This window comes from Caproiciproducens sp. NJN-50 (assembly GCF_004103755.1).
Taxonomy (GTDB): Bacteria; Bacillota; Clostridia; order Oscillospirales; family Acutalibacteraceae; genus Caproicibacter.
Window position 1 is genome coordinate 2,460,336 of record NZ_CP035283.1, and the last position, 113,016, is coordinate 2,573,351.

At 53.9% G+C, this 113,016-nt stretch carries 114 protein-coding genes, 1 tRNA gene, 2 pseudogenes and 1 riboswitch (2 of these 118 running past the window's edge); of the genes and pseudogenes, 50 read left to right on the top strand and 67 right to left on the bottom strand.

What is annotated here, in order from left to right; genetic code table 11:
* Positions 1-929: the 5' portion of a trans-sulfuration enzyme family protein gene (locus EQM14_RS11875; protein ID WP_128743263.1), read on the bottom strand. 265 nt of this gene lie to the left of the window's left edge; 929 of the gene's 1,194 nt are visible here — the first part of the coding sequence; the start codon lies at positions 927-929; its stop codon lies off the left edge, out of view.
* Positions 930-1,079: 150 nt separating this feature from the next.
* Between EQM14_RS11875 and EQM14_RS11880 the strand changes: the two genes are divergently transcribed.
* Positions 1,080-1,520, top strand: coding sequence for an RrF2 family transcriptional regulator (locus tag EQM14_RS11880; protein ID WP_128743265.1), 441 nt, complete (start codon positions 1,080-1,082; stop codon positions 1,518-1,520).
* Positions 1,521-1,649: 129 nt separating this feature from the next.
* Here EQM14_RS11880 and EQM14_RS11885 read toward each other — a convergent pair whose 3' ends face one another.
* Complete coding sequence (locus EQM14_RS11885) at positions 1,650-2,936, bottom strand: O-acetylhomoserine aminocarboxypropyltransferase/cysteine synthase family protein (protein WP_128743267.1); 1,287 nt, start codon at positions 2,934-2,936, stop codon at positions 1,650-1,652.
* 548 nt (positions 2,937-3,484) lie between these two features.
* Here EQM14_RS11885 and metE point away from each other — a divergent pair.
* The 15 genes from metE (at position 3,485) to EQM14_RS11960 (ending at position 19,104) form a co-directional block, all read left to right on the top strand.
* Positions 3,485-5,755 carry a 5-methyltetrahydropteroyltriglutamate--homocysteine S-methyltransferase gene (metE, locus tag EQM14_RS11890; protein ID WP_128743269.1) on the top strand — a complete coding sequence of 757 codons (2,271 nt, stop codon included), beginning with the start codon at positions 3,485-3,487 and terminating at the stop codon, positions 5,753-5,755.
* Positions 5,755-6,630 (top strand): methylenetetrahydrofolate reductase [NAD(P)H], encoded by an 876-nt coding sequence (gene metF / locus EQM14_RS11895; RefSeq protein WP_128743271.1) that lies wholly within the window; start codon positions 5,755-5,757, stop codon positions 6,628-6,630. Before metE ends, metF begins: the two co-directional genes overlap by 1 nt.
* Positions 6,631-7,069: 439 nt before the next feature.
* Entirely contained in the window at positions 7,070-7,222 is a 153-nt protein-coding gene (locus EQM14_RS11900) for a YezD family protein (RefSeq protein ID WP_128744325.1), read from the top strand.
* A 105-nt stretch (positions 7,223-7,327) separates the two neighbouring features.
* Positions 7,328-8,215, top strand: coding sequence for a radical SAM protein (locus EQM14_RS11905; protein ID WP_128743272.1), 888 nt, complete (start codon positions 7,328-7,330; stop codon positions 8,213-8,215).
* Between the two features lie 31 nt (positions 8,216-8,246).
* Positions 8,247-8,603 (top strand): NifB/NifX family molybdenum-iron cluster-binding protein, encoded by a 357-nt coding sequence (locus tag EQM14_RS11910; protein WP_128743274.1) that lies wholly within the window; start codon positions 8,247-8,249, stop codon positions 8,601-8,603.
* 45 nt (positions 8,604-8,648) lie between these two features.
* Positions 8,649-10,121: a nitrogenase component 1 gene (locus EQM14_RS11915; protein ID WP_128743275.1), complete on the top strand. Its 1,473-nt coding sequence runs from the start codon at positions 8,649-8,651 to the stop codon at positions 10,119-10,121.
* The gene (locus tag EQM14_RS11920; RefSeq protein WP_128743277.1) at positions 10,118-11,485 is read left to right on the top strand and encodes a nitrogenase component 1; all 1,368 of its coding nucleotides are present in this window, start codon (positions 10,118-10,120) and stop codon (positions 11,483-11,485) included. The genes EQM14_RS11915 and EQM14_RS11920 overlap by 4 nt, the downstream gene beginning before the upstream one ends.
* Before the next feature lie 14 nt (positions 11,486-11,499).
* The gene (locus tag EQM14_RS11925; protein WP_128743279.1) at positions 11,500-11,883 is read left to right on the top strand and encodes a NifB/NifX family molybdenum-iron cluster-binding protein; all 384 of its coding nucleotides are present in this window, start codon (positions 11,500-11,502) and stop codon (positions 11,881-11,883) included.
* Positions 11,880-13,490: an L-serine ammonia-lyase, iron-sulfur-dependent, subunit alpha gene (locus tag EQM14_RS11930; RefSeq protein WP_128743280.1), complete on the top strand. Its 1,611-nt coding sequence runs from the start codon at positions 11,880-11,882 to the stop codon at positions 13,488-13,490. Before EQM14_RS11925 ends, EQM14_RS11930 begins: the two co-directional genes overlap by 4 nt.
* 212 nt (positions 13,491-13,702) lie before the next feature.
* Entirely contained in the window at positions 13,703-14,602 is a 900-nt protein-coding gene (locus tag EQM14_RS11935) for a transporter substrate-binding domain-containing protein (RefSeq protein WP_164919071.1), read from the top strand.
* Positions 14,603-14,690: 88 nt separating this feature from the next.
* A complete protein-coding gene (locus tag EQM14_RS11940) occupies positions 14,691-15,401 on the top strand; it encodes an amino acid ABC transporter permease (RefSeq protein WP_128743284.1) in 711 nt (236 codons plus the stop codon).
* Position 15,402: 1 nt separating this feature from the next.
* Positions 15,403-16,143 carry an amino acid ABC transporter permease gene (locus EQM14_RS11945; RefSeq protein ID WP_128743286.1) on the top strand — a complete coding sequence of 247 codons (741 nt, stop codon included), beginning with the start codon at positions 15,403-15,405 and terminating at the stop codon, positions 16,141-16,143.
* Positions 16,127-16,867 carry an amino acid ABC transporter ATP-binding protein gene (locus EQM14_RS11950; protein ID WP_128743288.1) on the top strand — a complete coding sequence of 247 codons (741 nt, stop codon included), beginning with the start codon at positions 16,127-16,129 and terminating at the stop codon, positions 16,865-16,867. The genes EQM14_RS11945 and EQM14_RS11950 overlap by 17 nt, the downstream gene beginning before the upstream one ends.
* 86 nt (positions 16,868-16,953) lie before the next feature.
* Positions 16,954-17,802 (top strand): nitrogenase iron protein, encoded by an 849-nt coding sequence (gene nifH / locus EQM14_RS11955; protein ID WP_128743290.1) that lies wholly within the window; start codon positions 16,954-16,956, stop codon positions 17,800-17,802.
* An 84-nt stretch (positions 17,803-17,886) separates the two neighbouring features.
* The gene (locus tag EQM14_RS11960) at positions 17,887-19,104 is read left to right on the top strand and encodes a trans-sulfuration enzyme family protein (protein ID WP_243112519.1); all 1,218 of its coding nucleotides are present in this window, start codon (positions 17,887-17,889) and stop codon (positions 19,102-19,104) included.
* A gap of 56 nt (positions 19,105-19,160) precedes the next feature.
* On the opposite strand, the gene EQM14_RS11965 is transcribed toward EQM14_RS11960, so the two are convergent.
* The 3 genes from EQM14_RS11965 to EQM14_RS11975 are packed head-to-tail and all read right to left on the bottom strand — an operon-like array spanning position 19,161 to position 22,105.
* Entirely contained in the window at positions 19,161-20,012 is an 852-nt protein-coding gene (locus tag EQM14_RS11965; RefSeq protein WP_326975689.1) for a class I SAM-dependent methyltransferase, read from the bottom strand.
* Positions 20,013-20,030: 18 nt separating this feature from the next.
* Entirely contained in the window at positions 20,031-20,945 is a 915-nt protein-coding gene (locus tag EQM14_RS11970) for a PLP-dependent cysteine synthase family protein (protein ID WP_128743294.1), read from the bottom strand.
* Positions 20,942-22,105: a trans-sulfuration enzyme family protein gene (locus EQM14_RS11975; RefSeq protein WP_128743296.1), complete on the bottom strand. Its 1,164-nt coding sequence runs from the start codon at positions 22,103-22,105 to the stop codon at positions 20,942-20,944. The genes EQM14_RS11970 and EQM14_RS11975 overlap by 4 nt, the downstream gene beginning before the upstream one ends.
* Positions 22,106-22,478: 373 nt before the next feature.
* On the opposite strand from EQM14_RS11975, the gene EQM14_RS11980 reads away from it, so the two are divergent.
* Both EQM14_RS11980 and EQM14_RS11985 read left to right on the top strand, forming a co-directional pair.
* A complete protein-coding gene (locus EQM14_RS11980; RefSeq protein ID WP_128743297.1) occupies positions 22,479-23,300 on the top strand; it encodes an alpha/beta hydrolase family protein in 822 nt (273 codons plus the stop codon).
* Between the two features lie 557 nt (positions 23,301-23,857).
* Positions 23,858-24,079: a hypothetical protein gene (locus EQM14_RS11985; protein WP_243112520.1), complete on the top strand. Its 222-nt coding sequence runs from the start codon at positions 23,858-23,860 to the stop codon at positions 24,077-24,079.
* A 69-nt stretch (positions 24,080-24,148) separates the two neighbouring features.
* Here the strand turns inward: EQM14_RS11985 and EQM14_RS11990 are convergent, their stop codons facing one another.
* The 3 genes from EQM14_RS11990 to EQM14_RS12000 form a co-directional block, all read right to left on the bottom strand.
* Complete coding sequence (locus EQM14_RS11990; protein WP_128743299.1) at positions 24,149-25,231, bottom strand: helix-turn-helix domain-containing protein; 1,083 nt, start codon at positions 25,229-25,231, stop codon at positions 24,149-24,151.
* 101 nt (positions 25,232-25,332) lie between these two features.
* A complete protein-coding gene (locus EQM14_RS11995; protein ID WP_128743301.1) occupies positions 25,333-25,635 on the bottom strand; it encodes a GIY-YIG nuclease family protein in 303 nt (100 codons plus the stop codon).
* Between the two features lie 8 nt (positions 25,636-25,643).
* Positions 25,644-26,585: a hypothetical protein gene (locus EQM14_RS12000; RefSeq protein WP_128743303.1), complete on the bottom strand. Its 942-nt coding sequence runs from the start codon at positions 26,583-26,585 to the stop codon at positions 25,644-25,646.
* Positions 26,586-26,962: 377 nt separating this feature from the next.
* Between EQM14_RS12000 and EQM14_RS12005 the strand changes: the two genes are divergently transcribed.
* Entirely contained in the window at positions 26,963-27,259 is a 297-nt protein-coding gene (locus EQM14_RS12005; RefSeq protein ID WP_128743305.1) for a ParA family protein, read from the top strand.
* Between the two features lie 85 nt (positions 27,260-27,344).
* On the opposite strand, the gene EQM14_RS12010 is transcribed toward EQM14_RS12005, so the two are convergent.
* The 10 genes and pseudogenes from EQM14_RS12010 to EQM14_RS12055 all read right to left on the bottom strand — a co-directional run bounded on the left by EQM14_RS12010 (position 27,345) and on the right by EQM14_RS12055 (position 36,766).
* Positions 27,345-27,707: an ABC transporter permease gene (locus EQM14_RS12010; protein ID WP_128743307.1), complete on the bottom strand. Its 363-nt coding sequence runs from the start codon at positions 27,705-27,707 to the stop codon at positions 27,345-27,347.
* Between the two features lie 10 nt (positions 27,708-27,717).
* A pseudogene (locus tag EQM14_RS12015) lies at positions 27,718-28,251 on the bottom strand (ABC transporter permease); the annotation flags it as partial.
* Positions 28,251-28,937, bottom strand: coding sequence for an ABC transporter ATP-binding protein (locus EQM14_RS12020; RefSeq protein WP_128743310.1), 687 nt, complete (start codon positions 28,935-28,937; stop codon positions 28,251-28,253). The pseudogene EQM14_RS12015 and the gene EQM14_RS12020, both read right to left, overlap by 1 nt.
* Before the next feature lie 82 nt (positions 28,938-29,019).
* On the bottom strand, positions 29,020-30,009 hold the full coding sequence (locus tag EQM14_RS12025) for a sensor histidine kinase (RefSeq protein WP_128743312.1): 990 nt from the start codon (positions 30,007-30,009) through the stop codon (positions 29,020-29,022).
* On the bottom strand, positions 29,996-30,682 hold the full coding sequence (locus EQM14_RS12030) for a response regulator transcription factor (RefSeq protein ID WP_128743314.1): 687 nt from the start codon (positions 30,680-30,682) through the stop codon (positions 29,996-29,998). The genes EQM14_RS12025 and EQM14_RS12030 overlap by 14 nt, the downstream gene beginning before the upstream one ends.
* A gap of 472 nt (positions 30,683-31,154) precedes the next feature.
* Positions 31,155-31,706, bottom strand: a complete 552-nt coding sequence (locus EQM14_RS12035; RefSeq protein ID WP_128743316.1) for a flavodoxin family protein — start codon at positions 31,704-31,706, stop codon at positions 31,155-31,157.
* Positions 31,707-31,885: 179 nt separating this feature from the next.
* On the bottom strand, positions 31,886-32,098 hold the full coding sequence (locus EQM14_RS12040) for an AraC family transcriptional regulator (RefSeq protein WP_128743318.1): 213 nt from the start codon (positions 32,096-32,098) through the stop codon (positions 31,886-31,888).
* Positions 32,099-32,669: 571 nt separating this feature from the next.
* Positions 32,670-33,368 carry a phosphatase PAP2 family protein gene (locus EQM14_RS12045; RefSeq protein WP_128743320.1) on the bottom strand — a complete coding sequence of 233 codons (699 nt, stop codon included), beginning with the start codon at positions 33,366-33,368 and terminating at the stop codon, positions 32,670-32,672.
* A 111-nt stretch (positions 33,369-33,479) separates the two neighbouring features.
* Positions 33,480-34,085 carry a helix-turn-helix domain-containing protein gene (locus EQM14_RS12050; protein WP_128743322.1) on the bottom strand — a complete coding sequence of 202 codons (606 nt, stop codon included), beginning with the start codon at positions 34,083-34,085 and terminating at the stop codon, positions 33,480-33,482.
* Positions 34,086-34,234: 149 nt separating this feature from the next.
* Complete coding sequence (locus EQM14_RS12055) at positions 34,235-36,766, bottom strand: cation-translocating P-type ATPase (protein ID WP_128743323.1); 2,532 nt, start codon at positions 36,764-36,766, stop codon at positions 34,235-34,237.
* A gap of 108 nt (positions 36,767-36,874) precedes the next feature.
* Positions 36,875-36,968, bottom strand: a riboswitch (NiCo riboswitch).
* Positions 36,969-37,173: 205 nt separating this feature from the next.
* Here EQM14_RS12055 and EQM14_RS16755 point away from each other — a divergent pair.
* Positions 37,174-37,343: pseudogene (locus EQM14_RS16755) on the top strand (cupin domain-containing protein); the annotation flags it as partial.
* Positions 37,344-37,480: 137 nt separating this feature from the next.
* On the opposite strand, the gene EQM14_RS12065 reads toward EQM14_RS16755, so the two are convergent.
* From EQM14_RS12065 to EQM14_RS12105, 9 genes are all read right to left on the bottom strand, one after another.
* On the bottom strand, positions 37,481-38,965 hold the full coding sequence (locus EQM14_RS12065; RefSeq protein WP_128743325.1) for a metallophosphoesterase family protein: 1,485 nt from the start codon (positions 38,963-38,965) through the stop codon (positions 37,481-37,483).
* 356 nt (positions 38,966-39,321) lie between these two features.
* Entirely contained in the window at positions 39,322-39,942 is a 621-nt protein-coding gene (locus EQM14_RS12070; protein WP_128743327.1) for a DedA family protein, read from the bottom strand.
* Between the two features lie 13 nt (positions 39,943-39,955).
* Positions 39,956-40,582: a phosphatase PAP2 family protein gene (locus EQM14_RS12075; RefSeq protein ID WP_128743329.1), complete on the bottom strand. Its 627-nt coding sequence runs from the start codon at positions 40,580-40,582 to the stop codon at positions 39,956-39,958.
* Positions 40,575-41,525, bottom strand: coding sequence for a zinc ribbon domain-containing protein (locus tag EQM14_RS12080; RefSeq protein ID WP_128743331.1), 951 nt, complete (start codon positions 41,523-41,525; stop codon positions 40,575-40,577). The genes EQM14_RS12075 and EQM14_RS12080 overlap by 8 nt, the downstream gene beginning before the upstream one ends.
* Complete coding sequence (locus EQM14_RS12085; protein ID WP_128743332.1) at positions 41,525-41,791, bottom strand: hypothetical protein; 267 nt, start codon at positions 41,789-41,791, stop codon at positions 41,525-41,527. The genes EQM14_RS12080 and EQM14_RS12085 overlap by 1 nt, the downstream gene beginning before the upstream one ends.
* Positions 41,784-42,326, bottom strand: coding sequence for an RNA polymerase sigma factor (locus EQM14_RS12090; protein ID WP_128743334.1), 543 nt, complete (start codon positions 42,324-42,326; stop codon positions 41,784-41,786). The genes EQM14_RS12085 and EQM14_RS12090 overlap by 8 nt, the downstream gene beginning before the upstream one ends.
* A gap of 174 nt (positions 42,327-42,500) precedes the next feature.
* The gene (locus tag EQM14_RS12095; protein WP_128743336.1) at positions 42,501-43,361 is read right to left on the bottom strand and encodes an EamA family transporter; all 861 of its coding nucleotides are present in this window, start codon (positions 43,359-43,361) and stop codon (positions 42,501-42,503) included.
* A gap of 27 nt (positions 43,362-43,388) precedes the next feature.
* Positions 43,389-43,832, bottom strand: a complete 444-nt coding sequence (locus EQM14_RS12100; protein ID WP_128743338.1) for a helix-turn-helix domain-containing protein — start codon at positions 43,830-43,832, stop codon at positions 43,389-43,391.
* A 442-nt stretch (positions 43,833-44,274) separates the two neighbouring features.
* Positions 44,275-45,114, bottom strand: coding sequence for a prenyltransferase (locus EQM14_RS12105; protein ID WP_128743340.1), 840 nt, complete (start codon positions 45,112-45,114; stop codon positions 44,275-44,277).
* Between the two features lie 356 nt (positions 45,115-45,470).
* Between EQM14_RS12105 and EQM14_RS12110 the strand changes: the two genes are divergently transcribed.
* Positions 45,471-45,698 carry a helix-turn-helix transcriptional regulator gene (locus EQM14_RS12110; protein ID WP_128743342.1) on the top strand — a complete coding sequence of 76 codons (228 nt, stop codon included), beginning with the start codon at positions 45,471-45,473 and terminating at the stop codon, positions 45,696-45,698.
* The gene (locus EQM14_RS12115) at positions 45,691-46,038 is read left to right on the top strand and encodes a hypothetical protein (protein ID WP_128743344.1); all 348 of its coding nucleotides are present in this window, start codon (positions 45,691-45,693) and stop codon (positions 46,036-46,038) included. Before EQM14_RS12110 ends, EQM14_RS12115 begins: the two co-directional genes overlap by 8 nt.
* Before the next feature lie 23 nt (positions 46,039-46,061).
* On the opposite strand, the gene EQM14_RS17040 is transcribed toward EQM14_RS12115, so the two are convergent.
* The 9 genes from EQM14_RS17040 to EQM14_RS12160 form a co-directional block, all read right to left on the bottom strand.
* Positions 46,062-46,412 carry a hypothetical protein gene (locus EQM14_RS17040; protein ID WP_243112521.1) on the bottom strand — a complete coding sequence of 117 codons (351 nt, stop codon included), beginning with the start codon at positions 46,410-46,412 and terminating at the stop codon, positions 46,062-46,064.
* Positions 46,413-46,673: 261 nt separating this feature from the next.
* Positions 46,674-46,760, bottom strand: a tRNA-Leu gene (locus EQM14_RS12125).
* A gap of 126 nt (positions 46,761-46,886) precedes the next feature.
* Positions 46,887-47,684: an RnfABCDGE type electron transport complex subunit B gene (locus EQM14_RS12130; protein WP_128743346.1), complete on the bottom strand. Its 798-nt coding sequence runs from the start codon at positions 47,682-47,684 to the stop codon at positions 46,887-46,889.
* Between the two features lie 13 nt (positions 47,685-47,697).
* Positions 47,698-48,309 carry an electron transport complex protein RnfA gene (locus EQM14_RS12135; RefSeq protein WP_128743348.1) on the bottom strand — a complete coding sequence of 204 codons (612 nt, stop codon included), beginning with the start codon at positions 48,307-48,309 and terminating at the stop codon, positions 47,698-47,700.
* Positions 48,306-49,013, bottom strand: a complete 708-nt coding sequence (gene rsxE, locus EQM14_RS12140) for an electron transport complex subunit RsxE (RefSeq protein ID WP_128743350.1) — start codon at positions 49,011-49,013, stop codon at positions 48,306-48,308. The genes EQM14_RS12135 and rsxE overlap by 4 nt, the downstream gene beginning before the upstream one ends.
* Before the next feature lies 1 nt (position 49,014).
* Positions 49,015-49,572, bottom strand: a complete 558-nt coding sequence (locus EQM14_RS12145) for an RnfABCDGE type electron transport complex subunit G (protein ID WP_128743352.1) — start codon at positions 49,570-49,572, stop codon at positions 49,015-49,017.
* Positions 49,556-50,518: an RnfABCDGE type electron transport complex subunit D gene (locus tag EQM14_RS12150; RefSeq protein WP_128743353.1), complete on the bottom strand. Its 963-nt coding sequence runs from the start codon at positions 50,516-50,518 to the stop codon at positions 49,556-49,558. The genes EQM14_RS12145 and EQM14_RS12150 overlap by 17 nt, the downstream gene beginning before the upstream one ends.
* Complete coding sequence (gene rsxC / locus EQM14_RS12155) at positions 50,518-51,858, bottom strand: electron transport complex subunit RsxC (RefSeq protein WP_128743354.1); 1,341 nt, start codon at positions 51,856-51,858, stop codon at positions 50,518-50,520. The genes EQM14_RS12150 and rsxC overlap by 1 nt, the downstream gene beginning before the upstream one ends.
* Before the next feature lie 117 nt (positions 51,859-51,975).
* Positions 51,976-53,028: an FAD:protein FMN transferase gene (locus tag EQM14_RS12160; RefSeq protein WP_164919073.1), complete on the bottom strand. Its 1,053-nt coding sequence runs from the start codon at positions 53,026-53,028 to the stop codon at positions 51,976-51,978.
* 238 nt (positions 53,029-53,266) lie between these two features.
* Between EQM14_RS12160 and EQM14_RS12165 the strand changes: the two genes are divergently transcribed.
* Together EQM14_RS12165 and trmB are read left to right on the top strand one after the other, a co-directional pair.
* Positions 53,267-53,743 (top strand): YbaK/EbsC family protein, encoded by a 477-nt coding sequence (locus EQM14_RS12165; RefSeq protein ID WP_128743357.1) that lies wholly within the window; start codon positions 53,267-53,269, stop codon positions 53,741-53,743.
* A 5-nt stretch (positions 53,744-53,748) separates the two neighbouring features.
* Complete coding sequence (gene trmB, locus EQM14_RS12170) at positions 53,749-54,414, top strand: tRNA (guanosine(46)-N7)-methyltransferase TrmB (RefSeq protein WP_128743359.1); 666 nt, start codon at positions 53,749-53,751, stop codon at positions 54,412-54,414.
* 76 nt (positions 54,415-54,490) lie between these two features.
* Here trmB and EQM14_RS12175 read toward each other — a convergent pair whose 3' ends face one another.
* The 7 genes from EQM14_RS12175 to ispD form a co-directional block, all read right to left on the bottom strand.
* Complete coding sequence (locus tag EQM14_RS12175; RefSeq protein WP_128743361.1) at positions 54,491-55,414, bottom strand: hypothetical protein; 924 nt, start codon at positions 55,412-55,414, stop codon at positions 54,491-54,493.
* Between the two features lie 236 nt (positions 55,415-55,650).
* A complete protein-coding gene (locus EQM14_RS12180; RefSeq protein WP_128743362.1) occupies positions 55,651-56,925 on the bottom strand; it encodes a CdaR family protein in 1,275 nt (424 codons plus the stop codon).
* Positions 56,925-57,815 carry a diadenylate cyclase CdaA gene (gene cdaA / locus EQM14_RS12185; protein ID WP_128743364.1) on the bottom strand — a complete coding sequence of 297 codons (891 nt, stop codon included), beginning with the start codon at positions 57,813-57,815 and terminating at the stop codon, positions 56,925-56,927. Before cdaA ends, EQM14_RS12180 begins: the two co-directional genes overlap by 1 nt.
* A 163-nt stretch (positions 57,816-57,978) precedes the next feature.
* Positions 57,979-59,115 (bottom strand): aminotransferase class V-fold PLP-dependent enzyme, encoded by a 1,137-nt coding sequence (locus EQM14_RS12190; RefSeq protein WP_128743366.1) that lies wholly within the window; start codon positions 59,113-59,115, stop codon positions 57,979-57,981.
* A complete protein-coding gene (locus EQM14_RS12195) occupies positions 59,112-59,345 on the bottom strand; it encodes a putative Se/S carrier-like protein (RefSeq protein WP_243112522.1) in 234 nt (77 codons plus the stop codon). The genes EQM14_RS12190 and EQM14_RS12195 overlap by 4 nt, the downstream gene beginning before the upstream one ends.
* Positions 59,346-59,403: 58 nt before the next feature.
* On the bottom strand, positions 59,404-59,901 hold the full coding sequence (ispF, locus tag EQM14_RS12200) for a 2-C-methyl-D-erythritol 2,4-cyclodiphosphate synthase (RefSeq protein WP_128743368.1): 498 nt from the start codon (positions 59,899-59,901) through the stop codon (positions 59,404-59,406).
* On the bottom strand, positions 59,898-60,614 hold the full coding sequence (gene ispD, locus EQM14_RS12205; RefSeq protein WP_128743370.1) for a 2-C-methyl-D-erythritol 4-phosphate cytidylyltransferase: 717 nt from the start codon (positions 60,612-60,614) through the stop codon (positions 59,898-59,900). The genes ispF and ispD overlap by 4 nt, the downstream gene beginning before the upstream one ends.
* A 140-nt stretch (positions 60,615-60,754) precedes the next feature.
* Here ispD and EQM14_RS12210 point away from each other — a divergent pair, with 140 nt between their 5' ends.
* Positions 60,755-61,234: an acyl-CoA thioesterase gene (locus EQM14_RS12210; protein ID WP_128743372.1), complete on the top strand. Its 480-nt coding sequence runs from the start codon at positions 60,755-60,757 to the stop codon at positions 61,232-61,234.
* A gap of 64 nt (positions 61,235-61,298) precedes the next feature.
* On the opposite strand, the gene EQM14_RS12215 is transcribed toward EQM14_RS12210, so the two are convergent.
* Positions 61,299-61,892, bottom strand: coding sequence for a sigma-70 family RNA polymerase sigma factor (locus EQM14_RS12215; RefSeq protein WP_128743374.1), 594 nt, complete (start codon positions 61,890-61,892; stop codon positions 61,299-61,301).
* 160 nt (positions 61,893-62,052) lie between these two features.
* Between EQM14_RS12215 and EQM14_RS12220 the strand changes: the two genes are divergently transcribed.
* Positions 62,053-63,585, top strand: a complete 1,533-nt coding sequence (locus EQM14_RS12220) for a YifB family Mg chelatase-like AAA ATPase (RefSeq protein WP_128743376.1) — start codon at positions 62,053-62,055, stop codon at positions 63,583-63,585.
* Between the two features lie 72 nt (positions 63,586-63,657).
* On the opposite strand, the gene EQM14_RS12225 is transcribed toward EQM14_RS12220, so the two are convergent.
* The 13 genes from EQM14_RS12225 to EQM14_RS12285 all read right to left on the bottom strand — a co-directional run bounded on the left by EQM14_RS12225 (position 63,658) and on the right by EQM14_RS12285 (position 79,559).
* Positions 63,658-66,147, bottom strand: a complete 2,490-nt coding sequence (locus EQM14_RS12225; protein ID WP_128743378.1) for an SH3 domain-containing protein — start codon at positions 66,145-66,147, stop codon at positions 63,658-63,660.
* A gap of 258 nt (positions 66,148-66,405) precedes the next feature.
* Entirely contained in the window at positions 66,406-67,548 is a 1,143-nt protein-coding gene (hgdB, locus tag EQM14_RS12230) for a (R)-2-hydroxyglutaryl-CoA dehydratase subunit beta (protein WP_128743380.1), read from the bottom strand.
* Positions 67,548-68,831, bottom strand: a complete 1,284-nt coding sequence (locus tag EQM14_RS12235) for a 2-hydroxyacyl-CoA dehydratase subunit D (protein WP_128743382.1) — start codon at positions 68,829-68,831, stop codon at positions 67,548-67,550. Before EQM14_RS12235 ends, hgdB begins: the two co-directional genes overlap by 1 nt.
* 77 nt (positions 68,832-68,908) lie before the next feature.
* Positions 68,909-69,691: a (R)-2-hydroxyglutaryl-CoA dehydratase activase HgdC gene (hgdC, locus tag EQM14_RS12240; protein WP_128743384.1), complete on the bottom strand. Its 783-nt coding sequence runs from the start codon at positions 69,689-69,691 to the stop codon at positions 68,909-68,911.
* A 91-nt stretch (positions 69,692-69,782) separates the two neighbouring features.
* A complete protein-coding gene (locus EQM14_RS12245) occupies positions 69,783-70,859 on the bottom strand; it encodes an NAD(P)-dependent oxidoreductase (protein ID WP_128743386.1) in 1,077 nt (358 codons plus the stop codon).
* Between the two features lie 115 nt (positions 70,860-70,974).
* The gene (locus tag EQM14_RS12250; RefSeq protein WP_128743388.1) at positions 70,975-72,336 is read right to left on the bottom strand and encodes a sodium/glutamate symporter; all 1,362 of its coding nucleotides are present in this window, start codon (positions 72,334-72,336) and stop codon (positions 70,975-70,977) included.
* A gap of 223 nt (positions 72,337-72,559) precedes the next feature.
* Positions 72,560-74,323 (bottom strand): acyl-CoA carboxylase subunit beta, encoded by a 1,764-nt coding sequence (locus EQM14_RS12255; protein WP_128743390.1) that lies wholly within the window; start codon positions 74,321-74,323, stop codon positions 72,560-72,562.
* Positions 74,324-74,339: 16 nt separating this feature from the next.
* Positions 74,340-75,131 carry a glutaconate CoA-transferase subunit B gene (gctB, locus tag EQM14_RS12260; protein ID WP_128744329.1) on the bottom strand — a complete coding sequence of 264 codons (792 nt, stop codon included), beginning with the start codon at positions 75,129-75,131 and terminating at the stop codon, positions 74,340-74,342.
* Positions 75,131-76,093, bottom strand: coding sequence for a glutaconate CoA-transferase subunit A (gctA, locus tag EQM14_RS12265; RefSeq protein WP_128743391.1), 963 nt, complete (start codon positions 76,091-76,093; stop codon positions 75,131-75,133). The genes gctB and gctA overlap by 1 nt, the downstream gene beginning before the upstream one ends.
* Before the next feature lie 46 nt (positions 76,094-76,139).
* Positions 76,140-77,282: a sodium ion-translocating decarboxylase subunit beta gene (locus tag EQM14_RS12270; RefSeq protein WP_128743393.1), complete on the bottom strand. Its 1,143-nt coding sequence runs from the start codon at positions 77,280-77,282 to the stop codon at positions 76,140-76,142.
* 12 nt (positions 77,283-77,294) lie between these two features.
* Complete coding sequence (locus EQM14_RS12275; protein WP_128743394.1) at positions 77,295-77,681, bottom strand: biotin/lipoyl-containing protein; 387 nt, start codon at positions 77,679-77,681, stop codon at positions 77,295-77,297.
* A gap of 49 nt (positions 77,682-77,730) precedes the next feature.
* A complete protein-coding gene (locus EQM14_RS12280; protein WP_164919074.1) occupies positions 77,731-77,994 on the bottom strand; it encodes a hypothetical protein in 264 nt (87 codons plus the stop codon).
* Between the two features lie 383 nt (positions 77,995-78,377).
* A complete protein-coding gene (locus EQM14_RS12285) occupies positions 78,378-79,559 on the bottom strand; it encodes an acetyl-CoA C-acetyltransferase (RefSeq protein ID WP_128743398.1) in 1,182 nt (393 codons plus the stop codon).
* Positions 79,560-79,802: 243 nt separating this feature from the next.
* On the opposite strand from EQM14_RS12285, the gene EQM14_RS12290 reads away from it, so the two are divergent.
* From EQM14_RS12290 to EQM14_RS12305, 4 genes are all read left to right on the top strand, one after another.
* Positions 79,803-80,579 (top strand): IclR family transcriptional regulator, encoded by a 777-nt coding sequence (locus tag EQM14_RS12290; protein ID WP_128743400.1) that lies wholly within the window; start codon positions 79,803-79,805, stop codon positions 80,577-80,579.
* Positions 80,580-80,711: 132 nt separating this feature from the next.
* Positions 80,712-81,479 carry a sulfite exporter TauE/SafE family protein gene (locus EQM14_RS12295; RefSeq protein WP_128743402.1) on the top strand — a complete coding sequence of 256 codons (768 nt, stop codon included), beginning with the start codon at positions 80,712-80,714 and terminating at the stop codon, positions 81,477-81,479.
* A 232-nt stretch (positions 81,480-81,711) separates the two neighbouring features.
* Positions 81,712-81,891: a hypothetical protein gene (locus EQM14_RS12300; RefSeq protein WP_128743404.1), complete on the top strand. Its 180-nt coding sequence runs from the start codon at positions 81,712-81,714 to the stop codon at positions 81,889-81,891.
* Positions 81,892-82,188: 297 nt separating this feature from the next.
* Positions 82,189-82,425, top strand: a complete 237-nt coding sequence (locus EQM14_RS12305; RefSeq protein WP_128743406.1) for a FeoA family protein — start codon at positions 82,189-82,191, stop codon at positions 82,423-82,425.
* Here the strand turns inward: EQM14_RS12305 and EQM14_RS12310 are convergent.
* Positions 82,409-82,711, bottom strand: coding sequence for a hypothetical protein (locus tag EQM14_RS12310; RefSeq protein ID WP_128743407.1), 303 nt, complete (start codon positions 82,709-82,711; stop codon positions 82,409-82,411). The two genes, EQM14_RS12305 and EQM14_RS12310, sit on opposite strands and share 17 nt — an antisense overlap.
* Before the next feature lie 75 nt (positions 82,712-82,786).
* On the opposite strand from EQM14_RS12310, the gene EQM14_RS12315 reads away from it, so the two are divergent.
* Entirely contained in the window at positions 82,787-84,223 is a 1,437-nt protein-coding gene (locus tag EQM14_RS12315; protein ID WP_128743409.1) for an alanine/glycine:cation symporter family protein, read from the top strand.
* A 151-nt stretch (positions 84,224-84,374) separates the two neighbouring features.
* Here EQM14_RS12315 and EQM14_RS12320 read toward each other — a convergent pair whose 3' ends face one another.
* Positions 84,375-85,193 carry an undecaprenyl-diphosphate phosphatase gene (locus tag EQM14_RS12320; protein ID WP_128743411.1) on the bottom strand — a complete coding sequence of 273 codons (819 nt, stop codon included), beginning with the start codon at positions 85,191-85,193 and terminating at the stop codon, positions 84,375-84,377.
* A 282-nt stretch (positions 85,194-85,475) separates the two neighbouring features.
* Between EQM14_RS12320 and EQM14_RS12325 the strand changes: the two genes are divergently transcribed.
* The 3 genes from EQM14_RS12325 to EQM14_RS12335 all read left to right on the top strand — a co-directional run bounded on the left by EQM14_RS12325 (position 85,476) and on the right by EQM14_RS12335 (position 87,593).
* Positions 85,476-85,853 carry a NifB/NifX family molybdenum-iron cluster-binding protein gene (locus EQM14_RS12325; RefSeq protein ID WP_442861462.1) on the top strand — a complete coding sequence of 126 codons (378 nt, stop codon included), beginning with the start codon at positions 85,476-85,478 and terminating at the stop codon, positions 85,851-85,853.
* Between the two features lie 257 nt (positions 85,854-86,110).
* Positions 86,111-86,539, top strand: a complete 429-nt coding sequence (locus EQM14_RS12330) for a DUF3842 family protein (RefSeq protein WP_128743413.1) — start codon at positions 86,111-86,113, stop codon at positions 86,537-86,539.
* A 58-nt stretch (positions 86,540-86,597) separates the two neighbouring features.
* Positions 86,598-87,593 carry an asparaginase gene (locus EQM14_RS12335; RefSeq protein WP_128743414.1) on the top strand — a complete coding sequence of 332 codons (996 nt, stop codon included), beginning with the start codon at positions 86,598-86,600 and terminating at the stop codon, positions 87,591-87,593.
* Here EQM14_RS12335 and EQM14_RS12340 read toward each other — a convergent pair.
* Positions 87,580-89,397, bottom strand: coding sequence for a tetratricopeptide repeat-containing glycosyltransferase family 2 protein (locus tag EQM14_RS12340; protein WP_128743416.1), 1,818 nt, complete (start codon positions 89,395-89,397; stop codon positions 87,580-87,582). The genes EQM14_RS12335 and EQM14_RS12340 overlap by 14 nt on opposite strands.
* Before the next feature lie 72 nt (positions 89,398-89,469).
* Between EQM14_RS12340 and EQM14_RS12345 the strand changes: the two genes are divergently transcribed.
* From EQM14_RS12345 to EQM14_RS12355, 3 genes are all read left to right on the top strand, one after another.
* Complete coding sequence (locus tag EQM14_RS12345; protein WP_128743418.1) at positions 89,470-89,676, top strand: hypothetical protein; 207 nt, start codon at positions 89,470-89,472, stop codon at positions 89,674-89,676.
* A gap of 17 nt (positions 89,677-89,693) precedes the next feature.
* A complete protein-coding gene (locus EQM14_RS12350; RefSeq protein WP_128743420.1) occupies positions 89,694-90,044 on the top strand; it encodes a VOC family protein in 351 nt (116 codons plus the stop codon).
* 165 nt (positions 90,045-90,209) lie between these two features.
* A complete protein-coding gene (locus EQM14_RS12355; RefSeq protein ID WP_128743422.1) occupies positions 90,210-90,437 on the top strand; it encodes a hypothetical protein in 228 nt (75 codons plus the stop codon).
* Between the two features lie 203 nt (positions 90,438-90,640).
* Here EQM14_RS12355 and EQM14_RS12360 read toward each other — a convergent pair whose 3' ends face one another.
* On the bottom strand, positions 90,641-91,423 hold the full coding sequence (locus EQM14_RS12360) for a zinc dependent phospholipase C family protein (protein ID WP_164919075.1): 783 nt from the start codon (positions 91,421-91,423) through the stop codon (positions 90,641-90,643).
* A 106-nt stretch (positions 91,424-91,529) separates the two neighbouring features.
* Positions 91,530-93,284: an EAL domain-containing protein gene (locus EQM14_RS12365; protein ID WP_243112523.1), complete on the bottom strand. Its 1,755-nt coding sequence runs from the start codon at positions 93,282-93,284 to the stop codon at positions 91,530-91,532.
* Positions 93,285-93,480: 196 nt separating this feature from the next.
* Between EQM14_RS12365 and EQM14_RS12370 the strand changes: the two genes are divergently transcribed.
* Positions 93,481-95,214, top strand: a complete 1,734-nt coding sequence (locus EQM14_RS12370; RefSeq protein WP_128743427.1) for a methyl-accepting chemotaxis protein — start codon at positions 93,481-93,483, stop codon at positions 95,212-95,214.
* 74 nt (positions 95,215-95,288) lie between these two features.
* The gene (locus tag EQM14_RS12375; RefSeq protein ID WP_128743429.1) at positions 95,289-95,765 is read left to right on the top strand and encodes a metal-dependent transcriptional regulator; all 477 of its coding nucleotides are present in this window, start codon (positions 95,289-95,291) and stop codon (positions 95,763-95,765) included.
* Positions 95,766-95,855: 90 nt separating this feature from the next.
* Here EQM14_RS12375 and EQM14_RS12380 read toward each other — a convergent pair whose 3' ends face one another.
* From EQM14_RS12380 to EQM14_RS12400, 5 genes are all read right to left on the bottom strand, one after another.
* Entirely contained in the window at positions 95,856-96,227 is a 372-nt protein-coding gene (locus tag EQM14_RS12380; RefSeq protein WP_128743431.1) for a DUF134 domain-containing protein, read from the bottom strand.
* 77 nt (positions 96,228-96,304) lie between these two features.
* Positions 96,305-97,642 carry an MATE family efflux transporter gene (locus EQM14_RS12385; RefSeq protein WP_128743433.1) on the bottom strand — a complete coding sequence of 446 codons (1,338 nt, stop codon included), beginning with the start codon at positions 97,640-97,642 and terminating at the stop codon, positions 96,305-96,307.
* Positions 97,643-97,881: 239 nt separating this feature from the next.
* A complete protein-coding gene (locus tag EQM14_RS12390; RefSeq protein WP_128743435.1) occupies positions 97,882-99,063 on the bottom strand; it encodes an iron-containing alcohol dehydrogenase in 1,182 nt (393 codons plus the stop codon).
* Positions 99,064-99,199: 136 nt separating this feature from the next.
* The gene (locus EQM14_RS12395; protein ID WP_128743437.1) at positions 99,200-100,129 is read right to left on the bottom strand and encodes a pseudouridine-5'-phosphate glycosidase; all 930 of its coding nucleotides are present in this window, start codon (positions 100,127-100,129) and stop codon (positions 99,200-99,202) included.
* An 18-nt stretch (positions 100,130-100,147) separates the two neighbouring features.
* Positions 100,148-101,263, bottom strand: coding sequence for a PfkB family carbohydrate kinase (locus tag EQM14_RS12400; RefSeq protein ID WP_128743439.1), 1,116 nt, complete (start codon positions 101,261-101,263; stop codon positions 100,148-100,150).
* Positions 101,264-101,467: 204 nt separating this feature from the next.
* Between EQM14_RS12400 and EQM14_RS12405 the strand changes: the two genes are divergently transcribed.
* The 11 genes from EQM14_RS12405 to EQM14_RS12455 form a co-directional block, all read left to right on the top strand.
* On the top strand, positions 101,468-102,166 hold the full coding sequence (locus tag EQM14_RS12405) for a Crp/Fnr family transcriptional regulator (RefSeq protein WP_128743440.1): 699 nt from the start codon (positions 101,468-101,470) through the stop codon (positions 102,164-102,166).
* A gap of 59 nt (positions 102,167-102,225) precedes the next feature.
* Entirely contained in the window at positions 102,226-103,731 is a 1,506-nt protein-coding gene (locus EQM14_RS12410; protein WP_128743442.1) for a YjjI family glycine radical enzyme, read from the top strand.
* Positions 103,728-104,564: a YjjW family glycine radical enzyme activase gene (locus tag EQM14_RS12415; protein ID WP_128743444.1), complete on the top strand. Its 837-nt coding sequence runs from the start codon at positions 103,728-103,730 to the stop codon at positions 104,562-104,564. The genes EQM14_RS12410 and EQM14_RS12415 overlap by 4 nt, the downstream gene beginning before the upstream one ends.
* Positions 104,565-104,692: 128 nt before the next feature.
* Entirely contained in the window at positions 104,693-105,685 is a 993-nt protein-coding gene (locus tag EQM14_RS12420; protein ID WP_128744331.1) for a LacI family DNA-binding transcriptional regulator, read from the top strand.
* 15 nt (positions 105,686-105,700) lie between these two features.
* Positions 105,701-106,870: a phosphopentomutase gene (locus EQM14_RS12425; protein WP_128743446.1), complete on the top strand. Its 1,170-nt coding sequence runs from the start codon at positions 105,701-105,703 to the stop codon at positions 106,868-106,870.
* A gap of 53 nt (positions 106,871-106,923) precedes the next feature.
* The gene (deoD, locus tag EQM14_RS12430; RefSeq protein ID WP_128743448.1) at positions 106,924-107,640 is read left to right on the top strand and encodes a purine-nucleoside phosphorylase; all 717 of its coding nucleotides are present in this window, start codon (positions 106,924-106,926) and stop codon (positions 107,638-107,640) included.
* A 139-nt stretch (positions 107,641-107,779) separates the two neighbouring features.
* Complete coding sequence (locus EQM14_RS12435; RefSeq protein WP_128743450.1) at positions 107,780-108,865, top strand: BMP family ABC transporter substrate-binding protein; 1,086 nt, start codon at positions 107,780-107,782, stop codon at positions 108,863-108,865.
* 100 nt (positions 108,866-108,965) lie between these two features.
* On the top strand, positions 108,966-110,516 hold the full coding sequence (locus EQM14_RS12440; RefSeq protein WP_128743452.1) for an ABC transporter ATP-binding protein: 1,551 nt from the start codon (positions 108,966-108,968) through the stop codon (positions 110,514-110,516).
* The gene (locus EQM14_RS12445; protein WP_128743454.1) at positions 110,491-111,618 is read left to right on the top strand and encodes an ABC transporter permease; all 1,128 of its coding nucleotides are present in this window, start codon (positions 110,491-110,493) and stop codon (positions 111,616-111,618) included. The genes EQM14_RS12440 and EQM14_RS12445 overlap by 26 nt, the downstream gene beginning before the upstream one ends.
* Entirely contained in the window at positions 111,608-112,534 is a 927-nt protein-coding gene (locus tag EQM14_RS12450) for an ABC transporter permease (protein ID WP_128743456.1), read from the top strand. The genes EQM14_RS12445 and EQM14_RS12450 overlap by 11 nt, the downstream gene beginning before the upstream one ends.
* Before the next feature lie 103 nt (positions 112,535-112,637).
* Positions 112,638-113,016 carry the 5' portion of a cytidine deaminase gene (locus EQM14_RS12455; protein ID WP_128743457.1) on the top strand. The gene runs 62 nt beyond the window's last position, so only the first 379 of its 441 coding nucleotides appear in the window; its start codon is at positions 112,638-112,640; its stop codon lies beyond the right edge, outside the window.

The following is a 113,016-nucleotide window of genomic DNA, read 5'->3' on the forward strand; positions in this document are numbered from 1 at the left end:
CCTTTTTTCATCTGTTTTACGGCGATCGCATGACCGCGGTCGCTTTCCAGCCCCGGATAAGCGACGAAGCGGACGGACGGATCGTCTTTCAGAAACCGTGCGATTTTCAGGGCGCTTTCGCTGTGCTGGCGCATCCGCAGAGGCAGCGTGACCGCGCCGCGCATGATGAGCCACGCGTTGAACGGGCTGATTGCGCCGCCGAGATTCACCATTGCTTCCGCGCGGATTTTGTCGATGAGCTCCTTTTTTCCGGAAACGGAGCCGCCCAGCGCGTCGCCGTGGCCGTTGATATATTTAGTCAGGCTTTCCGCCGTCAGATCGGCCCCCAATTCGGCCGGCCGCTGAAGGTATGGAGAGGCAAACGTGTTATCAACCGAAAGCAGGATCCCGTTTTCGTGGGCGATTTTTGCAATCGCCGCAATATCGCTGACGCCGATCGTCGGATTTCCGGGAGTTTCGATGTGGATTAATTTTGTATTGGGCCGGATCGCCGCTTTTACCGCTTCCAGGTCGGACATATCCACCAGCGTGGCCTGGATTCCGTACTTGTTTTTCAGGTGTTCCGTCAGCAGCCGGTAGACGGCGATATAGGTCACTTTTGAGCATACCACATGGTCGCCGGAGTTCAGGAAGGCAAAAAATATTCCCGAAAGGGCCGATACGCCGGAAGCAAGAACCACGCAGTCGTCCGTCCCTTCCAGCGAAGCGATCTTTTCCTGAAGATACTTCTGATTCACGCCGCCGTTGCGGGTATAGAGCGCTTTGTCGGCGCTGCTCCAGTTCAGGCTGCTCGGATCGTAGGGCAGCTCGTAGCAGTTCCCAAGCGTGATGGGGCGCTTGATTGCGCCGGTGTCCCGGTCGACATCGTTCCCCGTATGCACCGCTCTCGTCAGGAATCCATATCCGGGACCATATTCACGTTGACTCATGGAAAATCTCCTTGTCTTAATTTGAGTATCGAACAGGCACGCCGTTCTACTCCAAGCCCGTATATTCGTAAAGCGAATTCAGCTTGACAGAATAAAATAAGATTGATACTATATAATAAATAGTATTAATATATGTTATGGTGATTATAAATGAGGATTTCTACAAAAGGACGATATGGGCTCGCATCCCTGATCCTTATGGCACAGAAATATTTAAGCCGGGAAAACGTTACCGTCATTTTTATTTCCGAACAGCTCGGCATCTCAAAGATTTACCTGGAACAGGTCTTTTCCCTGTTGAAACGGGATAACATTGTCATTTCCGTAAAAGGCTCGCGCGGTGGTTATCGGCTTCTGAAAACACCGGACGCGATCTCCGTTTATGAGGTCTTATCCGCTTTGGAGCCATCCCTCTTTGAAATTACGGAGAGTTCGGTAGAGGATAAAGCGCCCGAGGTGGAACGGACCATGCAGAAAAAGGTCTTTGACGTTATCAATTCCGCCTTAATCACCGCTCTGAAAAAGATCACATTATATGATCTCGCGCGCGATGCGGAAAAGCGGCCTGCCGGATATATGTACTACATTTAACGGGCAGCCTTTCCGGGGTGCCGCCGAAACGCACCTCCGTGCTGGTAAAACAGGGAATCCGATAGTGATGAGGAGCGCTTTGGCGCCCCTCATTTGCACTGTCCTTTCGCTTTTAAGTATCTGCTCCTTTTAATCCGGAATCGCCTGATCAAGCGCCTGGCCGATATCCCAGATCAGATCGTCCGGATCTTCCACCCCGATGGAAAGGCGGATGGTTTCCGGCCCGAAGCCCGCCGCGCGCTGCTCTTCCAGCGTCAATTGCTGGTGGGTTGTGGTAGACGGATGGATAACCAGCGATTTCGCGTCCGCAACATTGGCAAGCTGAGAGAAAATCTGCAGGCTGTCGATGAACTTCTTTGCTTCATCGACGTTCCCTTTCAGCGAGAATGTAAAGATGGAGCCCGCGCCCCTCGGGAAATATTTCTTTGCGAGGCCATAGTATCTGTTCGATTTCAGGCCCGGATAGTTGACTTCCCTGACCTTCGGATTGCTGTCGAGATACTCCGCAACTTTTTCCGTGTTGGAAACATGCTTTGCCACGCGGAGCGACAGAGACTCCAGGCTCTGGATGAACAGCCACGAATTGAATGCGGAAAGCGTCGCGCCGGTGTCGCGCAGAAGCTGCGCGCGGATTTTTGTCACGAAGGCCGCCGCGCCGAGATCCGCGTATCTGATCCCGTGGTAGCTTTTGTCCGGCTCGGTGAATCCCGGAAATTTTCCGCCGGTCCAGTCGAAGTTGCCGCCGTCCACGATCACGCCGCCGATGGAAGAACCATGGCCGCCGATGAACTTCGTCGCGGAATGGACGACCACGTTCGCGCCGTGCTCAAACGGGCGGAACAGGTATGGGGTCGCGAACGTGTTGTCCACAATGACCGGGATCCCGTGCTTCTTCGCGATTTCACCGACCGCATCGAAATCGATCACGTTGATGCCCGGATTGCCGAGCGTTTCGTAATAGAGCGCTTTCGTCCTGGGGGTAATTGCCTTTTCAAAGTTGCTCACGTCCTCCGGATCGACAAAAACTGTTTTGACGCCGTATTTCGGCAGCGTATGCGCGAACAGATTGTAGGTGCCGCCGTACAGCGTGCTGGCGGATACGATCTCGTCTCCCGCGCCGGCAATATTCAGGATGGCGTAAGTGACCGCCGCCGCGCCGGACGCGACGCCCAGCCCCGCGGAACCGCCTTCCAGCGCCGCGATGCGCTGTTCAAAAACGTCCGTCGTCGGATTCGTGAGGCGGGAGTAGATGTTGCCGGGAATCGTCAGCCCGAAGCGTCCTTCCGCCTCGGCGGTGTCCTTGAATACATAAGATGTGGTCTGATAAATCGGGACGGCGCGCGCGCCCGTCGCCGGGTCCGGCTTCTGCCCCGCCTGTACCTGAAGAGTGTCAAATCCAAATTTTCTCTCGCTCATCGTCAATCAACCTTTCAAAATAATATTCATGGATTTCTTGGGAAATGATATAAAAAAGGCCGGCAGGTCTTTGACCTGACAGCCCTTTTGTCGGTTTGAATGCGGCGTTTTAAGCGCCTGGATCTATTCCAACAGCAGAAGGGAGCGGTCATGTTCCATTTTGGGCATGCCACAGCACATGATGCACATCGCGCACATCATGCAATCCATTTTGCCGTTGTTGCAAGCCAGAGCTTTCATAGCCGTCTCCTCCTTTAATACTAGTTATCATATATGCTTTGTATTCATATAATATTCTGAACATCCGCTTTTGTCAAGGTCTTTTCCTATAAATATGAGATAAATATTTTCATGGCCGACAGGATGCATAGACGACATGCGGCCGGCAGCTCCAAATGATATCCGGGTTCTATGTCCGTGATAGTCCCATAGGATGAATCTATGAAATATCATAAAATTTTTGAGTTGGCTACAGCGGCGCTTTTATGGTATCTTAATATGCAATATAAATTATTCATATCATAATTATAGGAATAGGGGATTTCGCAATGAGAACATCCGTGATAGGATTTCCGAGGATCGGCTCTCTTCGGGAACTGAAATTTGCATCGGAAAGCTATTTTAAGGGAGAAAAAGATCCGGAGGAATTATTGTCGGCAGGGAAAGCGCTTCGCGAGAAGCATTGGCGCTTACAGAAAGCCAGCGGCCTTGATTCCATTCCGTCCAACGACTTCTCTTTTTACGACGGGATGCTCGATACGGCCGTTTTGCTGAACGCGGTCCCGAAAAGATACCGGGAGCTGGGGCTTGGCGGCCTCGACGAATATTTCGCAATGGCGAGAGGCTACCAGGGCTCAAACGGAGACGTCAGAGCGCTGGCTATGAAAAAGTGGTTCAACACCAACTATCACTATCTGGTGCCGGAAATAGAGGATGACACGGCAATCAGCCTCGCGGGCACAAAGGTGTTTGAAGAGTTTTCAGAAGCGATGGCCCTTGGCATTTTAACAAAGCCTGTCGTTATCGGTCCGTTCACCTTTTTGAAGCTTGCCAAATTTACGGGCAGGAAAAGGGCCGCTGATTTTACCGGCGGCATTGTAAGGGCTTATTCCTCGCTGATCGAAAAGCTCGCGGCGTCAGGCGCGGAGTGGATCCAATTCGACGAACCGTCGCTGGCGATGGATCAAACTTCGGAAGACGTCTCCCTTTTCAGCGGACTGTACGCGGGAATTCTGGAGGCGAAGGGGAAGGCAAAAATTTTGCTGCAGACCTACTTTGGGGACATCCGGGACTGCTACGGGGAAGCGGCCGCGCTTGATTTCGACGGAATCGGCCTGGACTTTATCGAGGGAAAGGAAAGCCTCCGGCTGATCCGGGAGAACGGTTTTCCGGATCATAAGACCTTATTTGCGGGCCTTGTGAACGGGAAGAACATCTGGCGGAACAACTACGCAAAGACGTTGTCGGCAATCGGTGAATTGAAAGGGCACGCGGACCATATCGTCCTCGGGACGTCCTGCTCTCTGCTCCATGTCCCGTTTACCGTCGAAAATGAAACACAGCTTGACAATACATACAAAAGGCACCTGGCTTTTGCCGTGGAAAAGCTGCGGGAACTCGCCGACCTGAAAAAGCTGGCTTCCTGCGACCTGCCGTTGGAGACGGATGAATATGCCGTCAATGAGGCTCTGTTTAAAAAAGTGCGGCAGGGCGCGGACAAAACCGTGAGGGCAAGAATCAACTCCCTTTCTGAGCGGGATTTCACGAGGCTTCCCGTTTTTGCGGAACGTGAAAAGATTCAGAACGAGTTTTTTCATCTGCCGCTTCTTCCGACAACCACGATCGGTTCCTTCCCGCAGACCGCCGACGTCCGCGCAAACCGCTCCGCTTTCAAGAAAGGGCGGATTTCCGAAAAGCAGTATATGGATTTCAACAAACAGAAGATCAAAGACTGCATCGAGCTCCAGGAAAAAATCGGGCTGGACGTTCTTGTTCACGGCGAATTCGAGCGAAACGACATGGTTGAATATTTCGGCGATCACTTGAACGGATTTCTCTTCACCGAAAAAGCGTGGGTCCAGTCCTATGGCACGCGCTGCGTAAAGCCGCCAATCGTATGGGGAGACGTCTCACGCCGGCATCCGATCACGGTGGAATATTCAAAATATGCGCAGAGCCTGACGGATCAGTACGTCAAGGGCATGCTGACAGGGCCGGTGACCATACTGAACTGGTCTTTTCCAAGAGAAGATATTTCATTAAAGGAATGTGCGTTTCAAATCGCGCTCGCCATCCGGGATGAGGTTCTCGATCTGGAGGCGAACGGGATCAAGATGATTCAAATCGACGAAGCCGCCCTGCGGGAAAAGCTGCCGCTGAGAAAGGCCGATTGGCACAGCGGGTATCTCGACTGGGCGATTCCCGCGTTCCGGCTCGTCCACAGCGGCGTGAAACCGGAAACACAAATCCACACGCACATGTGCTACAGCGAATTCGGCGATATCATAAAAGACATTGACAATATGGACGCGGACGTGATCACGTTTGAAGCCTCGCGCTCCGATCTGGCTATCATCGACGCCCTGAACGAATGCGGCTTTAAAACCGAAGTGGGGCCGGGCGTCTACGACATCCATTCCCCGAGAGTGCCGGCGGTTTCGGAAATTAGAAACACGCTTCATAAAATGCTGGGGAAAATTCCGAAGGAAAAGCTTTGGGTCAATCCGGACTGCGGCCTGAAAACGCGGGGATATCGTGAGACCGTATCAAGCCTTGAGCACCTTGTTCAGGCCGCCAAAGAGGCAAGAGGTGAACTGTAATGCGTACCAGCGAATTGTTTCAAAGGAAAACCGTGTTTTCCTTTGAAGTCTTCCCTCCGAAAAAGACCGCTTCGATCGATACTATCTATAACGCTCTGCAGAAAATGCGCGGGCTTTCCCCCGATTTTATCAGCGTCACCTACGGAGCGGCGGGAAGCGCCGGCGATCTGACCGTGAAAATCGCTTCCGACATCCGGACCCGGTACGGTTTGGAGAGTGTCGCCCATCTCCCATGCATCAATTTCACCAGGGAAAATGTGCTGGAAGTACTGAAAACCTTAAAGCAAAGCGGCATTGAAAACATTCTGGCCCTGCGAGGAGACATCAGCCCGGACAGCGCTCCCCAAACGGATTTTAAACATGCAAGCGACCTGATTGCGTTCATAAAGGAAAACGGAAACTTCAATGTCATCGGGGCATGCTACCCGGAAGGGCATCCTGAGTCGGGAGGGCTTGTCAGGGACATTCAAAACCTGAAAATAAAGGTCGACGCGGGTACGGATCAGCTGATTTCCCAGCTTTTTTTCGATAACAGCTGTTTTTATTCTTTTTTGGAACGCACCGAGATTGCAGGGATTCACGTCCCGATCCAGGCGGGGATCATGCCGGTGACGAACAAAAAGCAGATCGAACGAATGGTTTCTCTCTGCGGAGCGGCACTTCCGAAAAAGTTCGAGACGATCATGGAAAAGTACGGAAGCGACCCGGCTGCGATGCGCGACGCGGGAATCGCGTACGCCATTGACCAGATCGTGGACCTTATCGCGCAGGGGGTGGACGGCATCCACCTGTATACGATGAACAACTCCTACGTTGCGTCGAAAATCAGTGAAGCGGTGTCCAGCCTTCTGAAAGCGAATCAAATTTCAGCGTAAAAGATGAAGCTTTTACCGTCCGCAAATTTTTTCTTGACATTTATCGGCGAATCCGTTATAATTGCCGTAACGCGATTTCAAATGTAAGCATATATAAATAATATGTTTTAACGACTGACCGGAAAACCGGAGGCCGGGCACTGGTACCTCGTACTTTGCCCGGCGTTTTTTATAACGGCTTTGGAAGGATAAGGAGAGATACAGGATGAAGTGCATGGCTGCTGTTTCAGGACGGAAAAACAATATGATGTGCATGATGTGCTGTATGCGAATGTCTAAAACGGGCAATTCGTTTCACTTGTTATGTCCAAGGTTAAATTGATGATGGATTCCGTATGCCGCACAGGGATGTAAAGCATATGAAAGCTCATGGGTCAATTGGCCTGTGAGCTTTTTTTCATCCATGAAACCGAGCTATTCGAAAAGGGCGGTGAATGCCATGCTGGAAAAGGATACTGGTTGTCATAACGCGGAGATTTATCAAAAATTGTTGGAGTACATAAAAGATATCCGATACGGTTCTATCGTAGTGGTGATCCAGGACGGCAAAATAGTCCAGATCGAAAAAAACGAGAAAGTGAGATTTATTTAAAAAAATCGAAACGGACTGACCGGAAAACCGGAGGTCGGGTTGGGCTGAAAAACGCCTGGCCCGGCCATTTTTATTTTCAACTTGGACAGAAGAGGGTGGTATGAAATGAAAGAGAAATTCTTAGAGAACGAAGAGCTGCTGCGCATTGCGAAAACGCATCCCTGTTTAAGCCGGGAGGCGAACACAGCGTTTGGAAGGCTGCATCTGCCGGTCAGCCCGGCGTGCAATATCCAGTGCCGGTTTTGCAGCCGTTCGCTCAATAAAACGGAACAGCGTCCGGGCGTGACCGCGCAGGTGCTTCAGCCCGAACAGGCGGTGGAAAAAGTCCGGCAGGCGCTTGAGCTTTGCCCGCAGATCACCGTCGCGGGCATTGCGGGCCCGGGCGACACGCTCGCGACAGATTCTGCCCTGCGCACTTTCCGGCTGGTACATGAAGCTTACCCGGAGCTGACTCTCTGCCTTTCTACCAACGGGCTGATGCTTCCGGATTACGCACAGGAGTTGTACGACGCGGGTGTCAGGACGATTACCGTTACGGTAAACGCCGTAGACCCAGAGATCCAGGCGAAGATCATTTCTTACATCGTCTATCAGGGAATCCGCTATGTGGGCAGGGAGGCGGCGTCCATCCTGATCCGGCGCCAGCTGGAGGGGATCCGGAAAGTCAGCGGCCTGGGAGTCATTACAAAAGTCAATACCGTTCTGATTCCGGGCGTCAACGGCCATCACATCGGAACCGTTGCAAAGGCGGTGCGGGAAGCGGGCGCCAATATCTACAACATGATCCCGCTGATCCCGCAGCATGATTTCTCAGATTATCCCGCTCCGTCCTGTTTGCAGATTGAGGCGGCCAGAGCCTCGGCGGAAAAATATATTCCTGTTTTCCGGCATTGCCAGCATTGCCGGGCCGACGCCTGCGGGATTCCCGGAAAAGGGGATCTGTCTTCGAGACTATACGGGGAAGTCTGCGCGGAAACCTTTTCCCACGGATGATCTGACACGAAGCCCGGGAAGGAAGAAAAATATGACGATAAAAGTGGCCGTTACGAGCAGCGACGGCAAAAGGATCGACCAGCACTTTGGGCATTGCATGAACTTTTCAATTGCCGAGATCAATCAGGAGGATTCTTCCTGGAAAATGGTTGACAGCCGCAAAACGGCCCGGACCTGCCATGAATTTTCACATGACGCGGAACAGGTCGAGCAGGTTGTTGATTCCCTGTCGGACTGCGATTATCTGCTTACATACCGCATTGGATATTATCCCAATCTTCTGTTTTCATCAAAAGGAATTCAATGCGTGGAAACTCCAACGGAAGAGCCCGTCACGATCGAGCAAGGCATAGCGCGGCTGCTTTCTATAACTCAATCGATGAAATAAATTTTCAAATTAATACAATTCCTGAAAGGGTGAGCTTATAATACTATGAGTTTAAATCTGGCAAACGCGGAAGTTGAAGTCCGGGAAAGAAGGCTGCATTCCATCGTATCCTATCATGGAACGGCGGTGGACCTGAACGAACGGTCGAAAACAAAGTCCTTACCCTGCGGCGGGCTGTCCTATGAGCAATGCAAGGACTGCTCGCAGGGATGCGCCGAATCCATCACGTACCTCATCAGGGACGCGGCTGTCGTCGTGCACTCCCCCGTCGGCTGCTGCAGCCGCGGAGCGTCTTATTTCATTCAGGGCGACGTCGTCAACAGGGCAAGGGGATTGCCCGCGCAGAACGTAAACATCATCTGTTCCAACATCCAGGAAAAAGACACCATATACGGCGGCCTTGAAAAACTTCGAAACGCAGTTCATGAGGCATACGGAAGATTCCATCCTTCCGCAATATTCGTGCATTCTTCCTGTGCGGCCGGAATCGTCGGTGACGACATCGACAGCGAGGCGGACGCCCTTCAGGACGAACTCGGCATTCCGGTTGTACCGATTTTCTGCGAAGGCTTTAAATCAAGGATATGGTCCACCGGATTCGACGCGGGATTTCACGGCATACTCCGCAAGATCGTAAAGCCGCCCAGAAAAAAGGATGAAAATCTAATCAATATTTTTAACTTTGAAGGAAGCGATACCTTCGGCCCGCTCCTGGAGAAAATCGGGCTGCGGGCAAATTATCTGGTCCCCCTGGCGACGGTGGAAACGCTTTCGAGAATGTCGGAAGCGGCCTGCTCCGCGCATATCTGCGAGACGCTGGCTACCTACGTCGCACATGCTCTGGAAGAAAAATACGGCGTGCCCGAAGTGAAAGCCCCCGCTCCTTTCGGAATCGAATGGACGGATCAATGGCTCAGGGAGATCGCAAAATATACCCATAAAGAAGAGCTCGCGGAAAAGGCCATTGCGTCGGAGCATCAGAGGATCTTGCCTGAGCTTCAGAAAATCAGGCAAAAGCTCGCAGGAAAAAACGTTTATGTGTTTGCGGGAGATTCGTTTGCCCACAGCATTGCGAATATGGCGAACGACCTGAATCTCAAACTGCTTGGGGTCACCACCCTGCACCATGACCAGGCGACCGACGGAAATCTGGAAAGCCTGAACACGCTGGATCAATATATTAAAAGCAGAGGCGATATCGGCTTCTTTACCGTCTGCAACAAGCAGCCTTATCAAATGGTAAAAATACTGAAAAAGCTTCATCCCGATTTATTGATCGTCCGTCACGCGAACATGACGATCCTTGGCACAAAGCTGGGCATACCCACCGTTCTGGAAGGCGACGTCAATATCAACGCCGGTTACGACGGGGTGATCAAATTGGGAAAAAGGCTGTATGAAGCGCTGCTGACGCGAAAAGCGATTCAAACCATTTCAGAGCATGTGGAGTGGCCGTATACGGATTGGTGGCTGAACGAGGAAAATCCTTTCTACTTTGAAGGGGGAAAAGAAGCATGAGTGCGATCATCGAACAGCCGAGGTATACCTGTGCGCTGGGGTCGCAGCAGACCGTGCTGGCGATCCCGAAGGGAATCCCGATCGTCCACGCCGGTCCGGGCTGCTCCTCTAAGATATTCCAATATGAGAACCTGGACGCCGGGTTCCAGGGGGAGGGCTACGCGGGAGGCGGCGCGGTTTCCTGCACGAACACAAGCGAGCAGGAAGTGGTCTTCGGAGGAGAAGAAAAATTGAAGGCGTTAGTGAGAAACACCTTCAAAATCATAAAGGGGGACTTGTTCGTTATTCTTTCGGGCTGTACCGCGGGAATCGTGGGCGACGACGTAAAACAGGTGGCGTCTCAGTTTGCGTCGCAGGGGAAACCGATTGTCGGCGTCGACACCTCGGGATTCCGGGGGAACAATTATTACGGGCATGAGCTGGTGGTAAATGAAATCATCAATCAGTTTATCGGCGACGCGGTCCCCCGCAGAAGAGAAAGGCTTGTAAATGTATTTTCGGTCGTCCCCAACCAGGACCCCTTCTGGCGTGCCGATCTGGAAGAAATCAAAAGGCTGCTGGCCAAATTGGGACTGGAAGTGAACATCCTGTTCGGCGACGGCTCAAACGGTGTAAGCGAATGGGAGGACATTCCAAACGCGCAGTTTAATCTTATCCTGTCTCCATGGGTCTGCCTGAGCACCGCAAAACTCCTGAAGGAAAAATACGGGACGCCCTATCTGCACTATCCGATTCTTCCGGTGGGAGCGAAAGCGACCGGCGCCTTTTTACGGACCGTGGCTGAATTCGCGGGAGTCCCAAAGGAACACGCCGAAGCGGTGATAAAGGAGGAGGAAAAGAGGTTTTATCATTACCTGGTTTCTCTCGGGGACTTTATCGCCGATCTGCGGAACAATATTCCGTATGAGCTGTATGCGGTCGCCGACAGCGCCTATGCGATTGGAACAAGCGATTTTCTTGTCAACGAACTCGGTTTTATCCCCAGGGGGATTTACGCGACGGAGAATCCCTCCCCGTCCGGCGAACAGAGGATCAGAAAGGCGTGGTCGCTGGCCGTAAGCGATTACCCGGACGCGCTGTCGGTCGAGGCGGACGGCGGGATGATTCAGGCGGATATCAGGGCGAAGATCGGGGAGTCAAACCGGGCGGTCATTCTGGGCAGCACATGGGAATCGAGGCTGGCGGCGGAACACAACAACCTGCTGATCCACCTCAGCCTTCCGATTGCCGACGACGTTATCGTCAACAGGAGCTTCACCGGTTATAACGGCGGGCTCCGGCTGATGGAGGAAATCTACTCCGGCATATTCAGAAAAGGCAATATATCCCAGACCACACAGACGGCTAAAGCATCTCAAATCTAAAGAGGATTATTTCAATGTATAAAGTTGCGATCGCATCTTCCAACGGCAGAAATATCGACCTTCATTTCGGCCAGGCAAAGGAATTCCATATCATTCAGGTCGATGAGAAAACCGGCCGGTGGGAAGAGAGCGAGCTGAGAAAAATACCGGATTTCAAGCTTTGTGAGCCGGATTTTCACTGCCGGGGTCATGGCGGGGACACCGCATCCCTGAAAACGATCGCCGGCCTTCTGCAGGATTGCCCTTACCTGCTGGTTAAGAAAATCGGCCTGTACCCCTACAGGATCTTACAGCAATCCGGGACCGACAGCCTGGAAGCCCCCTGTGAGCTGGACGAGGCGATCAGGAAATTAAACGCCTACCACACGCGCAGGCGGGAAAAGGGAAGAGACAAATGACGAAGATATTTTACCCCGACTTTTTCAACGATGTTTTCGGGCCGATCATGCAGCCCGGCTCCAGCGGTTCGTTCGCGGGGCCGTGCAGAATCGGCAATATCGCAAGGAGCCTGATCGGCGGCGACCCGGTGAAGGTCGGATTTTTACTCAACCGCTCGGACGGGAGGCTCCCGCATCTCGTGAACTTCATGTCCGACAGGGCGTACCTTGGCGGCATTCAGGGCTTTCAGACCGACGACGTCCGGCTGTTCGACGCGCCGTCTCTGGCAAGGGAAAAAGGAATTTCCTACGATTTTGGATATCTGGAAAAGGATAATCCCTATCCCGGAAGCATTGAAATCCTGATCGAAGGAAAAAACGGAGAAAAGGGCAGCCTTACCGCCGAATCGATCGGCGGCGGAATGATCCGCACCGATCGGATCAATGGCTTTGAAATCGAATGGCAGTCCGATACATACGGGATTCTCATAGAAAAAGCAAGCGGCGACAGGGCGGATCTTTCGGATGCCTTTGAAGAAGCCAACCGGCCCCGGCTTGTAAACAGGCTGAAGCTGAAAAAAGCGGATCATGCAAACGGGTATTTTTACGAATTTTCCGAAAAACCGGATTTGCAGGAGATAAAACGCTATTTCCCCGACGATAGGATCGCCGTTCTTCCGGCTTTGCTTCCGGTCGTTACAACTCCCGAAAGGCGCCCGCAGCTCTTTAAGACAGTGGAAGAGTGGCGCCGGTTTGCCGACGGGAAAGGGATCAGCTTTGCGCAGGCCGCCATCGAATACGAAAAGGCCTTTTCCGGCTGGAGCGGCGAACGGATCTGGGATTATTTCGAAAAAATAGCGGATATCCTGTACGAACAAATCCACTCTTTGGAAAAGGTTGGATATGAAAACGCGAAAGACACCTCCCTCCTGCCGATTTACGGAAAATACTGGGACAGATACGAGAGAGAGAAAAAGCCGCTCGGCGATCCGCTGACAAAGCACATCCTGCGCCATGCGATGTCCACGAACGCAAAGCTGCCCGGCGTCCGGATTGTGCCCGGGCCGATGGGGACCGGGGGCGGCTATTTATTCTCCGCGCTGGACGCCGTGAGGGAAGAATACGGCTTCAGCCATAAAAAGCTGCTGGAGGCGCTGGCGGTGGCGGCGGCGCTGGGCGCGCTGGCTTACACGCACACAAACGCAAGCGGCAGCGTCGGCTGCGTGGGCGAATCCGGCGTCTGCTGCGCAATGGCTTCCGGTGCGGTCACCTGGATCGCGGGGGGAGACGGGCTGCAGGTGGAACACGCCGCGTCCATGGCACTGCAGGCGAATCTGGGAATTCCGTGCGACCCCATCTCCGGCGGCCTGGAGTTTCCGTGCCTGACCAGGACCCTGCGCGCGGCCGTGACCGCGCCGCTTTACGCCGATCTCGCGCTGAGCGGGATAGACCCCCTGATCCCCTATCACGAGGTTTTGCAGGCGATTGAGTCCAACTTCCGGCATGCCGACAACCGATACCTCTGCGGGCCCGAATGCGGCTGCAACTGCACGCCGACCGCCCGGAAATGCCTGGAAAATCTGGAGCAGCATTCGGAGGGCATTCTGCATTTTCACGCGGATGCATGATGAAAGACTCCGTACTAATGGAAGACCGTCTAAACATTCCGGGAAAGCCGTGTGAGGAAGAGATCATGGAAAAGTTTTTGAGCAGGCCGACATTCATCAGACCGGCGCCGGGATCCGTCAGATGCAGCGGGAACAGGGACCGAATGTGACAGGGACGGAAAGGATTCTGCCAATATTCTGCCAATATGCTGATGAATTATGGAGTGAAAACAATGAAAAAAGTACAGATTATCCCCCTGATTTTGCTGTTAAGCCTTTCTTTCTTTACGGGCTGTTCCTCCTCTTCCAAGACAACCGATGCTTCCGGGGCGAGCTCCGAGGGAAGCGCGGGTACGGTTTCCGGCGCCTCCGCTTCCGAAAGCTCCGGCAAGGTAAGGAAAATAAAGATTTCGTTTGGCCAAACCGGCAAACCCTACGGCTATGTGGACGATAACGGGAATGCGACCGGATACGATATTGAGGCTTTAAGGCTCGTGGACGGCCTGCTTCCCGACTACGAATTTGAATATGTCCCGACGGATTCGCAGGACGCGTGGACGGGAACCCGCGAAGGAAAATACCAGGTCGCGGTGACCAACAGCTTTTGGACGCAGGAGCGCGCCCGGAATTATATTATCCCTGAAGAGAACCTGGGCGGCTCGATCGGCGGACTGATCGTCCGGAAGGAGAACAAGGACGTCAAAAGCTTTTCCGACGCCGCCAAAAAGGGCCTGAAGCTCGTGCCCATCAAGGCGGGCGACGGCTGGCAGTATGTAGTGGAAAGCTATAACAAGGAAAATCCCCAGAACCAGATCAAGCTGGAGCTTTCGGACAGCCAGGATTGGACGGCGGGCTTTACCTATGTGGCTGAAGGCAGATATGACGTCTTCGGAACCATCAAAAGCAGCTTTGCAACCAACGTCGCCGATTCAAAGGGCGACCTCCACAATCTGGCCGACAAGCTGGTGTGCAATGAGTTTACAACCATTAAAACCTATACGCTCATCAATAAAAATGAGACCGATTTGGCTAAGCAGGTGAATGATGCCCTGAAAACCCTGAAGAAAGGCGATAAGCTGGTACAGTTTTCCGAACAATTCTATGGGGAAAATGTTTTCCGCTATTTAAAATGATATGCCTGACCGCGGAAGCCGGAAGAAGGTCATTTGGGAATATCCTCTTTTGGCTTCCAGTAAAGTCCACGCTAAAGGAAGTGATACCATGTTCCAGTTCCGGACAGACCGATTCTTTGAATCATTTCCAAAAATATTTGCCAGTCTGGGCCTTACATTCTCCATCGTGCTGCTTTCCATCCTTTTCGGAAGCGCTTTAGGCCTGATGCTGGCCTGGATGAAATTGGGCAAAAACGCGGTGCTGAAAAAGGCCGCATTCGGATACACGACCATCTTGCGCTGCACGCCGACGCTGGTTCTTATTTTTATTATTTACTACGGGCTGCCCAAACTGGTCCGGTCTCTGTTTGGAATCGATATCAATGACTGGTCGAGATTCTTCTTTATTGTCGTTTCCTTTTCGCTGTACTGCGGAAATATCCTGTCCGAAGTGATGCGTTCCGCCTACGAAGCCGTCGGGAAAGGACAGTTTGAAGCGGCCGCTACCGTCGGGCTGACGGGCTTTCAGGCTTTTCGAAGGATCATCTTTCCGCAGGCGTTTTATATTTCGCTTCCGAATGTGGGGAATTCTCTGATCGGAATGCTCAAGGAAAGCTCGCTGGCGTCGACGATCGGGCTGAATGAGATTACCGGCACGGCAGCTCTTATCATCGCCAGAAGAAACGGGAGCTGCACTCTGGAAACCTACCTCGCCCTTGCGCTCATTTACTGGGCAATCTGTGTTCTTATTGAACAGCTTGTCAAACAGTCTGAAAATCATTTCGGCCGCTTTCATCAGCCGGTAAAGAAGGAAGTCTGATATGAACTGGGAATTTTCACTGTCCACATTAAAGCTGGCGCTGGGCGGGCTTCCCGTAACGTTGATGATTACTGCGATAACGTTCATTATCTCCACGCCTTTGGCTTTCCTGATCGCGATAGTGCGGCTAAAGGAAATTCACGTTATCGACAAGATCTGCAAGGTTTACATTTCTTTTATCCGCGGAACGCCGATGCTTGTGCAGATCTATGTGATTTACACCGCCATGCCAAGCATTTTGTCGGGAGTATTCCAATCCTTCCATATCCCCATCCGGATTTTCGATGTAAACCCTATTCTGTATGCGTTTATCGTGTTCGTTTTGAATATAGCCGCGACCATGTCGGAAATTCTGCGCTCCGCGCTTGGGACGGTAAACAAAGGCCAGTTGGAAGCGGCCTACACAGCCGGGCTTACCTCTTTCCAGGGATACCGCAGGATTGTGATTCCTCAGGCGCTGGTTTCAGCGATTCCAAATTTATGTACGCTGACAACGGGCCTTATCAAGGGAACGTCTTTGGTTTTCGCCATGGGGATACTGGACGTCACGGCAATTGCGAAAATACAGGCAAGCAGCGGCTACTATTTTATTGAAGCCTATCTTGACATCTTTCTGATCTATCTGGTCCTGTGCTTTTCGATCGAGAAAATTTTCAGCCTGATAGAATGGAAACTGAAGAACCATCCAAAAATCATGTTTCCGGTCTGGAGCAGGAGGGATTGCTATGCTCAAAGTAAATAACGTCAGCAAAGCCTTCGGGAAAAACGAAGTTTTACAAAACGTCAGTATCCGGATAGACAAGGGCGACGTAGTCGTCATTATCGGCCCCAGCGGTTCCGGGAAGACCACTTTGCTGAGATGCATCAGCTTCCTGGAAAAGGCGGATCAGGGCGAGATCGAAATTGGGGACCTGAGAGCAGACCTTGCGGAAGCCTCCAAAAAACAGATGCTGGCCATCCGGCGCAGAATGGCTTTCGTGTTCCAGAACTACAATTTATTCAATAACAAGACCGCTCTCGAAAACGTTGTCGAGGGGTTGATCACCGCGCGGAAAATGCCCAAAGGCGAAGCCGTTGAAACCGGGAAAAAAGCGCTGGACCGCGTCCATCTCTCTCAAAAATATGATTTCTACCCGAATCAGCTCTCCGGCGGGCAGCAGCAGAGGGTTGGAATCGCACGGGCGGTAGCGGTGAACCCCGACGTGATTCTATTCGACGAGCCGACATCCGCGCTGGACCCCGAACTGACCGGGGAAGTTCTGTCCGTTATGAAGGACCTCGCGGGGGACGGGACCACCATGCTGGTGGTAACGCATGAAATATCCTTCGCGGAGGATGTCGCCAACCGGATCGTGTTTTTTGAAGGCGGAAACATTGTTGAAGAGGGAGCACCGAATGTTATTCTGTTCCGGCCGGAAAAAGACCGCACAAAGCAGTTCCTGAAAGGCAGGTTTGCCCTGATGTAGCGCAGCCGGACGCAAAACGGACCGCTTGAACAAGTTTTATGACAGTACAGATTTCAAATTGGAAGTAATTAAGAGGAGATAATTCTATGCCGTTGAGACAAATCGCTATTTATGGGAAAGGCGGGATCGGGAAATCCACTACCACGCAGAATCTCACCGCGGCCCTGGCACAACTGGGGAAGAAAATTATGGTGGTGGGCTGCGACCCGAAGGCGGATTCCACAAGGCTTCTGTTGGGCGGCCTTGCACAGAAAACCGTGCTCGATACGCTCAGAGAGCATGGAGAAAACGTCCAGCTGAATACGATCATGCGGGAAGGGTACAGCGGGATCCGCTGCGTGGAATCCGGCGGCCCCGAGCCGGGAGTGGGCTGCGCGGGACGCGGCATTATCACGGCGATCGGCATGCTTGAAAATTTGGGAGCCTATACAGAAGACCTGAATTATGTGTTTTACGACGTTCTCGGAGACGTCGTCTGCGGCGGCTTCGCCATGCCGATCCGGGAAGGCAAAGCGAAGGAGATTTATATTGTGGCAAGCGGGGAAATGATGTCGCTGTATGCCGCAAATAACATTTCGAAGGGAATCCGGAGATATGCCGAAAGAGGCGGGGTCAGGCTTGGGGGAATCATCTGCAACAGCCGGAATGTCGATCGCGAGCTGGACTTGCTACGCGCCTTTTCCAAAGAGCTGGGCACGCAGCTGATTCATTTTATCCCGAGAGACAACATTGTGCAGCGGGCTGAAATCAAAAGGCAGACGGTAATCCAGTACAGCCCGGAGTCGGCGCAGGCGGAGGAGTACAGACAGCTGGCCCAAAAAGTTGAAGAAAACGATCTGTTTGTCATCCCGCGTCCAATGACGCAGGAACGGCTGGAAGAAATACTTTTACACTACGGCCTCATGGATTCACTTCAGGACGATTACCGGATTTAACAAGGCGATTCCCGCAAAAGATGTTTCATTCTATACGTTATGTGTTGTTTTCGAGAATCGAACACAGTCAGAGGGATATGAAAAATGGAAGAGACGTTTTATGAAAGAATGTCAAGGCTGGTAAAGGACTTCACTGGGATCGATCATCGGAGCGAAACAGCCGGCCTGCGTGAAAACACCAGACTGGTGCGCGGCTATTCTGGCGTTGAAGAGCGCACGGGGGCCGTTTCCACTCCGATTTATCAGAGCGCGACGTTTGTGCACCCGGGCTTTGACCGGACGACGGGGTTCGGCTACAGCCGATGCGGAAATCCCACCCGTCTGGAGCTGGAGAATACGCTTGCGATGCTGGAGCACGGAAAAAAAGCGTGGGCGTTTTCCAGCGGAATGTCGGCAATATCGATCGCCGTCAAACTGTTTCAGCCGGGCGATCAGATCCTCGTTTCAGATGATTTGTACGGGGGGACTTACCGGTTATTCAACGATTACTATTATGGCAAATACGGAATCAAGTTCGACTATATCGACACATCCAGTCTGCCGGAGATCAAAAACGCATTAAAGCCGGAAACAAAAGCGATTTTTGTGGAAACCCCTTCGAATCCCACCATGAAGGTCACGGATTTGCAGGCGGTTTCCGATCTGATTCACGGACAGAACGGACTGCTGATTGTCGACAACACGTTTTTGTCCCCGTATTTTCAAAAGCCGGTCGACTTCGGCGCGGACATAGTGGTCCACAGCGGGACAAAATATCTCGGCGGCCACAACGATGTTCTCTGCGGTTTTTTGGTCGTGAAAGATGAAAGCCTGATCGAACCGGTTTTTAAAGCCTCGATGGCGGAAGGCGGCACGCTGGACCCGTTTGACAGCTGGCTTGTTCTGCGGAGCATAAAAACCCTGGGGATAAGGCTTGAAAAACAGCAGGCGAATGCCTTTGAAATTTATAAGTTTCTAAAGACGAGCGACAAGGTCGAAAAAATCTATTATGTCGGCGACCCGGACCATGAGGGCTATGAAATTTCCCGCAGGCAAACGACAGGGTTCGGCGGAATGATTTCATTCAGCGTAAAAGATGCCGAGACCGTCCCCGATCTGCTGAATCATTTGCGGCTGATTCTGTTTGCGGAGAGCCTGGGCGGCGTTGAGAGCCTGATCACTTTTCCGCTGATGCAGACCCACGGGGAAATTCCGGAAGCGCTCAGAAATAAACTGGGAATCAACGACCGCCTGCTTCGGCTGTCGGTCGGAATAGAAGATGCTCAGGATCTGATTGAGGATCTGGAGCAGGCCCTGAGATAACAGGACGAAAACGCACGGGAGCGGCAGGCGCCCGGAAACGCGCAGGAAACCACACTTTACTTTCCCGTTCGGCCAGGAGGAACAACGGCAATCCGGTTTACGCTGATGATGCGAAACAGGTCGTTGAGCCTCATCGTCAGGCCGATGACAGGTCCCCAGGAAGGGAAGATGCGCGTCTTATGAAAAATGGGGTAACGCTCCAGAAGCTTCAGACGAAGCCCCCATTCTTCAAGGTCGCCGGCGTCCCGGATTCCCCATTTCATTTCCGCTCTCCGGATCCCGCATTTCCGGACCATCCGGCTCGCCAGACGGATGCCGGACGGCGCGATGGCGTCGAATACGATCTCCGCCCCTGGGAACCGTCCTGCAATCATGGTGAAAAATCTGCGGACCTGTTTTTCGTCGAAATACATCAGCACGCCTCCGACCAGAAAAAGGATTCCGTCCTGAGGGACCGCGATGTCATTGAAAAAGCTTTCGTCGAACATAGACTTCGGGATGCTGTTCGTTTCCCGGCTTTCGGGAATCAGCATGCTGCGCAGATGAATTACCTGCGGGACGTCCAGATCATACCATTTGATTTTTCCGTTGTTCACCCGGCTGAAGGTCGTGTCAAGGCCCGCGCCGATGTTTACGACGACGGCCCGGGGATGCCGCTGAATGAAATCGCGTATCATGGAATCAAACTCGCGTGCGCGGATGGCAAGGGTCAGAATCTGAAAACGCCGGATTTGGGAACGGAACCTGGTAAAATCATAGTCGATCCTGTCGATCAGGTCTGCGGATACACGGTCTTTAAGGACAGGGTCCTTCATCCTTGCTTCCTCCGCGCGCCCCCATAATGGGAGCAAAAGCGTTTCGTTTACGCTTCTCAAATCGATTTTCACTTTTTCGCCGCTCACCATCATACTCACCTTACCATAGACTCAGCCGTATATATGTTTGCTGAAGTAGCGGTCGCCGCGATCCGGCAGGATCGCCACCAGGTCGCTGCCTTCAGGCGCTTTTAACGCCGCCTTTCTGGCCGCTGAAAGAGCGGCCCCGGACGACGTTCCCGCCAATATTCCTTCCCTGCCCGCGAGCAGCCGGAGCTCCTTAAACGCCTCCTCGTCCCCGACTTTATAAACCTGGTCCACAAGCGACATATCCATGGTGCCGGGCATAAAAGTGTTGCCGATCCCCTCAATGGCGTAGCAGCCGGGCTCCCCGCCGCCCATGGTGGAACCGACCGGGTCCGCCATGACGACTTTTACCGCCGCGTTCTGTTCCTTCAGATATTTCGCCGCGCCGGAGAGAGTCCCCCCGCTGCCCGCGCCCGCAACCAGAATATCCACCTTTCCGTCCAGGTCCTTCCAGATCTCCGGTCCGGTGGTGCGATAGTGAGCCAGCGGATTCGCCGGATTTTCAAATTGGCTGAGCGTGACCGGGTGTTCAATCCGCTTTTTCAGTTCCTCCACTTTTTCGATCGCACCCTGCATTCCCTTTTCCAGCGGCGTATGGACAATTTCCGCCCCGTAGGCTTTCATGATGGTTTGTTTCTCCTCCGAGAATTTTTCCGGTACGGCGAAGATCACCCGGTATCCCCTTCCCAACGCCGCGAGCGCAATGCCGATCCCGGCGTTGCCCGCCGTCGCTTCCAAGATAGTATATCCCGGCTTCAACAGGCCGCGCTCCTCGGCGTCACTTACCAAAGCGGACCCCATGCGGTCCTTTACGCTTCCGCCCGGATTGAACAGCTCCAGTTTTGCAAACACATTCACTCCGCCGCGAAAATCCATATGGTTCAGCTTTAAAAGAGGCGTATGGCCGATCATTTCGCGCACATCATTGTAATATGTCATTTTGACTCCCCCACAATCGCCTGCCCGAACGCCTGGGAAAGGTCGTCGGCAAGGTCTTTTTTATCTTCAATGCCAACCGAGAGACGCACCAGGTTGTCGACGATGCCGACTTTCTGACGGATCTCACAGGGGATGGAAGCGTGCGTCATGCTGGCCGGATGACACACGAGCGACTCCACTCCGCCGAGGCTTTCGGCAAGGGCGATCAGCCTGACGCTTCGGAAGAACGTATGGATATCGTATCGGCCGGAAAGCACGAAAGAGATCATTGCGCCCGCGCCGGACGCCTGTCTTTTCTGGATCTCGTACCCCGGGAAATCTTCAAAACCCGGATAGTAGACTTTGGCGACAGCGTCGTGATTCCGAAGAAAATCGGCCAGATAGGAGGCGTTTTCCAGGTGACGGTCCATGCGGACGGACAGGGTTTTGATCCCGCGGATCAACAGCCAGGAGTCAAAGGGACCCAGCACCCCGCCGGTGGCGTTCTGCAGAAAGCCGAGCCGCTCCGCCGTTTCCGCGTCCCTGACCGCGACAAGGCCGGCGACGAGGTCGCTGTGGCCGCCGAGATATTTCGTCGCGCTGTGCACCACGATATCCGCGCCCAGATTCAGCGGTTTCTGTAAGTACGGCGTCATGAACGTGTTGTCGACGATCATTTTAAGGCCGTGCCGGCGGGCAATCTCCGACGCCGCTGCGAGATCCGTAATCGTCAGAAGCGGATTCGCCGGGCTTTCGACGATCAGCGCCTTTACATTCTCCGCAATCCGGCTTTCGAGCAGCTGAAGATCAGACGTATCCACAATCTCATAGGTCAGCCCGAAGTTTTTGAACACTTTGTCGAGCACACGGAACGTGCCGCCGTAGACATTGCTGGAAATGATGATTTTATCGCCGCTTTGAAACAGCGACAGAACCGCTGTAATTGCCGCCATTCCGGACGCGAACGCGAATCCCGCCGCTCCGCCTTCCAGTTCGGCGATCAGTCTTTCCAGCGATTCCCGGGTCGGGTTTCCTGTGCGGGAATACTCATAGCCGCTGTTCTCCCCCAGCCCGCTCTGCCGATAGGTGGAGGTCTGGTAAATCGGCACGCTGACCGCTCCCGTTTTGGAATCTCCGTCAATCCCGCCGTGAATCAGAGCTGTTGCAAAACTTTGCTGCATCTCATGGTCATTCCTTTCAAATAATACACCGATTTAGTGAACTTTAAATTGTATAGAAAAGGGCCGGGCGGCAATTCACCGCCCGGCCTTATCTCAACGCAACGATCCCGCCTAAGAAAGGTTATGACAGCAAATCAGCCTTTTCCCCACAGCAAAGCCAAGCGGACAGCAACAACACGCCGCGGCAGCTTTCCGTGAGAAAAAGCGATTTTCCATAATTCCTTTCTCCTCTTTAAATTAAGTATAGTATATATATATGTTATGTTAGTATTTATGTTACAACTATTCGTCCGCTTTGTCAAGAGAAAATTGCTTGACAAGGAGGGAAATATAATATATATTACATATATTAATAGTATGTATAGAGGTAAATATGAGAGCGGGAACAAAGGTTGAAAAAAAGGCAGAAAACAGCTGTGCGGACCTGAAGGGTTTTGCAATTCCATCCGTGACCGGGGAACGGATGTATGCCTGTTTCTTTAAACCGTATGGAGATGGGCCCCGGCCCACAGTGCTCCTGCTTCATGGCTACCCGGGAGACGAAAACAATTACGACCTTGCCCACGCCTTTCAACGGGCCGGTTATTCGACGGTTATTTTCCACTATCGCGGAACGTGGGGAAGCGAAGGGTTGTTCAGTTTGTCCCATGTCCTGGAAGACGTATCGTCGGCGCTTGATTTTATCAGGAATCACTCCGGTGAGAATACATATCAGTTTGACGCGGATCGACTCGTTTTAATCGGACACAGCATGGGAGGATTTGCGGCCCTGGAAACGGCGGCAAACACATCGGGGCTTCTCGGCGTCGGGGCAATCGCCGCTTTCGACTTTTCTCTCGCCGCGGAAAATTCAAAGCTGCGGGACGCAATACGGCAGGAGTTTTCGAACTATGCTCCCGTCCGCAGAATTGAGCTTGGCAGTCTTATAAACGAGATCGGCGAAAATGCGGAAAAATGGAATTTCTCTCAATTGGCCGACAAGTTGTCAAATCTGCCCGTTTGTCTGATTGGCGCGGCACACGACATGATTTCCGTCCCGAAGTATCATTTGTTTCCTCTGCGCCAGTCGCTCGACCGTATTCAGAATCCGGGAATCACTTTTCACATGCTGGATGACGGACATTGTCTGAGCGGTACACGAATTGAACTCGCGGACCTTCTACTGGATTGGACCGATGGTTTATTAAATAAATAGCTTTATGCAAACAGGGCCTGCTCTTCTACAGAGGGCAGGCCTTTGCTGTGCTGCAAAAGACATCTGGACTGCATTTCTATGAATGGAACAGGCGGACGGGATCAAGCCAAATTATATTGCCGGCAAAATTGCTTTTTTCATAACTTCCGTATATATTGTGAATAGAGAAGTCCAACGATGCAAATCGTCTTCATAAAATCTTAAGATTTTCATAAGGAAAATGAAAGGATTCCCTTTTGTCTTTTGCCTTATGATTACTTACGGAAGTTTGGGGAAAAGGAGTGGCAACCGTATGGGTGTCGATATCTTAGTCGCAGACGATGAACAGGCCATAGCGGATCTGGTGGAAGTAGTGAAAAATTGCCGCTGTTGCTGATGAAACAATTCATGATTTGCCGGACAAACCAAAACGGCAGCATTCATCACGCAGCCGGCCAGCATTGCGGCAATGGCCGAAAGTACTCGACAGCGCCCACATCGCGGTTTTTGCTTTTCATCATCCGCTCCATGTGATATACTGTGACTTGTCCCACCATTTCAGACAGGAGGATTTTGTCATGAGCAATGAAACCGCAAAAACAATGGAAGAGGCATACGAGCCGGAACAGGCGCAGGTAAAAAAATGGTCGGCGTTCGTGGAATCCGACGCCGTGAACTTCTTTACGGCAAACAAGATCGAAAAGATGACGATTGAGGACGGCAGTGGCAATAAGGCAAAGCTATCGAGGACAAAGGACGGCGGCATCAAGGTTGACTCTACCTCTTCGGTGATTCTCTAAGCCTGATTAAAATAAATATAAAAGCGTTACAATACCCCTGATGTCATGCAGCAGACATCAGGGGTATTGTCATTCTGGGAGCTGCCCCAACTCTTTCAGAATATCCGCAAATTCCTGATCTTCCTTTAAAAAATCAAAGGCCGGATTTTTTGCTATCATCTGGCGGACACAGCGGTTCAGGTAGCCTTTGGACTGAGCAGATTCGTGCATTTCAATACTGTCGTAAAAAGGGCTCACCTTTACCGCATCGAGATCAGCGGGCATCCGCGCGCAGTTTATGAACTCATGAAGCGCATCCAGCGTTTCCCTTTCCTGTTTCTGCTCCGCGTGGCACTGCGCAATCATCAGATAGTGATTTAAGTCCTGGCCGTAAATTTTATCTCTGTCAAACATCTTTGAAAGCTGCAGGCTTAGGTTTTCCATCCGCAGCGCAAGCGGATAATCCTGATTCTTTTTCGCAATATTGGCAAGCGTGCCGAGGGCGATATTGCAGCCGAACGCATGTGTGGCAAGCAGATACTGCGCCATCTGCTTTGACTTTTCGTAATTTCCCATGGCGTAATAGATGGAGACTTTTATCTGATCCGGTTCGATTTCAGAACTGTGAATGTTGTCAAGCGCCTTTAAAGCGTCCTCATATCGTTCCTGCTGCATCAGAAGGGCGCTGAGGCTGTGCCACGCTTCTTCCCGGATTTGAATGTCGTCACTTTTAGCAGCATCCCGCATCAGAGTTTCCGCACGGCTTAGCAGATTGGCGGCAGCATCTTCCGTTCCCGCACAGGGAATGTGCATCATAAAGACATTGCCCATCCTCAGTTTCAGGAGCGGACTGTTTGGATATTCCCTGATATATTTCTCCCCAAAGGAAACCGCATTTTCATAGTCGGAGGCTTCAAACAGTTTTGCGCATTGATCGCAGATTTCTATCGCCCGATCCTTCGACAGCTGCGGTTCGAAGCCCAGCAAATCGTCAACCGTGACACCCAGCAGCCGGGCAGCGGGAGCAAGCAGAGTGATATCGGGATATGCGCCGCCCGTTTCCCATTTCGACACGGCGGCGATAGAAACTCCAAGCGCGGTAGCGAGTTGATCCTGGGTTAAGCCCATGGCTTTTCTTTTGTTCTGAATATTTTTACCGATGGATAATTCCATGTGGATTCCTCACTTTCCGAGAAGGCCTTTCCCGATTATCAGTATAGCGGATCCTTCGGAATCCCGCAATGGAAACGTATTTGACTTTTATCATTCATTTTTTAACCGCCGGTTGAATGATTCAGCCAATCCGACATTTTGTACCCGCGCTTAATCAGCGCAATCTTTTCGGCATGGCTCAGCTTTTTGAGCGCGGCTTCCCGTCTGAGAGCTTCGCTTTTCGTTGCAAAGCGTTCCTGATAGACCAGCGTGACCGGCAGACGGGAGCGGGTATATTTTGCGCCTTTTCCGCGGCTATGCATGGCGGCGCGCCGATACGGATCCGTCGTATAGCCGCTGTAGATCGTGCCGTCCGAACAGCGCAGCATATATGCGTAATACCCGGCCTTTTTTGCATTTTTCATCTGCCCGGCTACCGCGCGGTGATAATCAGACTTTCCATTTCGGCCTCTATTTTTCCAATGTTGGAGTTTGCCTGAGATCTCATCGATTCAAGCCGTTGAACGGCGTCACGGACCTGGCTTTGCACATGAGAAACGCTTTCCTGCGACTGGTCGATTTTCGACTGCATGAACCAGTCCGCGATCAGCCCGTCAAAGAAAAAATCCGCAAATTTGGCGAAGCCGCCCGTTTCAATGTGAATGTCGGAACGGATTCGAACGTCGGCTAACTCAGCGTGAAACTGCCTCAGCAGCCGCTGTGCGTTTTCGGTTTCCTCTTTTGCGTCGTCAATATGGGAGTGCTTTGCAAGGTCGGAGATCAGCCCTCCGCCGAGAAGGTCCCAGGTTCCCCAGCCTTCTGCATGGCCGAGGCTGTTTTGAATCCGGTCCAGGCTGGCCAATGCTTCCTTACCGGCGGATGCTGCTTCCTCGATTTCTTTCAGATTTATCCTTTCACTGTTTATTTGGTTTGACAGTTCCAGAATTTTTTGGGCGGACGCACCGCTTTCTTTCACGATACGTTCTTTTTTATCGGCATAAAGAGCGTCGAAATCGCGCTGACAATTTACATAATTCAGCCGTTCCGCAGAAAGTTTTGAAATCTGATCTTGTATATTATCCAAATCTCTGATAGCCTGATCGTATTTTAGCTTCGCAGCAAAAGCTTCCGCCTGTTCTTTTTCAACACGTTCTTCCAATTTCCCAAACAGGGAATAAAAGACAGAGGCGATACTTTTATTTTCCATTTTGTCGACATCACAGTTTTCCTTTTCCAAAACGACCTTGAGCCCGGCAGCTTTGCGGTTTAATTGCGACTGTTGATTTTGCAGATCCTGAAGCACGGCATCAATCTTGTGCAACCGCGCAATTCCCTGTTGAGCAGATCGTATTTTCTCATTTATTGCAGAATCCATTTTTTATACCCTCCTAATCGAATGGAAGCTGAACGTGTTCAGACCTGCGCGCTGCGATGATTTGACCAATATAGTCTCTCGCACCTGAGCCGTTCCGCGTAAACAGATAACCGTAAACAAAAAGGCCCACGAAACAATTAGGTTTCGTGAGCCTTGTGGTGCCAAAATTCATAATGCTGCAGCCATCACCTGCCATTGACAAATCCTTATTAGGAGTCGACGACTGTGCAAACCAAAAGTAGAAAGTATGATGAAAACCTATTTCACCCTTACCCCGGCGTGGTCACGATTGAACAATTCATAGATTATATTCTTAGTGTTCATTATAGCAAATCCAAAAAGACATTGCAAGTTGAAATATGAGGGAGGCTCAGAAAATGTGTAGGATCATTGTTGCCGCAGCGCAAAAGGGCGGCGTCGGTAAAATGAGCACGGTCCGCAATCTTTCCCAGTCCCTCTCGGAACTGGGAAAGCGTGTTCTTGCCGTGGACTTTGACCCTCAGTTCAGCCTCGCCATTTGTTTCGGGGTTGACTCTGATAAGCTGAAACCTACATCTGCCAACCTCATGACCGCCATGCTTGAGGATGAAGAACTTACGCAAAAGAAGGATTTTCTTCTCCATATGAAAAGGCCGAGATTTAAGCTTCACCAGGCCAACTTGGCCCAAAGTTAAATACCTGACGGGACGGTTGCGAATCACTTGATTCCAATCGCGCAGATGTTTTTTGATCTTCTATCAAGTCATTATCGGCTTTGAATCAATCCATGTCATCCCGCAGCGCGTCGATGATGTTTTCTTTTTTGATCTTGCTGACGGCATACATCATAGTGACAAAGATGACCAGAAACACGCTGAACACGCTGATTCCGATACTGGCCCACGGCAGCACAAAATTGATACCGTCGATTCCTTTGTAGATCAACCAGGAGAAGATGACCGCCAGGGGAAGCCCGACAAGCAGCGCCTTCACCCCATAAAAGGCGCACTCATATCGCATCATTTTATTGAAATCGCGATCGGACATCCCCACGGAGCGGAGCATGGCAAGCTCCCGCCGGCGCAGCTTGATATTCGTGGAAATCGTGTTAAACACATTGGCAACCGCAATCAGCGAAATCATAATGATAAGCTTCCTTCCCGGAAATGTAAGGGTCGTGCTGACCGAGTTTCTTGTCTCCGCCCATGCGGTTCCCGACAGCAAGAGCAAGCGTGTCGCCCACCTTAAACTGAACGCCGCCCTTTGTCATGACGCTCCCCGAAACAACAATCTCCCCGCCGCTTTTCGGCAGCCTGCCGGAAAGCAGCGTGATGGGCAGGGCATCAAAGGTTTTCTTGTTGAATCCGGCTATAAAAAGATACGGCTTGTTGGAATTTGTACCGCCGTCAAGTTTTGCGTAGCCGATATTTTCGAATGTTTCGGTATTTGCAACTCTGTCGTTGCTTGCTTGTTTCGCCACGAAAGAAGAATCCACATCCTCAAATTTGACGTGCCAGCCGCCGTATTTTTGAGCCTCGCCGTTTGCCATATAGTTCAGCAGGGAAACGCCAAAGGTGGCGACTGCCGTAATCAGGGCGGCGGACAGAACAACTCCTATCACCGTTACAATCGTTCGTGTGCGGCTTTTTTTCATGCTTTGCAGGGCAACTTTATGAAAGATGTTCATTATCGTGCCACCTGACTCTCATCCCGCACCACTTTTCCATCCGCGATGGTAATAATGCGGTTTGCCTGCAGGGCGATATTTTCATCGTGGGTGACGAGAAGCAGGGTCTGCCCATATTTTTGATTGCTTTCTTTCAGCAGTTTGATGATCTCATGCCCATTTTGGCTGTCCAGACTGCCCGTGGGTTCGTCGGCAAGCATGACGGCCGGGGCATTCATCAAAGCGCGGCCGATGGCCACGCGCTGCTGCTGGCCGCCCGAAAGCTGATTGGGTAAATGCGTTTTGCGGTCTTGCAGCCCAAGTAGTTCCAACAAGTCGTTCAGCCGTTCCTCGTTGACCTTCCGTTTGTCCATCAAGATAGGCAAGGTGATGTTTTCCACCACATTCAGAGTAGGAATGAGGTTGTGAAACTGGTAAATCAGCCCGACCTGCCGTCTGCGGAAGATGGCAAGTTTTTCGTTGCTTTGGGCATAGACATCCTGCCCTTCCAGATATACCTTCCCGCCGGTCGGCACGTCCACGCCCGCGATGGCGTGCAGCAAGGTGGATTTACCGGAACCGGAGGAACCAATAATCGCGGTAAACTCTCCTCTTTCGATTGTAAGCGAAACATGGTTAAGCGCGGCAACCCGGTTCTCACCCTTGCCGTAGACCTTGCATAAATCTTCTGTTTTTAAAAACTCCATTATGTGAGTCTCCTTTTTCATGCTTTACCCATATAATAAAGCTTTCAACTTACATCCCTGTGACTTTTCGGTGAGAGATCCGTCACTTTGGAAAACGAATCGCAAAGAGCGCGCCGCCCTGCGGGTGATTTTTTGCGGTGATCGTCCCGCCCTGCCGGGTAATGATGCTTTTACAGAGCGCGAGTCCAATCCCGTACCCCGTGGCGCCTGCGTTTTTCCCGCGATAAAAACGATCAAACAGATGGGGCAGCTCTTCTTTTTCAAACCCCGCGCCGCTGTCATGGAGGGTAATCTCGATAAAAAGCGGGTTGTCCTCACAGGAGATAACGATTTTTCCGTGGTTGCCCGCGCTTTCCATACAATTTTTGAGAAGATTTTGAACTGCCTCCGAAAGCCAGCTCAAATCGCCTTGCAGCACCGCCCCTTTCGGCACGTCGGTTTTCAGCGCGATATCATGCAATTCCATCGAAATCAGAAGCGGGCGGACCGCTGCGCCTATCAAGTCACCCGCCTCGATCCGCTCGTTTTGAAACACGACAATACCCGCGTCCAAACGGGATAATTTCAACAGCGAGGTAACCAGCCAATCCATCTGTGCAAACAGTTCCTCATTTTCCCGCAACAGGGCCTGCCGCTCATTTTCGCCGGGGTTCTTCTTCAGTAGGGACAGAATCAGATTTGCGGAGGTAAGCGGGGTGCGAAGCTGATGGGCAATGTCGGCCAGCGACTCGGCAAGATGTTCTTTTTCTTTTCTCAGCGCGTCGTTTTGTTCCCGAATTCGAAGCGTCATTTTGGTGATCTCGCTTTGCAGAATGGAAAGTTCACCCTCGTCCGATTCGCCGATATACAGATGGTCCGCATTATGAAGCACAAGATCGATTTGCTCTGAAATCCGCGCAATGCTTTGATATCGGGCTTTGGTAAATACAAAAAACGCTGCCCCAAAAGCGGCGGCGGAAGCAATGGCAAGGGTTCCAGCCGCCGTGTTGATTGCAAATCCCAGCGTCCCAGAAGCGGCGGCTATTAAGAAGATCAAAATGGCAAACTGCCGGAACTCTCTATTCCGAAGCATAGCCGTCCCCCAATCGATATCCTGTCCCGCGAACGGTCTGAATGATTTGCGGGCTTGCGGGGTCGTTCTCGATCTTCTCCCGCAGACGTTTGATGTACACGGTCAACGTATTGTCATTGACAAACTCGCCCGCAGCGTCCCACAGCTCGTCAAGCAGCCTGCTCCTTGTAATGATGCTTTTGGGGTTGTTAATAAACACCAGCAGCAAGCGGTATTCCAAGGCGGAAAGAAAAACTTCGCGTCCGTCCTTTTTCACGACGCCGCTTGCCATATCGACAGAAAGCCCGCGGATTTCAAAAGCCGATGGAGAACGTTCGCTTTTTCTCAGGGCGGTTCTGATTCGCGCGATCAGTTCACGCGGACGAAAAGGCTTGGTGATATAGTCGTCCGCGCCCATGTTCAGCCCGGTAACAACACTCGCCTCATCGCCGGAAGCCGTCAGAAAGAGTACGGGAATATCCTGCGTTTCTTTGATTTCCGCGCAAACCGTAAAGCCGTTTCCGTCAGGCAAAGAGAGATCAACGAGCGCCAGGTCAAATTTATTCCCGGCAAGCGCGGCAAGGGCTTCCCTTTGCGTAGAGACATGGGTAACTGTAAATCCCTCAGAGCGGAGCAAAAGCGCAAGATTCTTGGCGATTTCCTTATCGTCCTCAACCAAAAATATTCTTGGCATTAGTCAGGACCCCGTTTCCTTAGGGCTTTTCAAATCGATGAACTGATTCTCTCTTTCTATTTCCTCATTAGTCAATACATTCATCTCCTACAATTAAGTAGTGTAAACTCAGAGAAAGGGGAAATCAAGTCAAGTTTTCTCGGCCAGTCAGTCTGTCGTTATTCGGCGGGCTTTTTTATTTCTAAATCTCAAAGGAGGAAATTTTCACGCCCGTACAAACTTAAAGACAGCTCCCGTAAGGGAAGACAACGTTCATCTGCAAGACTTCTTGGACATGATCTCGCCCTCGGTAATCAAATTCCAGACTGATTACTTCATCTGTGGCAACACGTTTCGATGTGTCCGGGCGCTTCATGAGTACCCGACATGGTAATTATAGACGATGAAAACAGATAATGGGAAGCTGAAATTCATATCAGCCTCCCATTCACTCATTCTGCGTTAAAAATCTGAGTCTTTTAATTATAATAAACTATGATTTATTTTGAATATGTACCGCAAACGCCTCTCCTGCACCGATTAGCGCAGGGAGCATATAGCCTTTGTTAAATTGAATGACCGGCAAACGTTCCTTGACTTTCATACCCATATGACCGAGAATTTCCTCTAAATGTTCAAGACATTGAACAGCGCCGTTACCCGAACCCCCGGCACAGGCGACAAGCATACATTCCTTGTCACGCAGCAAGTGGTTATGTGCCGTCTCGCAGCGACGCAACCGGTCTAAAAACGATTTCAAGCATTCGGCAAGGTCATGCCAATATACAGGCGTCACAAACACGATGCCGTCGGCAGCTTTCATTTTATCGTATATGGCGGCGAAGCCGTCGGAAATAACACAGCGTCCTTCCGATGAGCAAAGGCCCCACCCATTCCCGCAGGTACGGCATCGTTCAATATTGTACTCGTTCAGATGAAGCAGTTCTACTTCACCGTTAGCGGCTTTGATTCCTTCCACAATTTTATCCTTGGCCGATGCAGTCAGGCCATCGGTATTGGGGCTTGCCCAGATTACCAATATCATCTTGAAAACCTCGCTTTCTCATTCATTCTTTGCTTTGAGCATAACGGACATATTTTCACCCAGTGTCTGCAAAATCTGCTGCCCTTTTACGTCCGATTCCATACTTGAATGAGGCGCAAATACCATATTCCAATAATCACTGCTTACCATCGGCATCTGGCTGAAAGTGAAATATTTGTTCAAACGGTCGATTGCAGCCGTAGCGCCGCTTTTGTCATTCTGCGGTTCTGAATATACTCCCATAGGCCGGACCCGGTTTCCCGTTCAAAAATGCGCAGAAAGTGATATTTAGAAAAGCCCGATTCGCCGGCAAGCAAATTAAGCGACAAATTGTCGGAAAGGTGCTGCTCGATATAGGCTATCGTATTTTGAACGCACTGTGAGTAATCCATGGGATGCATCCTCCTGACTATCAGTATAACGCATGCTGCCTCATATTTCTTGATTCAAATTGCGGAGTTTTAAGGATTGTATAGTTGTGATTTGATATGCGGGAACACCTTCCGGTGTGTCTGGGCCTTGCGGGAGTACCCAACATGGTTGCTATAAGCGATGAAAAAATAATGGGAAACTAATGCAACACATCAGCTTCCCAATTGCTTATAACCTAACCACCAGATAATCGCAATGTTCTAATACTTACTCCAGTTATCTCTGATACAGACTTTACGGTTTTTATTGATCCCTCCTTCTGGCTCAATCCTAAACCGATACGCCGCGAGAGAATCAAGACTAAACCAAAAGAAGTATACAAGCGAATTCTGCATGTGCCTATTATACCATGTTTGGTCCAAGAAGCGTTCAGTGCCGTCACAGAAAATGTAGCAGCGCTTTTTTCCGCGCGGGGTGTGCTTGGGCCTTCCGTGAGTACCCGACATGGGTAGTTACAGATGACGAAAAAGACCGGGAAGCCGACGTAGTACATCATCTTCCCGGTTTGCTCATAATCTCCTCCTGCAAATTTCAATTTGTAGGACTACCGGCTGCTTTAGCTTCGTGCTGGCTTTCGGCTATAAACGCATTCGCGCCGCGATACAACAGAACAAGCGCCGCGCTGAGCAGCGCCCCGCCCAAGATGTCGGTCAGCCAATGAACGCCCGACACCAAACGCCCAATCACCATAAATGCAGTAAATGCCGCAAGCACAGTGTTTACTGCGTTTTTTACAGTTCTATTGCAGGTCAGACGGCGAAACTGCATCATGGCGGTGAGCATCACGCACAGAACCAGCATGGTGGTGGAGGACGGATAGGACGTCTCCAAGATACCGTCGATCAAAACCGGCCTGTAATTCACACGATAATATTCGAAAAAGAGATACGCGCCCATGACCAGCACATAGAAGCCGCCCAGCACAAGGATGCTGCCGTCCACCCGAAGAAGGCTTTTGCGCCGTATGAGCTGCGTAAGCCCCAGGGCAGCAAATCCAAAAGCGACAAAGACAGGCACAAGCCCCAGCCAGTCGGTGATTATATAAAGCGTCCAGTTTACGCCGAGCAGGTCATGCGCCCACCCGTTGACCGTTGCAAAGCCCACGGCAGAACCGTTCGGCCCGATGGGTTTCACATCAATATTCCGGATCAGCATTGTATAAAGGATAAACAGCACAGACAGGCAGACGGCGGGCAGAAAGCTACCCAGGGAACGAGAATTCCATTTCATTTTCAAAGCTCCTTTTCTTAATGGGGTGTAAGCGTTTTTTACATGCTTACTCTACCTCCAGGAGCCGAAAAGCGGTAGAATCCCGCCGTCACAATGCCGATACGATTCGTGTCATCGGCGTTTTAACAGCAAAATCCCCTTGATGAGCAGAAACAAGAATGTGAGCGAAGCGGCATATGGCTCGCGGCTCAGAATGAAAACCAGAACGCCAGATACGCTGAAAAGCAGAGAGAAACCACTTTTGATCTGATTCCAGAATCGCACCTGCCTTCCCTGCAAGGCAAGGGTCGCAAGCCCGCATAAAACGGTGAGCGACACAAGCGTAAAGTATGTGACTTTTATGTCCGGGGATATCGACGTCAGGGAGAGCAGGGAGACAATGCGGATTACCCCCTCCTCCGCCTGACCGAACAACGGGAAAAACAGAAACAGCGCCATGGCACAGTCCAGCAGGCCAAACACCAGATCGCGCATTTGCCGCATTTTTTGGGCCTGGTCGTTTTGCGCAATGCTGACCAGCTCCTCGCCAGACAAGAGTTCATCAATGGACACGGAAAAGAAACTCGCAATTACCTTCAGGGAATCGATGCCTGGGTAGCCGCGTCCCGACTCCCATTTCGATACAGCGGTACGTGATACGAACAGCGCCTCCGCAAGCTCCTCCTGCGTGAGACCTTTCCGCTTGCGAAGTTCCTGCAATTTCTCGTTAAATTCCATAGGGGAAGCTTCCCTTCCAAATTCCATTTTGTCGCTTTGCTAGATCATATAAACAATTCGCAATTCATTGCCTGATCTATTATACCATAATTTATACAGGTAAAAAGTGGGCCGCCGATTATGGCGGCCCACATATGCTTTCGCTTCGCTCATTTTCTTTTCAGACATCGCCCAAGCTTCACAAGCTCGAACCATAGAACCGCAACCGCTGAAATTCCCATCACGGTGAGAAACTCCGGACCGTTCAGCGGAGCCAGTTTTAAGAATCCGGCGAGCGGAGTATACAGGATCAGCAGGAGCCCCAGAATGGTGCCGGCAAAGATCGCCCACATTACCTTGTCCTTTACGAGACGGGCCAACGATCGGAACGCAAAATCCGTATGCGAACTGTTGACCAGCACCAGCAGAAGATTACTCAGGAAGATGACGGTCAGCCCCATCGCGCGGGCGACCGGCGCGTTGTTTTGTGGATCCATTTGCAAAACGGAAAAATATGTCCCGAAGGAGGCGGCGAAGACGGCAAAGCCCTGCAGCAGGCTTTTGATAAGGCCCGCGGCATTGATGATCTTTTCACTGGGGTCGCGCGGCAAGCGCGCCATGATGTCGCGTTCCGCCGGCTGGCGTTCCAGAACGATCGAGCAGGTTGGGTCGATGATAAGTTCGAGCAACACCACATGCAAGGGCAGCAGCATGAGGCTCGCAGGGTTCACCCCGAGCATCGGCGCCAGCAGGCAGGAAAATGCGATCGGGATGTGGATGGCGAACACATAGCCCACGGCTTTCTTGATATTATCGTAGATCCGCCTGCCGTCGCGTATGGTTTCCACGATGGTCGAGAAATTATCGTCCAGCAGGATCAGGTCGGCGGCCTCGCGCGAGACCTCCGAGCCGCGCTTACCCATGGAGATACCAATATCGGCATACTTGAGTGCGGGCGCGTCGTTGACTCCGTCGCCCGTCATAGCGACGACCTCGCCGTTTTCCCGGAACGCTTTGACGATCCGCATCTTATGCTCCGGCACCACGCGGGAAAAGATGCTGACACTTCTCACCTTTTCTCGGAGCTCTTCATCGGTCATTCGGTCCAGTTCGTCGCCGGTGATGATTTTTTCGCAGTTGGGTATCCCGACCTGTCTAGCGATGGAGCTGGCGGTGATGCCGTTGTCGCCCGTAATCATCACGACGCGGACGCCGGCCTGTGTGCAGCACCGGATGTCTTCCCTCACCGACGCCCTCGGGGGATCGGCAAGGCCGACCAGACCGCGCAGCCGCAGCCTGCAGTCGGGCAATGTCTCCGGTATGCTGTCGCCGAACGGCAGTTCCGTCTCACCTACTGCAATCACCCGCAAGCCCTGCCGGGACATTCCGCCCGACTTGGCCTGAACGGCGTCCCCTTCAGCATCCGTTAGCGCGCACAGCCGCAGGATCTTCTCCGGCGAACCTTTCGCAGCGACGATGATACGCTCTTCCCGTTTCCAGACATGGCCCATCATCTTGGCTTCGTTAGTAAACGGATATTCCCTGACAAGCTCACCGGAAAACAACTGCCCGCGCGTGATTCCGAGGCTCTCGCAGTGGGCGAACATCGCCTGTTCCATCGGGTCGTAGGCCTCGGTTTCACACGCCATGCCCATGATCTCGCCCAGATGCTTTTCGTCGCCGTCCACTGCCCAGGTTTCTCGGACAGCCATTTTGTTCATCGTAATCGTGCCGGTCTTATCCACGCAGAGGACGGAAACCGCGCCGAGCGTTTCCACCGCGGGGAGCTTTCGTACCAGCGACTGCTTTTTGGCAAGCCGCCAGGCGCCCATGGAAAGGAACACGGTGAGGATGACCGGGAATTCCTCCGGGATCATTGCCATGGCCAGCGTGACGCCGGAGAGGATGCTCTCGATCAGCCGGTCCCTGAAGGAATGGTCGGGGATGTTCAGCCACGTGGCGCAGCCGACCAGCACGAACAGAACGGCGGCGATGCCTGCGCAGAGCTGCACCAATCTGCCGGTCTGCTTCTGCAGCGGCGTCGGGTTCTCGGGCGCGTTCGCCACGTTCGTTCCGATCTTTCCGTATTCGGTCGCCGCGCCGATTTTCCCGACCCGGACCAGGGCGCTGCCTTGCAGGACAAGTGTGCCTGCATAGCAATAGTCGCGCCGCCACGTATCCGGCTGCTTCTCCGCAGAATCGGCAACGACTTTCCAGACGCCCTCCGCTTCGCCGGTCAGGGAGGATTCATCGACGCACAGATCGCTTGCCCGGACGACTTCTCCGTCGGCCGGGATCTTGACGCCCTCAGCGATCAGCATGAGGTCGCCCGGAACCAGATCGGCACTGCTGATCGTCTTTTCTTCGCCGTCCCGTATCACCCGGACACGCGGCGCGGAGAGATCCTTCAGGGCCTCGAGCGTTTTATCCGTTTTCCTTTCCTGGATCACATCGATGCCGATGATGCCAACGACAAAAATCAGCATAATTGCCCCATCGCGGGGTTCTCCCAAGAAAAAGTAGATCGCGGCTGCAATCAACAGGAGAAGGAACATAGGCTCGCTGGCGGTGTGAAGTATCTTGCTGAAGAAGCTTTGTCTTTTTTGCGGCGTCAACTCATTCTTGCCGAATCTTTCCTGTAATTCCCGAGCCTTTTCAGTGGTAAGGCCATACGAAACCGGCGCTTGCTCTTGGTTTGTCATATCAGTTACCTCCGTGTCGCCTCACGGCGTTCATAAGATAGCTCTATGGCACTCCATAAATCCAGTTATTCCAAGATATGTATAAAAAAACACATCCATGGAACATACAACTGTCCCACAGATGTGATACGAGTCAATCTGTTGCCGTCACCGGCCCAGCCCCACAAACCTATCGGTTCATCGCCTGCTCAGTTTGTACTGTAGATTAAAATGCAGTGCAAAGAGATTCTTCAATGATACTATATGGAGAATAGTTTGTCAAGGTGTAATCAGATGTGAAAAAACGAGGATTAAACATCGAACTTAATGATAATTTCTTTCCGCTTCTAAAGCGCTTTCTCAAAGGACAATTTATAATATGAGTCAAAGCAATGGGAAAGGAGTAGAAAGCTGTGCCTGAGGAATGAAAGGATTACGGGCCCATACCAATTGTGGTAAATATTGAAAAGCAATGCATTCCGCACTGCCTTGTGGACAGGAAACCACCTTCAGCTAACGTTGATGAGTATCAATATGAACGATGACATCGGGCTTGAAATGCAACGTTGACCAGTTTATTCGGATCGAACCGGGAGAAAGGGGTTGTAAGAATCGGTGATTATTTTGACCTTATTCGAAGTTCAGAGCTTTCTTAACTACGTATTACAAAAAATCCGCCTCGCGGGATGTTTCCCGCGAGGCGGATAACAATCCATATTACAGGTTCCCGTTTTTTCAGCCCTTGCCTGCATGCAGTTCTTTTTGTCTTTTAGCCATGTATCTGCCGGTATCTTTCACCAAGATCCAAAGAACGGCAAGACGACTTTCCAATTTTAAGAACAGTAATGTAAGCAAAAGGAGTACAAGCAATGCAAATCCCACAATAAATAAGACCGCCGCCGCCTGATTTTCCTGATACATGGCCTTTACGAAGAGAGAAACCGTCGCCGCATACCTTTGCAGGATAAGATTCGGCAGAGAGGGCAGTTGGACCAACGTCAGCGTATCCGCCGATCCGGCTTTGGCGATCAGATAATGGTAATAGCTGTTCTGCGTCATCAGCTCCGCGCCGGCGCCTCCGCTGATGAGATATCTGACTCCGTTCCTGGTGTAATCAAAATAACTGTGGATATGGGAGAGATAGACCATATCGACCTTATATTTCGTCATGAGGTTTTCAAACCGTTCGGCTTCCTGCTTGGTCTGAAAGCCGTGGTCTATGCTTTCGTCTTCGCTGTAAGCTTCCAGCTTCTGCTCGACAAAGCCGCCCTCCTTTTTGACCTTATCCGTGTAGGCCTGGATCTCATTGGGCTTGACGCCGCTTCTCGGATCTGCCGGAGGCACATGGGATATTACATAAATCCGTTTTCCCTGCGCTTTTTGCAGGTCCCTTTCGAGCCAGGCGTATTGCTTGTCCGGTATTGCCTGCTTTTCGGCATATCCGCGTGAGCTGTCAAGAAACGCGAAATGATTGCCTCCGAAATCAAACGAGTAATACTCCGGCCCGTAAAGTTTTTGATAGGTCTCGCGCCCGTTCCCGCGAATATCGTGGTTTCCCAGCGTCGTGCACAGAGTTGCAGAAATCCCGGACGTCATCTCATCAAAGATCTTATATTGATTTGGCTTTCCGCTGTAAACAAGATCGCCGTTGTCGATTACAAAAGCCGGTTTCAGCGCATTGACCTGGTCGATGATCTTTCCAAAGGTCTCGTAGCCGTCCCTGCTGTCGCCGAGGATGACATAGCTGCCGTCCGCCGTTTCACTTGGCTGAGCGGGAATGATCCGCTTGGTTTCTCCCGCACTCAGATCCATCGAAAATTCCAAGGTATTTACCGTGATCCTGGCGGGTTTGAGGTCTTTATCGATGCTTGACGAATAAAAACTCGGGCTGATATTTTCAATGGAGATCCGCAAATTCCGAACGGGCGCATTTGTTTTCACTGTAACGGTAGGCAGAGGGGATAGAGCCCTTATCACGAGCCGGTCCCCGCCATCGTCTTTTTGTATCCCTTTTACAAAACCTCCGTGTACCGTTACGTTGACGTCGTTCCAGATATATGAGGAGGAAGAATCGTCCGGGTTATAGCTGAGCGGTACCGGGGTAAAACCGGAATTGATATTGTACACGTGATAAGAGTTATACAGAAAAAGGCCCGCGGCCGCGGCAAGGCATAGAACCAATGCAAATGTAATGATTTTCAGCGCCCTTTTCAGCTTCATCTTTTTCACCTCGGAATGATTTCGATCTTTTAGAATTACTATTTCCAGCAAGAATGATTCCTATCATGACGGCTGAAACAATTCCCAGAACGCCGCCGGCCAGGAATGGAGCGTCAGAGTTTATTTTATCCCGCAGGAATCCCGATACGATGGACGGCCATAACAGTCCGCACCCCTGCAGCGCACCGTAAATTCCAAGCACTGCTCCCCTGAAAGTCGAAGGCACATTCTCCGCGATAAAGGTGCTAAACGAGCAACGCCAGCCCCGTGCGTTGGCGTTGCTTTTTAACTCTTCTTCTAAGCTGATACAGGTCTTTATATCCTTTCAGACTCATTTGATCGGTTGATTGATCTTTCTATTCTTTTTTATGGACTTTTCTTTTTCGTCTGATCCAAATAATCAGTCCAACTCCAAGGACCGTCATCAGGGCAAGTGCCGCATAGGAGTACAGATTCACAGATTGACTGATGCGCTCCCAGCCCGCCCCGGCAAAGGCACCAAGAGTCACCAGAATCACGTTCCAGATCGCGGAACCCACAGCAGTGTAGAAAAGGAATCTGCCTCCGTGCATTCGCGCCAGCCCCGCAGGGACGGAGATAAGGCTCCTGACCAGAGGAATAAATCGACAGAAAAAGACGGTGGAAGCACCGCGCTGGTTGAACCAGTTATCCGCCCGTTTTAGATCTCCTTCTTTTAATCCAAGGAGATGCCCCCATCTGCTGCCGAGGAACCTGTCCAACTTTTCCGCCGGCAGCAGCCGTCCAACGCCGTAGAGGACGATCGCCCCGACCACCGATCCGACAGTCGCCGACAGGGTCACCGCCCAGAGGCTCATGCTGGTGTAAGTGGTCATAAAGCCGCCGAAGGTCAGAATCAGTTCGGACGGAATGGGGGGAAAGATGTTCTCGACAGCAATCAGCAGTGCAATCCCAACGTATCCGTACTGATTCATGATATTGATGACCCATTCCTGCATTTTTAACTCCTTTTCAAAAATCCGAGTTTTTAATCTTCGCCTGTCTGCCGTTCCAAAGGAAGTAGACCAATACGGATATAGCGGTTCCGAACAGCCAACCGCCTAAAACGTCTCCCGCATAATGGACGCCCAGATAGACCCGGCTGAACCCGATCAGTCCCATCAAACCGGCACACAGCAAAGAGAGGATCAGTTTTCGGTAAAATCCTTCGGCATACCTGACGGTCATCAGGATCAGCATGATATAAAGGGAAGCATTGATCATCGCGTGGCCGCTGGGGAAACTGTAGCCCGTCTCGCTGATCAGCCGCAGGACATTCGGACGCCCCCTTGCGAAGATCTGCTTCAAAATAACGTTGAACACGGCGGACAACGCCACGGCCGCTGAAACAGGAAGCGCGACGGTCCTCCTCGTTTTCGGCGCGACAAACAACGCCAGACAAAACAAAAGGACAACGACCGAGTCGCCGAGATGAGTGATGCCTTTCATCACAAAAGTTAAATTGGGGGACATGTCCTCAACCGCTTCACTGTAAGCCCACCCTTCAAAGCGTGTGGCAATTCCGGCATAGATGCATACGGCCAGCATCACAAACAGAATGATCGGCATCACAACAAGCCATACGGCGCGCCTATTCATCCTGATCCTTCTCCTCGTCCAGTACGCTTCCGCAATTTTTGCAGTATCTGTCTTTTTCACCTGCGGCCGTATTGCATTTATTACAAACGGAACCAAGCTTCGTACCGCAGAAAGTACAGTAGACGTTTGATTTGTTTTGCAGCGAGCCGCATTTATAGCAGGTCCGGCCGCCCTGTCTGTAGAGAAGAAAAACAAACAGCCCGGCCAAATTCGTAAAAAGAGTGACGATCCCCCACATGGACGCGTTCAGCTTTGCCCCGAGCGCCCGCGCGTATACCCAAAGAGCCAGTAAGACCCAATAGAGCATGAAAAACAGCATTGCGATTGCGGCCACAGCTTTTATATAGAATTCGCCACCCGCAACGGGCTGAACGTCGCTGATAATATAAACTTTCTGTCCGTCTGTTCTGTCGGCGATATAGGAAAGCAAATAGACTTTCTGGGCGGCAAAGCCGCTTTCATAGAAGTAGCGGTCTTCATATTCCTGTTTCACTTTGTTTTCGATCCCGAGCATTGAAGCCGACAATGTCAGCTTATCGCCTTTCATCAGCCGAAAATGGACCTCCGGATTTTGCCGGTCGGTGAAAAAAAGAGGGTTCCTGTCAGTGTCCGGCGTGAGGTCTACGGTTCCCTTCTGTGATAAATCCGAATGTTTCGCGCTGTACAATATTTGATTTTGTCCGTTGAGAATGAGGATATCTACCATATCCGGGGATGCATCTGCCAGATCGGCTAATTCAGGTTTCATATTTTCAAGCCCGTTCTTGTTATCTTCTACTTTTTCACTGATCCTGTGATACTCATACAGAAAAGTGAGTTTATCGCGGAACATATAGGCTAAAAATCCAGCTGAAAAGACTCCGGCAAGAATCAGGATAAGCAAGTAAATGGCGACTGCCTTCTTAAAATTGAATCTGCTGATAACAACGTTGAAGCGATCCATTATTCCATCCCTCCCGGCTGCCTGCTGAATATGAGCGGTGACAGAGCGCAGAAACCGATCACGAAGAAAAGGATCGCCGGACCACAGAATATCCAAAGGCTGATTCCGGTCAATACAAGCAGCACCGGTACAAGGATAAACAAGGCACAGACAATGACAAACACGGATTGCAGCCTCCTGTTCCGGCTCCTTTGCTTAATTTCGAAACACTTTTTATCGATTTCATCGTCCAGCCTAGACAGCAGGCCGTCTATGTTCTTATCCATGATAAAAATCTCCTCTCAGCATTTTCCTAAGCCTGACCATACCGTTGTGGATGCGGCTTTTCACTGTTTTTGGCTCGCAGGAAAACCGTCGGGCGATTTCCTGAAGCGTCAGCTGCTCCAGATATTTCAGCCTGATGGCGGCGGCCTGTTCAGGCGGCAGGCTTTCCAGAGCCTTCAGTATTTCATCCGTCAGCAAACGGTCAAGCACCACGTCCTGCACGCTGAACAGAGATGATACGTCCTGCTCCTCCAAGCTCAGCACCTCCCGCTTATTCCGTCTCAAGTGGTCAAGATAACAGTTTTTTGCAATCGTGATCACCCATGTGGAAAACGAGGCTTTCCCGTGAACATCAAATTTTTCGATTCCCCGCACCAATTTCAAAAAGGTATCCTGCGTCAGATCCTCGCTTAAAGTCACATCGCCGCAGACCTTCAGGATAAACTTTGAAACATATGGATAGTAAAAGGTGATGAGGCTTTGAAAGGCCTCTTTTTCACCCTTCTGCGCCGATACAATTAGAGAAAGCTCATCCAAGCCCTCACCTCCTTCAGACTTCTCATTATATTACACGCAACTGAATGAAAAAAGTTGCTGCCAATATTTTGCTCGGTTTTATTCATTTAAAAATTTTTAGTTTTATGAAAACAAAAAGCAGCAGACCACCCCCGCGAATCGGATGGTCAACCGCTTATATGATCGGATATAACATTAAAACAGCATCAGCATTGTTCCCGATATGACGAGCAATAAACCAATAAAGGCTTTTCTCGAAAGCTTTTCTTTGAGAAACAGGTAGGAAAATGCAATTGTGACGACAATGCTCAGCTTATCAATAGGGACAACCAGACTGGCGTTTCCCTTCTGCAATGCGTGGTAATAGCAAAGCCATGAGAGTCCGGTTGCAAGACCGGAAAGCATGATAAATACCCAGCTTTTTCTGTCAATATCCTTAATGAGAACATACTTTTTTTGGAACAGAACAATTCCCCAAGCCATAATCAGTACGACAATCGTGCGGATGGCCGTACCTAAATTTGATTCGATCCCCTGTATTCCGATTTTGCCAAGTATAGAGGTCAAAGCGGCAAAGACGGCGGAAAGGACAGCATAGAAAAGCCATGACTTGCTCTTGATGGGTGAAACTTCCGGTTCCTTCCGTTGTATCATGAGATAGGTTCCGACAGCAAGCAGTACGATCCCAAATCCCATCCAAACAGTTGGCGTTTCCCCTAAGATAAAAAAAGCAAGAAGGATAGTCAATATCGTACTGCTCTTGTCAACGGGAGTCACGTTATTGACGTTTCCAAGCTGCAAGGCCTTAAAATAGCATAGCCAAGACGCACCGGTTGCAACTCCTGAAAGGATCAGGAACAGAAGGCTGTACCCGGAAATCGCACCTATAGTATTTTGCGAACCCACAATAAAAACCATCAGCCAGGAAAACAAAAGCACAACAATTGTACGAAGGGCAGTCGCTAAGTTTGAATCGGTGTTTTTAATACCGATTTTCGCTAAAATAGACGTCATTCCTGCGAACAGCGCTGAGCCGAAAGCATATAGAAGCCACATGTATATCCCTCCAAAGATCCCTGTCCTCTAATTGGCCTCCAATTTGACATCCTCGCGCTGATCCCAGAAGACTTTGAATTCCAGCTTTTCGACTTCACGCTGCTGCTTATAGCTGATTCTGAGCGTGGCTTCCTTTGGAACGGTGACGTCTCTGTCCAGTTCCTGTAATAAGACTTTGATATTGTTTTCATTTCCCTTTAAGGTAGTCAGGGCTTCGCCAATTTTGCCAAACAGCGCGAAGGACGTGCCGGATACATCCTCGGAAACCATATACCGCTCATTCTGATTGATATAGTCAATGGAATCTCCGGCAGCCAGCCAGCGGAGCAGGGACTCCCGGGAAAAGCGCCATTCCCGGCCGATCTTGCGGGCCGGGAAATGTTCTTCGCGAAGCAGTTTGATCAGTGTCTTCTCGCTGACGCCCAAAGCCCCGGCAGCCTGTTTGAGGTTTAAAATATCATCATCATTCATTCCGTATCACGGCTCCTTTTGATCTTAGAAACAGCATATCACGATCGGGCCCGGTTTTCAAGCAGCGACGGAAGATAATAATAAATTAACAGTATATAATAGATATTTAGAGCAAGATAGCAGAATATTTTTCAACATCTATTAGAATAATTTACGGAATAGCGAAAAGCAAATCCTGATTGTTAGGGAAAGGTAAGGCAATGGTGGAATCAACGGTGCCTGAGCTTCGCTAACAAATCGACCTCTCTGTTATTTACATGTAAATGCCGGTAGCCGGATAAGCATACGTCTTGCTTATCCGGCTACCGGCTTCATAAAACAACAGTGCATTTAATACGGTCCCTTGGCATACAACGGCCGCAATTGTAGTCTCCAATAACATTAGACAGAAAAAATAAATCACAAGCAGAACAGCTCCGTATGCCCATAATACGAATATAGGCTATTTGTCTGTTTGAAGATTTCGCAAAATTTCATGATAGCGTATTGTTGCCAATTCGCTTGCTTTACCCTTTTTACAGAAAGAAAGCCCGGCCAGTTTCGGAACAACGCGCTCAACCACAATCTGCCCATCCACCATTTTAGATTCCAATGTTTCCAAGGCTTCAAGAAACCGTTTGTCCTCTTTTGCCCGGTTGTAAAAGGATAAGACGTAGACATAAATAAAAAGGTTGTAGTTTCGGAAAGGGTATTCAACTTGCATGAATAATGTGCCAATTCCATAGTGACACGGGCCAATAGGTTTCCTGATTGTCCAATGCTCCAGCAAAAAATCCACGGCCTTGTCAAGTGCAGGTTTTTTGTTAAGATAATCGGTGAAACGGAACGCGTTAAGAGCGTTAAGCGTGGGGAAAGGATTGGAATACTCCGTTTCCGGCCCTCGGCCAAAGCTGAATTTATTGCAACGCCAGCCGCCGTCTGTATACTGAATATCAAAAAGATGCTTAAAAGTCTTTTGCAATCTGAAATCAGATACATAACCCATGTGACAAAGCACATTGGCGGCGTGGATGGTTTGGCATGGGTAAACAGGGCCTTGCGGATACAGCTTAAAACGTCCGTCCTCCTGCCACGCACCGAATATTAAGGCAGCGGTTTCTTTCAGTAGAGGTTCTGTAGGTTCCATGCCCAATTCCAATAGGTACATTACGCTCTCTAAAGTTGAGAATGGCGCACCCTTTATCAAACGCTTATCCGGCGTAGTCCAAAGGTCAGCTCCATTATCATGCCTATGGGACAATATCACTTCCACATCTGATGCATATTGCTTCTCTACAGCCATCCTTTTCACCTCCTTTAATGCGCATCCCAGGCATAAGGCTGTATAGATTTAGCCAGTTGGCTCCCGACAAAATAATCTTCTTGATGGAATTCCCGCCTATCGGCGTTTTAATAACAAGTATACTCTAAAAATATAGAAATTCAATTAAATTCTGACCGTCCCCTGGCTTTAGGTCCCTGCGTGGATTGTATTTTGCTGTCCTGATCTTAGAGGCGGGGATTTTCTATATATCCGTAATCTGTTGACCTTAACACGAATTTTATCCGCCTCTTCCGCAAGTATACTTTGCAATATGCAAAGTATACTTGACATTTCTTTTTGTTAATGTTATATTTGTATTGTCAGGAGGGGTTTCTTTGAATGATAAGACCAAACTAAAGAATCGCTTAAAAGTCGCGCGAGCCGAAATGGATATTTCTCAGGAACAGCTTGCAAAGATGGCGGGTGTGAGCCGGCAAACAGTCGGTTCCATTGAAAGCGGGCAATACTGCCCGACGGCTAAACTTGCGTTAGTCCTTTCAAAGTGTCTACAAAAAAGTTTTGAGGACTTATTTTATTTAGAGGAGGAAGATAATAATGGATAAAATGGACAAGAAGCAAGGCAAGGATACCCCCCTTTACGGTATTGTTGATGAGCGGACAAAAGCCGTTGTATATCAAGGAGATGCATATACCGGGCGGTTTATGTTATTTGCGGTACTCTTTGCCGTTTTTATTCGCGGATTGGACCTCAACATCCCATTTATAGATTCAAATTGGGATTTAATGCTGATCGTCATAATCGGCGGCGGCATTTCCACCGTATATCAGATCAAAAGCAAAGTTGTGTTTAATCGTCCGTTCTCCCGGAGTTTTCTTTTTCTCATTGCTTTGATAGCCATAAGCGCTCTGATAGCATTTATTTTAATTTTTTTCAAGCGATAAACCCTATTAGGCTGTGTTGGCTTTTAAAGCCTCGCGGCCTTTTCTCCTGTGAACTCTTCCCAGCGTTTGACCGCCAAATCGCAGTACGGGGGAAAACTCCATCGCGCAGCAGCGGCGCTCAGTCCGCTCCGCCGCGATGATCGTGTGCCGCTGCCGGAAAACGGCTCCAATACGATACTGCCCCGGCCGCTGTGCATTTTCAGGCACCGCCACGGCAGTTCGATAATTTCCCGCGCCGGGGGCGTCGGGGGACAAATTCGATGCAGAAAGACAAAACAGATCGTGAGCAGAGTGCCGGGAGCGCGTCGGGACATAAAATCTGAAAGGGCGACCCTTATTGAGAGCAGAATCAGCCTGCTGCGTTTTCCCGGCACTTTACTTACTCCCCCTTAAAAAATATGGGAGAATTAAATTTGTCACAAAGAGAGGTGCCATATGGCAACGAACATTTATATCCCGTCGGCAACGCATGGGCTGGGAGTGACAATATGCGTATTTTGGGCGTAACAACCGGCGAGACCATGCTTTATGCCATGCTTGCCGCAAAGATCAATCGACCCGTGTCTTGAAAATCCCAATGAGAATAAAAAAAGCCCCAAATCCGCTTAAAAAGAGGACTTGGGGAAACCACAAAATGGTGCCGGTGGTCGGACTCGAACCGACACGTCCAAAGGACACGGCATTTTGAGTGCCGCACGTCTGCCAAATTCCATCACACCGGCAAATTTATTTGTTTTCTCAAAAACTACAGCATGGAGTATTATATAATAAAAAGGCACCGAAATCAAGTCCATTATCAAAAAAACCGGAATATCTGCAGTGAGATATTCCGGTTTTCCGAATTAAAATCATTCCGCGTTGTAGAGACCGATAATATGTCTTGGGCACGCTTCAACGCATTCCCCGCATCCCACGCACTTTTCGGGATCCACGGCCGCCAGGAAATTCTTGACATGAACCGCATCGTATTTGCAGGTTTTTTCACATTTCATACAGCCAATGCAGCCAACCTTGCACACTTTATTGACAACGTTTCCCTTGTCGCAGTTGCTGCACAGTACCACCGCCTGCTTTTTGACCGGAACCAGCGTGAGCAGATGCCTCGGACAGGCCTTCAGGCACATGCCGCAGGCAACACAGTTTTTCGGCTCGACCATTGCCACGCCATTGCGTACGCTGAGGGCATTATAATCGCAGGAATTGACGCAATCACCCAAACCGATGCAGCCAAAGGTACAGCTGGTCGGGCCGCCCGCGACCGCGGCAGCGGCGGCACAGCTTGTAATTCCTTCATATTCCACACGGTCGGTCGTGTTGTCATGGCTGCCCAAGCAGCGGACGACCGACATGTGGGGCTCCACGGAAGTTGCGGCAACGCCAAGATAAGCGGCAATCGCGTTGGCAACATCGTTGCCGCCCACGGTGCACAGTCCGGGTTTCGCCGTTCCTTCCGCCAGAGCTTTTGCATAGCCGTCGCATCCGGAGAAGCCGCACGCGCCGCAGTTTGCGCCGGGCAGCATCGCACGGACATCCTCCGTCTTCTGGTCCTTCGGAACTGCCATCACGATGGACGCGACCGCAAGAATCAAGCCGGACAGAAGTCCGATAACTACCACAATCAAAACTGGAAGTAAAATCTCATTCATTCTCTACCATCTCCTAACCCAACATGCCGTCGACAAGACCTGAGAACCCGAGAAACGACAGGGAAACCAGAGATGCGGCGATCAGAGTGATCGGCAGACCCTTCATAAATTTCGGCACATCATTAAGTTCCATTCTTTCACGTACGCCCGAGAACATGATCAGGGCAACCATGAAGCCGATGCCCGCGCCAAACGAGTTCATCAAGGCCTGCAAGTAGCCGTAGCCGGTGGGATCCGCAGTGTGTTTGTCAAGCACCAGCATGGTCACGCCGAGGACGGCGCAGTTCGTCGTAATCAGAGGCAAATAAACTCCAAGGGCGTTGTACAGGGACGGAATGTATTTCCTCAGTACCGTCTCAATGAACTGAACCAAAACGGCGATGACCAGAATAAACACGATGGTCTCCAGAAAAGCCAGGTCCTGCGGCACCAGAATTCCATAATAGATCGGCCATGTGACCGCCGTGGCGAGGACCATAACCACCGTTACGGCGATGCTCATGCCCGTCGCGCTGCTGCGGCTTTTGGAGACGCCCAGGAACGGGCAGATGCCGAGGAATTTATCAAGGATATAGTTTTCCGTCAAAATAGCGGTAAGAAAAATCGCAAAAAGTGATTTTATCATTTCGTTTCAGCCTCCTTGTCTTTGCCTACGATAAGGGAGCAGTTTTTGGAAAGCGCGCAGCCCGCGCAGCCGGTGAATCCGCCGCAGCCGATTTCCTCGGGGGCTTTCCCCTCGCCGGAAAGCCGGTTTGCGACGGCGATCAAAAGTCCAAAGACAAAGAATCCTCCCGGAGGAAGCAGAAACACGATGATCGGAGGCATAAAGCCCGAAAGGATCGGGGCATTGAAAACCGTGCCGTTGCCCAGCAGCTCGCGGATGATGCCCATCGCGAGCAGCGTGGCGGTAAAACCGATGCCCATGCCGATCCCGTCCAGGATGGAGGGTAAAACCTTATTTTTGCTTGCATACATTTCGGCACGGCCGAAAATGATGCAGTTTACAACGATCAATGGCAGATAAACGCCCAACGCGGCCTTCAATGCGGGGGAAACCGCCTCGACAATCATCTGGACAATGGTCGTAAAGCTCGCGATTACCACGATGTAGCATGGAATGCGGACCTTGTCGGGGATAATATTGCGCAGCGCGGAGATAATCGCGTTGGAGCACACCAGAACAAAGGTTGTGGCAAGTCCCATCCCGATCGCGTTGCCGGCCGCCGTTGTGAGCGCCAATGTGGAACAGGTGCCCAGAACCAGCCGGAGCACGGGGTTCTCCTTGATAATGCCCTTTGTAAGTTCATGTATCGGACTGTTTTTAGCCATATTACTCACCACCCTTTACTTTCTGATAGTCCTCAATCGCCTCGTTGACGGCCGTCGTCACTGCCTTGCTGGTAATCGTGGCGCCGGTCATGGCATTGATCTGTCCTTCCTTGGCTCCGCCGCCTTTGACCACTTCAAAGCCCTTTTCCGGAGCCTTCTGTTTGTACTGGTCGCGGAACGAATCCTTCTGTGCGTTCAGGCCGAGGCCCGGGGTATCGCTGGTGCTCAGCAGGATCACTCCCGTGACCTTGCCGTCCTTGTCAATGCCGGTCATAACCTGAATCTTGCCGCCGTAGCTGCTGGCCTCGGTCGTGAAAACATAGCCGGCAATGTCGCTTCCCTTTTTGCCTACGTAACAATCCTCGTTCTTTGCGGACTGCTCAAAGGATTCGGCGGTCGGAAGGGCCACTCTGCGGGATTCCTCTGCGTCTTTCGCGTTCTGCGCCGCGATGGTGTCTTTGGTCGCCATGTTGGTAAAGGCCAACAAAGCCGTCATGACCAGGCAGATGGCGACCAGGATCATAGTCGGCTTCAGAATTTCTTTAGCGCTTAGCTTCATCTTTCACAGGCTCCTTTCCGAATGCCACCGGGCGCGTCGCGGAATCGATCAGCGGCACAAGAATATTCATGACAACGATGGAGTAGGATACGCCTTCCGGCAGGCTGCCGAAATTCCGGATCAGCATGGTGAGAATGCCGCATCCGACGGCAAAAATGACCTTGCCCTTGGTGGTGATCGGAGAAGTCGTGTAGTCGGTCGCCATAAAGATCGCGCCGAGCATCAGGCCGCCGGAGAGCAGATCCATCAGAACATCGCGGCCCATAAAGAGTGAGAGAACCGCCGCGGTGCCGATGTAGCACAGCGGGATCACAGGGGAAATCACTTTGCGGGCCACCAGATAGATTCCGCCCAGGAGCAGCGCAAGGGCGCAGGTCTCGCCCAGGCAGCCCGCCCGGTCGCCGACGAACATATTCAGGTAGCTGGGCAGCTGGTCAATTGACGCGCCCTGCTTTAAAAGGTTCAGAGGGGAAGCGGTGGTGACCGCGTCGGAAGTATGAAGGTAATAAAAAGGCTTTGCCCACGTGGTCATGGGTGTGGGGAAAGAATTCATCAGGATAATGCGGGCGGTCAGAGCAGGGTTGACAAAGTTCTGGCCGATGCCGCCGAACATCTGCTTGACCACCACGATCGCGACCATTCCGCCGAAAGCGGCCATCAGCGGATGAATGGTGACAGGCAGGTTGAAGGCGAGAAGCAAACCGGTCACCACCGCGCTCAAATCACCGATGGTGTTTTCCCGCTTCATGACTTTGCGGCATATGTACTCGCTGAGGACGCAGGAGATGATTGTCACGGCCATAATCAGCAGCGCACGCGGCCCGAACACAATGACTGCGGCGATGGCGGCCGGCACAAGCGCCAGGATCACATCCAGCATAATCTTCCTGGTAGTCACCCCGCTCCTGATATGAGGCGAGGACGATACGACCAATTTCTCTTCCATTATTTCTTCCCCTCCGCTCTAACCAAAGCTTTGCCAAGACGAATTGCCTGAACCAGCGGCCGGCCGGCAGGGCAGTTGAAAGAGCAGGTTCCGCATTCCATGCAGTCCATAATGTCCAGGCTGTTCAGCTCTTCCACGCGCTTCGCAACGGTATTTTTCTCAAGAAGCGTCGGCATCAGGTTCATCGGGCAGCCGGTCACGCAGCGCCCGCAGCGAATGCAGGCGGAAGGCTCCAGCTTATGCGCTTCCTTTTCATCCAGGCAAATAATCGCATTGTTTTGTTTAATGACGGGCAGATTGTCGCTTGCAATCGATACGCCCATCATCGGGCCGCCCATCAGGATCTTTTTGGGAGTGGCTTTGTATCCGCCGCAGAAATCGACGATGGTGCGGATGTTCGTGCCGATGGGCACAATGACGTTCTTCGGTTCCTTAATGGCGGAGCCGTCGATGGTCAAACGCTTTTCAACCAGAGGCATTCCCGTTCTCAGGAACTTGCCCAGGTGTGCGCAGGACGTGACATTCATCACAATGCACCCCGCGTCCGCCGGAAGCTTGCCGACCGGAACGCGGCGGCCCGTGCAGGACTGGATCAGCACTTTTTCAGCGCCCTGCGGGTAACTGGAGCGCAGCTCGAGCACCTTGATCTCTTTGTCGGACTCTTCCTTGCTCTCGCTCAGCACTTTGTTGAACTTGGCGATGACGTCCGGCTTGTTCCCCTCGACCCCCAAGATGACCCGATGCAGCCCAAGCCAGTGTTTGACCGCGCGGACTCCGGTGAAAATATCGTCGGTGTCTTCGATCGCGCACCGGTTGTCTGAGGTGATGTAAGGCTCGCATTCCGCCACATTGACAATCAGTGTGTCCACATTTTTATCGTCCGGAACCTTCAGCTTGACGTGCGCGGGGAATCCGGCGCCGCCCAGCCCGACCAGGCCGCAGGCGTGAACCGCGTCCAGAAACTCCGGAAGGCTGTTGATGACCGGAGGTTTCACATCCGGTGAGACTTCCATCTTGCCGTCGGAATCAATCACAACCGCGTCCATGAACTGGCCTCCGGACAGCGTCACCTTTTTGATCGCGCTGACGGTTCCGGAAATCGTTGCATGGATCGGTGCGCTGACAAACGCGGTGCTGTCAGCGATTTTCTGCCCAATCAAAACGGTATCCCCGACTTTTACCGTCGGAGCGCAGGGGGGACCTACATGCTGCTGCATGGGCAGGACAACCTGCCCGGGAGGCGGCAGCATGACGGATTCCATCTGCGCGGTGTTCTTCCTGTGAGGAACTGCCGCGCCGCCATGCGTTTTGAATGGCTGCGTTGGAAAAGTCAATTCCATGTTTAAATCCTCCAATACATACTAAACTAATGAAAATAACAATATTCAGTCACGGCACCCGGCCCGAAGTTTCCCTCTGACTCATGCCGAAGAGAACCCCAAAATATAAAGCAGGAATCATTTGGCGAGGACATAGTTTCCGCCGGTAATTTGAAAGCTGTCTTTCAGCCCGCCGGTTACATAAACCTGATTCGCGGAGTCAATAAACACGCCTTCCGCATGATAATCCGCAAGCAGTTTTTCGCCCTTTTCTCTTCCCAGAACAAAGCAGGCGGTCGAAAGCGCGTCGCTGAGCGCGCCGTTGTCACATTTGACGGTCACGGAAACCAACCCGTTGTTTTCGGGATAGCCCGTTTTCGGGTTTAGCAGATGGTGGTAGGTGACACCGTTTTCCGTAAAGGTCTGTTCGTATGTTCCCGAAGTGGACACAAAGCCGGAAGCAAGATCGATCTGCCCCATGGACCCGGCGCTGTCATCCTTTGTGTCCGGGTCGCGGATCGCGATATGCCAGGGGGACCCGTCCGGCTTTGAGCCGTAAACCCCGATGCTCCCGCCGACCGCGATGATTCCATATTCCGCGCCCGCGCTGCGGTAAGCCGCGATCGCATCGTCGCAGGCGGCACCCTTCCCGATCCCGCCCAGATCGATCGCCATATAGTGCAGCTTCAGCGACGCTTTGGAATTTTTTGCATCGACGCGCAAATCCTGATAATTCACATACTGAACAAACTTCTGCACTTCCGACTTGGCCGGAGCATGCTGGTTTTCCCCGCCGAAGTCCCAGAGCGACGACACCGGCAAAATCGTGGGATCGTAAGCCCCATCCGATTTCTGGGCCACATCCAGGCTGGCGGAAAGAATGGAAGCAGTCTCAGGGTCAATGGAAATCCAATCGGTCCCAGCGGCCGCATTCAGGCGCGCCACATCGGAGGTGTCGATGCGCCATGAAATTTCGTTCTCCAGCCGCGTTATCTTACCCAGCGCCGCCTTTGCCGCTTCTTCGCCGTTTTTTCCGTATACGGTCTGCTGTATGTAAGTTCCCATCGCGAAGTCTGAGCTTTCATAGGAAACGGGCTGCCGCTCCGTCCGATACCAGTAAAAGCCCGCCAGGACGGCAGCCCCGCAGAACAAAACGACCAGCGCCGGGACGATTCTTTTTTTACCGCGCATCAGCTTCCCCCTATGTTGCATATCTATGTGAATTATATCACATTTTCACCGAAAGTCCAGTAAAATGAGCAAAATACGCGGGAATCAGCCGGTTTTTCATACAATTGTGCAAAGAAAATTCTAAAACCTTCCCGATCTGAAATTTTATCATTCAGCCTGAAAAAAAGACTAAAAATATCCCCCATTCCTTTTCTTTATGATATAATCATTTGCAGAAAGCAACAGGAGGATGAAAGCGATGTCTGTCGACAAAGTAAAAAAATATTTGGCACGGTTTTCCATGCAGGACCGGCTGAAGGAATTTCCGGTCTCCAGCGCGACGGTGGAACTCGCGGCGAAGGCCCTCGGAGTGGAGCCGGCCAGAATCGCCAAAACGATCTCCTTCCGCCGGGAAAACGGCTGCATTCTGATCGTGGCCGCCGGAGATACGAAAATAGACAACGCGAAATTCAAATCGGAATTCGGGTTTAAGGCGAAAATGCTCGGCGCCGAAGAAGTGGAGCCCCTGACGGGGTACCGGATCGGAGGCGTCTGCCCGTTTGACAATCCGGCACAGGCGCAGGTCTACTGTGATGTGTCGTTAAAGAGGTTCGAGACGATTTTCCCCGCGGGCGGCAGCGAAAGCTCCTGCGTGTCGCTCGCCTGCGACGAGCTGTCCCGCCTGTCCAACAGCGTCCGCTGGGTGGATGTCTGTAAAAACCGGGAAGGTGCCTGACCGCCATGAGAATGCGGACGAAACATTGGGCGGCTCCGGAACTGGACGCCTGCCCGTATTTTTACCGGAAGCCGGAGCAGTACCTCGGCCGCTGGCACAGTCTTTTCGCAAGACAGCAGCCTGTTTACCTGGAGCTTGGATGCGGAAAAGGATTTTTCCTCGCCGGGGCCGCGCCGCGCCATCCGCAGATCAACTATCTTGGAATCGATCTGAAGGACGCCGTCCTCGGACCGGCCCGCAGAAATATAGAGCAGGCGTTCCGCGAGGCGGGCCGCCCGGTGGATAATGTGGTCCTGACGGCGCTCAACATCGAGCAGATTCAGTTTGCAATGGGGCCGCAGGACCAGGTGGACCGGATCTATATCAATTTCTGCAACCCATGGCCCCGAAAGAAACATCAGAAACGCCGTTTGACGCATCCGCATCAATTGGAGCATTACCGGCAGATCTTAATCCCGGGCGGGGAACTGCATTTCAAAACCGACGACGAGGGACTGTACGCGGACACCGTGGAATATCTGGAATCCTGCGGGTTTCAGATTTTCTTGCGGACGGAGGACTTGTACGCCGACCTGCCGGAAGACAACATTCAAACAGAACATGAAAAAATGTTTTTGCAGCAAGGCGTTAAAATCAAGGCGCTTTCCGCGCGGCTGCGTGAAAATCCATGAGAGAGGACCGGGCGTAAACCCGGTCCTCAAATTTTGCTGCAGCTTCGCGATTGGCACGGCATCGCCGGCTTCTCCGTCAGCCGCCGCCCTGATCCCCGATCGCCTGGACCGCGCCGCCCTGAAGCAGCTGATCCACCTCTTCGTAGCCTGCCGGAAAAGCAAAGTTGTAGCGCGCCGGAAGCGCGAATACGTATTTGGAATTGCGGGCCAGCTCGCTCGGACCGATCGGAGCCGCCCCGATATGGAATTTGTCCTGCCCAAGCGCATTCCACTGGTCCGGGGTGAAAACCAAAATCGGGATGTCCTGCCGCGGCGTCTCCTTGGTCCACTCCGGGTGGCGGACCAGGATCTCCGGGCCGGTCTCCGTGATTTTTCCCTCCTGCCCCTGGACCAGCGAATACCCCTGCCATTCCTGGGTGAGAACGGTATAGCCCTTCCAGCTCGACGGAAGGGTTACCGAAAAACCATACTGATCATTCCGATAGACGATGGAAGAGGAAGAAGTTTCCTGATCCAGCGTGACGTCCACAATCATCCAGCGGCCCCCTATCTTTTGCACGGACAGTTTGATCCCCTGTTTGCCGGACTGCTGACCGCCCGACACGTCTGCGGAAGTTTTTTCTATGATTTCTCCCGTCACGTCATAGGCGTCGTCCGCCTGTTTCTCCACGGAAAGGATCTCAATCCGGTCCGGCCAGGGGCTGGAAGTGAGACGTCCCGGAGCCGAAGACGGTTCGGACTGCCATTCCTTCAGCAGAGAGGGCGAAACATATTCGCCATAATATTTTTGCATGTCACTGGCGACCGCTTCCTTTGCCGCTAAAAGAGAAACCTTCTGCAGCTGGCCGCCGAATCCGGTGACCAGATCTCTGACGGCCGCCTCCTGCACCTCGCCGGTTGACCGGGAGGAATCCGGCTCCTGTGCCGAAGGCGCACCACGGCAGCCGGCGGCAAGTGTACAAAAAGCCAGCGCAAGAATCAAACATCCAATTTTTTTCACGCTCACTCCCCCTTCGATGCCAATTCCCATACAAAATATGCAGGCTGTCTTCTATTCATACCCTGATGCGAAAGAAATGAAGAAAACCCCGCCCTGTCCATTTCTGGACAGGCGGGGCCGCTTTCGTAACACTCGGCTGGCCGGCACAGGCTTTGCAGCTGAAAACGGCGCGTCCGCCCGCCGACCCGTTTTATGTCGCTCCGAATCCCGGCGTTTCCGGCCGCGGGCCGGCGCAGTCATCCGCTGACGCTGAGATTGACCATATAGCTGCCGTATACCCAGGAGCTGGAGGCGTTGCTGATGCTGAACGTCACCGGCATCTCCGTGTGACCGGTAAAATTTTCGCTGTCCGACAGATCGATTTCAGCCACCAAATTGCTTTCCGTCAGTTTTGCGATTTCCTCTTTCGGCCCGACGACCGTGACGTTCAGCGTCTTGGTGTAAATTTCCGCATGCTTTCCGGAACCCAGATTTTTTACGCTGAAATTCGTCACAGTAATCTTTCTTGTAGACAGGCCGCTCAGAGCCAAGGTCACCTTCGCGGTCGGAATATTGCTCAGGTTCTTGCAGGTCGACGGCAGACTGACATCGACGTCGAAACTGTTGGTACTGGGGCTCACCTTGGAAAAATCGATCGGCGCAAGGCTGACCGCCGACAAATTGGTCAGCACGCTGGAGGGTCCCGCCACCTCAATCGTCCGGGGATCGATCGAGATCTCGGAGCTTCCAAGGGACAGCCCGGCCGGCTTATTGGTGAAGACGGCATCCAGCGGCAGGATCTCCCTCGGCAGAACCGGAATGCTCACCTCAACCTGCTTCAGGCTGAGCGTCAGTCCGCTGTCTGTGATCTTATTTCCGTTCACGTCATACAGGACCAGATCCGCGGTAAAATTCTTTGTATCCTTCAAAGTATCGGTCACCTTGTATTCAAAAGCGACCCGGTTGACCTGCTGCACCTGCTTTTCCGGACCCGAGACCGTCACCGTGTCGCTGTTGAGCGCGGGCGTCCCGACGAAAAAGGAAGGATCCGATTTATAATTTTCGGGATAGGTGATATCGCTCTGAATATTAAATGTTTTTTCCTTGTAGCGGTCGACGACGACGATAGCCTGCTCCGGCAAAACAGAGGACACGGTGAAATCTGTCAGGTTCCGTTTCTCCGTCTTCTGGGCGGTCAGGGGAAGCGTATAAGTATTGGGGGAAGTAATCGACGAAGCCGAAAGCGCAACCACCTTCAGGTCGTCGGCACTGATCTGGTTGACCACCAGGCTGTTCCCCTTGACATACACCGTCGCCGTCTTGTTGACAGGGCTGAACACCTTGAGCCCGTCGGCCTGGGCGGCGTCGGAAAGCGTGATTTCGATCGGGACGTTCGCAATTGCCCGCGGGTGGTCCTCCGTATCCGCCGACGTGACAAAAAACCAGAGAAATATGGAGACAAGAAGAGAAAAAACCAACACAAATTTATTATTATAAAACAGCTGATCCATGGAAATCTTTCTGATTTTCATTATTTTTTCGTCCTCCGGAAAGAAGGAATCCAGTTTTGCCTTTTTTCGACAGGTTCGGCCGCTTCGGAGAGCATAAGGCTCTCCAGTTCGCTGTTCAGCGTCTCCCTTGTGTAATTTCTCGTAATCGTCCCGTTCCTCACGACGGAAATCTGGCCGGTTTCTTCCGAGACCACGACGATGACCGCGTCCGAATTTTCGCTCATGCCGATCGCGGCCCGGTGCCGGGTTCCGAGTTCCACGCTGACCTTGTCGCTTTTGGTCAGGGGAAGGATGCATCCGGCGGCGTGAACCATCCCGTCACGGATGATCATGGCCCCGTCGTGCAGCGGAGCTTTGTTGAAAAAGATATTGCAGATGATCTGGACGGATGGCACCGCCTCGACAATGGTGCCCGTGTCGATGATATCGCCCAGCTTCGTCTTCATCTCAAATACGATCAGCGCCCCGGTCTTTTGCCGGGACATCTGAGCGGCCGCGTCGACGACTGCGTTGACCGCCCTCCGGTTTTTCTGAAGCCTCATCTCCGCCTCGTCCGAAACAAAGCTGAGGCCCAGATACCATTTTTTCCCCGTCCCGATTCCGCTGCGGCCAAGCTGTTCCAGGGCGCGCCTGATTTCGGGCTGAAAAACAATCAGCAGAGCAATAAAAGCAAACTGGAACAGATAACTGATGATGCTCTGCATCAGATACAGATTGAGCCAGTAGGAAAGGAGCCAAACCGCCATCAGCACCAGAATCCCGCGCACCAGCTGCCCCGCTCTTGTTTCCCGTACCAGTTTGACCGCGTTGTAAATGATAAACGTGACAAGGGTGATGTCAAGAGCGTCGGCAAACCGAAAGTTATGGATCAGCTGAAGAAAAATATTCCATAGGCCGATGACAAAATCCATACTTTTTACCCTTTCCTATCGAACCGGGCGCCCGGCTTCCGATCCTTTCTTTTAAAAACCTATCCGCAAACAGTCTCCGGCGCAGGATATCCGGCCGGAGTCCGGTTTTTCCACTTCCATTTTAGCATATATGATTTTAGAATCAACCTTTTCTTTCTCAATTTTAACGGATTGAGGCCAAAACCTGCGCCAACCGGTCCATCTCTGCCCGGCGCGTGAAAACGGAGGGGCAGACGCGCACCGCGCCCTGCTCCAGCGTGCCGTAAAACCGGTGTGCCGCGGGAGCGCAATGCAGCCCGGACCGGACTGCGATGCCATATTCATTCAGTTTTCTGCCGACCGTCTCGCTCGGCAGGTCGCCCACGTTGAACGACAGCACCGGCGCAAAATACCGCGGATTCGGTTCGTCAGCGTAAAGCCGGACGTTGGAGAGCCTTGACAGGCGCTGGTACAGGTACTGGACAAGGCCGATTTCATGCTGGAAAATCCGATCGGTCCCGCGCGCCCGGACAAACTCGATCCCCGCCCGCAGGCCGGCGATCCCCGGCATGTTCTGGGTCCCGCTTTCCATCCGCTCAGGCATGGCCTCCGGCTGCTTCGTCTGCGCGGAATTGGTTCCGGTCCCGCCTTCGATCAGCGTGTTCAGCCCGCTGCCATTCGCCGTGATCAGAAGGCCCGTGCCCATCGGGCCGTAAAGCCCCTTGTGGCCCGCGATGCAGAGATAATCGATCCCGCTGTCCGCCATATCGACGGGAAGCACCCCCGCGGACTGAGCGCAGTCCACCGCGATCGGGACCCTGTACTCGTGGCCGAGCGCGGCGATCCGTTCCACCGGAAGCCGGATGCCCCACACGTTTGAGGCGTGAGTGCAGACGATCAGCCTGGTATTGGAGCGGATGGAGCGGCGGAAGGAATCCACCGTGGCATCGTTGTCGCCCGGGTATACCCGCGCTTCCGTCACCTCTACGCCGGCTTCGGAAAGCGCGTGGAGCGGGCGGGCCACCGCATTATGTTCCAGGCAGGAGGTGACCGCGTGGTCGCCGGGTTTCAGAAGTCCTTTCAGGACATAGTTTACCGCGTGAGTGCAGTTCAGCGTAAAGGCGACGCATTCCGGCCCCGGCGCGTGAAAAAAATCCGCCGCTGCCATCCGGCAGCGGTAAACTTCTTCAGCCGCGGCAAGGGACATATCGTGCCCAGCCCTGCCCGGATTCGCGCCGTAATTCCGGAGGGCGTAGGCCACCGCGCTGCGCACGGAATCCGGTTTCGGATAGGTGGTGGCCGCATTATCCAGATAGATCATATCGTATCCTCTCTTTCCGCGCGTCCATTGACCGGGACGCCGTACCGAAGAAGAATGTCTTCCGCTTCGTCGGCTCTGCCGCCGGGAACAAAAATACAATATCCGCAGCCCCCGTTCGCGTAGCTGCCGGGTATTCTTTCCACATAGGAACGAATTCCCAGCCGGACCAGTATGTTGCGGCTCTTGATGGCATTTGTAATGGAACCGACGAGTATCAACGGCTTGCCCACAACAATCCCCCCTCTGTTTTTACTAACAGAATATGCGGTGGGCAACGGTTTGACTATTTCACTTTACCGCATTCTCCCCAAAAACAGCGGTGTCGATCAGGCAGACCGCCTGGGCGGCAATCCCCTCTCCTGCGCCGGTAAAGCCCAGACGCTCCTCCGTCGTCGCCTTTACGCTGACGCGGTCTGCGGGGATTTTGCACGCCCCGGCGATCCTCTCGCGCATCCGCTGAATGTAAGGGCTCAGCTTGGGAGCCTGGGCAATCACAGTGGAATCGATACTGAGAACGGCATACCCTTTTTCTCCCAAGAGATCGGAAACTTTCCGAAGAAGCCCTATGCTGTCCGCCCCCCGGAAAGAAGGGTCGCTGTCCGGAAACAGCGCTCCGATATCCCCAAGCGCCGCCGCCCCCAGCAGCGCGTCCATCACGGCGTGCGCCAGAACATCCGCGTCGGAATGTCCGAGAAGCCCCTTTTCACAGGGAATTTCAACTCCGCCCAGAATCAGCCGGCGCCCCGGCGCAAGGCGGTGAACGTCGTATCCCTGCCCAACTCTCATGAAAGGCCCTCCCTTTTTTTCAGGATTGCTTCCGCAATGACGAGATCCTCCGGCGTGGTCAGCTTGATATTCTCATAGCTTCCCCGGCACAGATGGACCCTGACCCCGATCCGTTCAACCAGCTGGCAGTCGTCGGTATAGTCCTTTCCGTCCTCCCGGGCTTTTGAGAGCGCCCGCCGATAAAGATCCATGCGAAACGTCTGCGGCGTCTGCACCGTCCAAAGTCCTTCCCGATCCGGCGTGGAGAGGACCCGCTGCCCGGAATCGATCCGCTTGACGGTATCCTTCAGAGGCGTCCCCAGAGCCGACGCGCCGGTTTTGAAAGCGTCCCTTACGCACAGATCAATTTCCTCCGGCGTCACAAGCGGCCTTGCGCCGTCATGGACGGCAAGATATCCGGCGTCCCGCGGAAGCGCTTCGACCCCCGCGAAAACGGATTCCTGCCGCGAGGCCCCGCCGGGGACGACCGCGGCTGCCTTTTGGATGCGGTATCGGCCGATACAGTCCCGCATCGCCCCAAGGTCCTCCTTGCGGCAGACGATGACGACCTGCCCAACCGCCCGCGCACCGTCAAACGCTCTCAGCGTGCGGACCACCGCCGGAACGCCCAAAACCGGAAGAAACTGTTTCGAAATGCCGCTTCCCATTCTGGCCGACCGGCCGGCGGCGGCAATCACTGCGCAGCATACATCCGCCGCTCGGTCAAAGTTCATTGCATTCCCTCCAAAAAATGTCTTCCGTCATCAGTAATTTTCTCCGTCGGCGCCGAGGGCGTCTCCGAGCGAATCCGGTTGAAAATCGATGAATAACGGCGTATGATTATGATAATAAAAAATGGAATGGTGGAATCCATATGGGCGAAATCAAAGCAAAACATGTCTCAGATTCGGAAACAGAGCAGATACAGCCTGTGTTTTACTCCAATTTAAATTTGCAGCAGCGCCTGTTCGGCGGGGAGCTCGTCTCGTGGATCGACGTGGTGGCCGGCGCCGTCGCCCGCAGGCATTCCTCGAGCAACGCGACCACTGCGGCGATCGATAACCTGCAGTTCAAGCTGCCGGTTGTCGCCAACAGCGTCGTGGTACTGCATGGGAAAATGACCTATGTTGGACGCACTTCGATGGAAGTCCGTGTGGACAGTTACGTGGAGGAGCTTTCCGGCGAGCGAAAGCTGGTCAATACCGCCTACCTGGTGCTTGTGGCCCTGAGCGAGGACGGGAAGCCGATTCCCGTTCCCAGGCTGATTTGCGATACCCCGGAAGAAAAGGCGGAATGGGAAGCCGGCGAAAAGCGCCACGCTTTAAGAATTCAACGCAGACAGGAATCTTTCTGAAAAACGCCCCGGAAATCCGGGGCGTCTCGCTTCTTCTTACCCGCCAAACAGCGGACCCGAAAACTCAGATGCGGTTTTTGAGCTTCATCCGGGCGCGTTGCAGAGCATTATCCGCCGCTTTGGGCGTGATGGACAGCTTTCCGGCGATCTCGGAGTAACTGTACCCGCCCAAATACAGCCGAAGCACGCGAAGCTCCCGTTCCGACAGGGCGGACCGGATTTTCTCCCACATCTGGCCGACGCCTTCACTGCTCGCAAGCAGGGTCTCCGGGTCCCATCCCCCGGATTGCAGCTCCAGCCCCGGACGCTCACTGTCGCTGAGAGACACAAAGTCGCTCAGCGGTTTATTTTTCCTGCTCAGGGCGGAGCGGTAGGCCATAATCATGCGGTTCGCGATGCAGGTGCCCGCATAAGTCTTAAAGGCGGCGCCGCCTGAAGAATTGTAAGCGCGCGCCGCGTTGAAAAGACCGACCAGCCCCTCCTGGCAGAGGTCGTCCGTTTCCAACTGGGCGGAATGAAACGGCGCCGCCTTATAGCGAATCAGCGGGATATACCGCGCCGTCAGTTCGGCGAAGGCGTCGGAATCGCCGTCTTTTACAAGCGCGGCCAGCTGGCTGTCCGTAAAACCGGCAAGCCGTGTACGGTTTGGAACTGACAAGGCAAACACCTCATGACACACTTTCCTGCAGTTTCATCATACCTTACATCCGTCAAGAAGTCAATGGAATTCTCCCGATCCGCCTTTCCCAAAAGGAATTCCATTGCGGATTTAAGTCGAAAAGAGTATAATAAATATATTATGATCTGGGGGAATGGGAATGGTATCACATTTATACGGCATGGGTCTTTACGGCATGGATGCATTCCCCGTGGAAGTGGAGGCGGACCTCTCCTCCGGGCTCCCTTCGTTTGAGGTGGTCGGGCTTCCGGACACTGCGGTGAAGGAATCCCGCGACCGTGTCAGATCCGCGATGAAAAACTGCGGCTTCGACTTTCCGGTCAGCAAAATCACCGTGAATCTGGCTCCGGCCGACAAGCGGAAGGAAGGGCCGATTTACGATCTGCCGCTGCTGATCGCCCTGATGAAGGCCAGCGGGCAGCTGGACGCGGACCTTGATGGGAGCGTCTTTATCGGCGAGCTTTCCCTGACGGGCGAACTGAGGCCGGTGCGCGGGATTTTGCCGATGGCGATCCGCGCGCGGGAAGAGGGCTTCCGCCGATTTTTCGTGCCAAAGGAAAACGCCGCGGAGGGCGCGGTGGTCCGCGGGATCGAAATCTATCCCGTGGAGGACCTTCCCGGACTTCTGGGGCATCTGAACGGCGGCGGACAGATCGTTCCGGCCAAGCCCGCCGAGCCGGGGCCCGGCGGTATGCCGGACTGCCCCGACTTCGCCGACGTCTGCGGCCAGGCGGAAGCCAAGCGCGCACTGGAGATCGCCGCCGCCGGCGGGCATAACGCGCTGCTGATCGGGCCGCCCGGCTCCGGAAAGAGCATGCTGGCACGGCGCATTCCATCCATCCTTCCCGAAATGACATTCGAGGAGACCATTGAAACAACGAAAATCCACTCCATTGCCGGGATCCTTCCTCCCGGCGTCTCATTGGTGCGCACGCGGCCGTTCCGCTCTCCCCACCACACCGTTTCCCCCGCCGGGCTTTCGGGCGGAGGCAGTATTCCCCGCCCGGGGGAAATCTCTCTGGCCCATAACGGCGTGCTTTTTCTGGACGAGCTTCCCGAATTTTCACGCAGTTCGATGGAAGTTCTGCGCCAGCCGATTGAAAACGGAGCCGTCACGATCTCCCGGGTCGGCGGCACGGTCAGCTACCCTTGTTCCGTGATGTTTGTCGCGGCCATGAATCCCTGTCCCTGCGGATATTTCGGGCACCCGACGCGGCGCTGCACCTGCTCGCCCCAGGCGGTTTCGCACTACCTGTCGCGGGTTTCCGGCCCTCTCCTCGACCGGCTCGACCTTCACATCGAGGTGCCGCCCGTCGACTTCGAGCAGCTGGACACACACGGCAAAGAGGAAAGCTCCGAGTCCATCCGGCGCAGGGTCAACGCCGCCCGCCGGATTCAGAACGAGCGGTTCCGCGGAACGGGCGTCTCCTGCAACGCGAGAATCCGGACCGACCGGCTGCACGAATTCTGCCGGCTGAGCGAATCCGGGCGCGCCCTTTTAAAAAAGGCGTTCGACCGGCTGGGGCTTTCCGCGCGCGCCTATGACAGGATCCTGAAAGTGTGCCGCACCATCGCCGATCTGGACGGGAGCGAAACCATTGAGCCCGCACATGTCGCGGAAGCGGTGCAGTACCGCAGTCTGGACCGCAAATACTGGCTCAAGGAACTGTGAGCAAAAAGGGTCCGCAGAATGCTTTTACATTCTGCGGACCCTTTTATCGTTATGCAGACTTTTTATTCGCGTTTACTGCAGCGACGAAGCCGCGCTCGGATAGCCGTACCCGTACTTGTTGTAACGCAGCGCGTCATAATCCCCGTAATTATAAACGTTTGCTTCCCCGAGGCGCCGATAAAACAGGCCCGTGTAGAACTTGCCGCCCGCCTGGTTCCAGCGGATCAGCTCCGTGCCGAAGGCGTAGGCATTCGTATAATTCAGGTCGTGAACAAGCTGGCCGGAGCACGCCAAACTCACATAGCCGGCGTTCACCCAGCCGGTCGTTCCGTCCGCCAGCTTTACCTTGTACCATCCGTCCTTTTTGTCGGAGAAATCTCCGCCTGTCACGGTGACAGCCGTTCCCGCCGCCACCGACCCGGTCTGAGCGGACAGCATCCCGCTGTTGCTCCTCACCTGCGTATCCAGCGCGACGGTCGCATCATAAGTGGTCCCGGAAGAGAAATCCGGCGGCCTGACCGCATTTTTCATAATCTTGATAAAATCCATTTCCGTCGAGCTGTTGAAATATCCCGAGCCAACGTTATAGGCAAAGCTGATCAGGCAGTCCGCCTGATACTGGTCCATCAGAAAGCCGTTGTTTTTAATCATCTTGTTCAGTTCCGACGTATAGGAGGAACTGTTGATCTTATTTACCATCATGGACCAGGCCTCGGTCGCGCTGACCCCGTTGTAGAATTCGGCGTTCGCCCCCAGCGTACAGCCATAGCCGATCGTGGGGACCTGGCTTGAGGACATCGTATCCGTGTAGACGCAGGAAACGTATCCCTCCCATTTGGAAATCAACCGGATCATCTCGTCGCTGACGCGGCGCTGTTCGGAAGTCGTCACGGACCGGTCGCTCTGCGTGGCGACATAAGCGCTGGTGGTAAAGCCGGTGCTGCTGTAAGCCCCGCCGGATCTGGATTTCGCAAGGACCGTGTAATTGCCCGGGCTGTTAAAGGAAGCAGCCGCCTTCCAGACCTTGGTCGTTACCCCGTTCGTCGTTTCCGCCGTGCTGCTTTCCGCAGTCGCCGTAACCGTCTTTCCGTCCGGGCCGGTCACGACAAATTGCACTCCGTCGCGGCTGTTGTCCGTAATTGCCGTCAGCGCCACGCTCTCCCCCGGCGAGGCGATATTCGGAGAAGCGTAAGCCGTGCGGACAGGCTCCGCGTCGGAAACCGTCACGCTGCAGACCGCCGTCGAGGAACCGGATTTCGCGGTGATCGCCGCGCTGCCCGTTGCAACGGCGGTGACATACCCGTTTACGACCGTTGCAACGGAAGCGTTGCTGCTCGTCCAGGTGACGTCCGCGCCGCTCGGGTTGGTCGTCGCTTTCAGATACAGCGTTTTCCCCTCCGGCACGGTCTGGCTTCCGGACGACAGGGACAGCGAGGAAGCCGACGTTCCTGTTCCCGTATTTGAACCGGCCCCTCCGCCCGTCGACGTCCCGTCTGAATAATGAATGCTCACATAATCGGCGCTGACGTAACCCGATTTTCCATCCGCCGTCTGCACTTTCACCCATCCGGAGGCCGGAGCGGCCAGCACCCGAAGGCTTGTGCCGTTGGCCAGATTAGCAAGGATCTTGCTTGCCGTATTCGGCTGTTCCCGCAGGCGCAGAACGTCGGCCGTCACGGACGCGCCCGTAATGTTGGCCGCACCGGAGTCGGATGCGCCTGTGCCGGAATCACCCTGGCCGCCGTTCCCCCCCGATGACGCGGAGGAAGAGCTTTGGGGGGAAGAGGATGACGAGGAAGACCCGGTGCCCGCGCCGGTATTCGCACCCCCCGAAATAGTCAGATACTTGCGGCTGCACCAGCCCTCCTTGCCGCTCTGTGTGCGGACCTGCACCCACTCAGAATTGGAATTGTTCAGGACGGTCACGGCAGCGCCCTTGCTCATGGTGAGCAGCACTTTGTTGCTCATTCCCGCCCCCGAACGCAGATTCAGATAGTCGGTGGTCTTCGCCGTCGCGGAAGAGGAAGACGAACCGGCCGAGGAAGCCGGGGCCGAGGAAGCCGAAACAGTCAGATACGCCCGGCTGCACCAGCCCTCCGTACCGCTTTTCGCGCGGACCTGCACCCAGTTGGGGCTGGAATTGTCCAGGACCGTCACCGAAGTCCCTTTTGAAAGCACCAAAAGGATTTTTCCGCTCAGGGAAGAACTCTGCCGAAGGTTCAGATTGTCCTTCGTTTGAGCAGTTGACGCGGAGGAAGAGGATGTCTGCCCGGAAGAGGACGAAAAACTGAGGTACTGTTTGAAGCAATACCCCGATTTGCCGCTTGAGGTCTGGATTTTCGCCCACTGCGCGTCCGAATTGTCAAGGACGGATACCGATACATTTTTCGAAAGGGTCAGGATGACCTTTGTATTTGTTCCGACCCCCTCCCGCAGATTCAGATAGTCCGTCGTTGTCGCCGTCGCCGCGGCCCGGGCGGAAGCCGCCGGGAAAGATAATATCACGAGGCAGCCCGCGCAGAATGCGGAGACCGCCCTTTTTACACAACCTGTTTTTTTCATTCGATTCACTCCACTGCCGGTCGTCGTTCACATAAAAATCCACTCTGCTGTCTTTTTACAGGCCCATAAGAACTGTAAATTCTGTTATGATTATAAACTAAAAAATGACAATTGGCAACCTTACATTTCATCTTTCGCGCATTTTGATTTCCTGGAAAAGCTCCCGCCCATTTTCCCCCGATATCAAAAAGCGGTTCCCTCTCCGGGAACCGCTTTTTGTTTGAACGTATCGGGAAATCAGTCTCTTGGAATCAGATTTTAACTCAGAGCGTCGGCAAACGCCTGAATCGCAGTTCTCGCCTGGCCAAAATCACGCATCTGATGATCGATCCCCAGACGGATGTGAGGAATCTTCTCCGCATCCAAAGCCTTCTTCAGGCAGGGATACTCCATCTCTTCGGGATCGCAGAACTGCTGCATGAAAAGGACCAGGCCGTCGGCTTTGCGGTCCCTGCACAGTTGGGCGACATACTCCCCGCGGCGGTTCTTGTTCGAATACTGATCGTAAAGGAGCACGTCGTAATCCTGGTTTTTAAACTGGATCGCCAGCGCGTGGATCGGATCGGCATCGTCTTCGGGGCAATCGCAGCGGAAGGAACGCGTTTCATGCGCAACGTCGTCGGCGACAATCGCGCAATTGTTTTCATCGAGGATTTTCAAAAGCTCGGGGTTGTCGCAGATAATTCCGGAAGTAACGATTCTGACGCCCTTCCAGTCCGAATCGGAAAGCGCTCTCAGCTCTTCATTCAGAGCCTCCAGCTTGCCGGTGTATTCGTCCTTCCGCATGAAATAGGACGCCTTCAAAACGCCGCTTCTCATCACTGCCGAAACGGCCTCCGGGTGCTCGCCCGCCAGCCGGACGAATTCGCGCCGGGCCGCGCGGGAACGGTTGTAAACCTTGATCGCGTTCAGGATGTCTTCGTCGGTCATTTTTCCGCCCGAGACCTCGTCCAGTTCCGCGCGCATCTTTTTGTAGCGGGATTCGGCGTATTTGACGCCGCATTCGGGAAAACGGTTCTGGGGATGCGCAAGGAAGATGACTTTCATCTTGTCCTTCATGGCGACCTTGATGTTCTGGGAATTGGGGCGGAGCGTATCGCAGCAGGTAGGGGTGATCACGGCGTCAAGGCCGTCCAAAGTGCCGTCCAGAAGCATTTCAAGGTCGAGCTGGACCAGAGAGCAGTAGAAGCTCGCGCAATATTCCTTGGCTCGGGAGATCGTCTTGGTATTGGAACCCCACATTCCCACGGGGAACATCCCGGCGGCAAAGACCAACTCTTCCGGGGCGAAGTAAGGCATGACGCCTACGGCTTTCACGCCCTTCGCCTTGTATCGGTCCAGCTGCGCCTTCGGGCTGTCGGCAATTTTTCTGAATTCCGCCAATCTTTCCGCAATCGCCATCACTTGCCACTCTCCTTTTTCCTGTCTGCCTCTTCCATCGCCTCGGCGAGAGCTTGCACGCGGGTTTCATACTGGGCCGCGTTGAAGTTCCTGCCGTCGGCCTGATCGCCGTCGTAGCCGACAACCGGGATCCCGAGCTCATCCTGCCAGCGGCGCTGCATCTCGGGCATGTAGCCGGACCAGGCTTTACAGGCCCTGTTGTAATGGACAAGGGCCCCGTCCACCTTGTTGTCCCTGCACAGCTGCGAACGCCAGTCGACGCCCTTTTCGAGGCAGACACTGTTGGGGGCCACCGCATAGGAGCGCGCCATGCCGTCGACGTCGTTGAACCGGAACGCAAACGCGGGCGCGTACACGACGGCCGTAACGTTCAACCCGTGCTCTTTCAGAGGCTTGAACAGCTCGCGCAGATGCGGCCACGGCGGGATGCCCTCCATCATGATCCTGTGCTGCTCCGGGAAAGGAAGGGTGGATTTGCCGGATTTCAGGTTCTCCTCCAGCTCGGACGCCAGCAGTTCGAACGCTTCCGCCGTTTCCTTTTTCCCGCGGGCGGTGACGACGTCCGCCATGTGGTTGTACAGATCGAAGCCGGACATCGGCGAGGGCTTATACTGCAGGTAATTGCAGACCTTCAGCCACGCGTTCGCCGTGCGGTTCGAGTATCCGCATACCTGTTTGAATTTTTCTTCGTCAAACTTCCTGCCTGTCAGATCTTCCAGCTGCCCGATCGCAAGATCGAACTGGCCGCGGACATAAGCCACAAAGTCTTCGTCGACCTCAGGCTGGTTCGAATAGGGAATATCGACCATGATCAGCGGAATATTGTGGATCCGGGCCAGATTCTCATACCATTTCGTCATGCAGTTGCAGATATTGTTGCAGCAGAGGACAAAGTCGGGCATGGGCATCCGCCTTGCCTCGTTCGTCGTTTCATTCCCCATCGCATAGGCGAGATTGATCCGCGCATAAGAGCAGATGTCGGCGTCATAACCCGCGTCCTCGGCGATCGTGCAGAGGCGCCCGTCATCGTGATGCGCGGCGATTCCCGCGGCCTGATTCTCAGGGTAAACGACATTCAAATCGAAGGTTTCGGCAATTTCGCAGGGAAATTTGGACGAAGACCATCCGACGAGCTTCCCCGCCGCCTTCGCGTCGCGGGCCGCCTGATAAACATCATTGACGACTTTCTGCAAAGCCAAAACGCCGGGAGACTGTGTTTTTTTCTTCTTGACCGGAGCGGCAGCCGCCGTGACCGGCGCCTGATCCGTCTTCTTATCATCCATGAATCGTTTCCTCCTAACTGTTATTACGCAACTGACAGCATCCTGCGAATGGTGCTCGTCTCTGAAGCCAAATGGGCTTACCGGCATTGATCGAAAGCAAACAGCGCGGCGCCGAGCGCGCCGTTGTACTGGGCCAGCGGGGAAGTGCCGATCTCCGTGCCCAGCTCTTTTTCCAGCGCGTGCAGCACTCCGTAATTCCGGGCGACGCCGCCCGTCATGACAACATCCGGCCGGATGCCGACACGCCGGGCAAGCCCTCCCACACGCCCTGCGATAGACCGGTGAATTCCGTCGATAATATCGCATTTGTCCGATCCCTTCGCAAGCTGAGAGATCACCTCCGATTCGGCGAAGACAGTGCAGGTCGAGCTGATTTCGACCCGGTTTTTGGATTCTGCCCCGAGCTCCGCAAGATCGCCGACCTCAACTTCCAGCACCCGCGCCATTACATCCAGAAATCTCCCGGTTCCCGCGGCGCATTTGTCGTTCATGGCAAAGTTGACAAGGACCCCGTTTTCGCCAATGTGAATCACTTTCGCGTCCTGCCCGCCGATATCGATCACCGTATGTACGTTCGGAAAAAGGAAATAAGCGCCGCGCGCATGGCAGCTCAGTTCGCTCATCTGCTTATCCGCGATCTCCAGGGAATTCCTGCCGTATCCCGTCGCCAAAATAAAGCCCATGTCCTCCCGTTTCAGGCCGCAGTCTTCCAGCACCCCTGCGACGGCCCTGCCGGGACCGCTGGTCCCGGCGCCGACGGAAATCAGGGATTTGCCGACAATGTCCCTCCCGTCTTTCATAACGATACACTTCGAGGCTGTCGAGCCGATGTCGATTCCCATCGTATAAAGCGTACTCATAAATTGCCTTCCTAACACAAGATATCATTCGAATTCCGGCCAGCCTGTGAGGCCCACCAGTCACTCCCGCCCCACGGATCCGCCGCCGGCATCAGCCCTCATAATAAGGCAGCTGTTCGTCAAACCTCTCTTTTTTATATCCGTACCATGCAATCAGATGCCTGATCGTTTCCTTTGCCTTCGCAGATGCGGCGACATCCGAATTGAATCCCTGATGCGGCTGCACATAAATGTTGGCGCTGCGGTCCAGCGCCCGGCCGAGCATTTTTTTCGCCGCCACGCGGTCCGCATTGCCTTCAAACGGTCCTTTCCCATTCAAAGCCTTGGAAAAGCCCTCCTCGTCGGAGAATACGTCCACGCCGATTCCGCCAATCAGCCCGGCGTCATACAGTTCCATCAGAGTGGATTCCGGGGCGATGTCGCCTCTTGTCACATTGATAAAGATCAGGCCCTTTTTCGCGCGGGAAAGATAATCTTTAGAAAAATAATTGACATTGTAAAACCTGCTTCCCGGTATCCTGGTCAGGTTCATCACATTGATCATGATATCGCTGTTTTGGAGCGCCTCTTCCTTTGTCACAAAGTGGACGCTGTGGTGATACAGGGAATCCAGCTCACCCTGCCGGACGTCTACCGCCTGGGCCTTCAGCCCGTTCGCCTCCGCCAGCTCGTAAACCCTTTTCCCGATCTTCCCCACGCCGAATACCGTCGCGATTCTGTTTTCATTCAGCTCCATAAAAGAAACCGACTTATTTCTTTCAAAGTTAATGGTATTTGTCGTGTAGTGATTCAGGCAGCCCGCGGCGGCATACAGAAATTTGATCGCGGTCTGTGCAACGGCGTTGATACAGTATTCCCGGAGGGAAGTGATATTGGCCGCGCCGGCAAGCTGTTCAAAATGGTCGTAACCTGCGCTCCTTGTAATAATGCTTTTCTTTTTTCCCGCCAAATAGTCAGGAGGCAAAACGGAATGGGTTTTCGTCGTGATAATATCCGGAAGCACTGTTTCCGGATTCTTTTTCAGATAGTCCTGCAGATTGTCCGGGGTGATCAAATATTTTAAGCCTTTCGGAAGTTTCCCCTCCCGCTGCGCTTTTTTTGTTTCTTCGTCCAAATGCTCCGACTCCGCGCCGAGTGCCTCGAAATGCATGATATCGTATATCGACATGTAAAAGGCCTCCCATAATATATAGATGCAAAGTAACGTGCCCGCCCGCTTCGGATTCAACATTTCTGTCGCCGAAGACGCGATGGCATGCGTCTTCGGCAACAAAGGGAGCAGCTTATTTCTCCTCCCGGTATTTCGGTATTGGCTTTGACGGCACCCACCATTTCAACCGATAGGCAATTACGAATAAAAGTGCAACAAACCCCAGGCAAACCCAGGTGACAATGTGCGCTCCGATCGATGCCATGTTCATCAGAATAATCGGAGGCGCAACCTGCAGGGCCACGATAAACGGACGGTTAAACAGATCCGCAATACCGGAGTCCTCAATTCCTCTGGATTTCAGTTCCGGATCGACCACGCGCTGAAGCAAAACGCCCGTAGCCGCCACTCCGGTCGCATGGCCCCAAACCATCATATTGCGCTCAAACCAGTCCTTCGGCGAACTCTTTGCTCCGACAAGCATAAACCACAGCCAGTTGATCACAAAGCCGGCAACACAAACCACAATCAGCGGAATCGCGTATTTGACAACGATGCCAAGCTGTAAGGAGCCGACGCCGGAAATAATCAGGAAGTCCGTCGAAGTGCCGCTGATTCTGCTGATGCTGCCGCGATCTATGTATTTGCTGGTCCCTGTTCTATTCATAATCGCGTTCAGAATAAACCCGAAAAGCAGCGCTGTGCAGAAAGCGGGAATTTCAACCCCTCCGATCAGAGGCGCAAGGAATTTGGAAAGATAATAGCCCGCAACGGACGCTACCAGAACAAGAGTCAGGTGAAACGCCAGCGGATCAAGGCTGATACTGGAAACTGTCAGCTTTCCGCTGGAGGTCTGTTTCTCCGGAGGAATCAGGCCCGTGCGCAGTTCCTCCGGCAGTTCTTTCGGGGAAGCAACATAATGTGTATACCCTCTCCGGGCGCCCCAGTTAATAATAATGATGCCGAGGATGATCCCTCCCACAATTCCAACCGTCGCTGTGGTGTAGCCGAGCGCCGAGGCTTCCTTCCAGCCGAGTTTCGCATACTCGTCTCCCACAGCTGCGGCTGTCCCGTGACCGCCGTAAAAACCGGTCGCCATCATCAAACCGAACCCGGGATTGAGCTTGTAGAAAAAGTTCAGAACGTAGATAGTAAGGAACATGCCCACGCCGTATTGCAGTACGGCGATTCCCGTGATGTTGAAAAACATGCCGCCGAGCGTCGGACCGGAGACCTGTTCTTTCGTGGGTTTATCGCCAATGGGCATCGCCGCAAAAATCAGGACAATCAGAACGCTTGCATAAGTACCCAGGCTGGACGAGAATGGAATGACTTTCAATCCGTTGGGCCCGAACGCCAGGGCGAGAAAGCCCGCAATCAGCGAAGGCGGAATAAGAAGTTTCTGAAAGATTTTAATTTTGGCACGCATAATCTGCCCGAGCAATAAAAGGCCCGCCATAAAGCTAACATCGGTGAATACAGTCCATAGAGTCATTGATACAGCCTCCCCAAAATAAATTCAATTTTAAAACCGGTGAACCCGATTTTTTACCATAAAGGTAAAGCCGATGAATCTTTGACAAAGAAAGCTATGAAAAGGTATTCTCATAAGGACTTTAGGTAAATCTCACAACTTTAAGAGAAATTAGGATTCGTAAAATCTGCAGTGTCCGCGCTGCGGCAGCGCGAACATTCTGCAGGTATTGGAAGGATTCATCTTACCCTTGTTTGTAAGTGTTAAAGTCGCGGATCACGCGCGGCAGCAGCATCTGGTGGAACGCGCAGATGGATTCCGGATTCTGATAGACGGAATCGACGAACGCCATGGCGTAGCGGCGGATCTGCGGCAACGGCACGATCTCATCCACAAAGCCCGCCTGCGCGCAGAACTTCGGGCGGGATTTTTCATCGTATTCCCCGATCATCTCGTTCATTTTGTCGATCGTCGGCTGAAGATCCTTGCCGGCCTTTTGATCTTTCACGAGCCTTCTCGAATACATCGCCGCGGCCGCCGTCTCCCCGTTCATCACATACATTTCGGTCGCCGCCGTGCCGAGCGAAAACGCGTTGGTGCTGTTGCCCTGCGGACCGCCCATGACATAATGCGCGGCGGCGGTCCCTTTCCGGAGGGTGATCTCCATCTGGGGAATGCCGGAACTTTCGATGGAATAGATCAGGGACTGGCCCAGGCCCAGAAGCTCGGCGCGCTCCGCGTCGTCGCCCACGTCGATTCCCGTGGTGTCCTGGAACCAGATGATCGGAATGCGGTCGCGCCCGCAGAGCGTCACGAACTCGTTCATTTTGATCAGGCCCTGACGGTACAGCTTCCCGCCGATCCCGACCGAATTCCGCTTGTACTCCGGGTACTGCATCAGCAGCCCCTGCACATTGGCGACGACGCCGGTCAGAAGGCCGTCGATCTTCGCGAGGCCCGCCACAATCTCGGGGCCGTAGCCCGGTTTGAACTCGGAAAATTCGCTGCCGTCGAACACGCGCCCGAGAACGTCGTAGATGTTATACTGCTTCTTCTGGTTCATCGGGACAATATCGTAAAGCTCATTGGCGTCATACCGGGGCTCGCGGGGATCATCCACGCGGAAAAAGTCGAGATTGTAGGCTGGGATATCGTCCATATACTTTTTAATGGCTTCCAGAACGCCGAGCTCCTCGGTGTAAACCTCGCGGAAAAATCCCGTCTGGCTGTAATGGACGGCGATAGACCCCGGCGGGTCCGTTTTCGCCTGGGACTGCGCTTTGATCAGCTGCTCTGCGCCCTCCAGGTCCATATAGCCCTTCGGATTCATGCCGCCGAGGATCCCCGCGCCGCCGACCGCCATATTGGCCTTCGCGTGCGCGATCAGGATGGTCGGGCTGATGCTGTGATAGCCGCCGCCCGCGGGGTTGGTGCCGTAGATGCCCACGAGAACGGGAACGCCCAGCTGCTGCAGCTCGGCATTGCGGTAAAACGGGGTCCCGCCCCCGCGGCGGTTCGCATAAACCTTTTCCTGCTCATCCAGCTTCACCCCGCTGCAGTTCAGGATATAGACGAGCGGAATATGAAGGCATTTGGCGGTGTCGGAGGCGCGCAGAAGATTTTCCGACTGGCCGGGCACCCAGGCCCCCGCCAGCTTCTTGTTGTCGGAAGCGACCACCACGGCCCATTTGCCGTGGATGCGCCCCAGGCCCTTCAGGATCGCGGTGGAGCGGTCCTCGTTCCCGGCCGGATTGTACAGGCTGTTCAGCGGACGCCAGGTTCCCTCGTCGACCAGCGCGGCGATGCGGTCCCGCGCGGTCATCTGGCCGGAGGCGCGCAGGGATTCGTCGGAGCGCCCGGCGGCCTCCGCCTCCGTGGCCAGACGCCCGATCTCCGCCTCCGCCTTTTTCAGCGCGGCCTCATTCTCTTCATTGGCCCCGCGGAGCGGCTTGCCGATCACGGGCATGTTCTGAAAATAGCCCGGCATGGAATATTCGTGGCTGCTCATTCGCTCACTCCTCTGCTCACTGGGGAACCTTGATGAACGCCTGGCCCGGATCGATCTCTTCCCGGATCATGCGGATGACTTCCGGGTCCGGAGCTTCCAGCCGGACCGCCTTGGACACATCGATTTCAAAGCCGGTGTTCTCAAGGACGTCCTCCGGGGAAGAAGTCGGATAATAGCCGGCCAGATACATGCGTTTGGTCTTCTCGTCAAATTTCATGACGCCGCGGTCCGTCACGACCATCTGCGGCCCGCGGTTGGTCGGAAGATGCTTTTTCGCGCGCCCGTCCGGCCCGTCGATCCACCCGGGGCTGGTGACATAGTCGATCTGGTTCATAAAGCGGCGTTTTTCATGCTGCATCATGATGATCGTATTGGAATAGGTGGAAATCCCATTCGCGCCGCCGCTGCCCGTGAAACGGGTGGCCGGATGGTGGTAGTCGCCGATGCAGGTGGAGTTCACGTTGCCGTAGGGGTCGATCTGCGCGCCGCCGATAAACGCGATCAGGCGGTCCGTGCCGTGCAGCCACTCGTTCGCCTCAAAGCCGATGAAGCGGATGTTCGGCCACTGGACGGCGCAGTGCGCCATAAAGCGGCAGTCGCCCACGCTGCGTGGCACCTCGATCGGGGAGCAGTCCATCAGGCCGCTTTCCACGATCAGGTTGCATTTCGGCGCGTAAACGCGCTTCGCGAGGGAAGCGCCGATCAGCGGAAGCCCTGTCCCGACGATGACGACCTGACCGTCGCGGATCGATTTCGCAATGGTAACCGCCTGCATTTCCTTGTTGGTGTAATTTGTATAATCAGCCATCATTTGCCCTCCTTGGTCATGTCAACCGCATACCCAAAACCGGGAACAGCCTTCAGTTTCGCCAGGCGCACCGCTCCGAGCCTGTTCAGATATTCGCCGTGGTCCTTCACGCCGTAAACCCATTTGTCCAGGAACGCTTTGAAATCCTCGTCGGTCCTGCTCGCCTTGTCATACTCCTTAAAGTACTCTTTGTCGTAGTCGTACCTCCCGTAGCACTGGGAGGGATGCGCGCCGTAAGGCGCCAGAACAACCGCGTCCACGCAGAAGCCCGGGATGGAGTTTTTCTCCGGTTCCCTGCGGATCTCTTCGTTGCTGACGATCTCTTCGCACGTGACGACGCAGTGCTTGGAGGCAACGGCGATGTCAACGTCGTGGAATTCATCGCCGACGATCCGGCATGTGCCGTCCGGAGAAGCCGTCTGGACGTGGATAACCGCGGTGTCGATCTCGGGGACCGGACAGAGGACCACTTTGTGTCCGGGGTGGAAGGGGTCGTCCTGAATCACGAATTTATCGTTCGGCAGCTTGTCGATCTTCTGCCGTTCCTCCTTGCTGATGCCCCATTTGTCGACCAGGTCGGAACCCATCATCAGACGGACCGGAAGATAGGGAAGGCCCAGGGAGGCGGCGTGAAGCTGCAGCATCAGGACATCCTGGGAATAGTCCTCCACCAGAAGCCTGCCCTCTTCCACGGCCTTGCGGAAGCGGCGGCAGACGTTGGTAAAACCGGAATTGGCTATGTAGCAGTTATTGAACGCTTTCACGCGCCCTTCCCCGATCAGCATATCCCAGTCCCCGCCGGCCGGGCCGCTTTCCCCGATGAAATCCTTCTGCCCCTGCCGAAGGATTTCATCGACGGCGGCATACGGTTTGCGGTCCGTCGTAAAACCGCCGATGACCAGATGATCGCCGTCATGAACAAACTCTGAAATCGCGTCTGACAAGGAATATATTTTTCCCAAGCCAAAGACCTCCTAAAATGATTTGTAAAATGGTATATTGAACGGTTTACTTACCGAAAACCATCATAAAAAATCCCGCGGCGACAGCCGTTCCGATCACCCCGGCCACATTGGGACCCATCGCGTGCATCAGAAGGAAATTGGCCGGGTTCGCCTTCCGGCCCTCCACCTGGGACACGCGGGCGGCCATCGGCACGGCGGAAACGCCGGCGGAACCGATCAGCGGGTTGACTTTGCCGTGGGTGATGAGATAAAGGAGCTTGCCGAGCAGCAGACCGCCCGCTGTGGAGAAGCTGAAAGCGATCAGCCCCATCGCGATGATCGCCAGGGTCTGAGCGCGCAGGAAAAGCTCCCCGTTCGCGGTCGCTCCCACGCTGAGCCCCAGCATAATCGTCACAATATTGCACAGCTCGTTCTGGGCCGTTTGTGAAAGCCGTTCCACCACACCGGATTCGCGGAAGAGGTTGCCCAGCATCAGCATGCCGATCAGCGGCGCCACGGACGGCAGAAGCAGCACGCACAGCAGAACGACGAACACCGGGAAAACAATCTTCTCCGTTTTGCCGACCTTTCGGAGCTGGCCCATTTTGACGGCCCGCTCTTTTTTTGTCGTCAGCAGACGCATGATCGGCGGCTGGATCAGAGGGATCAGCGCCATATACGAATAGGCGGCCACCGCGATCGGCGCGACCAGAGTCGGCGCAAGGTTGTTCGCGAGAAAAATGGAAGTCGGGCCGTCCGCGCCGCCGATAATGCCGATTGCCGCAGCCTGCGCCGGAGTGAACAGCCCTGTCGCGTTGGCGAGGATGAACGCCACATAGACTCCGAACTGAGCCGCCGCGCCGAGAAGCAGGCTGACGGGGTACGCGATCAGCGGCCCGAAATCGGTCATCGCCCCCACCCCCATGAAGATCAGGCACGGAAACAGATCGCTTTTGATTCCGTAATAAATGATGCTGATCAAACCGGAACGGTACCACGGGGTCGCTTCCGTCATGATTCCCGAGAGCGGAAGGTTGGCAAGGAACATTCCGAAGGCGATCGGAAGCAAAAGCAAAGGCTCAAACTTTTTAGCAATCGCAAGATACATGAGGACAAAGGAAATCAGGATCATGACCCCGCTCTGCCAGGTAAACGCCGCGAAGCCGGATTCCTTGAGAAGCGTCCCCATAACGGAAAAAAAATTCATAGGGAAGCCTCCTTATTTCAAAGTTACAAGGGTCTGGTCGGTATCCACCATGTCGCCCTTTTTCACCGGAACGGCGGCGACCGTCCCGTCGCGGGGCGAGACGATTTCGTTTTCCATCTTCATGGCTTCCAGCAAAAGCAGCACCTGTCCCTCCTTGACGGCGTCGCCGGCGGAAACCCTGACGTCCAGAATCGAACCAGGCATGGGGCTTGTCACATCCCAGGATCCGGCGGAAGCCGCCGCGGGCGCCGGAGCCTGCGGAGCGGCCGGGGCCGGAGCGGGAACCGGCCGGGCTGCCGGAAACGCACCTGCGGACCTCGGAAGGGGATTGAACCCGCTCTCCTCTTTTTCGACTTCCACCTCATATCTTTTGCCGTTCAGGGTAACTATGTATTTCATAAACTCTCTTCTCCTCACAATTTAATGCCGGGCGGTTTGCTTCAAACATTCAGATTTCCCGGAACCCCGTGATCCGGAAACGGTCTATCGGCAAATTCACTTCCTCGCTGACCGCCGCAATCAGGACCGCCAGAATATCGTCTTCTTTTTTTTCTTCCGCCGGCGTCTGCCCTGCGGATTCTTTTGTGGAAAATATCCTAGAAAAGACCATGATCGCAAGCGCCAGAATGATCAGGATAAGAAACACGACACAAAATCCCATTCCAAAAACCGCCAGCGACTGAATAAAACTCATGTTCGATTCCGTCCACATAACGCCAAACCTCCAATCACAAGTTTTCATAATATGGAATCTATTCCAGTCATGCAATATGTTTTTTGACCGCGTCTCTGAATTTCAGCAGAATAATTTCATGATACGGAACCAATTTCAATTATACAGTATAATTCCATCATACAGAATAAATTCCATATTCTTCCCCGCTTGTATCTATTATATTGAGTCGGCAGACAAATATCATAACAATTTAGAAAAAAAGCAAATTTTTTTATCGTATATCAACGATACAAATTACCGGTAAAGCAAATGAAGCAAAATTGCGGCGCAATTTTGCTTCATCGCTGAACCTTTAAATGGACCGTGAGCTTTGTATGATTTCGCCTAGCCTAATCGTTCTTTGGCAAACTGACGACATGCTATATGCGCTGAACAATCGCGGAGACACCCATTCCGCCGCCGATGCAAAGGGCCGCGAGCCCGTAATTTGATTTCCTGCGCTGCATTTCATGAAGCAGAGTGACAAAGATCCTGCACCCGGAAGCGCCGACCGGGTGGCCGATGGCAATGGCGCCGCCATTCACGTTGACTCTGGAAAGGTCCAGGTTCAGGAGCCTGCATACGGCAATGGATTGGGCGGCAAACGCCTCATTCAGTTCAATCAGATCCATATCGTCAACAGTCAGGCCGGTTTTTTCCATAATTTTTTTCGTGCTGAAAGCCGGTCCGATCCCCATATAGGCTGGATCCACCCCTGCGGACTGCCCCGCAATCCAGTAAGCCATCGGGGTCACGCCCAGTTCCCTGGCCTTGTTCTCGCTCATTACGACCACGGCCGCCGCCCCGTCATTGATGCCGGAAGCGTTGCCGGCCGTCACTGTGCCGCCGGGCTTGAACGCCGGCTTCAGCCTGGCAAGGCTCTCCTTTGTCACTCCGGCGCGGGGCCCTTCGTCCGTGTCGAACGTCAAAGTCTCTTTTCTTGTTTTTACTTCCACCGGGACAATCTCTTCGCGGAAACGCTTTTCCGCAATGGCTTTTTCGGCCTTCTGCTGGCTCGAAGCTGCAAATTCATCCTGCATTTCGCGGGTAATGCCATACCGTTCCGCGACATTTTCGGCTGTTATCCCCATATGGTAATCGTTGAAGGCATCCCAAAGGGCATCCTTGATCATCAGGTCCTCCAGGACCCCGTTGTTCATGCGGTATCCGAAACGCGCTTTTGAGACCGCAAACGGCGCCATGGACATATTCTCCATGCCGCCGGCCACAACAACGTCCGCTTCGCCGGTTTCAACCAGAGCCGCGGCAAGATTGACGCTTTTCAGGCCGGAACCGCAGACATTGTTCAGCGTTGAAGCCGGGACCGTTTCCGGGATGCCGGCGAACATGGAAGCCTGACGAACGACATTCTGCCCCAGCCCGGCCTGAATGACGCATCCCATCAGCACTTCGTCCACCTGTTCCGGAGCGACTCCGGAACGGTTCAGCGCCTCCCGGATCACAAGAGATCCCAGCGTTGAAGCCGGAACGTTGGAGAGGGCCCCTCCCATTTTTCCCACGGCCGTCCTTACGGCTCCTGCCAAAACTACTTTCCTGGACATTTTTCGTACCTCCGTTTTCATCGTCATCCCCGCCGGGTTTCATCCCGACGGCAGACGACAAATGGTATTTATTTTGTATACCGAAATATATGTCATCTATGATAGCATTGTTCTGCCTCTCTGTCAACGAAAGCAGCTATTTTTTATGAAATGATTCCAGTGATTCCGAAATGAATTGCATCATAAGGAATTGTGAGTTATACTTTTTTAATAAAGAACATAAACACAGAAAGGTAATGAATCATGATACAAAGCCTGATCCGGGCAATGGACGTTTTAGAGGCCCTGAAAGAACCGGAAAAATCATTCTCTCTCGCCGAACTGTCGGAAGCTCTCGACCTGCCCCCCAGCACCATTCATCGTATCCTTCAGACTTTCTGTTCTAAAAACTATGTCAAACGCGATGAAAAGACTCATCTCTATCAGTTGGGCCCGGCGCTGATTTCACTCGGAATGGCGGCAACGCGCAATGTAAGACTGCAGGATGCGGCCCCGCCCATTCTAAAAAAACTCTCCGCCATGACGATGGAAGACACTTTCCTTGTCATTGTGGCCGGTTTTAAAGGCCTGGTGCTTGAAAAAGTGGAGGGGCCGAACAATTTGAAGGTAATCGAAAAATTCGGCTCCGAAGTCGATCTGCACTGCGGGGCAATCAGAAAATCGCTTCTTGCCCACCAGCCGGATTCCTTTATCCGCGACTTCATTGACCATGGGCTCAGCCGGCACGCAGACAATACGATCACCGATCCGAAAACGCTGGCAGAGGATTTGGAAAAAATCCGCAGGGAGGGAATCGCCGTATCCTGCGGGGAATATATTCCAGGCGCCGTGGGGGTCGGCGCGCCCGTTTTCAGCAGGGACGGAACCGCCGTCGCTTCCATGGGGCTGATCGCTCCAGTCTCCCGCGCCGACGAAAAACGGATTGAGGTTTTCAAAAACGATGTAAAGCAATGCGCGCAGGAACTTTCCTATCATCTTGGATATGTGGAAAGTGCCTCGGGCAGATATCAAAAGGAATAGCCGGATATTGTGATACGCTGCCTTCCGGAGCCATGATCACGCCGTCCGGATTTTGCCTGCGGGCGGCGGCCTTATGATCCGCCCGGCCAACCGCGACTTTGCCAATCGTTTGGCTTATTTTGGGGAGATATTATGACCACTTTACAGCAAACCGTTATGATTTGCCTTCTTGTTTTTCTGGCAGGTTTAGTCGATGCCATCGCCGGCGGAGGAGGGCTTATCTCTCTTCCGGCGTACTACCTGGCCGGGCTTCCGGCGCATGTCTGTTTGGGTTCCAACAAGTTTTCCTCCTGCGCAGGGATGCTGTTTTCCACCGGCAGATTTCTGCGCAGCGGGAATATTCACTTGCGGACCGCATCCGTTGCCGCGTCCGCCGCCTTGGCTGGCTCCTTCCTCGGAGCCAGGCTGACCTTGTTTCTGGACGATCACGCACTTCGCATGGCGATGCTGATCCTGCTGCCCACGGCAGCTGTGTTCCTGTTCCTGCAGGAACGGAAAAAAGCGGACGTGAATACTTTCGACCGGATTCCGCGTCATCATGCGATTCTGCTTTCAGCGATAATCGGATTCACAATCGGCGCTTACGACGGATTTTTCGGGCCCGGGTCGGGCACTTTGCTGATCCTGGCTTTTACCGCTGTTCTCGGATTCGATATGAAAACCTCATGCGGCAATACAAAAGTGGTCAGCCTGGCTTCCAATCTGGCGGCGCTCACCACGTTCATCGCGGCGGGAACCGTCCAGTATCATCTGGCGGTTCCTGCGGCTGCCTGTTCTATCGCGGGCCATTGGATCGGCTCCGGGCTCGCAATCAGGAAGGGAGCGAAATTCATCCGGCCGGTGATGCTCCTCGTGCTGGTATTTTTATTTTCAAAGCTTATTTTTGACATGTTCGGCTAACGGTTTACAGATACATCATACGGCAGATCCGCAGGCCTCCCGCACCGGTGCAAGCACCGAGAAACGGGAGGCCTGTTTCTGATTCAACATAAACGGCAGATTTTCCCTGTTTTATTTTTCCGCAGGCATAAAGATGCGAATGGAAATGTGATTTAAAAACACCCATAAATTTATTTAACCCTATTAAGTATTTATTAATATAGTCGATATATTAGGCATAGAGGTGTTAAGCATGGTAAGCAAAGCCAGGGAAAAGGCGACCAAGAAATATTTACAGAAACTTGACGACGTGATCTTTCGGGTAAAAAAAGGCCGAAAAGCGGAAATAAAGGCGCACGCCGAGGCTCTCGGCATGAGCCTGAATGCTTATATTAATCATTTGATCGATAAGGACATGGGCTCCTCCAATTAATTGTGATGTATCTCTGCGTCGTTTTGCCGCGTTTTCAAGGTTCTCCGGAACAAAGGCAGTAACGGTCCCGTCCGATCAAAGGCGGGGCGTTTTTATTTCTGCTTTTCTCCCGGAAACAGCATTCCAAAAACAAATTCAAATACTCCTCCATCCTCTTATCTTTGTTTCGCATTGTCGGGCCCCCTTTCTTTGTCATGATTCAAAAAACGTAACACATTCAGAGAAAGAACCATAGATTAGTCTAGTGAAACAAATTCATCGACCGCTATCTGCGAAAATATACGGAGGCAAATTGAAATGAAACGAAGAGAAATTCCCCTGAACCAGTTGCCGGTCGGCGCCAAAGGCAGCGTTACTTCCCTGCTGTCCGACGGCACCACGAGGCGCCGCATGCTGGATCTCGGTTTAATCGACGGCACACAGATCGAATCGCTTTATCAAAGTCCATCGGGAAATCCGGTTGCTTATCTGATCCGCGGAGCCGTGATCGCGCTCAGGTCCGACGTGTCCGCAAAAATCATGGTGAACGCATAACCGACAGGGCAATTCCGTTTGAATCAGGCAAACCGGGGCGTCCTCCGAAAACCTGCTCGCCCGGATTTGCCCTGCTGCCAATAAGCCGTACGCCCGTAAACCGGCCTGTCTGCTTCGCCTCACCGTGTGAAAATGCGGAAGGCTGAAATTTATACTTTACTTTTTTAAAACAATAAATTATAATATTGAAGAAAATAAATAAATCCATAACACTGCCGGGCAATGGCGCCTGGCTTTCGTTATGGATTTTTTTATAACGGCGCATGGCCGACCGCAATTCAGGCATTTTTAGGGCATCCGAAGTCCGTATCCGAATCAGGCGGACCCGATGTTGTGCAAATAGAAAGAAGGGTTAAAATTTATGGAAACTTTCGCAAACATTCTTTCACAAGTCGACGGTTTCGTCTGGGGGCCGGTTCTCCTGGTTCTGCTGATCGGTACGGGGCTGTTTCTCACGGTCAGGCTGAAATTTCTGCCCTGGAGGAATCTCGGCTATGCTCTGAAATCCGTACTGAGCAAAGAAGCCCGCAGAACCAATCGGGGCATGGGAGATATCTCCCCGTTTTCCGCGCTGATGACAGCGCTGGCCGCGACCATCGGGACCGGAAATATCGTTGGCGTCGCTACGGCCATGGTTCTGGGCGGACCCGGCGCGCTGGTCTGGATGTGGATCTGCGCCATTATCGGCCTGACGTCGAAATACAGCGAGTGCATGCTGGCCATCAAATTCCGCGAAACGAACGAAAAGGGCGAAATGAGCGGCGGCCCGATGTATACGATGAAGAATGGATTCAAGATCAAATGGGTTGGCAAACTGCTCGCATTTCTGTTTGCCCTTTTCACGGTGCTCGCTTCTTTCGGCATCGGCAATATGACGCAGGCGAATTCCATTTCGGATGCGGTTCACAGCACGTTCAACGTTCCGACCTGGGTCACCGGGCTGGTCATCGCCGTTCTTGCGCTGATCATTCTGGTCGGAGGAATCGCCTCCATCTCCAAGGTATCTTCCATTCTGGTTCCCACCATGGCGGTCTTCTACACCATTGGCGGTTTAATCTGCGTTGCAGCAAATTATAAAAATATCCCCTCCGGAATCGGGCAGATTTTCAGCATGGCGTTCTCTCCCACTGCGGTCGCGGGCGGGGTCGGCGGCACCATTACGGCCAGCATGATGCAGGCTATGCGCTGGGGCTGCGCGAGAGGCGTTTTCTCCAACGAGGCCGGGCTTGGCTCCGCCGCCATTTCGGCTGCGGCGGCCACCACCGACCACCCATCCCGTCAGGGTTACATCAGCATGACCGGCACCTTCTTCGACACCATTGTCGTCTGCTCTATCACCGGACTGACGATCGCGTCGTCGGGCGTTCTCGGTTCCACCGGAGCGGACGGCAAAATTGTAACCGGAGCCGCGCTGACCATTCAGGCATTCTCCACCGTGATGGGAAAAGCCGGCGGATGGATCGTCACCGTCGGGATCGCTTTGTTCGCCTTCTCCACGATCATCGGCTGGGAGTACCATGGGGAAAAAGCTCTGGAATATCTGGTCCATAAACCCCTATATTGCTATATCTACCGCATAGTCTTTTCCGTCGTCGCCTTTGTCGGCGCGACAACATCGCTGGAAATCGTGTGGAACTTCTCGGATGTGATGAACGGGCTGATGGTGTTTCCGAACCTGATCAGCCTGATTGCCCTGAGCGGCGTGATTGCTGAGGAAACCTTTGATTTTCAGGACAATGTGCTGACCCCGGAGCGCCTTGCCAGAAAATCAGCCAGACTGCAAAAAGAAACAGATTGACGATCGGTCTTCCGAGCCGAGACAGGCCCCCGGACTTTATGGTTCGGGGGCCTGTTTTTGATGCGGTAAGCCGGATGCCCGGTTCCGGTTGCCGGAGCCGCAGCTTCGCCAAAAGGGCTTTTTTTGAGATCCAGGTTTTAAAAGCTTTGTTTTAATGATGAGCCAGACCAAAATATAACAGAACAACGGCCCCCAGGACGATGCGGTAATAACCAAACGGTTTGAAATCATGTTTTTTAATATAACCCATCAGAAAGCGAATGGCAAAAATCGAGACCAGGAACGCCGTCACCATTCCGCACAGCAAAACGGCGGCCTCCATCTGGGTGTAGGCAAACCCGAACTTTGCCATTTTCAGCAGACTTGCCCCCAGCATCACAGGAATGGCCAGAAAGAACGTGAACTCCGCCGCGATTTCCCGCGAGGCGCCGATCAAGATCGCTCCCAAAATCGTCGCACCGGAGCGGGAAGTCCCCGGAATCAGCGACAGCACCTGGAAAATACCGATGAAAAAAGCCGTTCGGTAAGACAGCACGGTGAAATTCCGGATGGACGGCACCTTTCCGCGGTTTCGGTTTTCCACCGCGATAAACAGAATTCCGTAAAGGATCAGCGTAACGGCGACGGTCTGGAAATTGTAGAAAACCGCGTTGATCGGGTCGTCGAACAAAACCCCAATAACTCCGGCGGGAACACAGGCGCACAGGACCTTCGCCCAGAGCGACAGAGTTTCTCTTTTCTGCCTCGGCGATTTCCGCCGTGAAAACGGATTCAGCTTATGGAAATATAAAACAATCACCGCCAGGATCGCACCGAACTGAATGACGACAAGAAACATTTCCATAAACTGCGCGGACAAATCCATTTTGATCCATTCATTGGCCAGGATCATATGACCCGTGCTGCTGATCGGCAGCCATTCGGTCAGCCCTTCTATGATGCCGAAGATCACCGCTTTCAAAAGATCCATCGAATTCCATTCCCCTATTCTTCAATAAAATTAATATCCGCATGAAACGAACCAAATCCGGCCGCATCTCATTTCTGAAAACTCAGGATTCTATTATAATTTTTTCTTTGAGGAATTGCAAGGAAATCAAGTCGTTTCAGATTGCGGATTCGCCTCCCTATCTTAAAGAAGTAGTTATTGACATATGCCCATAACCGTGTTACGATGAAATCACATCCGGAATACCTGGGTTCGGGCATATCAAATACTACGCAGCTTACGGCAAAATAAAACCAAAGGAGTATGATGATGATGAAAATCGCGGTCGCATGCGACGGAAAAAACGTGTCCGTCCATTTTGGACATTGTCAGGGATTCGAACTTTTCACAGTGGAAAACGGAAAGGTCTCGGGCCGTCAATTCTATCAAAATCCCGGCCACAAACCCGGCTTTTTGCCGGACTTTCTCAGTAAGCTCGGCGCTAAAACGGTAATTACCGGCGGGATCGGCGGCGGCGCAACCGATATTTTCAAAGAAAAAAATATCGAGGTGATATCCGGCGCGGAAGGAGACGCCGGAGAAAACGTGGAAAAATATTTGGAAGGCAAACTGGAATCGTCCGGCAGCGTCTGCCATGAGCACACATTTGAAAGCACCTGCGAAGAGCACAGCCGCCACTAGCCGAATACCGCAAAAGCCCGGGTGAACACCTTCTGTTCACCCGGGCTTTTGTTTTGGCGGGACCTCCGGCTTAATCTTAACCCAGGCAATTTCACAGTGTGGCAAGCCTTGCCGGAAATTATTTGTTTCCCATTCAAAAAACGATTGAAGTGCCGATTCTTTATGGTATAAAATAGAGAGGAAAGTCGAACGGACTCTCAGGAATTTTTTGCGGAAAGATGGTCTTTCCGCCGGGAAGGCGGCAGAAAGGAAAAGTTATGAATATCATTGTTATCGACGGTCAGGGCGGCAGCCTTGGAAAACAGCTGATTACCCAGCTACGAAAAGCCATGCCGAACCAGCCGATCACCGCGATCGGAACAAACAGCATCGCCACGTCCGTTATGCTGAAGGCCGGCGCCGACACCGGGGCCACGGGGGAAAATCCTGTTCTTGTCGGCAGTTCCGGAGCCGATCTCATTCTTGGCCCAATCGGGATACTGATCGCGGACGCGCTTTTGGGGGAGATCACGCCGGCCATGGCGGCGGCGGTGGGAAAAAGCCCTGCGGTAAAAATTCTGATCCCCGTCAGTAAATGCAACTGCACGATCGCCGGAACACCGGATCTGCCCTTGGCCAAGTATATTGAATCCGCCGTCTCAAAAACAGTGGAACTGGCACAGGGCAAATGCGCCGTTTCGTTTTAATCTTCCGAAACGGTCCCGCGCGTGTCATTTTTTGTCTTCCGAAGGGAACGAAAGCCTTATGAAAAAAATTCTCCTGCTGACTACGGGCGGCACGATCGCCTCCGAACCGACCGAAGAAGGTCTGGCGCCCGCAATGGACGGAAACCAATTCGCGGCCTACCTGAGCGGGCTGGCCGCGAATCATCGGATACAAATCGAGAATCTGTATCAGCTGGACAGCTCCAACATCCAGCCGGAGGAATGGCAGGGAATGGCAAGGGCCATTGCCGGTGCCTTCTGCCGCTACGACGGTATTGTCATAACACACGGGACGGACACCATGGCATATACCGCATCCGTTCTGTCCTATATGCTCCGCAACATTCCGATTCCTGTCGTGCTGACCGGCTCACAGCTCCCGATCCGGCATCCGCTGACCGACGGAATCGAAAATCTGCGCTGTGCGTTTGCCATGGCGGCCAGCGGCAGAACGGGCGTTTTTGTGGCCTTTGACCGCAAAATCATTCTGGGAACACGGGCGGTCAAGGTGCGCACCACGGGATTCGACGCTTTCGAAAGCGTGAATTGTCCCTACGCCGCCATTGTGGATTCCACGGGACTGAACCTGAATGAAGCCGTCCTGCAAAAGCCTTCTGGAAATTTTCAGCTGATGGACGGCCTCTGCGACAGCGTGATCCTGGTCAAGCTGACGCCGGGGCTGAATCCGGAAATTTTCGACATGCTGCTCAAAATGAAGTACAAGGGGATTGTGATCGAAGCGTTCGGAGCGGGCGGACTGAATTTTGTCCGCCGCGATCTGATCTCCAAACTTCATAAAGTCGTTCAGTCCGGCATCACCGTTGTCGTATGCAGCCAATGCCTGTACGAACGGAGCGACTTCACCATTTATCAGGCGGGGCAGAAAGCGCTGGAATCGGGCGTGCTGCAGGCCTACGACATGACGACCGAGGCCGCCGTCACAAAACTGATGTGGGCTCTCGGACAAACCGGCCGACCGGAAGAGATCAGGCGGATTTTCGCGACCTGCTATGCCGGGGAAGTCAGTCCCGCGTAGCCGCTCCGCTGCGGCCGCGTCCCTGCCCTGCCTCCGCGGCCCGGATCCGGCTCAGAATGGAAAAGCCCTCCGCGTCGACTTGATCCCCGGCGCAGATTGCCCGTTCCAATTCGTGAGAAGCGAGCTTCGCATAACCGTATTTACAATACAGTTTTCCAAGGCGGAGCAGGATACCGTCGCCCCGAATCGGCTTTAAAAGCTCCAGCGCCTTTAAAAATTCGTTCAGAAGGCCGGCCCGCAGCAGGATTTCCAACAGGCCGAAAAGGGAATCCAGATACTCTTGGGACACTTCTTCGCCCGCCGGAAGCGGCGCACAGGGTTCTCCCTTCAGCAGCGGGCGGAAGGCTGCTGCGACAAGACAATCCGGCCTCTCCAGTTCCGGCCCGAATTTCCCGGTATTCCGCCGGAGCTCCGCGGGGCCGAGGAGAACGCAGAGCTGGCGAAAGAAGGCGGCGCCGCTCGTCCGGCGGCAGGGGGCCGCTTCCAGGCAGCGGAACGCGCGCCGGTACTGCCCAAGAAAGAACCGGCAGATTCCCTCGCCGTAGCAGGCTGCGGGGCATTCCGGCGCCAATCGTTTCGCGCGGATGGAAAACTGCATGGCCTGGCGAAACATCCTCCTGTCGTAGAACAAGTCCGAAAGAATGAGCATCGGGCAGACGTCTTTTTCAGCCATTCTCAGGAGACGGGATTCCAGCCGGTCGGGCCCGCAGCCTTCCTCTTGGAGAAGGTTGATCATACGGGAAAAGGCCTCCCGGTCATTGGGATTGCACCGGATTGCCTCGCGGCAGTGACGCAGGGCCAGCTTCCGCTCGCCGAGCCGCTCATACAACGCGGCAAGCCGGTCGTGGGGTTTAAAGGTGGATACGCCGAGCACGCTGTTTCCGTCGGGCGGAGGCGGTCCCATACGGACACACTTCCGATAGGAACGGATGGCTTTTAATAATTTTCCGTGCCGCTGAAACATGCTTGCCCGGAGATACTCGAAATCCGGCAGTTCCGGGTAAAGGGCGAGGCCCTCCTGAATGTAGCGGCACTGTTCCCCGGTTCGTCCGAGCTGCTCACAGCACAGAATCATCCGGGTCAGCAGCATGGAGCCGTACCCCAGCGACGGCTCCAGCGTCCGGTAGCTGTCGCGGTAGCAATCCATCGCCTCTTCCGCTTTCCCAACGGTCAGATATTCGTTCCCCAAATTGAACTGCATAAAGCCGTTTTCCGGATCATCCTCCAATTCCCGCCGGATCAGCTCGATATTCCGGCGGTGTTTTTCTTTCTTTTCGATTTCAGAAGATAAATACCCGTAATGATAAAACCTGATCTCCGTGGCGGTCATGCCCGGCGGCCCCCCCGCCCCGGTAAGCTGTTCATGCACGCGGCCCCTGTAAAAATAGCCCCTCCCATTCCGGATCAGCCGGACGGTCATCGTGACCAGAATATTGCTGCAGTCCGCGCGGTCCCCGGAATAGCTCAACGTTCTTCCGCAGTAGACCTCAGAGGCTCCGTCCGGATCCCGGACCAGCTCAAGCAGGGCTCCCCGGTCCCCGGGTTCCAGCTCATCGTCCGCGTCCATTATCAAAATCCAGGTTCCGGTCGCTTTGGACAGCGCGAAATTCCTTGCCTCCGAAAAGCTGCCGCTCCAAGGCCGGCGGAACACTTTCGCTCCATAGTGCCGGGCGATCGGCACCGTACGGTCCGTGGACCCGGTGTCCACCAGGATGATTTCGCCGACAAGGCCCTCTATGCTGTCCAGACACCTGACCAGATTTTCTTCCTCGTTCTTCACAATCATGCAAAGGCTGACTGACATAGCAAGACCTCCGTTTTTGTCGGATTCCGCGGGTTGAACTGCTTTCTACTCTGTATAGTAAGATTTTGACTCATGGAACGTGACAACGGATTTGGGTTCGCGCGCCACCCACTGACGGCGGAGCAGAGGATTCGCGGCCGGCAGTCAAACAGCATACGGGAAATTGATTTTTTCAACAAATGCTGTTATAATGAACCGTCGCTTCAAACGGTGGCCCTGCCGGCGGAAAAGCGCAACCGTTGCCGCGGCCGTATCCTGGACGGGGATGAAATAAAATAAAAAAGGAGAATACGGCATTGAAGAATTTGGGATTTAAAGTCAGACATATTGGGCTGAACATGCAGGATGAGCCGGAAGCCAAAAAAACGGCGGACCTGCTGCTGGACCTTTTTGGCTTTGAGGAATCAGAAACTCCGATTTCTATTTTTTCGAGTCCGGAAATTGAAGTTATGAAGAAAAAGGGAGCGGGACGGCTCGGTCACATCGCGATTGAAACCACGGATATCGGGGAAGCCCGAAATTACCTTGCCTCAAAAGGCATCGAATTCGATGAAAATTCGGCTGCTTATTTTGACGGCGGCAAACTGAAATTGATTTATCTCAAAAACGATATAGCGGGATTCGCATTTCATCTCGTTCAAAAATAAAAAGCGGACACAATCTCAAAATCCGAACGGTTCCGGTTCTATTAAAATTGTTTTTCCTGTCATTCATGGAAATAAATTCTTAAAAAAATTAAAGGTGTCGGAATAGAATGGGAAAAAACGGTATAAAATGATGATAATGATATTTTAATATAAGGAGGAATTTCCATGCCTCGCGGCCGCAGAACCGGAGCCGACTCGATCGGCGAACAGATTGAGAAAATTGACAGCGAGATCGAAACGTACAAACAAAAGATTTCACTTGCGCGTGAAAAGAAAAAGTCCCTTTTAGCCAGGAAGGAAAAGGAGGAAATCTCCGAATTATATCAGGCCGTCAAGACCAGCGGCAAAACAGCGGGTGAATTTTTAGATACGCTGAACAGCCGGACGAAATAAGCGAAGACCTTTAAAGCCTGAGGAGATTTCAGACCGGCAATAAAAGTGAAAAGTTAAATCAATCATATGGAATCGAATTAAAAAAGAAAGACAAAATGCAAAAGGCGCATGGAAATAATTCCATGCGCCTTTTGTTCCTTTTCAATAATAAATCCGGCTGCAAAAATCCCCCGCCGAACCTTTGCGGGGGAAATCATGACATCTTATTCAAAATTCCTGGAAAAGCGGGCATTCAGCGGGGCGTTTCCGTCCACCGCGCTGAGAAAATTTTCAATCTGTTCCTGCGCCGTGGCCAAAGCGTCGGAAAACACGAAAAGCAGATGGTCCAGCGCCTGGGAACATTCCGGATCCGGCGCATCTCCCGCGACCAGTCCCTTTCCCTTCTTGGAAAACCCCGCGATAAAAATCAAAACCTTCAGCATCCGTTTCCATGTCTTTCTGGGTGAATAAAGAATAGAAAGACAGCACCGCATGGACAGCAGACTGCGGTCGAGCTGCCTGCGGACCGCATCCGGATAAAACGGCTCGGCACAGGCTGTGGCACCGCTCCCCTTCGGGATCAGCGGTTTCGGCGAAAAACGGTCCGGATCGATTTTCTGGCGGCGCATCAGCAGACGGTCAAACTCCGCTTCAATGGCGGCATGGGATAAACCGTCCTGCTGCATAAAATCTCGAATGACCGGATGGCAGCCGCTGTCGAGCGTAAAGTGACAGATAAAGCCGATTATGTAGGCAAGCCCGCCCTCGTCGCCGTCTTCCCGAAGGACGCAGACCGCGTTTTTCAGAAAGCCGGAGGCCGGTTCCCAATGGATCTTTACTCCCGTGACCGGCTTTCTCCGCAGAGGATGATAGTAGAACAGGAGATCCGGGCCCTGAAGGCCCAGAAGATATTCTTCCTTATGATTTTCGATCACGTGAGTCAATTCCTCAGGAAGCAGATCCTTAACCTTCAGTCCAAACAAAAAATGCGCGTAAAGTCCAGGCAAGCTCTTCCCTCCCCCCGTTTTGGACTCAACAATAAATTGATTATACACTAAATATATTAATTTTGCATTAATTTTTTAAAAAGGATAAAATTGTAATTTTAATAAATTACAGCCAGAAAATGCTGTCACCTTTTTGCTGCTTGCTTTTTTTCTTTAATCTTGCAAGCTCCTCCGTCAGTTCCAGCCGGTCCCGGAACCGCGAGCCTTGATCCCGGATCCCCGCCACCGACAGCGAGATCAGCGGAAATTTTTCTTTTCTCCCCCTGCGGTTCTCCGCCGAGATATATCCGTTCTGCACGTCCTGGGCGTTATAGAGTTCCAAAACCTCCGTATGGAAATCCCTCACGGCCTGTCCGCAGTATTCCTCGGCCGTTTCGCACTGCGTCACAACGACAAAATCATCCCCGCCCACATGCCCGGCAAACTGGTCGGGGGGCAGATGCCGCTGCAGCACCTCCGCGAGCAGCCTGATCACGGAATCCCCGTTTTCGAATCCGTAGACGTCGTTATAGGCCTTGAAGTTGTCAATATCAAAATATATCACACAGTACGGCTTTTCACAGGCCAGGCACTGGTCAATTTTATGTTCGATCACCACATTCCCGGGCAGACCTGTCAGCGGATTCTGGTATTTGGCGTTGACGACTTCGATTTCCGTCGTCTTCTGAAGGAGGTCCTTGATGGTGACCGTCCCAAGGTATTTTTCATCGCGGGTGACAACGATGAAATCATACAGCTTATCCGGCGTCCGGGACATGGCCGCGTTGGAGACGGCATTGATCGGCGTGCAGCAGTCCACGGACAGAAAACGGGTATCCATCAGAAAGGAAATGGGTTTCTTCTGGTGAAGGCTGAACCCGTACCTGCCGCTGAGCTGCAGGACGAGATGCGACTTTGTCACAACGCCCAGGACTTTCCCGTCCTTCACCACGCAGCAGCCGAACGCGTCAAGATCGTCTTTCAGCCTGTCGAAAACCGCCTCGACTTTCATTTCGGGCGGAATCGTTTCCGTCGGCGTGCAGATATTTGAGATATAGATATTGCTGGCCTGTGTGCCGAGGATATGCTTTTTTCTGCGGTTGAGCTCAAGAATCAGCTCCTTCGCGGCGGGTTCGGCTTCCCGGATCTGCTCGTCCGGCCTGCACAGAAAATATCCCTGCGCATACTGGACGCCGAGGTCCACCAGCGTCTCCAGCTCGCGCCGCGTCTCAACGCCCTCCGCAATCAGATCGATGCCCGCGGTCCTTGAGAGCTCCGCCATGCTTTTGACAAGGGCATAGCGGATGTTGTCGCGGTCGATACCGCGGACCAGGCTCATGTCCAGCTTGATATAATGGGGGCGGATGCTGCCGATCAGGTTCAGCCCGGAATAGCCCGCCCCCGCATCATCCACCGCGATATGGTAATTCTGTCCCTTGTAGTGTTCCACCGTTCCGACAAATCCCTGCATATCGGACACCGCATTGCGTTCCGTGATCTCAAAAATAATATTTTCCGGCCGGATTCCGTATTGCTCCAGATATTTGTGGGTGAACCCCTGGCGGAATTTTTCGTCGTGCATCACGTTCGGATTTACATTCAGAAACAGTTTCTTCCCAAGGACCGCGTATTCCAAATCCAGATAAGCGGTCCTCAAAGCCGTGGTTCTGCATAAAAGCTCCAAATCCCACAGGCGTTCGCTTTCTCCCGCCGCCTGGAACAGCTGCTCCGGATCGGATATGCCCGTTTCGCAGGTCATTCTGCTCAGCGCTTCATGGCCCAGCACGGAACCGTCCTTCAAAGAGACGATCGGCTGAAAAACAGTTTTAATGCAGCCCCCGTCGATAATATGGTCAAGATCCTGCCTGTGCTTTGAGTCCACTCCGATTCCCCTTCTTTCCCTGTATCGCGCGCTCTGCATCCATTATAATTTCCCGTCATATTTTTCCTGTTAACCGGATGTAAAATGAAGGTTAAACCTCTTTTTAAATTATTTACATGCTCTGAACAAGGCTCTAACAGACTGGTCCATCGAAAGCGCTATACTAGTTGCAGAAAAAAACGAAGGAGCATCACACATGAGAAAAGAGGCCGCAAAAAAGAAAAAGCGCGGCATCGCCCGGAAACTGATTCTCGCCTTCTGCGCTGTCTCCGCCTGCTCCGCGGCCGTCGCCGCGATTGGCAGTCACGGTATGGCGCGCGCAAATTCAGCCGCAGAAGAAAGCATGCGGGTTGCGGAAAGGCTGCCGGCCGCCGCCCACGCCATGACCTGTCTTTCGCACATGGAATCTTCCGCGCGCGATGCGGTGATCAATTTCCATAATTCCGAACTGTTTGAATCGGACAAGGCCTCCATTGACAAAAGCCGGAAAGATTATCAATCTTATGAAGCGGAGCTGCTGCGGTCCGCCGGCTCCCCCGAAGCCTCGAAAGAACTGACGGAGGCCGCGGAGCAATTCCGGAAAGCGTTTGATCCCAAAATCACAGACGCGATAAAAGCCGCCGACAGCAGCCAGCTGGCCCAGGCGGACACCCTTCTGCAAAACAGCATCGCCCCGGAGGAAACGATCCTGCAGCATTATCAGAACTTCATGGACCTTCAGAACCGGGCGTCCGCCGGGGCGGCGGCAGAGGAAAAACGGGTCTCTTTCTTTCTCTTTCTCCTCCAGGGCGTTTTTTCGCTGTGTGCCATCGCCGCGTCCCTGTGGTTCGGCATCCGTTTTTCCCGTTCCATCGGGCGGCCTCTGGGTTCCATCGCCGAAGCCGCGCGAAAATTTTCCAACGGCTCGCTGGACCTGCGCATTTCCTACGCCGGCAGCGACGAAATCGGAGATCTCGCCGATTCTCTGAACGCGTCGTTTCGGCGGCTGCAAGATTATGTTTCGGAAACCGCCGCTATTCTGCTGAATCTTTCGGAAGGGGATTTCACCGAAGCGGATATTCCGGACTTCCCCGGAAATTTCGCCCCTCTATCCGCTTCCATCAACAGCATCCGGGAAAAACTCAGCGCGTCCTTCTCCCAGATCGGCTCCTCGGCAGACCAGATCGGCGCGGGAGCGGCGCAGGTGTCGGAAGGCGCGCAGCAGGTCGCCCGCGGGGCCGAGAAGCAGAGCCGCTCCGTCGATCAGCTCACCGTTTCCGTCAACGGCATTCTGGAAAAATCGCGGGAAAACGCGGACGATGTCGCCAGGATTCTGAAGGACACCGGCGCCGCGCTGGAAAGCGTGGAGGAAAGCGACCAGCAGATGAAGCGGCTTCTTGCGCTGATGGAAGAAATCCGCGCCTCTTCCGAAAAGATGCGGCAGATTTTGGCGCAGATCGACTCGATCGCATTCCAGACCAACCTTCTGGCACTCAACGCGTCCGTTGAGGCCGCCCGGGTCGGGAGCGCCGGGCACGGTTTCACGGTCGTGGCACAGGAGGTGCGCGCTCTTGCGGAAAAAACGGCGGCGGCGGCAAAACAGACGGACATTCTGATTGAGGATTCCGTCCAAAAAATCGGGAACGGCTGTGAAAGGGCGGAAAAGACCGCGTCGGAACTGACAAAAACCGCCGGGAAATTCGCGGAAATCAACGAAAGCATCGGCAGGATCACGTCGGCATCCGAAGATCAGGCAAACAGCGCGGAACAGGCCGCGCTGTCCGCCGAGCAGGTCGGCGCAGTCATCCGCACGAACGCCGATCTGTCCTCCCGAAGCGCCGCCGCAGGTGAGGAGCTCTCCGGCCATGCGGAGCTGCTGAGAAAACTGCTCGCCCAGGTTCGCCTTCAGGGGGAGCCCGGCACCCGCGATCAGGGCAAAATTTTTTCCTGAGGCTAATGAAATGGTTCTGAATGAAGCGGGATCCTGAATATGATTGTAATACCTCACTAAAGGATCTGACCAGAATGGACCATGAGACGAACGCCGAATTCCGCACCTTCCGCGGATACCAGTTGATCAGCCAGAAAGAAGGCCAGCTGACACCCGCCATGGAGGATTACCTGGAGATGATCTTCCGCCTTTGCAGCAAGGACGGCTACACACGGGTCGGCAGGCTTTCCGAGCTGCTGCATGTCAAGCCGTCCTCCGCTTCCAAAATGATGATGAAACTCGCTGAAATGGGATATTTGAAATACGACCGATATGAAATCATCCTATTGACGGAGAAAGGGCGCAGCGCAGGAGAATACCTGCTGGACCGCCACAACACCGTCGAGCGGTTCCTTCTTCTTGCGGGCAGCAGCGAACCATTGGAGGAAACGGAATTGATTGAGCATTCGCTCAGTGAAAGGACCGTCTCCTGCCTTAAAATCCTTCTCGATTTTTTCGAGTCCGACACACAGTCCCGAAAGCGTTTTGCCGAATTCAAAGACAAACGATAGCTTGGCGGAAAACACCTCCCGACGTAGTTATGTTCCTACATCGGGAGGTGTTTTCTGCCGGCACGCCGGACAGGGCTCTGACACGGCAGTCTATCCTTTGGATTCCGTTTCGGTTCCGCAATCCGGACAAGACGGGCAGCACCTTCTCCGGCAGCCGCACAATTCCCCGTTGGAACACAAGCGGTAGTTTCCCCCGCCGATTTTCAGCGTTCTGCCGTTCACGATGCAGTCCGCCAGCTTGTGGCGGGCCTCCCCGTAAATTCTCTGTACCGTGGAGCGCGCGACGCCCATTTCGGCCGCGGCCTCTTCCTGGCTGAGCCCGTTCCAATCGATCAGCCGAATCACCTCGTACTCCTCCACCGTCATCAAAAGGGGATCCGCCGCATCGGTTCCGCCCTCGGGGCCAAACACGCTGACCTGCGGCATGCAGCAGACTCTCCTGCATTTTCTGGGCCTTGGCATCGTCCCACCTCCAAACCGGACCAAACATCTTACGATTCATGATATCATATCGCCCGTTTGTCAAAAAGCATCCGCTTTCAAATGACCCTCCTCTGTTTCCATTTCCCGCCGGAAAAACGGATGAGAAACACGAGGGAGCGGACAACCCAGTCGATATACATGGCGAACCAGGTTCCCGGCAGCCCAAGGCCCAGCAGGAGACTGAGAATATAGCTGAACCCGATTCGGAAAACCCACATGGAAAGCATGGAAGTCACCATGGTGAAACGGGCGTCTCCCGCGGCGCGCAAAGCGTTCGGAAGCGTAAAGGAAACAGGCCAGATCACCGCGTTGAACACCGCGAAACAAGTCAGGATCTGGGAGGCGCTGGCCGTCGCCGCAGCGCTGAGATGGAACACCCCGACGATCGGGCCGGCAAACAGGAACAGGGCGACATTGATCATGCCCATGGAGAGATAAGCCGCTTTCATTAGGCGTTTGGTATAAAAAACGGCATGGTCGTAATCCTCGGCTCCAACGCACTGCCCGACCACGGTAATCAGCCCGAGGCCGATGGCATTCCCCGGAATATTGGAAAAGCTGGAAACGCTGTTGGCAATGGCGTTGGCCGCGATGGCGGAAGTCCCAAATGTAGTGATCAGATTCTGCACCAGCAGCTTGCCAACCTGAAACATTCCGTTCTCCAGCCCGTTTGGAACACCGATCGCCAGGATCTTCCGTATCATGTCGGGATGAAATTCAAAACGAAAAATATTTTCGATAAAGATAAGGTTCTCTTTTTCCTTAATCAGAATCAGCATGAGCACGGCCGCAACAATCCGGGACAGCAGAGTGGCCGTGCCGGCCCCCGCCACGCCCCAATTGAACCCATAAATCAGAATCGCGTTGCCGACGATATTAATCAGGTTCATCAGAATGGAAACCACCATGGAAATGCGGCTGTTTCCCATCGACCGGTAGAGCGCGGCGCCAGCGTTATAAATGGCCATGAACGGATAAGACAACGCCGTGAGATAATAGTAGGTTTGCGCGTTTGACATCACGTCGGGCGCTATCCCGCCGAAAACGAACCGCAGGATCTGACGGCAGAAAATCACGGAGAGCACCGTGATTCCGGAGGCCATTGCCGTGATGGTATAAAGCAGCTGTTTGGCGGACCGGCAGGCGCCCTCCCGATTCTGGCTGCCGAGATACTGGGACGCCACAACAGCCCCTCCCGTTGCGAGAGCCGCAAAAATCTGGATCAGCAGCGTATTGACCGCGTCGACCAGCGAGATGCCGGATACCGCCGCCTCCCCGGAGGTCGCGACCATGACCGTATCGGCCATTCCAATCGTGACAGCAAGAAATTGTTCTATCACCAGCGGCCAGATCAGCCGCACCAGTTCCCTTTTGGAAAAAGGCTCTTTTTCCAAGTGATCGCTTTCCGTAATACCGTTTTCCCTTCAATATGTATTCTGCTTTTAACATATTTTTAATGTATTATAGCATAGACGCCACGGAAATCATAGTCGTATTTTTTACGCCTTACCATTTCCTGACGCAAACTCCGTTTTTCCGGCGCCAGTCCCGGATTCAAATATGATCTTCCCGGAAAAGGCAAGAGGCCCGCAGATCATCTCCCTGCGGGCCTCTGCTTTACATATATTTTAGTTCAATGATTTGCCAAACTGTAGATTTGATAAACATCACTGCGGTCCAGGACCCGGAAGCTGCCCACTTTGCGTTCCCCACGGAAAACGCACCGGTCGGCGAGCTCCCGAAGGGTCTCCTCCCTCTGCACGCCGATACCCAGGCCGGAGAAATCGATTGGCATGTTCAGGGATTTAAAATAGGCTACCGTCTTTTCTATCCCCTCCAGCGCAGCCGCCTCCGTGTCGGCGCCGGCTGCGTTCCAGACATTCCGGGCATAGCGGGCAAAGCGCTCCGGCTTGGAACGATAGCAATAATGCGCCCAGGAGCTCCAAACGGCGGACAAGCTGGCGCCGTGAGCCACGTCGAACATCGCGCTGAGCTCGTGTCCCAGCTGGTGCACCGCAAAATCTTTCAGGGCGCCCAGGCCGGTCAGATCGTTGTGGGACAGGCTGCCCGCCCACATCAGCTCGCTCATCGCCTGATAATCATCCGGGCGTTCCAGCGCCTTGGTCCCGTTGCGGATCACCACGCGCAGCAGCGCCTCCGCGATCTCATCCGTCAGCTCGTTCCCTTCCGTCGGAGTAAAATAACGGTCCAGCGTATGCATCATGATGTCCACGATACCGCAGGCAATCTGGTACTTTGGCAACGTGTACGTCAGCTCCGGGTCAAGGAACGCAAAGCGCGGACGGTTCAGTTCGTTGCTCAGTCCCCGCTTTTCGCCGGTGTCCTGATTGGTCAGCACGGCGGCTTCGCTGGCCTCGCTTCCGGACGCCGAAATGGTCAGGATGACGCCCACGGGCAGGCTGGCTTCCGGTTTTGCCTTCTGAAGCCAGAAATCCCAAAGATTTGTTCCGGGATTCGCGGCTCCGAGCGCAATTGCCTTTGCCGTGTCAATGACGCTTCCCCCGCCGACGGCCAGGATGAAGTCCGCTCCGTATTCCACGGCCAGACTCACGCCCTTTTCCGCAAGTTCCAGCCGGGGGTTCGGCTTCACGCCGCCGAGGCTCCGGTATGCCAGGCCCGCTTCCTCCAGCGCCCGGCCGACCTTCGCCAGCAGTCCGCTCTTTTCCGCGCTGTGTCCCCCGTATACCAATAAAATCTTTTTCCCGCCGAACGCCCGGATTTCAGCCGCGACATTCCGTTCGCAGCCGCGGCCGAACAACACCTTGGTCGGAGAATAATAAGTAAACCCGTTCATCGCTGTCTTCCTCTCCTTGTGATACGAATGCAATATTTTCCACCAGCAATCTTGGCTAATGGTATTATAGCATTTTCTCACCAACATAGGAACAGCCCGGTCAGAAATGCAAAAGGCTCCCTCAGGGGTCCTCTGCTTATCGTTCCAACCCGCACAGCTCACAGGCAACCTTCGCGCCCAGCTCGGCGTTGTTGTAGACGAGCCGGATGTTGGCTTCCAGGCTTTTTCCCCCTGTGATCTTCTGAATCTTGTCCAACAGATACGGGGTGATTTCCTTGCCCTTGATTCCAAGCCGTTTGGCTTCCGCGCAGGCTTCGTCGATGGAACGGCTGATGTAGCCGGGGTCCATGGCGTATTCCTCCGGAATCGGATTGGTCACCAGAAGTCCGCCGCCGAGGTTCATATCCTGCTTTGCGCGGCAGATGCGCGCCAGCTCATTCGGGGTCTCCACACGGTAATCCACCCGGAATCCGCTTTTCCTCGTAAAAAACGCCGGCAGTTCCTCGGTCCGGTAGCCGAGAACGGAAACGCCTTTCGTCTCGAGATATTCCAGCGTCAGCCCAAGGTCCAGGATCGATTTCGCGCCCGCGCAGACCACCATGACCGGCGTCCGGGCCAGTTCCTCCAGATCGGCGGAAATATCCATGGTAACTTCGGCCCCGCGATGAACCCCGCCGATCCCGCCGGTCGCAAAAACCCGAATTCCCGCCAGGGCCGCAACGATCATGGTGGCGGCTACGGTCGTCGCGCCGTCCCCCCCGCGCGCGGCCAGCACCGGCAGGTCCCTGCGGCTCGCCTTGGTCACCGCCAGTCCCTTTTTGCCGAGATAGGTGATCTCCTGTTCCGTTAAACCCGCGCGCAGTCTTCCCCCGATGACCGCGACAGTCGCCGGCACCGCGCCGTTATCCCGGATGATCTTTTCCACGTTCAGCGCCGTTTCCACGTTTTTCGGGTACGGCATTCCATGGGAAATGATGGTGGACTCCAGCGCCACGACCGGTCTGTTGTTTTCAAGCGCGTCTTTGACCTCCGGGGACACGGTTAAATATTGTTCAAGCGATTTCATTTGAATGAACTCCTTTTCTTATGATCTGGAATCAATGTGCGTTTTTTGTTCTTCCTGACTCCCCATCCGGTCCAAAAGGGCAGTCTCGTTCAAATCCGGGCTGACGGTCTGCGGGCTTTCGATACAGATGGCCGCGGCCGCCTGGCCCGCCCTGCCGCATTCGCGCAGCGAAAGCCCCCGCATCCAGCCCCAGGCCGCGGCGGCCATAAAGCTGTCGCCGACGCCCGTGCCGTTGACCGGTTTGGAAGGAGCGCATGGCAATTTGAAGCGTTCGCCGCGGTCCGCGCAGTAGACCCCGTCCTCTCCCAGCGAAAGAAACACCCGTTCCAGCCCCGTTTCGAGAAGGGCGGCGGCCGCCTGTTCCATCGACCGTTCATCCTCGATTTTTATTCCGCTGAGCAGCTCCGCTTCCAGCCGGTTCGGCTTGAGCGTGTGAATACGTCCGAGCAGGCCGGTGAGCTTGCCGGCCTTGGCAGCGGACACCGGGTCGCAGAAAATCGGGCAATGGACGTTTTCAGCGAGCCAGCGCACCGTCTCCGCAGTCAGGTTGGTATCCATGACGCACAGGGCGGCATTCTCGATCAGGTCCATCTTGGTCTTCAGGAATTCCGGCGTCAAGTGTTCATAAATCTGCATGTCGTTGACGGCCAACTCCATCTCTCCCTTCTCATCGGTCAAATAGAGATAGGTGGAGGTCGCCCCGCCCGGAACCGTCAGCGATCCCGAAAGATCGAGCCCCGCCCTGCGGCAGCCGTCCGCGATCTGCGCCGCATACGCGTCGTCGCCGAGCGCGGTGACGAGCTTCACCCCGGCTCCGAGCTGAGACAGACTGACCGCGATATTCCTGCCGACTCCGCCCGAGGACAGGATGACGCGGCCGGGATTGGAGTCCCGCCTGACCAGCGGCCGGAACGGCGTTCCGCCGATGTCGATGTTCGCCCCGCCGACCACAACGGCGTAAGGCTCCTGCTGAAGAATATAGCCCTTGCCGCGGATCAGCCCTTTTTTCATCAGGTTGGAAATGTGGACCGCAACGGAAGATCTTGTGATCCCGGCTTTTTGAGCCAGTTCCTGCTGTGAGATCAGCGGATTGCCTTCGATCCAGCGAAAGATCTGGCGCTCCCGTTCCGTCATTCTTTGCCCGCCTCCTTAACATATGCTTATGTCCATAATCTTATGTTTATATTACCAGGCGGCTGGCCTTCTGTCAAGTGCGGCACAAATGAATCAGACGCCGGGAACATTTAAAAAAACAGGACATATGTCCTTTTATTATGCCTTGAATCCGTTATAATAAGGATAGGCCACAAATTCATCCGGAATTCGGGGTGAAGCTCTATGGATCTTGCCGAATATCTAGCTTCGGAAAGCGACTCCTTACGGGCAAAACTTTCGCCGATCATGGATTCCTTTCCCGGCGGAGCGCCCGTATCTCCCGTTTCCCTCGATTCGGGAGACGCCCTGATCCGCGAGGGGGACCTCTGCGAAAGGGTTTCCCTTCTGCTGTGCGGCCGTGTTTCGGTGATCATCAGCCGCCCCCGCTTTTCCAGCTATACGGTGACGGATTTCAGGCCGTTCGAATTTTTTGGGGAATACGAGCTGCTCGCCGGAAGAAACCGCTACCTTGCGGAAGTGCGGGCCGTCTCCCCCTGCCGGTTTCTCACCTTTTCTTCTCAGGCTTATCTGCAGTGGGTGAAAAACGACCCGGAATTCTTTTTCGGCAGGGTCCGCAGCATTCTGGGAACTCTGCTGGACCAAACGGTCAACGAAAGGGCCCGGCATTTTCTGGATGCTTCCGGCCGGGTGATTCAGGTTCTGCTGCGCGCCTACGACACGAGAAGAGAGCCGCTGGAAGACGTCAGGCTGGACCTGACGCGCGCGGAAATCGCGGAGCGGACCGGCTGCAGCGTCCGCACCGTCAACCGGGTCGTCCGCGGCCTCGCGCAAAAGGGCTTTCTCTCTGTGACCCACGGCAAAATCAGGCTGAACGCCGCCCGGCGTCAGGCGCTTTTCAAAGAGTTTGACTCCCATTTGTGAAATTCATAAACGATAAGAAGACCGATTGTAATCCGGCAATACTGAATGGAGGAATCGCAATGTTCGACTCGGAGAATACCTACAAAACACTGACATCCCGCGAACTGACCCACGAGCAAAAGCTGATGGGGCTGGCAAAATGCGCGGAAAACGCGCTGGATGCGCTGAACATCCCTCCGCGGACAAAGCATTACTTTGAAACCGGCGCGATCAACGATTTGTTTGAAGGTGGCGCCCCCTACCGTCCGCGCTATATCCTGCCCGACTACGGGCGCTTCGTGCGTCAGGGCAGCGAATTTTTAAAGCTGGACCCGCCGAAGACGCTGGATGAGCTGCTCTTTTCGCTGATGATTCTTTACCGCCACGTCCCGTCCATCACCAACTTTCCGGTTTATCTCGGCAGCCTCGACAGGCTGATCGGCCCGTTCCTCGAGGGACATCCCGACGAGGAGGTCTGTGAGAAGCTCCGCCTGTTCCTCACCTATCTGGACCGGACGATCACGGATTCGTTTTGTCACGCGAACCTGGGACCGGAGGAGTCGCGCGCCGGACACCTGATTCTGAAAGTGGAGCGGGAACTCCAGAACACCGTCCCAAACCTGACGATCAAATATGATCCTTCCGTCACCCCCGATCCTTTTATGGAAGAGGCAATCCAATGCTCGCTCCGGTGTTCCAACCCCGCCGTTTGCAACGACCCGGCGAACCGCGCCCCGTTTGGGGAACGCTACGGCGTAGCGAGCTGCTACAACATCCTGCCGGTCTGCGGCGGCGCCTACACGCTGACCCGCGTCACGCTGACCGAGCTGGTGAAGGAGGCCGAAAGCGAGGAGCATTTTCTGAACACGCTGCTGCCGGAGTGCCTCCGCCTGATCGCGGATTACATGAACGAGCGCATCCGTTTCATCGTGGAGCAGTCCGGATTCTTCGAATCCAACTTTCTGGTGCGCGAGGGTCTGATCTCGAAGGACCGTTTTCTGCCGATGTTCGGCGTGACGGGAATGGCGGAATGCGTCAACACGCTGATGAAGGAAAAAGGCAAGATCTATGGGCGGGACAAGGAAGCCGACGACCTCGCGAAAAGGATCATGGACCGAATCCGGGAGCTTGTGGACGGCTATGAAGCGGCTTATTCCCCGCTGACCGGCGGAAAATTCCTGCTGCACGCGCAGGTCGGGCTCGACAGCGACCTCGGCATCACCTCCGGCGTGCGCATCGCGATCGGCGACGAGCCGGATTCTTTCGCGGATCACCTGCGCCACTGCGCGCGGTTCCACCGCTACTTCCCCGCCGGCGTCGGCGACATCTTCCCGATCGCGGACAATGTGAAACAGAACCCCGCCGCGCTTCTCGACGTCGTCAAGGGCGCGTTTTCGCTCGGCGTCCAGTATATGAGCTTTTACTCCGCCAGCACGGACCTGGTCCGCATCACCGGATACCTGGTCAAACGCAGCGAGATGGAAAAATACCGCAGCCATCAGGCCGTGCTTCAGAACACCACGCAGCTTGGTTCCGCGAGCTACGCGACCAACCATCTGGAAAAGCGAAAGGTGCGCATGGCATGACAAAGGCGCCCGTCAACAGGATCATCCCGTTCAGCACGGTGGACGGTCCCGGCAGCCGGACCTCCGTTTTCCTGCAGGGCTGCAATATCGCCTGCGGCTACTGCCACAACCCGGAAACGCAGCGCCTCTGCAATTCCTGCGGGGCATGCGTTCCGAAATGTCCCGCCGGGGCGCTCTCCCTGCGGGACAGCCGCATTATCTGGGACCCATCAAAATGCGTTTCCTGCGACACCTGCATCGCGGTCTGCCCAAACCGCGCGTCCCCGAAAGTCCGTGAAATGGATGCGGGGCAGGTCATGGCGGAGGTGGAAAAAAATATTCCGTTCATCCGCGGCGTCACGGTTTCCGGCGGGGAGTGCATGCTGTACCCGCAGTTCCTGACCGAATTCTGCACGCTGGCCAAAGGGCGCGGCCTTTCCTGCCTGCTGGACAGCAACGGCACGGCCGCCTTTTCCGATTTTCCGGAACTGATGAAAGTCTGCGACGGCGTCATGCTGGACGTCAAGTCCTGGTCGCCGGAGATTTTCCACAGTCTGACGGGCGGGGACAATGCCGCCGTCAAAGAAAATCTGCGGTTTCTTTCAAGCCTCGGAAAGCTGGAAGAGGTCCGCATCGTCTGCCTCGACGGGCATGTGGACACCGAAGCCGCGATCCGCGGCATTGCCGAAATGTTCGGGCCGGAAACTATCCACACCCGCCTCGTCCTGATTCCGTTTCGGCCGTTCGGCGTGAAGGGAAAATACGCTTCCCTCTCCTCCCCCTCCCCGCAGCGGATGCAAAATCTGCGCGAGCTGGCAGTCGGCGCCGGATTTAAATCAATCACAGTAAAATAGGGATTAAAACCTTCTGCAAAATAAATAAAAACATTGACATGCGCATTCCGATGATGTACAATATGTTCAGTTGAAACCGTTTTCAAATTTTATTTTCGGTTTCAGGCAGCTGAAAGAAGAAAGCTTTGGTGGTTTTTTTGGTCCATATCGGTGATGTCGCAAAATTGGCCGGTGTTTCTTCCGCCACCGTGTCGCGCGTGATCAACGGCACGGCAAAGGTTTCCGAAGAAAAAGCGCGCCGCGTGCGGAAGGCGATTGCTGAAACGGGTTTCAATCCCAATGAGATCGCGCGTTCCCTCTACAAAAAATCCTCCCGCATGATCGGGTATATCGTGCCGAGCATTCTCAATCTCTTCCTCAGTGAGATCGGCCGCGCGATCGAGGATGAAGCGTTCCGAAACGGCTATAAGCTCATCCTTTGCAACACGGACCAGAATCCGGAAAAGGAAGCCGCTTACATTAAAATGCTTTCCTCCATGAACGCGGACGGCATCATCATCACCGCGAACAACGAACATCTGGAAGAAGAACTGGAAAACTGCCGGCTGCCCGTTGTTGTGCTGGACAAAAGCGCGGGGGCGGGCTACACCGCCTCCGTTCAGTCCGATAACTACGGGGGCGGCAGGATTTCCACCGAGCACCTGGTCCGGTGCGGATGCCGGAAAATCGTGCTGATGCGCGGTCCCCAGCAATATTCCAGCAGTCAGCAGCGTTTTCTTGGCTATGTGGACGCATGCAACGAGCATGGAATTCAGCCGCTTTTCGTCGACAGCGGCTTCGATTACGCAGAAGGGCGGAGTTCGGCACGGGAGCTGTTCCGCCGCTTTCCCGACGCGGAGGGCGTCCTCGCCGTCAGCGACATGGCCGCGTTTTCCCTGTTCAAACTATTGCGCGAGCAGGGCCGCAGCGTTCCGGAAGACGTGATGATCGTCGGCTACGACGGTGTGGAACTGAGCGAACTGATGACGCCTGCCTTGACCACCGTGGCCCAGCCCATCGAGGCGATCGGGCGCAGGGCGGTGAGCCTGATTCTGGAACAGGTGGAAAACGGCCGTATCGAGCAGCGGGAGAACATTCTCCCCGTCGCGCTGAAGATACGCGAAACGACCAAACAACTTTGACAAAGGAAGCGGCTTATGGGTAAAAGAATTTTTTTGATCGTACTGGACAGTGTCGGCATCGGGGCGGAACCGGACGCCGCGGAATACGGGGACGAGGGCAGCAATACGCTCGCGGCCTGCGCGAAGAGCGCCGACTTTGCCATGCCGAACATGCAGCGGCTGGGACTCTTCAATATCGACGGGGTCGCCTGCCGTCCCGGCGCGGAGAAACCGCAGGGCGCGTTCGCCCGCCTCCGTGAAATTTCCAAGGGCAAGGACACGACCATCGGCCACTGGGAAATTGCCGGAATCGATTCTCCAAAGCCGCTGCCGACTTATCCGAACGGTTTTCCTCCGGAGGTGATCCGGGCATTCGAGCAGGGGACCGGCCGCCGTTCGCTTTGCAACAAGCCTTATTCGGGCACCGACGTCATCCGCGACTACGGGAAAGAGCACGTCGAAACCGGCGCGCTGATCGTCTATACGTCGGCGGACAGCGTGTTTCAGATCGCCGCGCACGAGTCGGTCGTCCCGCTGGAAGAATTGTACCGGGACTGTAAAATCGCGCGCGGAATTCTCACGGGGAAGCACGGCGTCGGCCGCGTGATCGCCCGTCCGTTCGTCGGGGAATATCCCAATTTTACGCGCACCTCGAACCGCCACGACTTCTCCATTGAGCCGCCGAACACGACCATGCTCGACCAGCTTTCGAAAAACGGCCGCGACGTGATCGCGGTCGGCAAAATCAACGATATTTTCGCCGGAAAAGGGATTGGCGAGGCAATTCGGACAAAAGATAACCCTGACGGCATTGAGAGGACGATCGAACTGACGGGCCGCGATTTTGAAGGCCTGTGCTTTGTCAATCTGGTGGATTTCGACATGCTTTACGGCCACCGCAACGACGTGGAAGGCTACGCGAAGGCCCTGTCCTGTTTTGACCGGAAACTGCCGGAAATTCTGGCGGGCCTTCGCCCTGACGATCTTCTGATGATTACCGCCGACCACGGCTGCGATCCGTCCACCCCCAGCACCGACCACTCGCGGGAGTACATCCCCTGGGTCGTCTGCGGAAAGCCGGTCCGCGCAGGGGCAAATCTCGGCACGCTGCCGACGTTCGCGGATATCGGCTCGACCGTCCTCGATTATTTCGGGATCAAATCCGAGATCACGGGGACATCAAGGCTTGACAGAATTCTTGGATAAATTGACCGGATCCCGGGGCCGTTACGCGTCCCGGCGGAAACAGGAGGAGAATCATGCAAAACACACCGACGCCGCATAACGGCGCGAAGGCCGGGGAGATTGCAAAGACGGTGCTGATGCCCGGCGACCCGCTCCGCGCGAAATATATCGCGGAGCATTATCTTGAAAATTCAAAATGCTTTAACACCGTGCGCAATATGCTGGGCTACACCGGCACCCGGAATGGAAAATCCATCTCCGTCATGGGCGGAGGAATGGGAATGCCGTCCGTCGGAATCTACACCTATGAACTTTTCCATTTCTATGACGTGGACAACATCATCCGGGTCGGCTCCGCCGGCGGGATCGCGGACGGCGTCCATGTGAAAGACATCGTCGCCGCGATGGGAGCTTGCACGGATTCCAATTACGCCGCCCAGTACCGGCTGCCGGGCACGTTCGCGCCGACCGCGGACTACGGCCTTCTGTCCCGCGCGGTTTCCGGAGCGGAGAAACTCGGCATCAGCGTGAAAGTCGGCAACGTTCTGTCAAGCGACGTCTTTTACGGGGACGACGAGAACGCGCTGAAATCCTGGAGAAAGATGGGCGTTCTCGCGGTCGAGATGGAAGCCGCCGCCCTTTATATGAATGCGGTCAGAGCCGGAAAGCACGCTTTATGCCTCCTTACCATCTCCGACTGTCCCTTCACCGGCGAGTCTCTTTCGGCGGCGGAGCGGGAAACGGGATTTACGCAGATGATGGAGCTTGCGCTGTCCCTCGCTTCATTTTAGTCATTTTTCGCGCCGATTTTCCTAAAAAAGTAAGTGATTTCTTATGCTACCGCCGCAAAATCTTGTGTTGTGCCGACAAAAAGAGTAATATCACTACTTGTGATATTCAAATATATCAAACACATTAGGAGGAATTTAAATGAAAAAGTTGGCAGCATTTCTGCTCGCGGCCCTGATGGCCGTTTCCGCGACGGCCTGCGGCTCGGGGGCGGCGTCCAGCAGCGAAGCGTCCAGCCAAGCGGCTTCCGGCGCGGGAAGCTCATCTGAGGCAGCCGCGAAAGAGTACAAAGTCCTGATGGTCACGGATACCGGCGGGGTCAACGACCAGTCCTTCAACCAGCTTTCCTGGGAAGGCCTGCAACAGCTCGCGAAAGATGTCCCCGGCGTAAAGCCCAATTACTCCGAGTCCAAGCAGGAATCCGATTACGGGACCAACCTTGACAAGGCCGCGGACGACGGCAACCAGCTGATCTGGGGCGTCGGCTTCGCGATGGCTGACGCGCTTGAAAACGCGGCCAAGCAGAATCCGGACATCAGCTACGCCATCATCGACAACGCCTACACCGAGGTCCCGTCCAATGTCACCTGCGTTGTGTTCCGCGCGCAGGAGCCCTCCTTCCTGGTCGGCTACATCGCGGGCAAGACCACAAAAGCCAACAAGGTCGGCTTTGTCGGCGGACAGAAGAGCGACGTCATCGACCAGTTTGAGTACGGCTACAAGGCCGGCGTGGAATATGCCGCGCACGAGCTGAACAAAAAGATTGAAGTCGTCTCGCAGTACGCGGAAAGCTTCGTCGACTCCGCAAAGGGCAAGGCCATCGCGAAATCCATGTACTCCGGCGGCTGCGACATCGTTTTCCATGCCGCGGGCAACGTCGGCGTGGGCGTGATCGAAGCGGCGAAGGAAGCGAACAAGTACGCCATCGGCGTGGATAAGGACCAGGCTTTCCTGGCCCCCAGCAATGTTCTGACTTCCGCCATGAAGCGCGTTGACAAAGCGGTCGAGCAGGTTTCCAAAGACGCGATCAACGGCACGGCAATCGGCGGCAAGACCTACAGCCTGGGCCTGACGGAAGACGGCGTCGGCATTCCGGAAGAGCACAAGCTGATGGGTGACGACACCTACAATGCGACCATCGCGCTGGAGCAGAAGATCAAGGACAAAACCATCGTGCCTCCGGCCAGCAAAGATGATTACGATGCATTCGTCAAAGCGCTGAAATAATCTCACAGACCCGGTTATCCTTTCCTTGCGGACGGGGCGTTCTTTTTGGGCGCCCCGTTCCTTGTGGGAATGAAGAATGGAAAGCAAGGGGGTTCCTGCCATGGAAGTCAGCACGGAATATGCGGTGCAGATGCACGGCATCACCAAACTGTTCGGCTCCTTTTGTGCCCTTGACCATGTGGATTTGGACGTAAAAAAAGGCTCCATCCACGCTGTTTTGGGAGAAAACGGCGCCGGAAAAAGCACGCTGATGAACATCCTGTACGGTCTGTATCAGGCCGATTCGGGTGAAATTTACTTAAACGGCGAAAAGGCGGCGATCAAAAATCCAAACGCCGCGATCGAGCATGGGATCGGCATGGTGCACCAGCACTTTATGCTGGTCGACAATTTTACCGTAACGCAGAATATTATCCTCGGCAACGAGGTCACCGGCAAATTTGGAATCTTAGATATGAAAAAGGCGCGCGGGGAAATTCTCAACATCGTGAAAAAATACGGGCTGGAAGTCGACCCGGACTCCAAAATCGAGGATATCTCCGTGGGGATGCAGCAGCGTGTTGAAATTTTAAAGGCTCTGTACCGCGGGGCGGACCTGCTCATCCTCGACGAGCCGACCGCGGTGCTGACTCCCCAGGAAATCGAAGAGCTGATCGGGATCATGCGCAGCCTGATCAGCGACGGGAAAACCATCATCATTATCACGCACAAGCTCAAGGAAATCAAAGCCTCCTCCAATGTCTGCACGATCATCCGGCGCGGGCACAAGATCGACACGGTTCCGGTCGCGGAAGTGGACGAGGAACAGTTGGCCACCATGATGGTCGGGCACGCCGTCAAGCTCGTCGTCGACAAAACGCCCGCCAAGCCGGGGGACACCATTTTTGAAATCGACCATCTGACGGTCAAAAACGAGCGCGGGCTGGAAGCGGTGCGCGATCTTTCCCTGAAAGTCCGGCGCGGCGAAATTCTGGGAATCGCCGGAATCGACGGCAACGGCCAGAAGGAGCTGGTGGAGGCGATCACCTGCCTGACCCGCGCGGAAAGCGGCACGATCACGATCGGCGGGGCCGAGATCCAGAATACGACGCCGCGGAACGTGATCGACCACAGGGTCTCCACGGTCCACGAGGACCGCCAGAGGCGCGGGCTCGTCCTCCCCTTTACAGTGGCGGAAAACACGGTGATCGAAAAATACCGCACCCCGGAGTTCAGCAGACACGGAAAAATCGACCGCTCCAGAATGGCCGCATACACCCGGCAGTTGATCGAGGATTACGACATCCGCCCGGCGGGCTGTGAAAACCAGCCGGTGCGCGGCTTGTCCGGCGGCAACCAGCAGAAGGTCATCATCGCGCGGGAAATTTCCAACGAGCCGGACCTGCTCATCGCGGTCCAGCCGACGCGCGGGCTGGACGTCGGCGCGGTCGAGTACGTGCATAAAATGCTGGTGCGGGAGCGCGACGCGGGCAGGGCGGTCCTTCTGATCTCCCTGGAGCTGGACGAGGTCATGAACGTCGCGGACACGATCGGCGTCATCTACGCGGGAAGCATCGTCGCTTCCTTCCCGCAGGGACAAGTGGACGAAAACACCATCGGACTTTTAATGGCGGGAGGCAGGATGAATGAAACTGGCAGCGAAAATACTTAAAAAACCGATCGCCTCGACGCTGATCGCCGTTCTGTTCGGATTTATCGTCGCCGCGGTCGTTCTGGCCGTCGCGGGCTACAATCCATGGCAGTCGTTCGGCGCTCTGTTTCAGGGAATCTTTGCAAGGCCGAAATACATTTCCAATGTCGTCATCAAGGCGACGCCGATCATTCTGACCGGCCTTTCCGTCGCGTTCGCCTTTCAGACCGGGCTGTTCAACATCGGCGCGGAGGGCCAGTACATCGCGGGAGCGTTGGCGGCCGTGCTGGTCGGCGTCAAGCTGGACCTTCCCGCTGTTCTTCAGGTCCCGGCGGTGGTGCTCGCCGGAGTGTTCGGCGGCACATTGTTCGGCTGGATCGTCGGATATTTAAAGGCAAAATTCGGCATTCATGAGGTCATCACCAGCATCATGCTGAACTGGATCGGCCTGTACCTTTCCAATTTTGTCGTTGCCTTAAAAGCATACCACATGCCGAACTCCACCAGCACCTACCCGGTCAATGAATCCAGCTACACCATGCTGCTGCCGAACTGGAAGACCTCCAAAGCCGGAATGGCGGCGCTGAAGCCGCACGAGTGGCTGTACGAGGTCATGCTGAAAACCGACGTGAATTTCGGGTTCCTGGCCGCAATTCTGATGGCCGCGCTGATCTGGTACCTGCTGTACCGTTCCACAAAGGGGTACGAGCTCCGCGCGGTCGGCTTCAACCGGGACGCCGCGGAATTCGCCGGGATCAACGTCAGCCGCAATATCACCGACGCGATGGTGATCGCCGGCGCCCTGGCGGGCCTGGCGGGCGCTCTGGCCATCACCGGAACGGCGCCGCACAAAATCTCCACGCTCGCGGCATTTGAGAACAACGGCTTCAACGGGCTTTCTGTGGCGCTGATCGCGGGGTCGTCCCCCGTCGGATGCGTCTTTGCCGGGCTGCTGTTCGGCGGTCTGCTGTACGGCGGGCAGAGCGTTCAGCAGGACGTGGGCGCGCCGACGGAAATCATCAACATCATGATCGGAACGATCGTATTTTTCGTCGCGCTGACCAAAGTGGTCCCCGTGCTTGCGGAAAAGCTGGAAAAGAGAGGTGCCGGACATGTTCAGTAAGCTGCTTCTGCTCATCGGCATTACCCTGATGTACTCCACCCCGCTGGTGTTCGGCGCGCTCGGCGGCGTGATTTCGGAACGCTCGGGCGTCGTCAACATCGGAATCGAAGGCATGATGACCATGGGCGCGTTCACCGGCGCCTCCGTCAGCTATTTCACCGGCAATCCCTGGCTCGGTTTTCTGGCGGCTGGCATCGCGGGCGCAATGGTCGCCCTGCTGCACGCGATCGCCTCGGTGACGTTCAACGCGGACCAGACGATCTCCGGCATCGCGATCAACCTGATCGGCCCGGGCTTTGCCCTGTTCTTCTGCCGCCTCCTGTTCAAGGACGCCACCATGACTCCTCCGGTGACGACGCTTCCGCGGCTGTTCGGGGAAGACGCCTTTGCGGGAACACCGGCCGCGAATCTGAATGTGGACGTCACGGTGGTATTCGGGCTGGCCGCCACCCTTTTTATCTGGTTTTTCCTCTATAAGACCAAGTGGGGCCTTCGCATCCGCTCCGTCGGCGAACATCCGGCGGCCTCCGACACTCTGGGCATCAGCGTCAGCCGGACACGCTATACCTGCGTTCTCACTTCCGGCGTCCTGTCCGGATTCGGCGGCGCGTCGATGACCCTCGCGATCATTTCCCAGTTCAATCCGACCGCGATCAGCGGCCAGGGATTCATCGCCCTCGCGGCCGTCATTTTCGGGAAATGGACCCCGTACGGGGCCTACGGAGCCTGCCTGCTGTTCGGCCTCGCCCAGGCGCTCACCGTGGTTCTGGGCGGCAGCGACAGCGGGGTGGCGATTCCAAGCCAGATTCTTGCCATGCTGCCCTACATTCTCACCATCGTGGTGCTGATCCTGTTTGTCGGGCGCTCCGTCGCGCCGAAAGCGGACGGCCTGCCCTACGAAAAGGGTCAGAGATAAGCTCAGAGAAAGCGCACGGATCTTGAGCGAACGCTTAATAGAATTGAAATGGGCGGGAGATCCCGTCCGCCCGAATTTTTCAGGCACGGAGAAAGGAGCCTTCATGGACGAAAAGGAACTGGTACGGGCCGCGATGGAAGCGCGGGAAAAAGCCTATGTCCCCTATTCGGGTTTTGCCGTCGGCGCGGCGCTGCTGACAAAAAGCGGGAAGGTCTACCGCGGCTGCAACATTGAGAACGCGGCGTACACCCCCTCCAACTGCGCGGAACGGACCGCGTTTTTCAAGGCGGTCAGCGAAGGGGAATCCGAATTCGCGGCAATTGCCGTTGTGGGCGGAAAGGCCGGGGAGCCCCTCGCCGACTACTGCCCTCCCTGCGGCGTCTGCCGTCAGGTCATGATGGAATTCTGCGGTCCGGACGAATTTCAGATTATTCTCGCCAAATCGCCGGAAGACCGGAAGGTTTTTTCCCTGCGGGAGCTGC

What these genes read in the sequence shown, in the direction of transcription:
- EQM14_RS11880 (WP_128743265.1), top strand. Translation starts at nt 1,080, where the DNA reads ATGAGGATTTCTACAAAAGGACGATATGGGCTCGCATCCCTGATCCTT.
- EQM14_RS11885 (WP_128743267.1), bottom strand. Translation starts at nt 2,936, where the DNA reads ATGAGCGAGAGAAAATTTGGATTTGACACTCTTCAGGTACAGGCGGGG.
- metE (WP_128743269.1), top strand. Translation starts at nt 3,485, where the DNA reads ATGAGAACATCCGTGATAGGATTTCCGAGGATCGGCTCTCTTCGGGAA.
- metF (WP_128743271.1), top strand. Translation starts at nt 5,755, where the DNA reads ATGCGTACCAGCGAATTGTTTCAAAGGAAAACCGTGTTTTCCTTTGAA.
- EQM14_RS11900 (WP_128744325.1), top strand. Translation starts at nt 7,070, where the DNA reads ATGCTGGAAAAGGATACTGGTTGTCATAACGCGGAGATTTATCAAAAA.
- EQM14_RS11905 (WP_128743272.1), top strand. Translation starts at nt 7,328, where the DNA reads ATGAAAGAGAAATTCTTAGAGAACGAAGAGCTGCTGCGCATTGCGAAA.
- EQM14_RS11910 (WP_128743274.1), top strand. Translation starts at nt 8,247, where the DNA reads ATGACGATAAAAGTGGCCGTTACGAGCAGCGACGGCAAAAGGATCGAC.
- EQM14_RS11915 (WP_128743275.1), top strand. Translation starts at nt 8,649, where the DNA reads ATGAGTTTAAATCTGGCAAACGCGGAAGTTGAAGTCCGGGAAAGAAGG.
- EQM14_RS11920 (WP_128743277.1), top strand. Translation starts at nt 10,118, where the DNA reads ATGAGTGCGATCATCGAACAGCCGAGGTATACCTGTGCGCTGGGGTCG.
- EQM14_RS11925 (WP_128743279.1), top strand. Translation starts at nt 11,500, where the DNA reads ATGTATAAAGTTGCGATCGCATCTTCCAACGGCAGAAATATCGACCTT.
- EQM14_RS11930 (WP_128743280.1), top strand. Translation starts at nt 11,880, where the DNA reads ATGACGAAGATATTTTACCCCGACTTTTTCAACGATGTTTTCGGGCCG.
- EQM14_RS11935 (WP_164919071.1), top strand. Translation starts at nt 13,703, where the DNA reads ATGAAAAAAGTACAGATTATCCCCCTGATTTTGCTGTTAAGCCTTTCT.
- EQM14_RS11940 (WP_128743284.1), top strand. Translation starts at nt 14,691, where the DNA reads ATGTTCCAGTTCCGGACAGACCGATTCTTTGAATCATTTCCAAAAATA.
- EQM14_RS11945 (WP_128743286.1), top strand. Translation starts at nt 15,403, where the DNA reads ATGAACTGGGAATTTTCACTGTCCACATTAAAGCTGGCGCTGGGCGGG.
- EQM14_RS11950 (WP_128743288.1), top strand. Translation starts at nt 16,127, where the DNA reads ATGCTCAAAGTAAATAACGTCAGCAAAGCCTTCGGGAAAAACGAAGTT.
- nifH (WP_128743290.1), top strand. Translation starts at nt 16,954, where the DNA reads ATGCCGTTGAGACAAATCGCTATTTATGGGAAAGGCGGGATCGGGAAA.
- EQM14_RS11960 (WP_243112519.1), top strand. Translation starts at nt 17,887, where the DNA reads ATGGAAGAGACGTTTTATGAAAGAATGTCAAGGCTGGTAAAGGACTTC.
- EQM14_RS11965 (WP_326975689.1), bottom strand. Translation starts at nt 20,012, where the DNA reads ATGATGGTGAGCGGCGAAAAAGTGAAAATCGATTTGAGAAGCGTAAAC.
- EQM14_RS11970 (WP_128743294.1), bottom strand. Translation starts at nt 20,945, where the DNA reads ATGACATATTACAATGATGTGCGCGAAATGATCGGCCATACGCCTCTT.
- EQM14_RS11975 (WP_128743296.1), bottom strand. Translation starts at nt 22,105, where the DNA reads ATGCAGCAAAGTTTTGCAACAGCTCTGATTCACGGCGGGATTGACGGA.
- EQM14_RS11980 (WP_128743297.1), top strand. Translation starts at nt 22,479, where the DNA reads ATGAGAGCGGGAACAAAGGTTGAAAAAAAGGCAGAAAACAGCTGTGCG.
- EQM14_RS11985 (WP_243112520.1), top strand. Translation starts at nt 23,858, where the DNA reads ATGAGCAATGAAACCGCAAAAACAATGGAAGAGGCATACGAGCCGGAA.
- EQM14_RS11990 (WP_128743299.1), bottom strand. Translation starts at nt 25,231, where the DNA reads ATGGAATTATCCATCGGTAAAAATATTCAGAACAAAAGAAAAGCCATG.
- EQM14_RS11995 (WP_128743301.1), bottom strand. Translation starts at nt 25,635, where the DNA reads ATGAAAAATGCAAAAAAGGCCGGGTATTACGCATATATGCTGCGCTGT.
- EQM14_RS12000 (WP_128743303.1), bottom strand. Translation starts at nt 26,585, where the DNA reads ATGGATTCTGCAATAAATGAGAAAATACGATCTGCTCAACAGGGAATT.
- EQM14_RS12005 (WP_128743305.1), top strand. Translation starts at nt 26,963, where the DNA reads ATGTGTAGGATCATTGTTGCCGCAGCGCAAAAGGGCGGCGTCGGTAAA.
- EQM14_RS12010 (WP_128743307.1), bottom strand. Translation starts at nt 27,707, where the DNA reads ATGATTTCGCTGATTGCGGTTGCCAATGTGTTTAACACGATTTCCACG.
- EQM14_RS12020 (WP_128743310.1), bottom strand. Translation starts at nt 28,937, where the DNA reads ATGGAGTTTTTAAAAACAGAAGATTTATGCAAGGTCTACGGCAAGGGT.
- EQM14_RS12025 (WP_128743312.1), bottom strand. Translation starts at nt 30,009, where the DNA reads ATGCTTCGGAATAGAGAGTTCCGGCAGTTTGCCATTTTGATCTTCTTA.
- EQM14_RS12030 (WP_128743314.1), bottom strand. Translation starts at nt 30,682, where the DNA reads ATGCCAAGAATATTTTTGGTTGAGGACGATAAGGAAATCGCCAAGAAT.
- EQM14_RS12035 (WP_128743316.1), bottom strand. Translation starts at nt 31,706, where the DNA reads ATGATATTGGTAATCTGGGCAAGCCCCAATACCGATGGCCTGACTGCA.
- EQM14_RS12040 (WP_128743318.1), bottom strand. Translation starts at nt 32,098, where the DNA reads ATGGATTACTCACAGTGCGTTCAAAATACGATAGCCTATATCGAGCAG.
- EQM14_RS12045 (WP_128743320.1), bottom strand. Translation starts at nt 33,368, where the DNA reads ATGAAATGGAATTCTCGTTCCCTGGGTAGCTTTCTGCCCGCCGTCTGC.
- EQM14_RS12050 (WP_128743322.1), bottom strand. Translation starts at nt 34,085, where the DNA reads ATGGAATTTAACGAGAAATTGCAGGAACTTCGCAAGCGGAAAGGTCTC.
- EQM14_RS12055 (WP_128743323.1), bottom strand. Translation starts at nt 36,766, where the DNA reads ATGACAAACCAAGAGCAAGCGCCGGTTTCGTATGGCCTTACCACTGAA.
- EQM14_RS12065 (WP_128743325.1), bottom strand. Translation starts at nt 38,965, where the DNA reads ATGAAGCTGAAAAGGGCGCTGAAAATCATTACATTTGCATTGGTTCTA.
- EQM14_RS12070 (WP_128743327.1), bottom strand. Translation starts at nt 39,942, where the DNA reads ATGCAGGAATGGGTCATCAATATCATGAATCAGTACGGATACGTTGGG.
- EQM14_RS12075 (WP_128743329.1), bottom strand. Translation starts at nt 40,582, where the DNA reads ATGAATAGGCGCGCCGTATGGCTTGTTGTGATGCCGATCATTCTGTTT.
- EQM14_RS12080 (WP_128743331.1), bottom strand. Translation starts at nt 41,525, where the DNA reads ATGGATCGCTTCAACGTTGTTATCAGCAGATTCAATTTTAAGAAGGCA.
- EQM14_RS12085 (WP_128743332.1), bottom strand. Translation starts at nt 41,791, where the DNA reads ATGGATAAGAACATAGACGGCCTGCTGTCTAGGCTGGACGATGAAATC.
- EQM14_RS12095 (WP_128743336.1), bottom strand. Translation starts at nt 43,361, where the DNA reads ATGTGGCTTCTATATGCTTTCGGCTCAGCGCTGTTCGCAGGAATGACG.
- EQM14_RS12100 (WP_128743338.1), bottom strand. Translation starts at nt 43,832, where the DNA reads ATGAATGATGATGATATTTTAAACCTCAAACAGGCTGCCGGGGCTTTG.
- EQM14_RS12105 (WP_128743340.1), bottom strand. Translation starts at nt 45,114, where the DNA reads ATGGCTGTAGAGAAGCAATATGCATCAGATGTGGAAGTGATATTGTCC.
- EQM14_RS12115 (WP_128743344.1), top strand. Translation starts at nt 45,691, where the DNA reads ATGGATAAAATGGACAAGAAGCAAGGCAAGGATACCCCCCTTTACGGT.
- EQM14_RS12130 (WP_128743346.1), bottom strand. Translation starts at nt 47,684, where the DNA reads ATGAATGAGATTTTACTTCCAGTTTTGATTGTGGTAGTTATCGGACTT.
- EQM14_RS12135 (WP_128743348.1), bottom strand. Translation starts at nt 48,309, where the DNA reads ATGATAAAATCACTTTTTGCGATTTTTCTTACCGCTATTTTGACGGAA.
- rsxE (WP_128743350.1), bottom strand. Translation starts at nt 49,013, where the DNA reads ATGGCTAAAAACAGTCCGATACATGAACTTACAAAGGGCATTATCAAG.
- EQM14_RS12145 (WP_128743352.1), bottom strand. Translation starts at nt 49,572, where the DNA reads ATGAAGCTAAGCGCTAAAGAAATTCTGAAGCCGACTATGATCCTGGTC.
- EQM14_RS12150 (WP_128743353.1), bottom strand. Translation starts at nt 50,518, where the DNA reads ATGGAAGAGAAATTGGTCGTATCGTCCTCGCCTCATATCAGGAGCGGG.
- rsxC (WP_128743354.1), bottom strand. Translation starts at nt 51,858, where the DNA reads ATGGAATTGACTTTTCCAACGCAGCCATTCAAAACGCATGGCGGCGCG.
- EQM14_RS12160 (WP_164919073.1), bottom strand. Translation starts at nt 53,028, where the DNA reads ATGCGCGGTAAAAAAAGAATCGTCCCGGCGCTGGTCGTTTTGTTCTGC.
- EQM14_RS12165 (WP_128743357.1), top strand. Translation starts at nt 53,267, where the DNA reads ATGTCTGTCGACAAAGTAAAAAAATATTTGGCACGGTTTTCCATGCAG.
- trmB (WP_128743359.1), top strand. Translation starts at nt 53,749, where the DNA reads ATGAGAATGCGGACGAAACATTGGGCGGCTCCGGAACTGGACGCCTGC.
- EQM14_RS12180 (WP_128743362.1), bottom strand. Translation starts at nt 56,925, where the DNA reads ATGAAAATCAGAAAGATTTCCATGGATCAGCTGTTTTATAATAATAAA.
- cdaA (WP_128743364.1), bottom strand. Translation starts at nt 57,815, where the DNA reads ATGGATTTTGTCATCGGCCTATGGAATATTTTTCTTCAGCTGATCCAT.
- EQM14_RS12190 (WP_128743366.1), bottom strand. Translation starts at nt 59,115, where the DNA reads ATGATCTATCTGGATAATGCGGCCACCACCTATCCGAAACCGGATTCC.
- ispF (WP_128743368.1), bottom strand. Translation starts at nt 59,901, where the DNA reads ATGAGAGTTGGGCAGGGATACGACGTTCACCGCCTTGCGCCGGGGCGC.
- ispD (WP_128743370.1), bottom strand. Translation starts at nt 60,614, where the DNA reads ATGAACTTTGACCGAGCGGCGGATGTATGCTGCGCAGTGATTGCCGCC.
- EQM14_RS12210 (WP_128743372.1), top strand. Translation starts at nt 60,755, where the DNA reads ATGGGCGAAATCAAAGCAAAACATGTCTCAGATTCGGAAACAGAGCAG.
- EQM14_RS12220 (WP_128743376.1), top strand. Translation starts at nt 62,053, where the DNA reads ATGGTATCACATTTATACGGCATGGGTCTTTACGGCATGGATGCATTC.
- EQM14_RS12225 (WP_128743378.1), bottom strand. Translation starts at nt 66,147, where the DNA reads ATGAAAAAAACAGGTTGTGTAAAAAGGGCGGTCTCCGCATTCTGCGCG.
- hgdB (WP_128743380.1), bottom strand. Translation starts at nt 67,548, where the DNA reads ATGGCGATTGCGGAAAGATTGGCGGAATTCAGAAAAATTGCCGACAGC.
- EQM14_RS12235 (WP_128743382.1), bottom strand. Translation starts at nt 68,831, where the DNA reads ATGGATGATAAGAAGACGGATCAGGCGCCGGTCACGGCGGCTGCCGCT.
- hgdC (WP_128743384.1), bottom strand. Translation starts at nt 69,691, where the DNA reads ATGAGTACGCTTTATACGATGGGAATCGACATCGGCTCGACAGCCTCG.
- EQM14_RS12245 (WP_128743386.1), bottom strand. Translation starts at nt 70,859, where the DNA reads ATGTCGATATACGATATCATGCATTTCGAGGCACTCGGCGCGGAGTCG.
- EQM14_RS12250 (WP_128743388.1), bottom strand. Translation starts at nt 72,336, where the DNA reads ATGACTCTATGGACTGTATTCACCGATGTTAGCTTTATGGCGGGCCTT.
- EQM14_RS12255 (WP_128743390.1), bottom strand. Translation starts at nt 74,323, where the DNA reads ATGAGCAGCCACGAATATTCCATGCCGGGCTATTTTCAGAACATGCCC.
- gctB (WP_128744329.1), bottom strand. Translation starts at nt 75,131, where the DNA reads ATGGCTGATTATACAAATTACACCAACAAGGAAATGCAGGCGGTTACC.
- EQM14_RS12270 (WP_128743393.1), bottom strand. Translation starts at nt 77,282, where the DNA reads ATGAATTTTTTTTCCGTTATGGGGACGCTTCTCAAGGAATCCGGCTTC.
- EQM14_RS12275 (WP_128743394.1), bottom strand. Translation starts at nt 77,681, where the DNA reads ATGAAATACATAGTTACCCTGAACGGCAAAAGATATGAGGTGGAAGTC.
- EQM14_RS12280 (WP_164919074.1), bottom strand. Translation starts at nt 77,994, where the DNA reads ATGTGGACGGAATCGAACATGAGTTTTATTCAGTCGCTGGCGGTTTTT.
- EQM14_RS12285 (WP_128743398.1), bottom strand. Translation starts at nt 79,559, where the DNA reads ATGTCCAGGAAAGTAGTTTTGGCAGGAGCCGTAAGGACGGCCGTGGGA.
- EQM14_RS12290 (WP_128743400.1), top strand. Translation starts at nt 79,803, where the DNA reads ATGATACAAAGCCTGATCCGGGCAATGGACGTTTTAGAGGCCCTGAAA.
- EQM14_RS12295 (WP_128743402.1), top strand. Translation starts at nt 80,712, where the DNA reads ATGACCACTTTACAGCAAACCGTTATGATTTGCCTTCTTGTTTTTCTG.
- EQM14_RS12300 (WP_128743404.1), top strand. Translation starts at nt 81,712, where the DNA reads ATGGTAAGCAAAGCCAGGGAAAAGGCGACCAAGAAATATTTACAGAAA.
- EQM14_RS12305 (WP_128743406.1), top strand. Translation starts at nt 82,189, where the DNA reads ATGAAACGAAGAGAAATTCCCCTGAACCAGTTGCCGGTCGGCGCCAAA.
- EQM14_RS12310 (WP_128743407.1), bottom strand. Translation starts at nt 82,711, where the DNA reads ATGCCTGAATTGCGGTCGGCCATGCGCCGTTATAAAAAAATCCATAAC.
- EQM14_RS12315 (WP_128743409.1), top strand. Translation starts at nt 82,787, where the DNA reads ATGGAAACTTTCGCAAACATTCTTTCACAAGTCGACGGTTTCGTCTGG.
- EQM14_RS12320 (WP_128743411.1), bottom strand. Translation starts at nt 85,193, where the DNA reads ATGGATCTTTTGAAAGCGGTGATCTTCGGCATCATAGAAGGGCTGACC.
- EQM14_RS12325 (WP_442861462.1), top strand. Translation starts at nt 85,476, where the DNA reads ATGATGATGATGAAAATCGCGGTCGCATGCGACGGAAAAAACGTGTCC.
- EQM14_RS12330 (WP_128743413.1), top strand. Translation starts at nt 86,111, where the DNA reads ATGAATATCATTGTTATCGACGGTCAGGGCGGCAGCCTTGGAAAACAG.
- EQM14_RS12335 (WP_128743414.1), top strand. Translation starts at nt 86,598, where the DNA reads ATGAAAAAAATTCTCCTGCTGACTACGGGCGGCACGATCGCCTCCGAA.
- EQM14_RS12340 (WP_128743416.1), bottom strand. Translation starts at nt 89,397, where the DNA reads ATGTCAGTCAGCCTTTGCATGATTGTGAAGAACGAGGAAGAAAATCTG.
- EQM14_RS12345 (WP_128743418.1), top strand. Translation starts at nt 89,470, where the DNA reads ATGGAACGTGACAACGGATTTGGGTTCGCGCGCCACCCACTGACGGCG.
- EQM14_RS12355 (WP_128743422.1), top strand. Translation starts at nt 90,210, where the DNA reads ATGCCTCGCGGCCGCAGAACCGGAGCCGACTCGATCGGCGAACAGATT.
- EQM14_RS12370 (WP_128743427.1), top strand. Translation starts at nt 93,481, where the DNA reads ATGAGAAAAGAGGCCGCAAAAAAGAAAAAGCGCGGCATCGCCCGGAAA.
- EQM14_RS12375 (WP_128743429.1), top strand. Translation starts at nt 95,289, where the DNA reads ATGGACCATGAGACGAACGCCGAATTCCGCACCTTCCGCGGATACCAG.
- EQM14_RS12380 (WP_128743431.1), bottom strand. Translation starts at nt 96,227, where the DNA reads ATGCCAAGGCCCAGAAAATGCAGGAGAGTCTGCTGCATGCCGCAGGTC.
- EQM14_RS12390 (WP_128743435.1), bottom strand. Translation starts at nt 99,063, where the DNA reads ATGAACGGGTTTACTTATTATTCTCCGACCAAGGTGTTGTTCGGCCGC.
- EQM14_RS12395 (WP_128743437.1), bottom strand. Translation starts at nt 100,129, where the DNA reads ATGAAATCGCTTGAACAATATTTAACCGTGTCCCCGGAGGTCAAAGAC.
- EQM14_RS12400 (WP_128743439.1), bottom strand. Translation starts at nt 101,263, where the DNA reads ATGACGGAACGGGAGCGCCAGATCTTTCGCTGGATCGAAGGCAATCCG.
- EQM14_RS12405 (WP_128743440.1), top strand. Translation starts at nt 101,468, where the DNA reads ATGGATCTTGCCGAATATCTAGCTTCGGAAAGCGACTCCTTACGGGCA.
- EQM14_RS12410 (WP_128743442.1), top strand. Translation starts at nt 102,226, where the DNA reads ATGTTCGACTCGGAGAATACCTACAAAACACTGACATCCCGCGAACTG.
- EQM14_RS12415 (WP_128743444.1), top strand. Translation starts at nt 103,728, where the DNA reads ATGACAAAGGCGCCCGTCAACAGGATCATCCCGTTCAGCACGGTGGAC.
- EQM14_RS12425 (WP_128743446.1), top strand. Translation starts at nt 105,701, where the DNA reads ATGGGTAAAAGAATTTTTTTGATCGTACTGGACAGTGTCGGCATCGGG.
- deoD (WP_128743448.1), top strand. Translation starts at nt 106,924, where the DNA reads ATGCAAAACACACCGACGCCGCATAACGGCGCGAAGGCCGGGGAGATT.
- EQM14_RS12435 (WP_128743450.1), top strand. Translation starts at nt 107,780, where the DNA reads ATGAAAAAGTTGGCAGCATTTCTGCTCGCGGCCCTGATGGCCGTTTCC.
- EQM14_RS12440 (WP_128743452.1), top strand. Translation starts at nt 108,966, where the DNA reads ATGGAAGTCAGCACGGAATATGCGGTGCAGATGCACGGCATCACCAAA.
- EQM14_RS12445 (WP_128743454.1), top strand. Translation starts at nt 110,491, where the DNA reads ATGAAACTGGCAGCGAAAATACTTAAAAAACCGATCGCCTCGACGCTG.
- EQM14_RS12450 (WP_128743456.1), top strand. Translation starts at nt 111,608, where the DNA reads ATGTTCAGTAAGCTGCTTCTGCTCATCGGCATTACCCTGATGTACTCC.